At 64.1% G+C, this 113405-nt stretch carries 107 protein-coding genes and 5 tRNA genes (2 of these 112 running past the window's edge); 75 read left to right on the top strand and 37 right to left on the bottom strand.

Features of this window, described 5'->3' with window-relative positions; translation table 11 throughout:
• Nucleotides 1–139, bottom strand: partial view of a Nit6803 family nitrilase gene (locus tag NU688_RS20425; protein WP_257862624.1) — the start only. The gene continues 923 nt to the left of window position 1, outside the view; 139 of the gene's 1062 nt are visible here — the first part of the coding sequence; the start codon lies at nt 137–139; its stop codon lies beyond the left edge, outside the window.
• 15 nt (nt 140–154) lie between these two features.
• Entirely contained in the window at nt 155–637 is a 483-nt protein-coding gene (locus NU688_RS20420; protein ID WP_257862623.1) for an MSMEG_0572/Sll0783 family nitrogen starvation response protein, read from the bottom strand.
• Between the two features lie 356 nt (nt 638–993).
• On the opposite strand from NU688_RS20420, the gene NU688_RS20415 reads away from it, so the two are divergent.
• Complete coding sequence (locus NU688_RS20415; protein ID WP_257862622.1) at nt 994–2397, top strand: PLP-dependent aminotransferase family protein; 1404 nt, start codon at nt 994–996, stop codon at nt 2395–2397.
• Here the strand turns inward: NU688_RS20415 and NU688_RS20410 are convergent.
• From NU688_RS20410 to NU688_RS20370, 9 genes are all read right to left on the bottom strand, one after another.
• Nucleotides 2333–3619, bottom strand: coding sequence for an NUDIX domain-containing protein (locus NU688_RS20410; protein ID WP_257862621.1), 1287 nt, complete (start codon nt 3617–3619; stop codon nt 2333–2335). The genes NU688_RS20415 and NU688_RS20410 overlap by 65 nt on opposite strands.
• A gap of 41 nt (nt 3620–3660) precedes the next feature.
• Nucleotides 3661–6060, bottom strand: coding sequence for a TonB-dependent siderophore receptor (locus tag NU688_RS20405; RefSeq protein ID WP_257862620.1), 2400 nt, complete (start codon nt 6058–6060; stop codon nt 3661–3663).
• Nucleotides 6057–7079, bottom strand: coding sequence for a FecR domain-containing protein (locus NU688_RS20400; protein WP_257862619.1), 1023 nt, complete (start codon nt 7077–7079; stop codon nt 6057–6059). The genes NU688_RS20405 and NU688_RS20400 overlap by 4 nt, the downstream gene beginning before the upstream one ends.
• Entirely contained in the window at nt 7076–7576 is a 501-nt protein-coding gene (locus NU688_RS20395; protein ID WP_257862618.1) for a sigma-70 family RNA polymerase sigma factor, read from the bottom strand. The genes NU688_RS20400 and NU688_RS20395 overlap by 4 nt, the downstream gene beginning before the upstream one ends.
• A 77-nt stretch (nt 7577–7653) precedes the next feature.
• Complete coding sequence (locus tag NU688_RS20390) at nt 7654–7977, bottom strand: hypothetical protein (protein WP_257862617.1); 324 nt, start codon at nt 7975–7977, stop codon at nt 7654–7656.
• Entirely contained in the window at nt 7977–8570 is a 594-nt protein-coding gene (locus NU688_RS20385; protein WP_257862616.1) for a hypothetical protein, read from the bottom strand. Before NU688_RS20385 ends, NU688_RS20390 begins: the two co-directional genes overlap by 1 nt.
• A gap of 108 nt (nt 8571–8678) precedes the next feature.
• Complete coding sequence (locus NU688_RS20380) at nt 8679–9176, bottom strand: hypothetical protein (protein WP_374684672.1); 498 nt, start codon at nt 9174–9176, stop codon at nt 8679–8681.
• A gap of 255 nt (nt 9177–9431) precedes the next feature.
• On the bottom strand, nt 9432–9938 hold the full coding sequence (locus tag NU688_RS20375) for a hypothetical protein (protein ID WP_257862614.1): 507 nt from the start codon (nt 9936–9938) through the stop codon (nt 9432–9434).
• Nucleotides 9939–9998: 60 nt separating this feature from the next.
• Nucleotides 9999–10976, bottom strand: coding sequence for a tripartite tricarboxylate transporter substrate binding protein (locus NU688_RS20370; RefSeq protein ID WP_257862613.1), 978 nt, complete (start codon nt 10974–10976; stop codon nt 9999–10001).
• Between the two features lie 314 nt (nt 10977–11290).
• On the opposite strand from NU688_RS20370, the gene NU688_RS20365 reads away from it, so the two are divergent.
• Nucleotides 11291–12496 (top strand): major royal jelly family protein, encoded by a 1206-nt coding sequence (locus tag NU688_RS20365; protein ID WP_257862833.1) that lies wholly within the window; start codon nt 11291–11293, stop codon nt 12494–12496.
• Nucleotides 12497–12575: 79 nt separating this feature from the next.
• Here NU688_RS20365 and NU688_RS20360 read toward each other — a convergent pair whose 3' ends face one another.
• Entirely contained in the window at nt 12576–13493 is a 918-nt protein-coding gene (locus tag NU688_RS20360) for a LysR family transcriptional regulator (protein ID WP_257862612.1), read from the bottom strand.
• Nucleotides 13494–13761: 268 nt separating this feature from the next.
• Between NU688_RS20360 and NU688_RS20355 the strand changes: the two genes are divergently transcribed.
• From NU688_RS20355 to NU688_RS20345, 3 genes are all read left to right on the top strand, one after another.
• Complete coding sequence (locus tag NU688_RS20355; RefSeq protein ID WP_257862611.1) at nt 13762–14730, top strand: oxidoreductase; 969 nt, start codon at nt 13762–13764, stop codon at nt 14728–14730.
• A complete protein-coding gene (locus NU688_RS20350) occupies nt 14727–15863 on the top strand; it encodes an MBL fold metallo-hydrolase (protein ID WP_257862610.1) in 1137 nt (378 codons plus the stop codon). The genes NU688_RS20355 and NU688_RS20350 overlap by 4 nt, the downstream gene beginning before the upstream one ends.
• A 144-nt stretch (nt 15864–16007) precedes the next feature.
• Entirely contained in the window at nt 16008–16700 is a 693-nt protein-coding gene (locus NU688_RS20345) for a phosphoglycolate phosphatase (RefSeq protein ID WP_257862609.1), read from the top strand.
• Between the two features lie 3 nt (nt 16701–16703).
• Here NU688_RS20345 and NU688_RS20340 read toward each other — a convergent pair whose 3' ends face one another.
• Entirely contained in the window at nt 16704–17303 is a 600-nt protein-coding gene (locus tag NU688_RS20340) for a chalcone isomerase family protein (protein WP_257862608.1), read from the bottom strand.
• Between the two features lie 333 nt (nt 17304–17636).
• On the opposite strand from NU688_RS20340, the gene trpE reads away from it, so the two are divergent.
• The 27 genes from trpE to NU688_RS20205 all read left to right on the top strand — a co-directional run bounded on the left by trpE (nt 17637) and on the right by NU688_RS20205 (nt 44538).
• Nucleotides 17637–19139 carry an anthranilate synthase component I gene (trpE, locus tag NU688_RS20335; protein WP_257862607.1) on the top strand — a complete coding sequence of 501 codons (1503 nt, stop codon included), beginning with the start codon at nt 17637–17639 and terminating at the stop codon, nt 19137–19139.
• Nucleotides 19136–19528 carry a GxxExxY protein gene (locus NU688_RS20330; protein ID WP_124465528.1) on the top strand — a complete coding sequence of 131 codons (393 nt, stop codon included), beginning with the start codon at nt 19136–19138 and terminating at the stop codon, nt 19526–19528. Before trpE ends, NU688_RS20330 begins: the two co-directional genes overlap by 4 nt.
• Complete coding sequence (locus tag NU688_RS20325; RefSeq protein ID WP_257862606.1) at nt 19525–20109, top strand: aminodeoxychorismate/anthranilate synthase component II; 585 nt, start codon at nt 19525–19527, stop codon at nt 20107–20109. The genes NU688_RS20330 and NU688_RS20325 overlap by 4 nt, the downstream gene beginning before the upstream one ends.
• Before the next feature lie 122 nt (nt 20110–20231).
• A complete protein-coding gene (gene ltaE / locus NU688_RS20320; RefSeq protein ID WP_257862605.1) occupies nt 20232–21290 on the top strand; it encodes a low-specificity L-threonine aldolase in 1059 nt (352 codons plus the stop codon).
• 16 nt (nt 21291–21306) lie between these two features.
• Complete coding sequence (locus NU688_RS20315; protein ID WP_257862604.1) at nt 21307–21966, top strand: LysE family translocator; 660 nt, start codon at nt 21307–21309, stop codon at nt 21964–21966.
• A 21-nt stretch (nt 21967–21987) separates the two neighbouring features.
• Nucleotides 21988–23010 carry an anthranilate phosphoribosyltransferase gene (gene trpD / locus NU688_RS20310; RefSeq protein ID WP_257862603.1) on the top strand — a complete coding sequence of 341 codons (1023 nt, stop codon included), beginning with the start codon at nt 21988–21990 and terminating at the stop codon, nt 23008–23010.
• A 33-nt stretch (nt 23011–23043) separates the two neighbouring features.
• Nucleotides 23044–23844: an indole-3-glycerol phosphate synthase TrpC gene (gene trpC / locus NU688_RS20305; protein WP_257862602.1), complete on the top strand. Its 801-nt coding sequence runs from the start codon at nt 23044–23046 to the stop codon at nt 23842–23844.
• On the top strand, nt 23841–24548 hold the full coding sequence (locus NU688_RS20300) for a uracil-DNA glycosylase (RefSeq protein ID WP_257862601.1): 708 nt from the start codon (nt 23841–23843) through the stop codon (nt 24546–24548). Before trpC ends, NU688_RS20300 begins: the two co-directional genes overlap by 4 nt.
• A 107-nt stretch (nt 24549–24655) precedes the next feature.
• A tRNA-Tyr gene (locus tag NU688_RS20295) sits at nt 24656–24741 on the top strand.
• 65 nt (nt 24742–24806) lie between these two features.
• A tRNA-Gly gene (locus NU688_RS20290) sits at nt 24807–24880 on the top strand.
• 41 nt (nt 24881–24921) lie between these two features.
• A tRNA-Thr gene (locus tag NU688_RS20285) sits at nt 24922–24996 on the top strand.
• Nucleotides 24997–25069: 73 nt separating this feature from the next.
• On the top strand, nt 25070–26263 hold the full coding sequence (gene tuf, locus NU688_RS20280) for an elongation factor Tu (protein ID WP_257862600.1): 1194 nt from the start codon (nt 25070–25072) through the stop codon (nt 26261–26263).
• Nucleotides 26264–26284: 21 nt separating this feature from the next.
• Nucleotides 26285–26360: transfer RNA gene (locus tag NU688_RS20275), tRNA-Trp, on the top strand.
• Nucleotides 26361–26465: 105 nt separating this feature from the next.
• The gene (secE, locus tag NU688_RS20270; protein WP_007831049.1) at nt 26466–26849 is read left to right on the top strand and encodes a preprotein translocase subunit SecE; all 384 of its coding nucleotides are present in this window, start codon (nt 26466–26468) and stop codon (nt 26847–26849) included.
• Nucleotides 26850–26852: 3 nt separating this feature from the next.
• Nucleotides 26853–27455 (top strand): transcription termination/antitermination protein NusG, encoded by a 603-nt coding sequence (gene nusG / locus NU688_RS20265; protein WP_257862599.1) that lies wholly within the window; start codon nt 26853–26855, stop codon nt 27453–27455.
• Between the two features lie 135 nt (nt 27456–27590).
• Nucleotides 27591–28022, top strand: a complete 432-nt coding sequence (gene rplK, locus NU688_RS20260) for a 50S ribosomal protein L11 (protein WP_013539105.1) — start codon at nt 27591–27593, stop codon at nt 28020–28022.
• Nucleotides 28023–28721 carry a 50S ribosomal protein L1 gene (gene rplA / locus NU688_RS20255; RefSeq protein ID WP_257862598.1) on the top strand — a complete coding sequence of 233 codons (699 nt, stop codon included), beginning with the start codon at nt 28023–28025 and terminating at the stop codon, nt 28719–28721. It begins immediately after the preceding gene.
• Nucleotides 28722–28968: 247 nt separating this feature from the next.
• Complete coding sequence (gene rplJ, locus NU688_RS20250) at nt 28969–29511, top strand: 50S ribosomal protein L10 (protein WP_257862597.1); 543 nt, start codon at nt 28969–28971, stop codon at nt 29509–29511.
• A gap of 46 nt (nt 29512–29557) precedes the next feature.
• Nucleotides 29558–29929, top strand: coding sequence for a 50S ribosomal protein L7/L12 (gene rplL, locus NU688_RS20245; RefSeq protein ID WP_198789614.1), 372 nt, complete (start codon nt 29558–29560; stop codon nt 29927–29929).
• A gap of 256 nt (nt 29930–30185) precedes the next feature.
• A complete protein-coding gene (rpoB, locus tag NU688_RS20240) occupies nt 30186–34310 on the top strand; it encodes a DNA-directed RNA polymerase subunit beta (RefSeq protein ID WP_257862596.1) in 4125 nt (1374 codons plus the stop codon).
• A 21-nt stretch (nt 34311–34331) separates the two neighbouring features.
• Entirely contained in the window at nt 34332–38561 is a 4230-nt protein-coding gene (rpoC, locus tag NU688_RS20235) for a DNA-directed RNA polymerase subunit beta' (protein ID WP_257862595.1), read from the top strand.
• A 101-nt stretch (nt 38562–38662) separates the two neighbouring features.
• Nucleotides 38663–39271: a lema family protein gene (locus NU688_RS20230; RefSeq protein WP_257862594.1), complete on the top strand. Its 609-nt coding sequence runs from the start codon at nt 38663–38665 to the stop codon at nt 39269–39271.
• Nucleotides 39272–39382: 111 nt separating this feature from the next.
• The gene (rsmB, locus tag NU688_RS20225; RefSeq protein ID WP_257862832.1) at nt 39383–40708 is read left to right on the top strand and encodes a 16S rRNA (cytosine(967)-C(5))-methyltransferase RsmB; all 1326 of its coding nucleotides are present in this window, start codon (nt 39383–39385) and stop codon (nt 40706–40708) included.
• Complete coding sequence (locus NU688_RS20220) at nt 40695–41336, top strand: DUF4390 domain-containing protein (RefSeq protein WP_374684665.1); 642 nt, start codon at nt 40695–40697, stop codon at nt 41334–41336. The genes rsmB and NU688_RS20220 overlap by 14 nt, the downstream gene beginning before the upstream one ends.
• Entirely contained in the window at nt 41333–43663 is a 2331-nt protein-coding gene (locus NU688_RS20215; RefSeq protein ID WP_257862593.1) for an ATP-binding protein, read from the top strand. Before NU688_RS20220 ends, NU688_RS20215 begins: the two co-directional genes overlap by 4 nt.
• Before the next feature lie 79 nt (nt 43664–43742).
• Nucleotides 43743–44444, top strand: a complete 702-nt coding sequence (locus NU688_RS20210; protein ID WP_093441973.1) for a response regulator — start codon at nt 43743–43745, stop codon at nt 44442–44444.
• A gap of 18 nt (nt 44445–44462) precedes the next feature.
• A tRNA-Phe gene (locus NU688_RS20205) sits at nt 44463–44538 on the top strand.
• A 172-nt stretch (nt 44539–44710) separates the two neighbouring features.
• Here NU688_RS20205 and NU688_RS20200 read toward each other — a convergent pair.
• Genes NU688_RS20200 through NU688_RS20190 form a run of 3 tightly spaced genes read right to left on the bottom strand, consistent with a single transcriptional unit; the run spans nt 44711 to nt 49872 of the window.
• The gene (locus NU688_RS20200) at nt 44711–46051 is read right to left on the bottom strand and encodes a TniQ family protein (protein WP_257862591.1); all 1341 of its coding nucleotides are present in this window, start codon (nt 46049–46051) and stop codon (nt 44711–44713) included.
• Nucleotides 46048–47184: an AAA family ATPase gene (locus NU688_RS20195; RefSeq protein ID WP_257862590.1), complete on the bottom strand. Its 1137-nt coding sequence runs from the start codon at nt 47182–47184 to the stop codon at nt 46048–46050. Before NU688_RS20195 ends, NU688_RS20200 begins: the two co-directional genes overlap by 4 nt.
• Nucleotides 47185–47202: 18 nt before the next feature.
• On the bottom strand, nt 47203–49872 hold the full coding sequence (locus NU688_RS20190) for a hypothetical protein (RefSeq protein WP_257862589.1): 2670 nt from the start codon (nt 49870–49872) through the stop codon (nt 47203–47205).
• Between the two features lie 553 nt (nt 49873–50425).
• Here NU688_RS20190 and NU688_RS20185 point away from each other — a divergent pair.
• From NU688_RS20185 to NU688_RS20110, 16 genes are all read left to right on the top strand, one after another.
• Complete coding sequence (locus tag NU688_RS20185) at nt 50426–51049, top strand: helix-turn-helix domain-containing protein (RefSeq protein WP_257862588.1); 624 nt, start codon at nt 50426–50428, stop codon at nt 51047–51049.
• A gap of 364 nt (nt 51050–51413) precedes the next feature.
• Nucleotides 51414–51539 (top strand): YHYH domain-containing protein, encoded by a 126-nt coding sequence (locus tag NU688_RS20180; protein WP_257862587.1) that lies wholly within the window; start codon nt 51414–51416, stop codon nt 51537–51539.
• 138 nt (nt 51540–51677) lie between these two features.
• Complete coding sequence (locus NU688_RS20175) at nt 51678–51953, top strand: metal-sensing transcriptional repressor (protein ID WP_125948373.1); 276 nt, start codon at nt 51678–51680, stop codon at nt 51951–51953.
• Nucleotides 51950–52438 carry a hypothetical protein gene (locus NU688_RS20170; RefSeq protein ID WP_257862586.1) on the top strand — a complete coding sequence of 163 codons (489 nt, stop codon included), beginning with the start codon at nt 51950–51952 and terminating at the stop codon, nt 52436–52438. The genes NU688_RS20175 and NU688_RS20170 overlap by 4 nt, the downstream gene beginning before the upstream one ends.
• Before the next feature lie 80 nt (nt 52439–52518).
• On the top strand, nt 52519–53646 hold the full coding sequence (locus NU688_RS20165) for an efflux RND transporter periplasmic adaptor subunit (protein ID WP_257862585.1): 1128 nt from the start codon (nt 52519–52521) through the stop codon (nt 53644–53646).
• A gap of 1 nt (nt 53647) precedes the next feature.
• Entirely contained in the window at nt 53648–56752 is a 3105-nt protein-coding gene (locus NU688_RS20160) for an efflux RND transporter permease subunit (RefSeq protein ID WP_257862584.1), read from the top strand.
• The gene (locus NU688_RS20155; protein ID WP_257862583.1) at nt 56745–57047 is read left to right on the top strand and encodes a DUF3240 family protein; all 303 of its coding nucleotides are present in this window, start codon (nt 56745–56747) and stop codon (nt 57045–57047) included. Before NU688_RS20160 ends, NU688_RS20155 begins: the two co-directional genes overlap by 8 nt.
• Nucleotides 57044–58282, top strand: coding sequence for a TolC family protein (locus NU688_RS20150; RefSeq protein WP_257862582.1), 1239 nt, complete (start codon nt 57044–57046; stop codon nt 58280–58282). Before NU688_RS20155 ends, NU688_RS20150 begins: the two co-directional genes overlap by 4 nt.
• A gap of 52 nt (nt 58283–58334) precedes the next feature.
• Complete coding sequence (locus NU688_RS20145) at nt 58335–59138, top strand: HupE/UreJ family protein (protein ID WP_257862581.1); 804 nt, start codon at nt 58335–58337, stop codon at nt 59136–59138.
• Nucleotides 59139–59162: 24 nt separating this feature from the next.
• Nucleotides 59163–59513, top strand: coding sequence for a DUF6488 family protein (locus NU688_RS20140; RefSeq protein ID WP_257862580.1), 351 nt, complete (start codon nt 59163–59165; stop codon nt 59511–59513).
• A 29-nt stretch (nt 59514–59542) separates the two neighbouring features.
• Nucleotides 59543–59908, top strand: coding sequence for a hypothetical protein (locus tag NU688_RS20135; RefSeq protein ID WP_257862579.1), 366 nt, complete (start codon nt 59543–59545; stop codon nt 59906–59908).
• A gap of 22 nt (nt 59909–59930) precedes the next feature.
• The gene (locus NU688_RS20130; RefSeq protein WP_257862578.1) at nt 59931–61256 is read left to right on the top strand and encodes an MFS transporter; all 1326 of its coding nucleotides are present in this window, start codon (nt 59931–59933) and stop codon (nt 61254–61256) included.
• Nucleotides 61257–61274: 18 nt separating this feature from the next.
• Entirely contained in the window at nt 61275–62336 is a 1062-nt protein-coding gene (locus NU688_RS20125; protein ID WP_257862577.1) for an alpha/beta fold hydrolase, read from the top strand.
• A 163-nt stretch (nt 62337–62499) separates the two neighbouring features.
• Nucleotides 62500–63636 (top strand): nickel/cobalt efflux protein RcnA, encoded by a 1137-nt coding sequence (locus tag NU688_RS20120; protein WP_257862576.1) that lies wholly within the window; start codon nt 62500–62502, stop codon nt 63634–63636.
• Between the two features lie 191 nt (nt 63637–63827).
• Nucleotides 63828–64214, top strand: coding sequence for a hypothetical protein (locus NU688_RS20115; RefSeq protein WP_257862575.1), 387 nt, complete (start codon nt 63828–63830; stop codon nt 64212–64214).
• Nucleotides 64215–64397: 183 nt separating this feature from the next.
• Complete coding sequence (locus NU688_RS20110) at nt 64398–64964, top strand: phosphatase PAP2 family protein (RefSeq protein WP_257862574.1); 567 nt, start codon at nt 64398–64400, stop codon at nt 64962–64964.
• Between the two features lie 152 nt (nt 64965–65116).
• Here the strand turns inward: NU688_RS20110 and NU688_RS20105 are convergent, their stop codons facing one another.
• Both NU688_RS20105 and NU688_RS20100 read right to left on the bottom strand, forming a co-directional pair.
• A complete protein-coding gene (locus NU688_RS20105) occupies nt 65117–66127 on the bottom strand; it encodes a COG4280 domain-containing protein (RefSeq protein WP_257862573.1) in 1011 nt (336 codons plus the stop codon).
• A 62-nt stretch (nt 66128–66189) separates the two neighbouring features.
• On the bottom strand, nt 66190–66846 hold the full coding sequence (locus NU688_RS20100) for a Chromate resistance protein ChrB (RefSeq protein ID WP_257862572.1): 657 nt from the start codon (nt 66844–66846) through the stop codon (nt 66190–66192).
• Nucleotides 66847–66936: 90 nt separating this feature from the next.
• Between NU688_RS20100 and NU688_RS20095 the strand changes: the two genes are divergently transcribed.
• The 10 genes from NU688_RS20095 to NU688_RS20050 all read left to right on the top strand — a co-directional run bounded on the left by NU688_RS20095 (nt 66937) and on the right by NU688_RS20050 (nt 73275).
• On the top strand, nt 66937–67320 hold the full coding sequence (locus NU688_RS20095) for a YkvA family protein (protein ID WP_257862571.1): 384 nt from the start codon (nt 66937–66939) through the stop codon (nt 67318–67320).
• A gap of 13 nt (nt 67321–67333) precedes the next feature.
• Entirely contained in the window at nt 67334–67720 is a 387-nt protein-coding gene (locus NU688_RS20090) for a hypothetical protein (protein ID WP_257862570.1), read from the top strand.
• 261 nt (nt 67721–67981) lie between these two features.
• Nucleotides 67982–68305: a helix-turn-helix transcriptional regulator gene (locus NU688_RS20085; RefSeq protein WP_257862569.1), complete on the top strand. Its 324-nt coding sequence runs from the start codon at nt 67982–67984 to the stop codon at nt 68303–68305.
• 11 nt (nt 68306–68316) lie between these two features.
• Entirely contained in the window at nt 68317–68796 is a 480-nt protein-coding gene (locus NU688_RS20080; protein WP_257862568.1) for an ArsI/CadI family heavy metal resistance metalloenzyme, read from the top strand.
• Nucleotides 68797–68806: 10 nt separating this feature from the next.
• The gene (gene arsN2, locus NU688_RS20075) at nt 68807–69310 is read left to right on the top strand and encodes an arsenic resistance N-acetyltransferase ArsN2 (RefSeq protein ID WP_257862567.1); all 504 of its coding nucleotides are present in this window, start codon (nt 68807–68809) and stop codon (nt 69308–69310) included.
• On the top strand, nt 69303–69812 hold the full coding sequence (locus tag NU688_RS20070; RefSeq protein WP_257862566.1) for an arsenate reductase ArsC: 510 nt from the start codon (nt 69303–69305) through the stop codon (nt 69810–69812). The genes arsN2 and NU688_RS20070 overlap by 8 nt, the downstream gene beginning before the upstream one ends.
• Nucleotides 69809–70297 (top strand): arsenate reductase ArsC, encoded by a 489-nt coding sequence (locus NU688_RS20065; protein ID WP_257862565.1) that lies wholly within the window; start codon nt 69809–69811, stop codon nt 70295–70297. Before NU688_RS20070 ends, NU688_RS20065 begins: the two co-directional genes overlap by 4 nt.
• Before the next feature lie 3 nt (nt 70298–70300).
• Entirely contained in the window at nt 70301–71359 is a 1059-nt protein-coding gene (gene arsB / locus NU688_RS20060; RefSeq protein WP_257862564.1) for an ACR3 family arsenite efflux transporter, read from the top strand.
• Entirely contained in the window at nt 71349–72062 is a 714-nt protein-coding gene (arsH, locus tag NU688_RS20055) for an arsenical resistance protein ArsH (RefSeq protein ID WP_257862563.1), read from the top strand. The genes arsB and arsH overlap by 11 nt, the downstream gene beginning before the upstream one ends.
• Before the next feature lie 16 nt (nt 72063–72078).
• Nucleotides 72079–73275 (top strand): MFS transporter, encoded by a 1197-nt coding sequence (locus tag NU688_RS20050; protein WP_257862562.1) that lies wholly within the window; start codon nt 72079–72081, stop codon nt 73273–73275.
• 72 nt (nt 73276–73347) lie between these two features.
• Here NU688_RS20050 and NU688_RS20045 read toward each other — a convergent pair whose 3' ends face one another.
• From NU688_RS20045 to NU688_RS20000, 10 genes are all read right to left on the bottom strand, one after another.
• Nucleotides 73348–74532, bottom strand: coding sequence for an MFS transporter (locus tag NU688_RS20045; RefSeq protein WP_257862561.1), 1185 nt, complete (start codon nt 74530–74532; stop codon nt 73348–73350).
• A gap of 212 nt (nt 74533–74744) precedes the next feature.
• Nucleotides 74745–76694: a cytochrome c/FTR1 family iron permease gene (locus tag NU688_RS20040; protein WP_257862560.1), complete on the bottom strand. Its 1950-nt coding sequence runs from the start codon at nt 76692–76694 to the stop codon at nt 74745–74747.
• A gap of 269 nt (nt 76695–76963) precedes the next feature.
• The gene (locus NU688_RS20035) at nt 76964–77257 is read right to left on the bottom strand and encodes a hypothetical protein (RefSeq protein ID WP_257862559.1); all 294 of its coding nucleotides are present in this window, start codon (nt 77255–77257) and stop codon (nt 76964–76966) included.
• 61 nt (nt 77258–77318) lie between these two features.
• The gene (locus tag NU688_RS20030) at nt 77319–77723 is read right to left on the bottom strand and encodes a hypothetical protein (RefSeq protein ID WP_257862558.1); all 405 of its coding nucleotides are present in this window, start codon (nt 77721–77723) and stop codon (nt 77319–77321) included.
• Complete coding sequence (locus NU688_RS20025; protein WP_257862557.1) at nt 77710–80889, bottom strand: efflux RND transporter permease subunit; 3180 nt, start codon at nt 80887–80889, stop codon at nt 77710–77712. Before NU688_RS20025 ends, NU688_RS20030 begins: the two co-directional genes overlap by 14 nt.
• A complete protein-coding gene (locus NU688_RS20020; RefSeq protein ID WP_257862556.1) occupies nt 80886–82610 on the bottom strand; it encodes an efflux RND transporter periplasmic adaptor subunit in 1725 nt (574 codons plus the stop codon). The genes NU688_RS20025 and NU688_RS20020 overlap by 4 nt, the downstream gene beginning before the upstream one ends.
• Complete coding sequence (locus NU688_RS20015) at nt 82607–83971, bottom strand: TolC family protein (protein WP_257862555.1); 1365 nt, start codon at nt 83969–83971, stop codon at nt 82607–82609. The genes NU688_RS20020 and NU688_RS20015 overlap by 4 nt, the downstream gene beginning before the upstream one ends.
• Nucleotides 83972–84106: 135 nt before the next feature.
• The gene (locus NU688_RS20010) at nt 84107–84559 is read right to left on the bottom strand and encodes a hypothetical protein (RefSeq protein ID WP_257862554.1); all 453 of its coding nucleotides are present in this window, start codon (nt 84557–84559) and stop codon (nt 84107–84109) included.
• Nucleotides 84560–84840: 281 nt separating this feature from the next.
• A complete protein-coding gene (locus tag NU688_RS20005) occupies nt 84841–85290 on the bottom strand; it encodes a hypothetical protein (protein WP_257862553.1) in 450 nt (149 codons plus the stop codon).
• Between the two features lie 255 nt (nt 85291–85545).
• On the bottom strand, nt 85546–86808 hold the full coding sequence (locus NU688_RS20000) for a type II restriction endonuclease (protein WP_257862552.1): 1263 nt from the start codon (nt 86806–86808) through the stop codon (nt 85546–85548).
• A 208-nt stretch (nt 86809–87016) separates the two neighbouring features.
• Here NU688_RS20000 and NU688_RS19995 point away from each other — a divergent pair, with 208 nt between their 5' ends.
• On the top strand, nt 87017–88660 hold the full coding sequence (locus tag NU688_RS19995) for a Fic family protein (protein WP_257862551.1): 1644 nt from the start codon (nt 87017–87019) through the stop codon (nt 88658–88660).
• 44 nt (nt 88661–88704) lie between these two features.
• On the opposite strand, the gene NU688_RS19990 is transcribed toward NU688_RS19995, so the two are convergent.
• Together NU688_RS19990 and NU688_RS19985 are read right to left on the bottom strand one after the other, a co-directional pair.
• Nucleotides 88705–90123, bottom strand: coding sequence for a heavy metal sensor histidine kinase (locus NU688_RS19990; protein ID WP_257862550.1), 1419 nt, complete (start codon nt 90121–90123; stop codon nt 88705–88707).
• Complete coding sequence (locus NU688_RS19985) at nt 90120–90803, bottom strand: heavy metal response regulator transcription factor (protein WP_257862549.1); 684 nt, start codon at nt 90801–90803, stop codon at nt 90120–90122. The genes NU688_RS19990 and NU688_RS19985 overlap by 4 nt, the downstream gene beginning before the upstream one ends.
• A 191-nt stretch (nt 90804–90994) precedes the next feature.
• Between NU688_RS19985 and NU688_RS19980 the strand changes: the two genes are divergently transcribed.
• From NU688_RS19980 to NU688_RS19905, 16 genes are all read left to right on the top strand, one after another.
• Nucleotides 90995–91390 (top strand): hypothetical protein, encoded by a 396-nt coding sequence (locus tag NU688_RS19980; RefSeq protein ID WP_257862548.1) that lies wholly within the window; start codon nt 90995–90997, stop codon nt 91388–91390.
• A 67-nt stretch (nt 91391–91457) separates the two neighbouring features.
• Nucleotides 91458–91883 (top strand): hypothetical protein, encoded by a 426-nt coding sequence (locus NU688_RS19975; protein ID WP_257862547.1) that lies wholly within the window; start codon nt 91458–91460, stop codon nt 91881–91883.
• 116 nt (nt 91884–91999) lie between these two features.
• Nucleotides 92000–92371 carry a hypothetical protein gene (locus tag NU688_RS19970; protein WP_257862546.1) on the top strand — a complete coding sequence of 124 codons (372 nt, stop codon included), beginning with the start codon at nt 92000–92002 and terminating at the stop codon, nt 92369–92371.
• Nucleotides 92368–93792: a TolC family protein gene (locus tag NU688_RS19965; RefSeq protein WP_257862545.1), complete on the top strand. Its 1425-nt coding sequence runs from the start codon at nt 92368–92370 to the stop codon at nt 93790–93792. Before NU688_RS19970 ends, NU688_RS19965 begins: the two co-directional genes overlap by 4 nt.
• 35 nt (nt 93793–93827) lie before the next feature.
• The gene (locus tag NU688_RS19960) at nt 93828–95243 is read left to right on the top strand and encodes a multicopper oxidase family protein (RefSeq protein WP_257862544.1); all 1416 of its coding nucleotides are present in this window, start codon (nt 93828–93830) and stop codon (nt 95241–95243) included.
• A 44-nt stretch (nt 95244–95287) separates the two neighbouring features.
• A complete protein-coding gene (locus NU688_RS19955; protein ID WP_257862543.1) occupies nt 95288–95779 on the top strand; it encodes a cupredoxin family protein in 492 nt (163 codons plus the stop codon).
• Nucleotides 95780–95854: 75 nt separating this feature from the next.
• Nucleotides 95855–96229, top strand: a complete 375-nt coding sequence (locus NU688_RS19950) for a copper-binding protein (RefSeq protein WP_257862542.1) — start codon at nt 95855–95857, stop codon at nt 96227–96229.
• A 49-nt stretch (nt 96230–96278) separates the two neighbouring features.
• Nucleotides 96279–97091, top strand: a complete 813-nt coding sequence (locus NU688_RS19945) for a methyltransferase, TIGR04325 family (protein ID WP_257862541.1) — start codon at nt 96279–96281, stop codon at nt 97089–97091.
• A gap of 58 nt (nt 97092–97149) precedes the next feature.
• Complete coding sequence (locus NU688_RS19940) at nt 97150–97566, top strand: hypothetical protein (protein ID WP_257862540.1); 417 nt, start codon at nt 97150–97152, stop codon at nt 97564–97566.
• A gap of 62 nt (nt 97567–97628) precedes the next feature.
• Nucleotides 97629–98288, top strand: a complete 660-nt coding sequence (locus NU688_RS19935; protein ID WP_257862539.1) for a cytochrome c — start codon at nt 97629–97631, stop codon at nt 98286–98288.
• 563 nt (nt 98289–98851) lie between these two features.
• Entirely contained in the window at nt 98852–99181 is a 330-nt protein-coding gene (locus NU688_RS19930; protein ID WP_257862538.1) for a four-helix bundle copper-binding protein, read from the top strand.
• Nucleotides 99182–99203: 22 nt separating this feature from the next.
• Nucleotides 99204–99590: a DUF305 domain-containing protein gene (locus tag NU688_RS19925; protein ID WP_257862537.1), complete on the top strand. Its 387-nt coding sequence runs from the start codon at nt 99204–99206 to the stop codon at nt 99588–99590.
• 122 nt (nt 99591–99712) lie between these two features.
• Nucleotides 99713–101722, top strand: coding sequence for a DUF4396 domain-containing protein (locus tag NU688_RS19920; protein ID WP_257862536.1), 2010 nt, complete (start codon nt 99713–99715; stop codon nt 101720–101722).
• Nucleotides 101723–101822: 100 nt separating this feature from the next.
• Nucleotides 101823–102014 (top strand): heavy-metal-associated domain-containing protein, encoded by a 192-nt coding sequence (locus NU688_RS19915; protein WP_257862535.1) that lies wholly within the window; start codon nt 101823–101825, stop codon nt 102012–102014.
• A gap of 117 nt (nt 102015–102131) precedes the next feature.
• Nucleotides 102132–104540, top strand: a complete 2409-nt coding sequence (locus NU688_RS19910; RefSeq protein WP_257862534.1) for a heavy metal translocating P-type ATPase — start codon at nt 102132–102134, stop codon at nt 104538–104540.
• 360 nt (nt 104541–104900) lie between these two features.
• Entirely contained in the window at nt 104901–107543 is a 2643-nt protein-coding gene (locus NU688_RS19905; protein ID WP_257862533.1) for a heavy metal translocating P-type ATPase, read from the top strand.
• A gap of 173 nt (nt 107544–107716) precedes the next feature.
• Here the strand turns inward: NU688_RS19905 and NU688_RS34070 are convergent, their stop codons facing one another.
• From NU688_RS34070 to NU688_RS19875, 7 genes are all read right to left on the bottom strand, one after another.
• A complete protein-coding gene (locus NU688_RS34070; RefSeq protein WP_374684671.1) occupies nt 107717–107938 on the bottom strand; it encodes a copper chaperone PCu(A)C in 222 nt (73 codons plus the stop codon).
• A gap of 140 nt (nt 107939–108078) precedes the next feature.
• On the bottom strand, nt 108079–108279 hold the full coding sequence (locus NU688_RS19900) for a hypothetical protein (protein WP_257862532.1): 201 nt from the start codon (nt 108277–108279) through the stop codon (nt 108079–108081).
• Nucleotides 108280–108363: 84 nt separating this feature from the next.
• Nucleotides 108364–109275 carry a cation diffusion facilitator family transporter gene (locus NU688_RS19895; RefSeq protein ID WP_257862531.1) on the bottom strand — a complete coding sequence of 304 codons (912 nt, stop codon included), beginning with the start codon at nt 109273–109275 and terminating at the stop codon, nt 108364–108366.
• An 8-nt stretch (nt 109276–109283) separates the two neighbouring features.
• Nucleotides 109284–109769, bottom strand: a complete 486-nt coding sequence (locus tag NU688_RS19890; protein ID WP_257862530.1) for a hypothetical protein — start codon at nt 109767–109769, stop codon at nt 109284–109286.
• A gap of 10 nt (nt 109770–109779) precedes the next feature.
• A complete protein-coding gene (locus tag NU688_RS19885) occupies nt 109780–110118 on the bottom strand; it encodes a P-II family nitrogen regulator (RefSeq protein WP_257862529.1) in 339 nt (112 codons plus the stop codon).
• Nucleotides 110115–113240, bottom strand: a complete 3126-nt coding sequence (locus NU688_RS19880; RefSeq protein WP_257862527.1) for an efflux RND transporter permease subunit — start codon at nt 113238–113240, stop codon at nt 110115–110117. The genes NU688_RS19885 and NU688_RS19880 overlap by 4 nt, the downstream gene beginning before the upstream one ends.
• Nucleotides 113241–113257: 17 nt before the next feature.
• Nucleotides 113258–113405, bottom strand: the final stretch of a protein-coding gene (locus NU688_RS19875; protein ID WP_257862526.1) for an efflux RND transporter periplasmic adaptor subunit. Its footprint extends 1070 nt past the window's final position; only the last 148 of its 1218 coding nucleotides appear in the window; its start codon lies off the right edge, out of view; it ends in the stop codon at nt 113258–113260.

Raw genomic sequence — 113405 nt, 5'->3', positions numbered from 1 at the left:
GGAACACCGCGAGTTGTGCGCCCTTGGCAGCAGCCTCGTCGATGGCGCTGCACACCCGGTCGAGCGTGCCGTCGGGGCGCTCGAAGTCGGGCGCGATCTGGATCGCCGCGGCACGCACGATGCGGGGTGTGGAAGCCATCGCCGGGGTCCTGCCTTACAGCGTCCAGGTATCGAGGATCACTGCGCCGGCCTTCTTGTGCAGCAGCACCAAGTCCAGCACGTCGAGCGGGTTGATCGGCTTGATGCCCTCGATCAGCGCGCCTTCGCCGTGGCCGTACAGCGCCTGCAATGCGAAGCGGCAGGCATACACCTTGCCGCCTTCTTCCATGAACTTGCTGATCTGCTTGTTGAAGTTCTGGTGGCCCGGAAAGGCCTCGTCGCCCAGCGTCGGAAAGCCGCGCTGCACGCCCAGCGTCACGCCGGGGCCGTAGAGCAGCACCGAGGTCTCGTAGCCCTTGCGGCGGAGGCGCGTCGCTTGCAGCAGGTTCACGAAGCCGATGGAGCCTTCGAAGGCCACGGTGTGGAAGGTGACGAGCGCCTTCTCGCCGGGCTCGGCCTTGACGTCTTCGAACACCTTCTCTTCGTAGTCGACGAGGAACTCGCCTTTCTCGTTGCGCGGGCGGGTGACTTTGGGCATGGGGGACTCCGGTTGGGTGGTTGGACACGCAGGTCTTGCGTGTCTTTTCCTTCGCAGGCGATGTGCCAGCGTCCGGGCCGGTCCGTGCGATCAACGCGCGATCAATGCGCAGCGGTGCGGCCCGCGTGCGGATAAAAAAATTTCAGGCGACCGCAAAGGCGGATGCGCAGGCCGCTCAACGACCGGTTTTTGCACCGGGACGACGCATCCGCCATGCGATCAATGCACCCGATCAATGGGGTTGATCGCACCTGATTGAAGCATCCGGCCCCTGCGCCCACGCTCTGGGCCGGGCGCGATTCATGCATGTTGATCGGTGGCCAGATGCAATCAATGGATGCAATCAACTCCGCACGATGACGACCATCACCGCCCATTGGAAGAAGCAGCTGCGCAACAGCGACAGGCCCGCCTACCTGCTGCTGGCCGAGCTGATCGCCGACGACATCAAGACCGGGCGCCTCGGTGTGCGCGACCGCTTGCCCACGCTGCGCGAGCTGGCGGCCGACCTGGAGCTCAACTACACGACGGTGGCGCGCGGCTATGCCGAGGCGCGCAAGCGCGGGCTCATCGATTCGCGCGCGGGCACCGGCACCTTCATCCGCTCGGGCAGCCCGAGCCTGCGCCTGCGCGGCGGCAGCGGTGCCGAGATGACGATGAACATGCCGCCCGAGCCCGACGACGAACACCTGATGGCGCGGCTGCACGAGAGCGCGAGCCGCGCCTTCGCCGAGATCGATTTCCACGACCTGCTGCGCTACCAGGATTTCGGCGGCACCGCGCACGACCGCGAGGTCGCGATGCAGTGGTTGCGGCCGTTCGTGCCGCATGCGGGCGTGGACCGCATCCTCGTGTGCCCCGGCATCCACGGCGTGCTCACGGCGCTGTTCTCGCAGCTCGCGCGGCCGGGCGAGCTGATCTGCGTGGAGTCGCTCACCTACCCGGGCGTGAAGGCCATCGCGGCGCAGCTGGGCGTGCAGCTGCACGCACTGCAGCTGGACGACGACGGCCCGATCGCCGATGCCTTCGAGCACGCCTGCAAGACGCTCAAGCCCAAGGCGCTGTACTGCAACCCGACGCTCTTGAACCCGACCGCCGGCACGGTGTCGCGCGCACGGCGCGAGGCGCTGGCGGACGTGGCGCTGCGCTATGCCATTCCGATCATCGAGGACGACGCCTACGGCATGCTGCCGCGCCAGACGCCGAGCGCCATCGCCACGCTCGCGCCCGCGCTCACCTACTACGTGAGCGGGTTCTCCAAATGCTTCGGCGCGGGGCTGCGCAGCGCGTATGTGTGCTCACCGACGGTGGTGCAATCGCAGCGCCTCGCGGGCGCGATGCGCGCCACCACCGTGATGGCCTCGCCGATCACCAATGCGCTCACGACGCTGTGGGTGGAAGACGGCACCACCGAGGCGATGCTGCAGGCCGTGCGCGCCGAATCGGTGGCGCGACAACTGCTCGCGATGCGCCACCTGGGCGACAGCGGGCTGCAGGCGCATCCCGAAGGTTTCCATGCCTGGTTGCCGCTCACGCCGGGGTGGAGCCCGGTGGAGTTCGCCTCGTACCTGCGCACGCAGAACGTGGGCGTGGTGGCGAGCGCGGCGTTCTCCACCGATGGCGATCCGCCGGATGCGGTGCGCATCTGCCTCGGTGGGCCGATGTCGCGGGAGCAGTGCGATCAGGCGCTGCGGCTCATCGCCGATACGCTGGCGCACCCGCTGCATCCGCATGCGACGCTGCGCGCGGGCGGTGGATGAAGCCTTGTGACGGGGCGATCCAATCGATGGCGTCGTTTTTGCCAGTGACAGCTACGTTGGTGCCCGTGAAAAGCATGCGCTCTTCGACCAGCAGGAAGCTCGGCCCGCCGTTGCCGCTCATCAACATCTGAAGCGTGGCGCCGCCGAGGTCGAGCGTGCCACCGGGCCAGTCGGATTGCGCCGTGACGGTCCAACGCACGGGGCCGGGCGCGGCGGCGCGAAGGGCGTCCTCGAGCGGCGCGGGGCCGATCAATGCCCAGCCTTCCGATCCGCCGACGAGATAGCTGTTGTCACCGGCGCCGCCCACCACGCGAATCACCCTGTCGGACAGCCGCGTGACGAGGCCCGCCTCGAGCGCATAGCGCGCATCGCCGCGGCCCTCGGGATCGAGGCGGCCGATCTCGTCATACGCGGGCTCCTCGATGTTCACCGCACGGCGGCCCTCGGGGCCGTCCGCGAGCCTCGGCATGTTCAGCGGAATCTCGCGCAGCTGCCGCGCATGCGCCATGAATTCGTCGGCGCGCTGGAAGACATCGAGCTGCTGCAGCACGCGCCGCGTCACGTTCATCAGCTTCAAGCTGCGCGCGGGGTCCAGTGCGTCGGCCGGGCGCAGCCACATGTGTTCGACGGTCTCGCGGCCGTCGGGGTGCACCTCTTGCCCGGCGGGCATCAGCGCGACGAAGAAGCGCGTGTCGAAGCGGCGCGGCATGCCGGGCGGCGTGAGCCAGTGGCCGAAGTAGACGACGCGGTCGCCGGCCAGGCGCCAGCCGTGCTGGTCGCACATGGCGAGCAGCGCGCCGGTGCCCTGCTCGGCGGCATCGCGCATCGCGGCGAGTTCGCCTGAGGGCAGGTCGATCAGCCGGACCGGAAGGTTCGCCCCATCGCTCGCGAACAGAAGGCCGGCTTCCTCGAAGCACTCGCGGATCGCGGCCGCGTAGAAGTCGAGCCCGCCTTCGGGCACCGCGAGGCGTGCACTCGCCGCGGCATCGTCGAGGCCCGCGCACAGCGGATGCAGATGGCGGTCGTGCGCATCGACCACGCCGCCCGGGAAGACGCTGGCGCCGCTGTTCTGGTCATTCGCTTTCTCGGCCCGGCGCAACATCAGGGCTTCGAGGCCTTCGCTGCCGTCGCGCAGGACGACCAGCGTGGCGGCGGTGCGGATGGGGCGGGGCGCGGAGGCAGGGGCGGAGGCAGGGGCGGAGGCGGGCGTCGTGGCGTTCATGGCCGCGCTATTGTGAATGTGTGAATGCGCGAAGGCGCCCGCTACCAGCGGTAGGTGGCCTTCGCCTGCAGCGTGCGCCCTTGCCCGAAGAACTGGCCGAGGCCCGACACGTAGCGTTTGTCGAACAGGTTGGTGGCGTTCAGCGCGAAGCTGTAGGGGCCGCGGTCGTAGCGCAGGGCCGCATCGACCAGCGTGTAGGCCGGATTGAAGACGGTGTTGGCCACGTCGGCGGGTACCTTGTCGACGTAGCGCACGCCGCCGCCGATGCTCCAGCCCTGCAGCTCGGGGTTGGCGAAGCGGTAGTCGAGCCAGAGGGCGGCGGTCTTGCGCGCGGTCTGCGTCGGCTGCTTGCCCAATTCTTCATACCTCAGGCTGCGCGTGACCTTGGCGTTGAGGAGGGTGACGCTGGCCACCATCTTGATCTGCTCCGTCAACGAGGCCCTGGCTTCGAACTCCGGGCCGCTGGTGCGAACTTCGCCGATCTGCAGGGTGAAGCCGGGCGATAGCGGACTGCTGGTCGTGACGTTGTTCTTGCGCAGGTCGAAGGCCGACAGCGTGAAGAGCGCATCCATGCCCGGGGGGCGGTATTTCAGTCCCACTTCGAACTGCCGCCCGAGCTCAGGCTTGTTGCGCAGGCCATCGGTGCCGACGCCCGGCACGGGTGTGAACGAGGTCGCATAGCTGGCGTACGGGTTGAGGCCGCTTTCGCTGACGTACAACAGGCCTGCGTTGTAGGTGGTCTTGCTGTCCGAGGCGCTGAGGCCGAAGTTCGGGCTCGCTTGGGACTCGGCCCGGTCGTGGCGCACGGCAAGGCTTGCGGACCAGGGGCCCGAGCGAATCTGGTCCTGCACGTACACGCCGAACTGCTTGACCTTGTCGGTCGACTGGGGAAGTCGGAGGCTGGCCAGGTACCCGTTGAGGCTGGCGTTCCGACGCAAGTCATAGACCGGCGCAAAAGCATCGATGGGAGGCGCGAGGTCCTGGCCGCCTTCCCTCTCGCTCGAATAGCGCTGGAGGTCCATCCCCACCAGGAGCGTGTGGTCGAGGGAGCCGGTGCGCAGACGCCCTTCGATCTGGTTGTCGATCGAGGCCACGCGGATTCTGTCGCGCCAGAGGAGGATGCTGCGGTCGAGCGTGCGCTGATCGTCGCGGAAGGCGGTGCCGGAGATCTGCAGGTAGTCGAGATTGAGCGCGGAATAGCGTGCGTTCTGGCGGAAGGTCCAGTTGTCGTCGATGCGGTGCGACAGCAGGTAGGTGAGCGAGGACGTCTCGCGGTCGTAGTGGTCTACGCCGGGCTCCCCGATGAAGCGGTTCACCGGAATCTGCCCGTTGGGGTTGGGCACGACGAGCGCGTACTGGGGCCACGCACTCTTGGGCGTCATGCGGTCGCGCGTGGCGTCGGCCAGCAGCGTGACGGTGGTGCGCGACGAGGGCTTCCATGTCAGCGCAGGTGCGATATAGCTGCGGTCGTCGCGCCCGAAGTCGGTCTGGCTGCCGCTGTTGCGCAGGACGGCGTTGAGCCGGAACAGCAGGCTGCCGTCTGCGTTCAGCGTGCCGCCGAGATCGAGGCTGCCCTGGTAGCGGTCGTGGTTGCCCACCGAGAGGCTCACCTCGCGCAGCGTTTGCGCGGTGGGACGCTTGGACACCATGTTGATGGCCCCGCCGGGCACCGTCTGGTCATAGAGGGCGGCGCTCGGACCCCTCAGCAGCTCCACGCGCTCCAGCCCCTGCGGTTCGGCAAGCCATCCCGTGTACGGGCTCGAGGTGGTGAGCTTGAAGCCGTCGAGAAATTCGGCGGGCGCAAAGCCGCGCACCGTGAGCGACGAGAAGCGCAGGTCGTAGCCAGTGACCTCGGTCAGCACGCCGGCCGAATAGCGCAGCGACTGTTCGGCGGTCTGCACCGCCTGGTCGTCCATCTGGTTGCGAGTGACCACGGTGATGGAACGGGGCGTCTCGACGATCGGCGTGTCGGTCTTGGTCGCGGTGGCGCTGCGCCGGGCGACGTAGCCGTCGACCGGGCCGTCCGCGCGCTCGGCCTCGGCGGTGACGACGACCGCGGGCAGCTGTTCGTGGCTGGTGCTGGGGGGCGGCGCCGTCGTCGAGGGCCGTATCAGGTAGGCGCCGCCGCTGCTGCGCACCGCTTCCAGCCCATGCGGGGCCAGCAGCGCGGCCAGTCCCTCGTCCACCGTGCGGTCGCCGGCGAGCGCAGGCGCGGCGCGCCCGCGCACCCGCGCCGGGTCGAAGGACAGTGTGATGCCGGCCTGCCGCGCGAAGCTGTTGAGCGCGTCTTCCAGCGCGCCGGCCGGCACCTCGAAACTCTGGCGCGCGGGCTCGACCGCGTCCGCCCACGCGCGGCCGGCAGGCGCGGCCAGGCCCAGCGCGATGCCCAAGGGCAGCAGCGCGTGGACCAGGGCTCGGCGGGCCGCGCGAATCCGGCTCAACGTTTCGAGACAGTCAATGTGCCGTCCGCTCCACGTTCGAGTTTCACCGGCAGCGTGCGCACCAGCGCGTCGAGCGCGCGGCCGACCGGGTCGGGCCCGCCGAGCTGGAACACGCCGGACACGCGCAGTGACGCGATCTCCGGATCGCAACGCAGCGGTGCGTCGCGGTAGCGCGCCAGTTCGGCCACGAAGGCATCCAGGCGCATCTGCCGGGCCACGATCGCGCCGTCGGTCCAGGCGTCGGCCTCGAAGCTGCGGTCCACGATGCGCTGCGGCGCGGTCGCGTCGCCGCGGATGACGTAGCCGTCGCCGGCCTGCGCCACGACCCGCGGCGCGTCGCCGGCATGGATGGCGACGCGGCCTTCGGTCAGCGAGAGCCGGGTCTCGCCGTCCTGCTGCCGCACGCCGAAGCGCGTGCCGAGCGCCTCGAAGCGCGCCTGCGGTGCATGGACCCAGAAGGTGCGCTTGCCGAACATCGCCCCGGCATCGCTGCCGGTGCGCACGAAGAGTTCGCCGCGGCGCAGCACGATCAGGCGCTGGCGCGGCGAGAAGACCACCTGCACCTCGGAGCCGGTGTTCAGGTTCAGCTCGGTGCCGTCCGCCAGCGTCACGCGCCGGCGCTCACCGACGGCGGTGGCGTAGTCGGTGCGCTGCAGCCAGGGCGCCTCGCGCCAGACCAGGAGGCCGAGCACGCCGCCGGTGAGGGCCAGGCCCATCACGCCGAGGGCGCTGCGCCGGCTTTGCGTGCGGGCCCGGGTCGCGGCCTGGAGCGCGCCATGTGCCAACGCGCCGCTCGTGCCCCCCACGGCCGGCACCTGGCGGAAGGCGTCTTCCACCGCCTGCACCTGCTGCCAGGCTTCTTCGTGCGAAGGATGCGCGGCGCGCCATGCGCCGCAGGCGTCGTGCACGCCGGCGTCGGCGCTGCCCGAGCCGAGGCGCACGGCCCAGGCGATGGCCTGGTCGAGCAGGGCCTGCGGGCTCTGGCCGCTGGCGGTGGGGTCGAGGAATGCCGGTTTCATTTCAGGGCCAGGCAGTGGCGGATCGCGCTTGCCATGTACTTTTCGACCGAGCTCAGGCTCACATGCAGCCGCTCGGCGATCTCGTTGTAGTTCAGGCCGTCCAGCCGCGAGAGCAGGAAGGCGCTGCGCGCTTTCGCCGGCAGGCCGTCGAGCATGGCGTCGATGCGCACCAGCGCCTCGATCAGCATCAGCTGCGTTTCGGGCGAGGGCGCCTGCTGCTCGGGCAGGCTCGCGATGGCGTCGAGGCAGGCGCGCTCGAGCGTGCGACGGCGCACGTGGTCGACCACCAGGCCGTGGGCGATGGTGGTGAGCCATGCCCGCGGCTCGCGCACCTCGTCCAGCTCGCGCGGCCGGCCCAGCATGCGCATGAAGGTGTCCTGCGCAAGGTCGGCCGCATCGAAAGCGTTGCCCAGCTTGCGGCGCAGCCAACCCAGCAGCCATCCATGGTGCTCGCCATAGAGGGTTTCGACACGGGAAGGAGGGACGCGGTCCGGCATGGAGGGGTGGGTGTGCAAGTCGTTCGAAAACGGAGCGAGGCTTGCGAGCATGAATTTATCTCACTCGAGTAACGGATTTAAACAATGATCGCGCGCCGTTTGCCGGCGCGGGTCGGGCGTGCGCCGGCGGCCGGTGCGGCAGCAGGGCTGGGGACGACGCAGCGCGCGCCGCGAGGGCCCGGGTCGGCGCTGCCGCGCAGGATGGGTGCGAGCGTGGAACGGTCGGCGCCGCCGGCCGGCTGTTTGCAGACGCTGAGGCTCAAGGAGAGCGCGAACCCGGCCGCCGCCAGCGCGGCCGCCGCGCAGCCGATGCAGAGCCCATCGGCCCGGCGCGACAGGGTGAACCGCGAGGGCGAAGGGGCGTTGTGGTGCCGCATGGGCAGGGACAGCGTGCCGTGCATCACAGGAAACCGGATGAACGCGTGCCGTAGCGGCCCTGCAGCGGAAACCGCAGGGTGAGGCAGCCGTCGCCCAGCGGCGAGGGCGCGGTGTAGATGCGCGCGCCGTGCCGGCTCACGACCGCCTGGCAGGCCCGGATGCGGTCGTCCGCTGCGCTGGCCGGCCGGCTGAACGCCGCGGCGAGGCGCTGCGTCCCGGCGCCGGTGTCGCACCAGTTGACCACCGCATGCCCGCCGTCGATGCGGGCCATCACGTGCAGCGTCGTGTCTGGCTGCAGCACCTCGGTGGCTACGCCGACGATGTCCCCGATGAGCGCGTGGAGTTCGTCGGGGATCGCGAACACCAGCAGCGGATCGTCCGGAAGGAACAGATTGAAGTCGATGCCCAGGCGCGCCAGCATCGGTCCCTGGGCCTGCGACATCGCGCGCAGCGGCTGCCGCAGGTCGACGCTTTCGCGGGCGGCGGTGGGAACGGGCTTCTTCCGCCCGCCGGCCGGCGGGGGCGCTGCGGCAGGGCGCGATCCGCCCATCCTGCGCGCCAGCCAGGCGGCGCCAAGGGCGAAACGGGAGGGGGTGGCGAGGCCGAAGGTGCTCATTGGGGCTCCAGGCTGGTTGAGGGGAGGCGGGGCTTTGGTGTGAACTTCGATGACTTGCCGAACGGGGTCGTCAAAACCCGTAATCGACGGGTGCGCGTCTGAAAAAAGTCAGTGCACGCACTCGGGTGCCGCCTTGTCGAGCAGGGAGACAAGGCGCGCCACGAGGCGCTCGCTGTAGATCGGGCCCGGGTGCAGCACGTCCGCCATTTCGTCCGGTGAAAAGCCCACGGAGCCCCAGTCGGCGAACAGCGCGCCGGTCTCGTCGGCGATCTGCCGGGCCATGCCGTCGTAGAAGTCGCGTCCGCGCACGGGCTGCGGCTGCCGCGTGAGCCCGGTGATGACCGGCGTGCGGCCCGCCGCCTGGACATGCGCGACCATGCTGCGCAGCGGCGCCTCGTAGGGATAGCCGAGCTGCCCGTCGTTGATGCCGTGCTCCAGCACCACGAAACGGGTGGTGACCGGCGTGGCCACGAAACTGGGCTCGCGCTGGATCGCCGCGGTGCCCGCCACCGCGTTGTCGATCACCGTGTAGGCGGGGCGCATGCGCTTGAGCACGGCGGCGGGCGGTTCGGGCAGGCGCTGGTTGTAGCCGTAGGCGCCGTGCAGGATCGAGTCGCCTCGAGCGTGACCGAGCAGTCGCGCGGACCGGGCGGTGTCGCCTCGGCGGGGTTCTTGGCGAGCAGGGGCGCGGGCGATGCGGCCGTGCCGCCGCCGCTGCCGCCGCAGGCAACGATCAGGACGCTGGCCGCAAGGACCGACAGGGTGATCCGGAACAGGCGGCGACAGGCCGCCCGCAGGCGTGCGGGAAGAAAAATCAAGTCGGTCTCCGTTCTGGAAAAGGGTGCGGGCCAGGCGGCTGCGTCAGGGCGGCGGCTCTTGCGGCGGACGCTCGACGGGTCTTGCCTCGGCGATCAGCATCGCCAGGATCACCAAATGCAGCAGGACGACGAAGGCGGCCGACCCCAGCATCAGCCAGCGGCTCCATGCATCGCTCGACCAGGCGCCGAAGCGGTCCAGCCCGAAGAAGTACCAGCCCGCGAGGGCCGCGATCGGCGTGGCGAGGGTCAGGCCGATCCAGAACGCCTGGGGCAGCGCGAACCGGGCGCGGCGCCGGTCGGTGTCGTGCGAAGGGTGCGGGCCGGGCGCGAGGCCGCCGGCGTGGGAGGTGGGGTCTGGCGGCATGGCGGCAGGTGTTTCGTTCGGATGAATTGCCTGTCTGCCGAACGAGACTGCCGGAACCCGCAATGCCGGGCCGAAAAAAATCATGGTGCACGAGATGGCCGCGCTCGCCGCGTGCATCGCATCGATCGTGCGCCCGACCGCGCCCTGCGGGGAATGCCTGTTCTTCTTTTTCTTCTTCTTCTTCAACCGCGTCGGCGGTGCGGCCGGCGCGACGCCGATGACGGCAAGCCCAAAGGCCGGCAGGGGCTATTCAAGCGAGATGCTGTTGTCCTTGACCACCTTGGCCCAGCGCCTGGACTCGGCTTCGATGACCTGGGCGAAATCTGCCGGCGAGCCGCCCACCGGCACCAATCCGAACTCGCTCAGGTACTGCCGGTACTCGCCCGACTCCGCGATGCGGCGCGACACCGCGCCCAGCTGGTCGATGACCGATTGCGGCGTGCCCTTGAGCGCGAAGACGCCGTGCCATGAATCGCCTTCGAAGCCGGGAAAACTCTCCGCCACGGTCGGCACCTGGGCCAGCGAGTCGAGCCTGCGGACACTGGACACGGCCAGGGGCCGGACCTTGCCGGCCTTGATGTAGGGCAGCACGTCCGCGATGGGCGAGAACGCCACGTCCACCCGGCCCCCGATCAGGTCGGTCAGGCCGCCGTCGCGATAGGGGATGTGGTTGAGCGCCAGCCCCGCGCTGTTGGCGAAATAGGCCATCGACATGTGGGGCACGGTGCCCATGCCGTAGGACGCGTAGCTCACCTGGCCGGGCCTCGTCTTGGCCGCCTTGATGAGGTCGGCCAGCGTCTTGTAGGGCGACTCCGTCGGCACCGAGACCACGAGCGGAATGGACAGCATGCGCGTGACCGGCACCAGGTCCTGCGGCTGGTAAGGGAGCTTCTTGTAGGCGAAGGGGTTGATCGTGACCGTGCCGCTGGCGGTGTAGAGCAGCGTGTAGCCGTCCGCGGGCGAAGTGACGACGGCCTGCGTCCCGACGATGGTCGACGCACCGGCCCGGTTTTCCACGATCACCGGCTGCTGCAGTTGCTTGCTCACCCGGTCGCCCCAGTAGCGCGCCATCACATCGGGCGCGGTGCCGGCGGGAAACGGCACCACCAGCCGGATGGCCTTGGTGGGGTATCGGTCCTGCGCGTGTACAGAAGCGATGGCGACCAGGCCGAGCAAGGCGGCCGTCGTGGCGGATCGCAGGCGAGTGGCTGGGATGCGGTGCATGCTGGTTGTCTCCGTTGTAATTTGATGCGGGCGATTGCATCGCCTATCCCGTGCGGCGCCAAGCTTCGAGGCGGGAAACACTTTTTCAGTGCGCGGGGGGGTGCATGCAAATCACCGCTGTCGGCGCGATCGCAGAACACGTTCTGGCCGCCGACGGATCGCCAGTCTCTGCCGGATTTCCCGGGATTCGTTGAAAGTGTTTCGTCGTTTCGCAGCTTTTCATGCGTCTGCGCCGCCATGACACTGACTCGCCGAGCGTCCGCGACACGATCGACGCCGGACAGCCCCCAACGACAGGAGACTGACAAGTGAACATGATTTCCCGCAGCCGCATGCGCGCCGTCCTGGCAGGCTTCGCCTGCATCTTCGCGGCCGCCGCTGCGCCGTTTTCCGCGTACGCCGAAGCCAACGCGAGCGATGCCCCCGCGGCGAAGCCGGAGCTCTATGCAGAACTCGATGCGGCCGGTGTCGGCGGCATCACCCAGTTGGGGAACGGCAGGATCGTGATCGGCTACCACCCCTTCTACTCACCGGCCGTGCAGGTCGCGCTCCTGAACGAGGACCGCAAGTCCACGACGCCCTATCCAGGTGTCGATTGGCAAAGTTGCAAGAACCCCGACGGCAGCTGGAAACAGGCGTTCGATCACTGCCTCGACTGGGTGCTCGGCCTGCACACGGACAGCAAGGGCATCCTCTGGATGCTGGACTCGGCCAAGTCGGTGGACAAGGCGGCCGGGCGGCCCGCAGGCCTGGTGCCCAAGCTGGTGGGGTGGAACACCCGTCGCAACAAGCTGGAGCGTGTCATACGAATCAGCGGTGAGGCCACGGTGACCGAGTCACAGCACAACGACTTCGTGGTGGACGCAAAGCACAACGTGATCGTTGTGGCAGACGAGGCCATCGGCGAAGACTCCAAAGGTACGGGCGACAAGGCCGCGCTGGTGGTCGTCGATCTTGCGACCGGCAAGAGTCGCCGCCTTCTGCAGGGGCACCCGAGCGTCCAACCCGTCAAGGAACCTATCCGGTGGGACCAGGGCACATCGACCGCCGGGACCTTCGCGCTTCATGTGGGCGTGGACGGCATCGCACTGGATCACCGGAGCGAATGGCTCTATTTCGCACCGCTGTCCGGCTACAGGATGTACCGCATTCGCATGAGCGACCTGCTCGATCGCAAGCTGGATGCGGCCGGGCTTGGCGCCAAGGTCCAGACCTATGCAGACAAGCCCTTCAACGGCGGCCTGTCGATCGACCGCGCCGACAACCTCTACCTCACCGAGGTCGGCGAACGCGCCATTGGCATCATCCCGCCCGACACCCGCAAGTACCGACGCTTCGTCGCCGATCCCGACATGGTGTGGCCCGATGGCGTGACCTACAACAGCGACGGCCACATGTACACCGGCGCCGCACAGCTGACATTGACGAGCGCCTTGCAAGCCGACGGCATTGCGAAGAACAAGGCGCCCTATCGGGTCTACCGCTTCAAGCCGCTCGCCGCTGGCCAGCCGGGTTTCTGATGTTGAGGCGATATCTGCTCGCCTGCATGGCTGTCTGCGGGTGCGTCGAAGCGCATGCGGCCTGCCTTGGCACGCCGACTTACGCGGAGGCTTTCAGCATCGGAACCTCCGCCAGACGAGCGGCAAGGAAATCGACCAGGCTCCTCACACGCAGCGGCATGAAGCGATTGCTGGCAAACACTGCGTTCAACGGGTAGTGTTCGCCGCGCCACTGCGGCAGCAGGCGCACCAGTTGGCCCGACGCCAGATCGTGAATCAAATCCAGTTCCGACTTGTAGAGGAGGCCCTCGCCCGCCAGCGCCCACTGGTGAGCGATGGCGGCGTCGTCCACCTCGCGATCGCCTGCCACCTTCACGCTCGCCCATTCACCATCCCGCTCGAAACGCCAGTCGACATACCGTGTGCTGCGCAGTTCGAAGATCAGGCAGTTGTGGCGATGCAAATCTTCGGGCGATCGAGGCGCGCCAAAACGCTCGAGATAGCGCGGTGACGCGCACAGCACGCGTCGCGTCGTGGCGAGGCCTCGCACGACGGCGCTCGGGTCCGTGGCCGCTCCGTAGCGCAGGGCGACATCGACGGGGGCGCGCAGCACATCGTGCACGCTGTCGCTGACCGACAGTCCCAGACGCAAGGCCGGGTTGGCCGCGAGAAACTCGTTGAACCATGGCAGCAATACGCTGCGAGCCAGGTCCGACGGCGCCGCGACGCGCACCATCCCTGACAACGTGAAGCTTTCCGACAGTGCCTGCGCCTCACCTTCGTCGATCAACGCCAATGCGCGGCTGGCATAGCCCAACAGGTTCTGGCCCTGGCTCGTCAGTCGGATGGAACGCGTGGATCGCTCGAAGAGTCTCGTCCCCAGTTGGCCCTCGAGTCGCTTGAGCATGCTGCTGGCAGTGGCCGGCGTCACCTTCAGCACCTGGGCGGCGGCGGTGAGAGAGCCAGTGCGCGCGGCCTCGACCAGGAGACGCAGATCTTCGACGTTCTGAATTTTCATCGATCTATTCGACATGGAGACACTGCAGCCGTAGCGGCCCGGACTGATCTGCAACGGCAGCGAATGGTATGCGGTTGCGCTCCCGTCGTCTCCCATTCTGTCGTTCTGAACGCATGCCCATCGCTGGGCGTGAGATCGGCCAGCAGCTCCATTCGTCCGCCGAGATTCGAAAACCATGCTCCGCCAGGAGCTCGTCATGGTCAATCTTGACAGTGTTCAAATTTGAGCTCAAACTCAATCTGAACGTTGTAAAGATAGGAGTGACCAAATGGAATTCGCAGCAATACGACAAAGCAGCCCTCGGGCCGACACGAGCCGGCGTTCGTGGGTCGCCGCAGACATTCCGGACCAGCAGGGCCGTCGCATCGTCGTCACCGGCGCCAACAGCGGGCTGGGTTTCCTGACCACGCTCGAGCTGGCCAGGCGCGGCGCGCATGTGCTCATGGCCGTGCGCGACATGGAAAAGGGGCGCAGCGCCGAAGCCGGGATTCGCGCGCAGTGCCCGGAGGCAAACATCGAACTGCGCCAGTTGGACCTGGCCGACCTCGATCAGGTCAAGGCCTTCGGCGAGCGCCTGTTGGCGGAAGGAACTCCCGTGGACGTCCTCGTCAACAACGCCGGCATCATGATGCCGCCGCGCACATTGACCCGGCAGGGCCATGAGCTTCAGTTCGGCGTGAACCATCTGGCCCATTTCGTCCTGACCAACCTGCTGTTGCCGCGCCTGCGGCAGAGCCGCGATGGCCGCGTTGTCACCCTCAGCTCGGACCTGCACAAGAGCGGGCATATCCATTTCGACGACCTCACCGGGAAGCAGGGGTACGGGCGCATCGCCTTCTACGCGCAGTCCAAGTTTGCCAATGCGCTGTTCGCACTGGAGCTGGACCGCCGGCTCAAGGCAGCCGGTGTGCCGATCAAGAGCGTGCTTGCGCACCCCGGCTATGCCGCGACCCATCTGCAATTGAGCGGACCCAGCGGCGTGCTGAAGCTGTTCATGCGCTTTGGCAATCGCTTCCTCGCCCAGCCAGCCGAGATGGGCGTCCTGCCCCAGCTGTATGCCGCGACCGCGCTCGAAGTCCAGGGCGGACAGTTCATCGGCCCCGACGGCAAGAACGAGAAAAAGGGCTATCCGACGCTCGTCCAGCCCGTTGACCGGGCGCGCGACCCCGATCTGGCGCGCCGGCTCTGGGAGGAGTCCGAGCGCCTGACCGGTGTGCACATGGGCCTGGCCCCATGAACGGGGCGCGCCGGCTGCGAAGCCGTGTGGCCTGCCTGACATTCCTCACGGTCACTGCCGCATGGGGACTGTCGGCATGTTCCGCGTCGCTCCCTGTCGCGCCAACGCCCCCGACGCAGGGCGAGCTGCTTTCTTCGGTCCAGACCTCCGAAGGGCGCTATCTCAACCCCAAGGGCAGTCCCACCGTCAGCAACACCTGGCGCGACCACGTGTCGCTGTGGTGGTGGGCTTCCTTCGGCGCCAAAGACGAAGAGCTCCGCCCACCTGTGCCGGCCGGACATGTGTTACCAACCGACCAGGCGCTGGCGATGCTGGCAGCCCAGGGCGCGCAGGATTCGCTGACCTGGCTAGGCCATGCCGCTTTCCTGATCCGGCTCGGTGGCCGGACACTCCTGGTCGATCCCTTTCTCAACGACTACGCCTCGCCCATCGACGGCATCGGCCCGCGCCGTTACGCCGGGCCGGCCATCACCGTGGACAAGCTTCCCCCGATCGATGTGCTGGTCATCTCGCACAACCACTACGACCATCTCGATCTGCGGGCACTGCGGCAGCTGCCGGGCAAGGAGAAGATGCATGTCATCGTCCCCGCAGGGCTGGGCGGCTTGCTGCGAGAGACCGGTTTTTCCAACATCACCGAAATGAAATGGGGCGACTCGCTGAAGCTGGATGGGCTCAACATCGTCAGCGTTCCCGCCGTGCATTTTTCGTCCCGCGGGCTGTTTGACCAGGACAAGTCACTCTGGTCGGGCTATGTCTTCGAGTCGCCCCAGAAGCGGGTGTACTTCGCGGGGGACACCGCCTATCACGACACGCTTTTCAAGCAGCTGCGCGCAACCATGGGCCCGATCGATGTGGCACTGGTTCCGATCGGCGCCTACGAGCCGCACAACATGATGGCGCATGTCCATGTCACGCCGGAGGAGGCCGTGGCACTGGGACGCGACATGGGCGCCGCGACACTGGTCGGCATGCACTGGGGGACGCTCGTCGTGTCGACCGAACCGCCGTTCGAGCCGCCGCGCCGGTTCCGGGCCGAAGGCCTTGCACAAGGTTATGCCGACAAGGCGCTCTGGGCCATGGCGATCGGGGAGACGCGCGCGCTGACCAGCGTGACCGCAGATCGTCGATGACAGCAGGGAGGACCGCAAAGCGTGAGCCTGCACTTTTTCAATTGAAGGCTTCCGCCATGGTCTGGCGTCCTTGGTATGTCTTGGACTCGGTTCTTTGATGCTCTGTAGAGTGAAGGGCGGTTTTCACAACTCCCTTTGTCTGTCTTGAACTCCATCAGCTTCGATCTCTCTCGCTTCGACGCCGCCATCGTCGACCTCGACGGCACCATGGTCGACACGCTCGGCGATTTCGCCGAGGCCCTGAATCGCATGTTGCGCGATCTCGAGCTGCCGCCGGTGCCGCCTGCCGCCATCGAACTGATGGTGGGCAAGGGCTCGGAGCACCTGATCCATTCGGCGCTGGTGCATGTCATGACGGCCGCCGGTGCGGCGGATGTCCAGGGCAGGGCACAGGCACTCTTCGACCGCGCCTGGGACCGCTACCAGCACCACTACCTCGCGATCAACGGCCAGTATTCGGCGGTGTATCCGGGCGTGATCGAAGGGCTGAAGGCGCTGCGCGCACGCGGTCTACGGCTGGCCTGCCTCACCAACAAGCCGACCTCGTTCGCCAAGCCGCTGATGGCCGCGAAAGGGCTGGACGGCTTTTTCGAGCTGGTGTTCGGCGGCGATGCCTTCGAGCGCAAGAAGCCCGATCCGCTGCCGCTATTGAAGACCTGCGAGGCGCTGGGCACCGTGCCGGCGCGCACGCTGATGGTCGGCGACTCGAGCAACGACGCCCGCGCAGCCCGGGCGGCCGGCTGCCCGGTCGTGCTCGTGACCTACGGCTACAACCACGGCGAGCCGGTGCGCGGCGTGGATGCGGACGGCTTCGTGGATTCGCTGGCCGATCTGTAGGCGTTAGGACTTGCCGAGCAGCGCGTCCTTGAGCTTCCAGTCGGCCGGGCTCGGGCCGAGCCAGATGCGCAGCAGCGCATTGAAGAAGGCCGGCTCCTTCACCGGATCGGGCTGCGGCACCCCGCGCACCGTGATCACCGTGCCGGTGCCCGGCAGCCAGTCGATGGTGAAGGTGTCGCCGGTCTTGAGCTGCTTCTGGTCCGCGAACATCTGGCCCATGCGCAGCAGGCCGGGGATCAGGTTGACCATTTCGCTCTTGGGCGAGTTCTCTTCCACGCCCTTGGTGAAGAGCTTGCCGAGTTCGTTGGCGTCGATGTCGCGCAGCATCGTGATGGCCACGCGCTTGGGGCCGGGGGCGGCGAGGGCCTCTTCGGTGGTGGAGACCTTCTTGCCGACGTAGAGGCCGGCCGTGTAGACCTTGAAGATCGCCTTGAAGCGCACGCCCGCGCCGTTGAGCTGCAGGGGCGTGCCGCGCAGGTCGAGGTGGTCTTCCAGCTTGACGCCGGCAACGTCCACCTGCGCGGCCGAGGCGCCGAGCGCCGTGGTCAGGCAGGCCAGAAGGGCGAGACGCGAGAGCGCGGTCGGGATGGAAAGTGCGGGCAAGGGGGTCTCCTTGAATTTGCGAACGGTCGTGCGAATGTATCTTTTTGTTTTACGTTTCGACCTTCGGGGGAACCCTGAAACCTGCCTTGTTGTGCGGTAGTGCGTTTTTCGTGGGCTAAACTCGCGCTTCCATGTTCGTTCATCACATCATTCAAACAGGTGAAGGCAGCCGGGGAGCCTGGCCCTGGCGTAGCCATACTTCGCTGACTGTTTGATTGCACGGCGCACGCCGTGCGCCCGCGGCGCCGGATCGATCCCTTCGACTCCGGGCCACCAGTGAATGACCTTGCCACCGACCAAAGGAGCGTCGGCTGGCAACTGGAGAACGAATCCGTGATCACCGAACTTGAATTCAAGAGCCTCAGCGCCCAGGGCTACAACCGCATCCCGCTGATGGCCGAGGCCTTTGCCGACCTCGAGACGCCTCTTTCCCTCTATCTCAAACTCGCGCACTCGCAGGGCGGCGGCAAGCACAGCTTCCTGCTCGAATCGGTCGTCGGCGGCGAGCGCTTCGGGCGCTACAGCTTCATCGGCTTGCCGGCGCGCACGCTGTTGCGCGCCAGCGGTTTCGGAGCCGAGGCGGTGACCGAGGTGGTGACCGACGGGCAGGTCGTCGAGACCGCCGCCGGCAACCCGCTCGACTTCGTCGCCGAGTACCAGAAGCGCTTCAAGGTGGCGCTGCGGCCGGGCCTTCCGCGCTTCTGCGGCGGTCTTGCCGGCTACTTCGGCTACGACACCGTGCGCCACATCGAGCGCAAGCTCGAAAAAAGCTGCCCGCCCGATACGCTCGGCTGCCCCGACATCCTGCTGCTGCAGTGCGAAGAACTCGCGGTCATCGACAACCTCTCGGGCAAGCTCTACCTGATCGTCTACGCCGACCCGAAGCAGCCCGAGGCCTACGCCAACGCCAAGCGGCGCCTGCGCGAGCTGAAGGAAAAGCTCAAGTACTCGGTGAGCGCGCCCATCGTGAAGCCCACGCAGGCGCATCCGCCCGAGCGCAGCTTTGCCAAGGCCGACTACATCGCGGCCGTGGAGCGCGCCAAGGAAATGATCGCCGCCGGCGACTTCATGCAGGTGCAAGTGGGCCAGCGCATCAGCAAGCGCTACACCGAGTCGCCGCTGTCGCTGTACCGCGCGCTGCGTTCGCTGAACCCGTCGCCCTACATGTACTACTACCACCTGGGCGATTTCCACGTGGTCGGTGCGTCGCCCGAGATCCTGGTGCGCCAGGAGAACACGGGCGAGGGCGAGCAGAAGATCACCATCCGCCCGCTGGCCGGCACGCGACCGCGCGGCGCCTCGCTCGAGCTCGACAAGGCCGCGGAGGAAGAACTCATCAACGATCCGAAGGAACGCGCCGAGCATGTGATGCTGATCGACCTCGCGCGCAACGACATCGGCCGCATCGCCAAGACCGGCACCGTGAAGGTGACCGAGGCCTTCGCGGTGGAGCGCTACAGCCACGTGATGCACATCGTGAGCAACGTCGAAGGCACGCTGAAGGACGGCATGACCGCCATCGATGTGCTCAAGGCCACCTTCCCGGCCGGTACGCTGACCGGTGCGCCCAAGGTGCATGCGATGGAACTCATCGACCAGCTCGAGCCCACCAAGCGCGGCCTCTACGGCGGCGCCTGCGGCTACATCAGCTATGCGGGCGACATGGACGTGGCGATCGCGATCCGCACCGGCATCGTGAAGGACCAGATGCTGCATGTGCAGGCCGCGGCCGGCGTGGTCGCCGACTCGGTGCCCGAGCTGGAATGGAAAGAAACAGAGGCCAAGGCGCGCGCACTCCTGCGTGCGGCCGAACTGGTCGAGGAAGGCCTGGAATGAGCACCGCACCGGATATTCAGAACGATTTTTCGCACGAGATCATCGGCGCCGCAGTCGAAGTGCAGCGCGTGCTCGGCACGGGGCTCGACGAGGGCGCCTACGCCGCGGCGCTGGCCATCGAACTGGCCGAGCGCGAGATCGGCTTCACCCGCGATGTGGCGCTGTCGGCCACCTACAAGGGCCGCTCGCTCGGCGAGGTGTACCGCGCGGGCTTCGTGATCGAGCAGTCGGTCATCGTCGAGCTCAAGGCGGTCGATGTGCTGACCGATCTGCACCGCGCGCAGGTGCTCGCGGCGCTGCGTCTCTCGGGCCTCAAGCTGGGCCTTCTGATCAACTTCAACGTGTTCCCCGTCGTGAAGGGCGTGCACCGGATTGTGAGCAAGCCATGAAACTGCTGATGATCGACAACTACGACAGCTTCACCTACAACATCGTCCAGTACTTCGGCGAGCTGGGTGCGGACGTGCAGGTGCATCGCAACGACGAGATCACCGTCGAGCAGATCGGAGAGCTGATCGCCTCCGGCGTGACCCGGCTCGTCGTTTCGCCCGGGCCCTGCTCGCCGGCGGAAGCGGGTGTGTCGGTAGCCGCCATCGAGGCCTTTGCGGGCAAGCTGCCCATCCTGGGCGTGTGCCTCGGCCACCAGGCCATCGGTGCGGCCTTCGGCGGCAAGATCATTCGCGCGCAGCAACTGATGCACGGCAAGACCAGCGAGATCACAACCACGCAAGAGGGCGTGTTCGCGGGCCTGCCCGAGAAGTTCATCGTCAACCGGTACCACTCGCTCTCGATCGAGCGCGAGAGTTGCCCGAAAGCATTGGCTGTCACCGCGTGGACCGACGACGGCGAGATCATGGGGGTGCGGCACACCGGATACGCGCACGACGTGCGCATCGAAGGCGTGCAGTTCCACCCCGAATCGATCCTCACCGAGCACGGCCACGCCATGCTCAAGAACTTCCTGGACTGACGAGCATGGCTCTCCCCCAGCCTTCGCGCACTTCGTGTCGCTTCGCCAACCCCCTCGCCGGGGGCAATACCAGCGGCCCGGCAGAGCCGGTTCCGCGGTATTCCCACTAAGGATCCAAAGACATGTCGACCTCTCATTCCATCGTTGATCTGCGCAGCGACACCGTCACCCAACCCACGCCTGCGATGCGCGAGGCCATGATGGCGGCGCCGCTCGGCGACGACGTCTTCGGCACCGACCCGAGCGTCAACGCGCTGCAGGAAAAGATCGCCGCGCTGTTGGGCTTCGAGGCGGCGCTGTTCGTGCCGACCGGCACGCAGAGCAACCTGTGCGCGATCCTCTCGCACTGCGGCCGCGGCGACGAATACATCGTCGGCCAGCAGGCGCACTGCTACCGCTGGGAAGGCGGCGGCGCCGCGGTGTTCGGCAGCGTGCAGCCGCAGCCGCTGGACCACGCGCCCGACGGCACGCTGCCGCTCGCGCAGATCGAGGCGGCGATCAAGCCCGACGATGCGCACTTCGCGCGCACGAAGCTGCTGGCGCTGGAGAACACGCTGGGCGGCAAGCTGCTGCCGTTCGAATACGTGCAGGCTGCAACGGATCTTGCCAAGAGCAAGGGCCTGCAGCGGCATCTGGATGGCGCGCGCCTCTTCAACGCCGCGACCGCGCAGGCTGCGCTGAACAAGCGCAGCGACATCCGCGCCGAGGCTCGCCGCATCGCGCAGTGCTTTGACAGCGTGTCGGTCTGCTTCAGCAAGGGCGTGGGTGCGCCTGTCGGCTCGGCGCTGGTCGGTTCGCGCGAGTTCATCGCGCGGGCGCACCGCATCCGCAAGATGGCGGGCGGCGGCATGCGCCAGGCGGGTCTGCTGGCTGCGGCTGCGTCGCATGCGCTCGATCACCACGTCGATCGCCTCGCCGACGACCATGCGCTGGCGCAGCGCCTGGCGCAGGGGCTCGAAGGCATCGAGGGCCTCGCGGTCGAGGCGCCACACACGAACATCGTGTTCGTCGACCTCACGGGCGCGGCGCAGGCGCGTTCGTCGGAACTGCTCGCGAGCCTCAACAGCCAAGGCATCCTCGCGACAGGCCTCTACCGCCTGCGCTTCGTGACGCATCTGGATGTTGACGCAGCCGGCGTGGACCGGGCGGTTGCCGCGATCCGCGCGTTCTTCAAGTCCTGAGACCCGCGAGGACGCGATGCCTGATCTTCCCCATCTGCTCGCCTTCATCGCCGCCGGCTGGCTGCTGAACCTCACGCCGGGGCCCGACGTGCTCTACGTCGTGACGAACTCGCTGCGCTCCGGGGTGCGCGCAGGCATCGTCGCGGGGCTCGGCATCACCGCCGGCTGCTTCGTCCACATCTTTGCCGCGGCGGTTGGCGTCGGCACGCTGATGGCGACATCGGCGGCGGCTTTCACGGTGCTCAAGTACATCGGCGCGGCCTACCTGCTGTACCTCGGCGTGCGCATGGTGCTGTCGCGCCCGGCGCCGCCCGCCGATCTCGGCAAGGCGGCCGCAGCGGGCGAACAACGCAGCCTCAAGGCGATCTTCCTCGGCGGTTTCTGGACGAACGTGCTCAACCCCAAGGTGGCGTTGTTCTTCCTGGCCTTCGTGCCGCAGTTCATCGCGCCCGGTGCCGACGACAAGGCGCTGTACTTCGTGCTGCTGGGCGTGCTGTTCAATCTCAACGCCATCCCCCTCAACGTGGGATGGGCCGTGGCGGCCGGCTGGATGGCGCGCCGCGGCGCCGTGCAGAAGGGCATGCACTGGCTCGACCGCGCGGCAGGCGTCCTCTTCATCGGCTTCGGCCTCAAGCTCGCGTTCACCGACGCACCGGCCGTTCGCGTCGGCCACTGACATCTACCGAGGAGACTCACCATGATCACCCCCCAGGAAGCGCTGCAGCGCACCATCGAGCACCGCGAGGTCTTCCACGACGAGATGCTGCACATCGTGCGGCTCATCATGAGCGGCGAATGCTCGCCCGTGATGATGGCCGCGCTGATCACCGGCCTGCGCGTGAAAAAGGAAACCATCGGCGAGATCACCGCCGCCGCGCAGGTGATGCGCGAAGTGTCGACCAAGGTGCCCGTTGCCGACACCACGAACCTCGTGGACATCGTGGGCACCGGCGGTGACGGCTCGCACACCTTCAACATATCGACCTGTTCGATGTTCGTCGCGGCCGCGGGCGGCGCGAAGGTCAGCAAGCACGGCGGGCGCAGCGTGTCGAGCAAGTCGGGCAGTGCCGACGTGCTGGAATCGCTGGGCATCAACATCAACCTGAAGCCCGAGCAGATCGCGCGCTCCATCGAGCAGTGCGGCATCGGCTTCATGTTCGCGCCCAACCACCATCCGGCGATGAAGAACGTCGCCCCGGTGCGCAAGGAACTCGGTATCAAGACGATCTTCAACATCCTCGGGCCGCTGACCAACCCCGCGGGTGCGCCGAACATCCTGATGGGCGTGTTCCACGCCGACCTCGTGGGCATCCAGGTGCGCGCGCTGCAACGCCTGGGCACCGAGCACGCATTGGTGGTCTATGGGCGCGACGGCATGGACGAAATTTCGCTGGGGGCCGCCACGCTGGTGGGCGAGCTCAAGAACGGCGAGATCCGCGAGTACGAATTGCACCCCGAGGACTTCGGCTTCGCGATGTCGAGCAACCGCGCGCTGCGTGTGGAAACGCCCGAACAGTCGAAGGCGATGCTGCTGGGGGTGCTCGACAATCAGGCCGGCCCGGCGCTCGACATCGTGCTGCTGAATGCCGGCGCGGCGCTGTATGCGGCCAACGTCGTCGACTCGGTGGCCGCCGGCGTCGTACGCTCGCGCGAAGCTATCGCCTCGGGCGCGGCGAAGGCCAAGCTCGCCGAGCTGATCAAGGCCTCCGCGACCGTCTGAGCCCTGCAGAGAAAACCGAAAGCATCACAAGCCATGTCCGACATCCTCGACAAGATCGTTGCCGTCAAGCGCCAGGAAGTGGCGGCGGCGCTGAAGCGCACGCCGCTCGAAACCATCCGATTCGATGCCGAGAGCCGCGTGCTCACGCGCGATTTCGAAGCCGCCCTGCGCGCCAAGATCGCCGCTGGCCAAGCCGCGGTGATCGCCGAAGTCAAGAAGGCGAGCCCGAGCAAGGGCGTGCTGCGCGAAGACTTCATTCCGGCGGACATCGCCCAGAGCTACGCCGAAGGTGACGGCGTGATCAGCGCGGCGTGTCTTTCGGTGCTGACGGACAAGCAGTTCTTCCAGGGCAGCGTGGACTATCTCAAGCAGGCCCGCGCCTCGTGCGACCTGCCGGTGTTGCGCAAGGACTTCATCGTCGATGCGTACCAGGTGTACGAGTCGCGCGCGATGGGCGCGGATGCGATCCTGCTGATCGCGGCCTGCCTAGACGATGCGCAGATGAAGGACTACGAAGCCATCGCGCGCGGGCTCGGCATGGCGGTGCTGGTGGAAGTGCACGATGCGGCCGAACTCGATCGCGCGCTGAAGCTCAAGACGCCGCTGATCGGGGTCAACAACCGCAATCTGCGCAACTTCGAGGTGTCGATCCAGGCCACGATCGACCTGTTGCCGAAGCTGCCGGCCGATCGTCTGCCGGTGACCGAATCGGGCATCGCCACGCGCGAAGACGTCGCCACGCTGCGCGCGGCGGGCGTCAACGCCTTCCTGGTTGGTGAAGCGTTCATGCGCGCCAAGGAACCCGGCGAGGCCCTCGCTGCGTTGTTCCAATGAGCGCGCAGGATCAGCTGTCGAGCAGCGATCCTGCCGACTGGGCGGTGGCGTCGGGTTGGCAGCCGTTGGTCGATGAATTCTTCGCTGGTGTCGTGGGGGCGAAGCTGCAGGCTTTCCTGGGGGAGCGTCTCGATGCAGGTGCCGTGATCTTTCCGCCCCAGCCGTTGCGTGCGCTGGAGCTGACGCCGGCCGAGGACGTGCGCGTCGTGATTCTGGGCCAGGACCCGTACCACGGGCGTAGCCAGGCCGAAGGGCTCGCGTTCTCGGTGGCGCCCGGCGTGGCGCTGCCGCCGTCGCTGCGCAACATCTTCAAGGAGCTTCAGCGCGACCTGGGCACGCCGCCGCCGCAGTTCCCGAATCCGGGTGGCAGCCTGGTGAAGTGGGCGACCCATGGCGTGCTGCTGCTCAACACCTGTCTCACTGTCGAGGAAGCCCAGCCAGCGAGTCATTCGGGCCGGGGTTGGGAGGTGTTGACCGATGCGGTCATTCGACATGTATCGGACGGCGCGAAACCTGTTGTTTTTATGCTCTGGGGCTCGCACGCGCAGAGCAAGCGCGCGTTGATCGACGTTAAGCGCCACAAGGTGCTGATGTCGAATCATCCGTCGCCGCTTTCGGCTCTGCGCCCGCCCGTGCCGTTCATCGGATGCGGACATTTCAGTGAAGCGCGCGCCTGGCGGGAGGCGCACCAGGGAGGCGGCTGAATTCGCGGATAATCCCGGCGGTTCCCGCCTCGTGCAGTTCTTCCGCTTCTTCTTGGTGCTGGGGGTTCTGTGTAGTCACAAAACCGTGCTATATTTCGAGGTTCGCCGGAGAGGTGGCCGAGTGGTTAATGGCAGCAGACTGTAAATCTGCCCTCTTACGAGTACGCTGGTTCGAATCCAGCCCTCTCCACCAGCGATGAATTTGGTTTCTAAGAGCGATTGGATCTAGCGCTTTGGGTGCCTTGAAGTGCTCCCGATGCGGGAGTAGTTCAATGGTAGAACCCCAGCCTTCCAAGCTGATGACGCGGGTTCGATTCCCGTCTCCCGCTCCAGAGACCCGGTTCGACGCCGGAAGCGATTGGTTAGACAAAAAGCCCTTTTGGCTCAGTGGTAGAGCACCCCCTTGGTAAGGGGGAGGTCGCGGGTCCGATTCCCGCAAAGGGCACCAGTTTCTGGGGGTTGCAACGGCAGGTTTGCAACCCATCTGCATACGTTGAAATCGTTTTTTTCGGAGTCGAAAAATGGCAAAAGGTAAATTCACCCGCACCAAGCCGCACGTGAACGTGGGCACGATCGGTCACGTTGACCACGGCAAGACGACGCTGACGGCTGCGATCGCAACCGTTCTGTCGTCCAAGTTCGGCGGCGAAGCCAAGGCTTACGACCAGATCGACGCGGCGCCCGAAGAAAAGGCCCGCGGCATCACGATCAACACCGCGCACGTCGAGTACGAAACGGCCAACCGCCACTACGCACACGTGGACTGCCCCGGCCACGCCGACTATGTGAAGAACATGATCACTGGCGCTGCCCAGATGGACGGCGCCATTCTGGTTTGCTCGGCTGCTGACGGCCCGATGCCCCAGACCCGTGAACACATCCTGCTGGCTCGCCAGGTGGGTGTGGGTTACATCATCGTTTTCCTGAACAAGTGCGACATGGTCGACGACGCCGAGCTGCTCGAGCTGGTCGAAATGGAAGTGCGCGAGCTCCTGGACAAGTACGAATTCCCTGGCGACGACACCCCGATCATTCACGGCTCGGCCAAGCTCGCCCTGGAAGGCGACAAGGGCAAGTTGGGCGAAGAAGCCATCATGAAGCTGGCTGACGCGCTGGACACGTACATCCCGACGCCTGAGCGCGCCGTGGACGGCACGTTCCTGATGCCCGTTGAAGACGTGTTCTCGATCTCGGGTCGCGGCACCGTGGTGACCGGCGCTGTCGAGCGTGGCGTGATCAAGGTTGGCGAGGAAATCGAGATCGTCGGCATCCGCCCGACCGTCAAGACCACCTGCACCGGCGTGGAAATGTTCCGCAAGCTGCTCGACCAAGGCCAGGCTGGCGACAACGTCGGCGTGCTGCTGCGCGGTACCAAGCGCGAAGAAGTCGAGCGCGGCCAAGTGCTGTGCAAGCCCGGCTCGATCAAGCCACACACGCACTTCACCGCCGAGGTGTATGTGCTGTCCAAGGACGAAGGTGGCCGTCACACGCCGTTCTTCAACAACTACCGTCCGCAGTTCTACTTCCGCACGACGGACGTGACCGGCGCGATCGAGCTGCCCAAGGACAAGGAAATGGTCATGCCTGGCGACAACGTCAGCATCACCGTCAAGCTGATCAACCCGATCGCGATGGAAGAAGGCCTGCGCTTCGCCATCCGTGAAGGCGGCCGCACCGTGGGTTCGGGTGTCGTGGCAAAGATCCTCGACATCTAAGTCGAGCGAAAAGAGTACCGGAGGGGTATAGCTCAATTGGCAGAGCGTCGGTCTCCAAAACCGAAGGTTGTAGGTTCGATTCCTACTGCCCCTGCCACCTAGGTGGCACCTCCGAAAAAAGCCCATCGTGACCCGATGGGCTTCGGCGTCTCAAGAGGCGCATTGAATTGAAGGTCGAAAGACCACAGGAAATCAGCCGAACATGGCCACTTCTCAAATCGAAACCGTGAGCACGGGCGCCGACAAGGCCAAATTGGCCGCGGCCGTGGTGCTGGCAGTGGGCGCCATCGTGGCGTTCTACCTGCTGTCGCGCCAAGGCTCGCTGGTGCAATGGGCTGCGCTGCTGGTCGGCCTGGCCGCGGCCGTGGGTGCCTTCGGCAGTTCGGAGAATGGTCGTCAGTTGTGGGCCTTTGGCCGCGACTCGTGGCGCGAGGTCAAGAAGGTCGTCTGGCCGACCCGCAAGGAAGCGATGCAGATGACGGCTTATGTGTTCGCCTTCGTGGCGATCATGTCCGTCTTCCTCTGGCTCACCGACAAGACGCTCGAATGGGTGTTTTTCGACCTCATTCTGGGCTGGAGAAAGTAAGCAATGACCGACGACGTAGTTGAAACCACGCCCGAAGAAGAGAACCCTTCGATTCTGCCCCCCGCCGCCAACCCCGATCTGCGTTGGTACGTGGTGCATGCCTATTCGGGCATGGAGAAGGCCGTCGAGCGCAATATCCTCGAGCGCATCAACCGCGCCGGCATGCAGAGCAAGTTCGGCCGCATCCTGGTTCCGACCGAAGAAGTGGTCGAGATCAAGAACGGCCAGAAGCGCACCACCGAGCGCCGCTTCTTCCCGGGCTACGTGCTGGTCGAGATGATCATGGACGACGAGAGCTGGCACCTGGTGAAGCACACCAACAAGGTGACCGGTTTCGTGGGCGGCGCCAAGAACCGTCCGGCCCCGATCTCGCAGAAAGAGGTCGAGGACATCGTCAGCCAGATGCAGCAGGGCACCGAGAAGCCGCGTCACAAGGTCGAGTTCACCGTGGGCGAATTCGTGCGTGTCAAGGAAGGCCCGTTCACCGACTTCAATGGCACGGTGGAAGACGTCAACTACGAGAAGAGCAAGGTCAGCGTGTCGGTCATGATTTTCGGCCGCTCGACGCCCGTCGAACTCGAATTCAGCCAGGTCGAGAAGACCTGAGCCCCGGGCCGCAAGGCCTGAACCATTTCCGGCTGCGCGCTATCCGACTCGGCGCGCGGCCTTGAGCAGAAGAGTCGTTTAACCCCGGGGAGCTGCGGCGAAAGCCAAGGCGATATCACCCGCAAGGAGCAAAACATGGCGAAAAAAATCGTCGGCTTTGTCAAGCTGCAAGTGCCAGCTGGTAAGGCCAACCCGTCACCACCCATCGGTCCCGCACTGGGCCAGCGTGGTCTGAACATCATGGAGTTCTGCAAGGCGTTCAATGCGCAGACGCAGAGCTACGAGCCGGGTCTGGCGCTGCCGGTGGTCATCACCGCGTTCGCCGACAAGAGCTTCACCTTCATCATCAAGTCGCCGCCCGCCGGCGTGCTGATCAAGAAGGCGATCAAGCTCGACAAGGGTTCGGCACGTCCGCACCTCGACAAGGTTGGCAAGATCACGCGCGCTCAGCTCGAAGAAATCGCCAAGACCAAGATGAAGGACCTGACGGCCGCCGACATGGACGCCGCGGTTCGCACCATCGCCGGTACTGCCCGCTCGATGGGCGTGAATGTGGAGGGCGTGTAAATGTCCAAGATCACCAAGAAGCAAAAAGCGCTCGAAGGCAAGGTCGACAGCAACAAGCTGTACCCGCTGGCTGACGCGATCGGCATCGTCAAGGAAGCCGCGACCGCCAAGTTCGACGAATCGATCGACGTGGCCGTGCAGTTGGGCATCGACGCGAAGAAGTCGGACCAGGTCGTGCGTGGCGCCGTCGTGCTGCCCAACGGCACCGGCAAGACCAAGCGCGTGGCCGTGTTCGCCCAGGGCGCCAAGGCTGAAGAAGCCAAGGCCGCCGGCGCCGACATCGTCGGCATGGACGATCTCGCCGCGATGGTCAAGGCTGGCGACATGCCTTTCGACGTCGTGATCGCTGCCCCCGATGCCATGCGCGTCGTCGGTACGCTCGGCCAGATCCTCGGCCCGCGCGGTCTGATGCCCAACCCCAAGGTTGGCACCGTGACCCCGGACGTTGCTACCGCTGTCAAGAACGCGAAGGCTGGCCAGGTCCAGTTCCGCGTCGACAAGGCCGGCATCATCCACGGCACGATCGGCCGTCGTTCGTTCGACACCGACAAGCTGCAAGGCAACCTCGTTGCGCTGATTGACGCGCTGGTCAAGGCCAAGCCGGCCACCAGCAAGGGCGTGTTCCTGCGCAAGGTGGCTGTGTCGTCGACCATGGGTCTGGGTGTCCGCGTGGACACGCAAACCATCTCGGCGAGCTAAAGAGATTGGCCCGGCTCTGAAAAGAGCTGGGCGAATGTGGTGGGTCGCGGCAGCTTCGGTTGCCGTGAGCCATCCAAGACCGCTGGTGTGCAGGGTTGTCTGCACTTAATCACCGGACCTTTTGTCCGGCAATCAGCGCAGATGGCGACCCCACTGCAAGGAATTTGTTTTTGTTCCGAAACAGTTGGTCGCTGCATGAAGCGCGATCCGAGGCCCCGGCCGAAGGTCGCATTAAAAGGAGTAGACCTTGAGTCTGAATCGCAGTGAGAAAGAAGCGGTCATCACCGATGTGACCAGCCTCGCCGCAAAAGCTCAAACGCTCGTGCTGGCGGAATACCGTGGCATCACGGTTGCCGATATGACCAAACTGCGCAGCGAAGCTCGCAGCAAGGGTGTGACTCTCAGCGTGTTGAAGAACACGCTGGCACGCCGTGCTGTCGCTGGTAGCGCATTCGAAGTCATTGGCGACCAGATGACCGGTCCGCTGATCTACGGCTTTTCCGAAGACGCAGTGGCCGCCGCCAAGGTGGTGGCCGACTTCGCGAAGACCAACGACAAGTTGGTGATTCGCGGTGGTGCGTTCGGCGGCAAGGCCCTGGATGTGAACGGCGTGAAGCAGCTCGCAAGCATCCCTTCGAAGGAAGTGCTGTTGGCGCAGTTGCTGGGCTTGATGCAATCCCCGATTTCCCGTACGGCACGCGTTCTCGCGGCGCTGGCCGCGAAGCGTGGGGAAGGCGCAGCAGCACCCGCATCCGACGCACCGGCAGAAGCCGAGGCGCAGCCCGCATAAGCCGGCTTGCGTTTGAAATATTCAACCCAATTGTTAGGAAACAAAAATGGCATTCGATAAAGACGCATTTCTGACCGCGCTCGACAGCATGACGGTCCTGGAACTCAACGAACTGGTGAAAGCCATCGAAGAGAAGTTTGGCGTGAGCGCTGCCGCCATGGCAGGTCCCGCAGCTGCAGGCCCCGCCGCCGCAGTGGCCGAAGAACAAACCGAATTCAATGTCGTGCTGGCAGACGTCGGCGCGAACAAGGTGTCGGTCATCAAGGCCGTGCGCGAAATCACCGGCCTGGGCCTCAAGGAAGCCAAGGACCTGGTGGAAGCCGCTCCCAAGGCTGTCAAGGAAGCCCTGTCCAAGGCTGACGCTGAAGCCGCCAAGAAGAAGCTGGAAGAAGCCGGCGCCAAGGTGGAACTGAAGTAATTCAGTCCCCCTAGAGGGCTGGAGGCGCCTGAAAAGGCCCTCCAGCCTTTGCCGCTTTCAGAGCGCACCCAAAAATGGCCATACGGTGGCGATTTTTGAGTGTCTTCTGACCCCGACTGCAGAAGACCCCTTGGTTCGGGCGATGTGCAACGCATCGCTGTCCGCCAACGGCTGGTAGTGGCCAGCCGCCAAGCAGTGGTGCCGTTCGCCCGGCATTGCTGACAAGTCGCTGAAGATCTCAAGCTCCGGAGCTCTCATGGCCCAATCGTCCGCGTACAGTTACACCGAACGCAAGCGCATCCGAAAAAGTTTCGGTAACCGCGACAGCGTCGTCGAAATCCCCTACCTGCTGCAGATGCAGAAAGACGCGTACACCGCGTTCCTGCAAGCCGGCATCGCCCCCAAACAACGCACCGTCGAAGGCCTGCAGGCCGCGTTCGACGCCGCGTTCCCGATCGTCTCGCACAACGGTTTCGTCGAGATGAAGTTCCTCGAGTACAACCTCGCGAAACCGGCTTTCGACGTGCGTGAATGCCAGACCCGTGGTCTGACCTTCGCCTCGGCCGTGCGTGCCAAGGTCCAGCTCATCATCTATGACCGCGAGTCGTCGACGTCGCAGTCCAAGGTGGTCAAGGAAGTGAAGGAACAAGAGGTCTACATGGGCGAAGTGCCGCTCATGACCGAGAAGGGTTCGTTCATCATCAATGGCACCGAACGCGTGATCGTGTCCCAGCTGCACCGTTCGCCCGGCGTGTTCTTCGAACACGACAAGGGCAAGACGCACAGCTCGGGCAAGCTGCTGTTCTCGGCCCGCGTGATTCCTTACCGCGGTTCGTGGCTCGACTTCGAGTTCGACCCGAAGGACATGCTGTACTTCCGCGTGGACCGTCGCCGCAAGATGCCGGTCACGATCCTGCTGAAGGCCATCGGCCTGAACCCGGAATCGATCCTCGCGAACTTCTTCGTGAATGACAACTTCCGCCTGATGGACAGCGGCGCGCAGATGGAGTTCGTCTCCGAGCGCCTGCGCGGCGAAGTCGCGCGCTTCGACATCACCGACAAGTCGGGCAAGGTCGTGGTCGCCAAGGACAAGCGCGTCACCGCGCGCCACACGCGTGAACTGGAGCAGTCGAACACCACGCACATCAGCGTGCCGGAAGACTTCCTGGTCGGCCGCGTGATCGCCCGCAACATCGTGGACGCCGACTCCGGCGAAATTCTGGCCAAGGCCAACGACGAACTGACCGAAGCGCTGCTCAAGAAGCTGCGCACGGCCGGCGTGCAGGACATCCAGGTCATCTACACGAACGAACTGGATCAGGGCGCGTACATCTCGCAGACCCTGCGCATCGACGAAACCGTCGACGAATTCGCAGCCCGCGTGGCCATCTACCGCATGATGCGCCCCGGCGAGCCGCCGACGGAAGACGCGGTGCAGGCCCTGTTCCAGCGCCTGTTCTACAACCCGGACACGTACGACCTGTCGCGCGTGGGCCGCATGAAGTTCAACGCCAAGGTTGGCCGCGACGAATCCACCGGCCCGATGGTGCTGACCAACGAAGACATCCTGGCTGTGGTCAAGATCCTCGTTGACCTGCGCAACGGCAACGGCGAAGTCGACGACATCGACCACCTGGGCAATCGCCGCGTGCGCTGCGTCGGCGAACTGGCCGAAAACCAGTACCGCACCGGCCTGGCACGTATCGAGAAGGCCGTGAAGGAACGTCTGGGTCAGGCCGAGCAAGAGCCGCTGATGCCGCACGACCTGATCAACAGCAAGCCGATCTCGGCCGCGCTGAAGGAATTCTTCGGTGCGTCGCAGCTGTCGCAGTTCATGGACCAGACGAACCCGTTGTCCGAAATCACCCACAAGCGCCGCGTGTCGGCCCTTGGCCCGGGTGGTCTGACGCGTGAACGTGCAGGCTTCGAAGTGCGCGACGTGCACGTGACCCATTACGGCCGCGTGTGCCCGATCGAAACGCCCGAAGGCCCGAACATCGGCCTGATCAACTCGCTGGCCCTGTACGCCCGCCTGAACGAATACGGCTTCATCGAGACGCCGTACCGCCGGGTGATCGACAGCAAGGTCACGATGGACATCGACTACCTGTCGGCCATCGAAGAAGGCAAGTACGTTATCGCCCAGGCCAATGCGGTCCTGGACAAGGACGGCAAGCTGACCGGCGACCTGGTCTCGGCGCGTGAAGCCGGCGAATCGATCCTGGTCGGTGCCGAACGCATCCAGTACATGGACGTGTCGCCTGCGCAGATCGTGTCGGTGGCTGCCTCGCTCGTGCCGTTCCTGGAGCACGACGACGCGAACCGCGCGCTGATGGGCGCCAACATGCAGCGTCAGGCCGTGCCCGTGCTGCGCCCCGAAAAGCCGATGGTCGGTACCGGTATCGAGCGCGTCTCCGCGGTCGACTCGGGCACCGTGGTCACGGCCTCGCGCGGCGGTATCGTCGACTACGTCGATGCGACCCGTGTCGTGGTGCGCGTGAACGATGCCGAAGCGGCAGCCGGTGAAGTCGGTGTGGACATCTACAACCTGATCAAGTATCAGCGTTCGAACCAGAACACCAACATCCACCAGCGTCCGATCGTCAAGCGCGGCGACAAGATCGCCAAGGGCGACGTGATCGCCGACGGCGCATCGACCGACCTCGGCGAACTGGCCCTCGGCCAGAACATGTTGATCGCGTTCATGCCCTGGAACGGCTACAACTTCGAAGACTCGATCCTGATCTCCGAACGCGTCGTCGCCGAAGACCGCTACACCTCGATCCACATCGAGGAACTGGTGGTGATGGCTCGCGACACGAAGCTGGGTGCAGAAGAAATCACGCGCGACATCCCGAACCTGGCCGAGCAGCAACTCAACCGCCTCGATGAATCCGGCATCATTTATGTCGGCGCCGAAGTGCAGCCGGGCGACACGCTGGTGGGCAAGGTCACACCGAAGGGCGAGACCACGCTGACGCCTGAAGAGAAGCTGCTTCGCGCCATCTTCGGCGAGAAGGCTTCCGACGTGAAGGACACCTCGCTGCGTGTGGATCAGGGCTCGCAAGGCACCGTGATCGACGTGCAGGTTTTCACCCGCGAAGGCATCACGCGCGACAAGCGCGCGCAACAGATCATCGATGATGAACTCAAGCGCTTCCGCCTCGACCTGAACGACCAGCTGCGCATCGTCGAAGCCGACGCGTTCGACCGTATCGAGAAGCTGCTGACCGGCAAGGTCGCCAACGGCGGCCCGAACAAGCTGGCCAAGGGCACCAAGCTCGACAAGGCCTACCTGGCGTCGGTCGAGAAGTTCCACTGGTTCGACATCCGCCCGGCGGACGACGAAGTGGCCACGCAGCTCGAGTCGATCAAGAACTCGCTGGAGCAGACGCGCCACAGCTTCGACCTCGCGTTCGAAGAAAAGCGCAAGAAGCTCACGCAGGGCGACGAGCTGCCCGCGGGCGTGCTCAAGATGGTCAAGGTCTACCTGGCCGTCAAGCGCCGCCTGCAACCCGGCGACAAGATGGCCGGCCGCCACGGCAACAAGGGTGTGGTGTCCAAGATCGTTCCGGTCGAAGACATGCCCCACATGGCCGACGGCACGCCGTGCGACATCTGCCTGAACCCGCTGGGCGTGCCTTCGCGGATGAACGTGGGCCAGGTGCTCGAAGTGCATCTGGGCTGGGCCGGCAAGGGCATCGGCCAGCGCATCGGCGACCTGCTGCAGCAAGAGGCCAAGGTGGCCGAAGTGCGCAAGTTCATGGAGCAGCTGTACAACGGCTCGGGCCGTCCGGAAGACCTCGCCCAGCTGAGCGACACCGACGTGCTCGCCATGGCGGCCAACCTGCAAAGCGGTGCGACCTTCGCCACGCCGGTGTTCGACGGCGCCTCGGAAGAAGAAATCCGCGGCATGCTGAAGCTCGCCTACCCGGACGACATCGCCAAGCTCAAGGGCCTGACCGATACGCGCACGCAGGCGTACCTGTACGACGGCCGCACCGGCGACCAGTTCGAGCGTCCCGTCACCGTCGGCTACATGCACTTCTTGAAGCTGCATCACCTGGTCGACGACAAGATGCACGCCCGTTCGACCGGCCCGTACTCGCTCGTCACGCAGCAACCGCTGGGCGGCAAGGCGCAGTTCGGCGGCCAGCGTTTCGGGGAAATGGAAGTGTGGGCGCTGGAAGCTTATGGCGCCGCCTACGTCCTGCAGGAAATGCTGACCGTGAAGTCCGACGACGTGCAAGGCCGTACCAAGGTGTACGAGAGCATCGTCAAGGGCGAGCACTCGATCGAAGCCGGCATGCCGGAATCGTTCAACGTGCTGGTCAAGGAAATTCGTTCGCTGGGGCTCGACATCGAGCTCGAGCGTTCTTAATTTGAAAAGGGAAAGAGTCTTATGAAATCGCTACTCGACCTGTTCAAGCAATTCACGCCCGATGAGCATTTCGATGCCATCAAGATCGGCATGGCTTCGCCCGAGAAGATCCGCTCGTGGTCTTTCGGTGAAGTGAAGAAGCCCGAGACGATCAACTACCGCACGTTCAAGCCCGAGCGCGACGGTCTCTTCTGCGCCAAGATCTTCGGCCCCATCAAGGACTACGAGTGCCTGTGCGGCAAGTACAAGCGCCTGAAGCACCGCGGCGTGATCTGCGAGAAGTGCGGCGTTGAAGTCACGCAGACCAAGGTGCGTCGCGAGCGCATGGGTCACATCGACCTGGCCGCGCCCTGCGCCCACATCTGGTTCCTGAAGTCGCTGCCGTCGCGCCTGGGCCTCGTGCTCGACATGACGCTGCGCGACATCGAACGCGTGCTGTACTTCGAAGCCTACGTGATCACCGACCCCGGCATGACCCCGCTGAAGAAGTTCGGCATCATGTCCGAGGACGACTACGACGCCAAGCGCAAGGAATACGGCGACGAATTCGTCGCCAAGATGGGCGCCGAAGGCATCAAGGACCTGCTCGAAGGCATCGAGCTCGACAGCGAGATCGAACGCCTGCGTGGCGACCTGACCGGCTCCGAAGTCAAGGTCAAGAAGAACTCCAAGCGCCTGAAGGTGCTGGAAGCCTTCCGCAAGTCGGGCATCAAGCCCCAGTGGATGGTGCTCGACGTGCTGCCCGTGCTGCCGCCGGACCTGCGTCCGCTGGTCCCGCTGGACGGCGGCCGCTTCGCGACCTCCGACCTGAACGACCTGTACCGCCGCGTCATCAACCGCAATTCGCGTCTGCGCCGCCTGCTGGAGCTCAAGGCTCCGGAAATCATCGCGCGCAACGAAAAGCGGATGCTGCAGGAAGCGGTCGACTCGCTGCTGGACAACGGCCGTCGCGGCAAGGCCATGACGGGCGCCAACAAGCGCGCGCTCAAGTCGCTGGCCGACATGATCAAGGGCAAGAGCGGTCGTTTCCGCCAGAACTTGCTGGGCAAGCGCGTCGACTACTCGGGCCGTTCGGTCATCGTGGTGGGCCCGACGCTCAAGCTGCACCAGTGCGGCCTGCCGAAGCTGATGGCGCTCGAACTCTTCAAGCCTTTCATCTTCTCGCGCCTGGAAGCCATGGGCATCGCGACCACGATCAAGGCGGCCAAGAAGGAAGTCGAATCGGGCACGCCGGTGGTCTGGGACATCCTGGAAGAAGTGATCAAGGAACACCCGGTCATGCTGAACCGTGCGCCCACGCTGCACCGTTTGGGCATCCAGGCATTCGAGCCGATCCTGATCGAAGGCAAGGCCATCCAGCTGCACCCGCTCGTTTGCGCGGCCTTCAACGCCGACTTCGACGGCGACCAGATGGCTGTCCACGTGCCGCTGTCGGTGGAAGCACAGATGGAAGCCCGCACGCTGATGCTGGCCTCCAACAACGTGCTGTTCCCGGCTTCGGGCGAGCCGTCGATCGTTCCTTCGCAGGACGTGGTGCTGGGTCTGTACTACACGACCCGCGACCGCATCAACGCCAAGGGCGAGGGCCTGATCTTCTCCGACATCGGTGAAGTCCAGCGCGCGCTCGACGCCAACGTGGTGGAGCTCACCGCCAAGGTCGCCGTGCGCATCACGGAGTACACCAAGGACAAGGAAACCGGTGCATTCACCGCTTCCACGTCGCTGGTGGACACCACCGTGGGCCGCGCGCTGCTGTCCGAGATCCTGCCCAAGGGCCTGCCGTTCTCGAACATCAACAAGGCGCTGAAGAAGAAGGAAATCTCCAAGCTCATCAACGTCTCGTTCCGCAAGTGCGGCCTGAAAGAGACAGTCGTGTTCGCCGACAAGCTGCTGCAAAACGGCTTCCGCCTGGCGACCAAGGCCGGTATCTCGATCGCCATCGACGACATGCTGGTGCCCGCTGAGAAGCACGGCATCATCGAGCGCTCCGCCAAGGAAGTGAAGGAGATCGAACAGCAGTACGTCTCCGGTCTCGTGACCTCCGGCGAGCGTTACAACAAGGTGGTGGACATCTGGGGCAAGGCCGGCGACGAAGTGTCGAAGGTCATGATGGCCAAGCTGTCCAAGGAGCGCGTCATCGATCGCCACGGCAAGGACGTGGAGCAGGAGTCGTTCAACTCCATCTACATGATGGCCGACTCCGGCGCCCGCGGTTCCGCAGCGCAGATTCGCCAGGTGGCTGGTATGCGGGGCCTGATGGCCAAGCCGGACGGCTCGATCATCGAGACGCCCATTACCGCGAACTTCCGCGAAGGCCTGAACGTGCTGGAGTACTTCATCTCCACCCACGGTGCCCGCAAGGGTCTGGCCGACACGGCGCTGAAGACGGCGAACTCGGGTTACCTGACCCGTCGTCTGGTCGACGTGACGCAAGACTTGGTCGTGACCGAGCAGGACTGCGGCACGCACGGCGGCTACCTGATGCGCGCCATCGTCGAAGGCGGTGAAGTGATCGAGTCGCTGCGCGACCGTATCCTCGGCCGCTCGGCTGCGGACGACGTGCTGCACCCGGAAAACCGTTCGGTGCTGCTGAAGGCCGGCGAGATGTTCGACGAAGACAACATCGAAGTCCTGGAAGCCCAGGGCGTCGACGAAGTCAAGGTCCGCACCGCGCTGACCTGCGAAACCCGCTTCGGCATCTGCGCGACCTGCTATGGCCGCGACCTGGGCCGCGGCGGCCTGATCAACATCGGCGAAGCCGTCGGTGTGATCGCGGCGCAGTCGATCGGCGAACCCGGCACGCAGCTGACGATGCGTACCTTCCACATCGGTGGTGCGGCATCGCGTGCGGCCATCGCTTCGAGCGTGGAAGCCAAGTCGAACGGTTCGATCGGCTTCAACGCCACGATGCGCTACGTGACCAACAGCAAGGGCGAGCTGGTCGTGATTTCGCGTTCGGGCGAGATCGTCATTCATGACGAGCACGGCCGTGAGCGCGAGCGCCACAAGGTGCCGTACGGCGCGATCCTGGCCGTCAAGGCCGACCAGCAGATCAAGGCCGGCCACGTGCTCGCCAACTGGGATCCGCTGACGCGCCCGATCATCACCGAGTTCGCCGGCAAGACGCAGTTCGAGAACGTCGAGGAAGGCCTCACGGTTGCCAAGCAGGTGGACGAAGTGACCGGTCTGTCGACCCTGGTCGTGATCGACCCGAAGCGCCGCGGCGCTGCCAAGGTCGTGCGCCCGCAGGTGAAGCTCATCGACGCCTCCGGCGCCGAAGTGAAGATCCCGGGCACCGACCACTCGGTGACGATCGGCTTCCCGATCGGCTCGCTGGTGCAGATCCGCGACGGCCAGGACGTGGGCCCCGGCGAAGTGCTGGCGCGTATTCCGGTCGAAGGCCAGAAGACCCGCGACATCACCGGCGGTCTGCCGCGCGTTGCCGAGCTGTTCGAAGCCCGTTCGCCGAAGGACAAGGGCATGCTGGCCGAAATGACCGGTACCGTGTCGTTCGGTAAGGAGACCAAGGGCAAGATCCGCCTGCAGATCACCGATCCGGAAGGCGGCGTCTACGAAGACCTCGTGCCGAAGGAAAAGAACATCCTGGTGCACGAAGGCCAGGTGGTGAACAAGGGCGAGTCCGTGGTCGACGGTCCGGCGGACCCGCAGGACATCCTGCGCCTCCTGGGTTCGGAAGAACTGGCGCGCTACATCGTGGACGAAGTGCAGGACGTGTACCGCTTGCAGGGTGTGAAGATCAACGACAAGCACATCGAGGTGATCGTTCGCCAGATGCTGCGCCGCGTCGTGGTCGACAACATCGGCGAGACCAACTACATCTCCGGCGAACAAGTCGAACGCAGCGAAATGCTCAACACCAACGACGCCCTGCGCGCCGAAGGCAAGATCCCCGCGACGTTCACGAACCTGCTGCTGGGTATCACGAAGGCATCGCTGTCGACCGACTCGTTCATCTCGGCCGCTTCCTTCCAGGAAACGACGCGCGTGTTGACCGAAGCCGCGATCATGGGCAAGCGCGACGAGCTGCGCGGCCTGAAGGAAAACGTCATCGTCGGCCGCCTGATTCCCGCGGGCACCGGCATGGCTTACCACCAGGCACGCCGGGCCAAGGACGCAATGGACGACGCCGAGCGCCGCGCCATCGCCGAATCGGAAGCTGCCGAACTGGCGGGTTCATCGAGCGATGCGACGAGCACGGCCGACGCCAGCGAAGGCGCCGCGACCGAATAAGCGGCTAGCATCACCGGCCATGACCGGTACCCCACGCCCCCCGACCGCCCCCGGTTGGGGGGCGTTTTTCTTTGTGCTTCCATGACGAGGTGTCGTTTCCGATGAGCGTGTTGCCCGAATCGCTGGCCAGCTGGATCGTCATTGCGGTGCTGCTGTTCTGGTTTGTCGGCGCCTACAACCGGCTGGTGCGCTTGCGCGCGGCCGTGCTGCAGGCCTATGCGACGCTCGACGCGGCGCTGGGCAGGCAGCTCGATTTCGTCCAGGCCAGCATCAGCGCCGCGCCGCAAGCGAATCCACCGTCGCAGGAGCTTCTGTCGTCGATCGCGCCGCTGCAGGCGGCTACCACCCAGCTGGCCACCTTGCTGGGTGCGACGCGGCTGCATCCGCTCGACGCGGGCGGCATGGCCGCGCTGGGCACGGCGCTGCAGGTGCTGATCTCCGCCTGGCAGCGCCAGCATCCGGATGCGGTGACGGTCTTCGATGCCGACGGGACGCTTTCGAGGCCGGTGCCGGCGCAGCCCGGCACTGTCGCCGTTGCCGCGCCGAACGCGGCCGAGCCGATCGCCTGGCCCGAACCCTCGGCCGCCGCGGAAATCGCGCGCAGCCAGTTCAACCTGGCGGTGCGGAACTACAACGACGGGATTGTCCAGTTCCCGGCGCTGCTGGTGGCATGGGCCGTGCGTTTGCGTCCGGCCGCGCCCCTGCGCTGACGGGACGTCTTTTTTTACATTGCACGGCGTAGTGCCTTTGGCCCGCCCCTTACCATCCGCCCCAACTTGTCAGACCTACCTTCCGATTCCCCCGGCAACGCCGCCCCCTCACTGCAGCCACCGCTCTGGCGCCAACTGCAACTGACGGCGGGGGCGCTCGCGTCGATCCGCGCCGGCACCTCGGGCTCCGTCGCGTTCGAGGCCGTCGAGCCCGCGCTGCGGCCCGGCGTGCAGGCGCTCGGCTTCCAGGTGCTGCGCTGGCTCGGCCGCGCCGAGGCGCTGCGCCGCCACCTGGCCAAGCGCACGCCGCCGCCGCTGCCCGACGCCTTGCTCTGCACCGCGCTGGGCCTCGCCTGGGACGCCGAACGCGCGCCCTACGAACCCTTCACGCTGGTCGACCAGGCCGTCGAAGCGGCTAAGCGCAACCCGGCGACCCGGGCGCAGGCCAGCTTCATCAACGCCTGCCTGCGCCGGTTTCTCCGGGAGCGCGACGAGCTCGTCGCCATCACCGATCAGGAGCCGGTCGCGCAATGGAACCATCCGCGCTGGTGGATCGAGAAGCTCAAGCGCGACCATCCCCGCGACTGGCAGCGGATCCTGAATGCGGACAATGCGCAGGCGCCGATGACTTTGCGAGTCAACACCCAGAAGTCCACGGCCGCTGCTTATCTATTAGAGCTGGAGGCCGCGGGGCTCCCCGCCACGCGCGTCGGTGCCAGCGGCCTTCAGTTGGGACGCGCGCGGCCGGTGCAGCAATTGCCCGGTTTCGCCGACGGCGCTTGCTCGGTTCAGGACTCAGCCGCGCAGATGGCGGCGCCCCTGCTGCTCGAAGGCCTGCTGCCGGTGAAGCCCGGCGCCGCGCCGCTGCGCGTGCTCGACGCCTGCGCCGCCCCCGGCGGTAAGACCGCGCACCTGCTCGAACTGGCCGGCCCGGGTGCCGCCGAAGTGATCGCCCTCGAGGTCGATGCCCTCCGCAGCCGCCGGATCGACGAGACCCTGGCCCGCCTCGGCCTGCAGGCCAAGGTGGTGGTGGCCGATGCCGCGCGCCCCGCCGACTGGTGGGACGGCACGCCTTTCGACGCCATCCTGCTCGATGCGCCATGCACCGCCTCGGGGATCGTGCGCCGCCATCCCGACGTCCGCTGGCTGCGCCGCGAGAGCGACACCGCCCAGCTGGCCGCCCAGCAGGCCGCGCTCCTGGCCGCGCTCTGGCCGCTCGTGCGGCCCGGCGGCCGGCTCCTCTACTGCACCTGTTCCGTCTTCCGGGAAGAGGGCTCGCAACAAATTGATGCGTTCCTTGCACACAACACTGACGCACGATTGCAGCCGTCCCCAGGCCATTTGCTGCCCCAAAGCGGGGGGAATGTCCGTGGCGTCCCGGACAATCTCTCAGGTGATCACGACGGCTTCTTCTACGCCCTGCTTGAAAAACGCTGAGTCCGCGCGGCCGCGCCGACCGGTCCTGCTGGCCGTATTCCTGCTGGTCTGGGCGCTGATGCTGGCCTTGCTGCCGGCCCCGGCGGTGGCGCAAAGCCGGTCGGGCGCGTCGATCACCCAGATGCGCCTCGAACAGTCCGATGACGGCGTCTACCTGAGCGCCGGCGTGCAGTTCGAGTTGCCCTCGCTGGTCGAAGAGGTGCTCGACAAGGGCATCGCCATCTATTTCGTGGCCGAGGCCGAGGTGTATCAGGAGCGCTGGTACTGGACCGACCGCAAGGTCGCCCAGGTCACGCGCCACATGCGGCTGGCCTATCAGCCGCTCACCCGCCGCTGGCGGCTCAATGTGTCGTCGGTGCCGATCACCGGGGCCGTCGGCATCGGCATCTCGCTGAACCAGAATTTCGACAGCCTCGGCGACGCGCTCGACGCCATCAAGCGCATCGGCCGCCTTCGGTTGGGCGACGTGGCCGAGATCGGCGACGACCCCCTGCACCAGGTGATGTTCCGCTTCCGGCTCGACACCTCGCAGTTGCCGCGGCCGTTCCAGATCGGCGTGGTCGGGCAGGCCGACTGGAACATCTCGGCCGAACGCACCGCGAAGCTCGCGCTGGAGAAGCAGCGGTGAGCAGCAAACCGCGCAGCGGCGCAGCGGCCACACCCGCCGCACGCCGCTCGCGCGCGATGCGCTGGGCCGTGGGCGTCGGCGCGGCCATGGTCACGGCCATCGGCCTGGTGCTGATGTTCCTGCTGGCCCAGGCCACCAACAACCGGGAACTGTACGAGCGCTACTACGTGCGCCTGTTCGGCATCAACGTCGTGGTGGCGGTGCTGCTGGTGCTGGTGATCGGTTGGGTCGGCTTCCGGTTGCTGCGGCGGTTGCGTCAGGGCAAGTTCGGCAGCCGTCTGCTGATCAAGCTGGCGGCCATCTTCGCGCTGGTGGGCGTGGTGCCGGGGGCACTGGTCTACGTTGTGTCCTATCAGTTCGTCGAGCGCTCGATCGAGAGCTGGTTCGACGTCAAGGTCGAAGGCGCGCTGGACGCCGGCCTGAACCTCGGGCGTGCCACGCTCGATTCGCTGTCCGACGACCTCGCGGCCAAGACCCGCGTCGCCAGTGCGCAGCTGTCGTCAGTGTCCGATGCGAGCGCCGGTCTCGCGCTGGAGCGCATCCGCGATCAGCTCGAGGCGAGCGACGTGGTGCTGTGGACAGGCACCGGCCAGCTCATCGCCGGCGCGGGCACCTCGCGCTTCCAGCTCAACCCGGAGCGGCCGACCGCGCAGCAGTTTCGCCAGGTGCGCCCCGACCGCCCGCTTGCGCACATCGAGGGCCTGGACGAAACCGCCGTCCCCGGCGCGACGCCGCCCGTGGCGAGCGTGCGCGCGCTCGCCATGGTGCAGCGGCCCGGCTTCGACTTCGACACCGCGCCGCGCTACCTGCAGGTCACGCGGGCGCTGCCGGCTGCCGTGGTCAAGAACGCGCTGGACGTGCAGGAAGCCAATCGCGAGTACCAGGAGCGGGCGCTCGCGCGCGGAGGCTTGCGCCGCATGTACATCGGCACGCTCACGCTGAGCCTGTTCCTCGCCGTGTTCGGCGCGGTGCTGCTGGCCGTGCTGTTCGGCAACCAGCTCGCGCGCCCGCTGCTCGTGCTGGCCGACGGCGTGCGCCAGGTGGCGGCCGGCGACCTGCGGCCCACCGCCGTGCTGCAGGGCAAGGACGAGCTGGGTGGCCTCACGCGCTCGTTCGCCGTCATGACGCAGCAGCTGGCCGACGCCCGCGGCGCTGTCGAAAAGACCATGGGCCAGCTCGACGCGGCCCGCGCCAACCTGCAGACCATCCTGGACAACCTGACCTCGGGTGTGATCGTGCTCGACGCCAAGGGCACGGTGCTCTCGACCAACCCGGGCGCCACCCGCGTGCTGCGCGCGCCGCTGGCCGCCTACGAAGGCCAGGCGCTCATCGACGTGCCGGGCCTGGCCGACTTCGGCGCCAAGGTGCAGCAGCAGTTCGACGAGTTCCTGGTCGAGCGCATGCAGCACGGCCTGGACCATTGGCAGCACGCCTTCGAACTGCATGCCACCGGCATGGACCTGCCGCAGCAGGACGGCGCGATCAACATCGTCGCGCGCGGCGCGGAGCTGCCCGGCGCCGCGCGGCTGCTGGTGTTCGACGACATCTCCGAGATCGTCTCGGCCCAGCGCGCGCAGGCCTGGGGCGAGGTGGCGCGGCGCCTGGCGCACGAGATCAAGAATCCGCTCACGCCGATCCAGCTGTCCGCCGAGCGGCTCGAGATGAAGCTCTCGGGCAAGGTCGCGGCGCCCGAGCAGGCGATTTTGGTGAAGTCGGTGAAGACCATCGTCGACCAGGTCGATGCGATGAAGCGGCTGGTGAACGAATTCCGCGACTACGCACGGCTGCCCGCGGCCGACCTGAAGCCGGTCGATCTCAATGCGCTGCTGGCCGATGTGCTGCAGCTCTATCACGCCGAGAACCTGCCGATCGTGCTGCGCTCGGAGCTCGACGTGCGCTGCCCGCCGATCCGCGGCGACGAGCAGCAGATCCGCCAGGTCATTCACAACCTGCTGCAGAACGCGCAGGACGCCGCAGAGGCTGCAGCCAGCAGCACGGGGAGGGCGGGCGAGGTCGTCATTCGGACCCGCCTGGGCGATTCGGGCCAGCGCGTGCGCCTCACGGTGCAGGACAGCGGCCCGGGCTTTGCAGAAAATATCCTGAAGCGCGCCTTCGAACCCTACGTCACGACGAAAACAAAAGGTACCGGTTTGGGGCTCGCGGTGGTCAAGAAGATCGCGGACGAGCACGGTGCGCGCATCGAGCTTTCCAACCGTGTTGTCGACGGGGCTGTGGCAGGGGCGCAAGTCTCGCTATCATTCGCGCTGGCAGGCGAGCCGCGGGCAGCGGCCGCTCACACCGAAGACTCGAAGTCTTCCACCGCCTGAGCGCCAACAAAATCCAGCGCGAGGGCGCTGGGCGGGCCGGCGGACAAACACATACCAGCGCACACAACAAGCAGCACTCATGGCAAACATTCTCGTGGTCGATGACGAGCTGGGCATCCGGGACCTGCTCTTCGAAATTCTCAATGACGAAGGCCACAACGTGGAACTCGCGGAGAACGCCGCCGAGGCACGCGCCGCGCGCCAACGCGCGCGGCCCGATCTCGTATTGCTCGACATCTGGATGCCCGACACCGATGGCGTCACGCTGCTCAAGGAGTGGTCCACCGCCGGCCTTCTGAGCATGCCCGTCATCATGATGAGCGGCCACGCCACCATCGACACCGCGGTCGATGCGACACGCATCGGCGCCTTCGCCTTCCTCGAAAAACCCATCACGCTGCAGAAGTTGCTCAAGGCCGTGGAGCAGGGGCTCGCGCGCGAAAGCGCACGACGCGCCGCGGCGGGCGTGGTGCCCGCGCCGGCCGGCGGACATCAGGCAGCGGCGATCACCACGACGGGCGACAGCCTGCTGATGGCATCGCTGGCCTCGGTGCCGGTGCCCGATGCCGGTCCGCAATCGACCCAGAGCTTCGATCTCGACCGACCGCTTCGCGATGCGCGCGACGGCTTCGAGAAGGCGTACTTCGAATTCCACCTGGCGATGGAGAACGGCTCGATGACCCGCGTCGCCGAGAAAACCGGTCTGGAACGGACCCATCTTTATCGCAAGCTCAAACAACTTGGCGTCGATCTTTCAAGAGGGCGCAGAAGCGCTGTATAATCTAGGGCTGCACACAATGGCCCGGTAGCTCAGTTGGTAGAGCAGCGGATTGAAAATCCGCGTGTCGGTGGTTCGATTCCGCCCCAGGCCACCACTCATCGCTGCGCAGGTTCTTCAAATGCCGGCGACCCCATAAGATGGCAGTGAATGCCACCTTATGGGTTATAGGATGATCATGTCATCTTATGGGTTAATCCCCGCCGCATCGTTCGAGTCAGGGGCTTTTCATTTCCTCAGTGCCCATCCGCATGGGTCTGAGCGCACGTCTAGCTTCCCGCGCCCAACTGTTCGCTCCCCGGAGCTTTCCGCTTTGCGCGCGGTGGAACAACGTCCGAAACCTTGACCATCCCAGACTCTTTCAGGTTTCGAACTGAAGGTGTCAAGTTCCTAGCTGCGAGCTCGATCCGCGCGCTGCGAACACGCTCGATGCGTGCAGCCTTTGACAATCCCTTTCGGCACTCGGCAGCTTCTTTCCGTTTCTTTGAGAACTCTTCAAAAAGGTCGCTAAAGTTTCGTTGGAAGGTCTGATAACAAATGTCAAACCGCTTAAGAATATCAAATATGGTTTCGCGCCGAAACGTCCAGACGTCGATGGGAGAGTTCAGTAGCTGGGCAAAGGCATTCCTTGCTTCTTCGAGTTTTTTCTTGGGAAGGTGCCTATGGTGCTTGTCTAGCTGCAAAATGGGATTGCATTTGAATTTCGTTGGATCGAAAAATACAGCACTCTGACCTGAGATTTGCGCAGGCGGCACATTCAAGCGGTGTGAAACATCCATAAAATTTGACCAAGTTGGAGCTGATGAGGCTAATTGCCAATTTCGAAGGCAGCACGGCTTGATGCCGGTCATTTTTGCGAAGCGGCTAATTTTCCCTGCGCCATGTATGTTTATCGCATTTCTAAGGTGCGAAGAAAAATTCTCTCGGCTCAACGTAATTTCGGTTTGGCTTTTAATCAGTTCAAGTGCACCACGAGCAAACCACATTCTTTCATCCAACTGCTGCGGCTCGCACAACAACTCGCCGGTGCTTGTAAGATCTGCGCCGCAGTATTCGCAGAAGTCTAGAAACGGAAACTTCGGTAAATGCCTTTGGACCTTAGTGCATGCTGGACAGGTATTTTGAAGAATGGTTTTATGTATGACACATACCGTTGTTGTAGAGGGGCCCCAATAGAGTGGATCCCAGGCGGGGATATTGGCGTGTCGTGCGTCCAAGTAGCATTGTGAGCACCAGTGCCGAATCTTATGCAAAAAATGCTTTGCCTTCTTGTCACAAAGATTGGCTAAACATAGAAATGTCATCTCTGCAGGATTGGAAATGTCTGACTCATTTTTCAAAGCCTCCGATGCTCTTTTTGCGGTATCTCCGAGACTATTGATAAGCTGAGATTCCGCGCTTCGAATCTTAGTAAGGGTTGCTTTCTCCTTGTCCCAGTTGTCTGCTGCGAGCGCGCCATACAGTCGATGGGGTGCGCAGCAGTGTTCGAGCGCAAGCCGACACAGCAAGCTTGTCAAGGACTCAATTCCAGCCTCATCGCTCCTCCTGGGTTCATGGCCCGCGAACCGCCGCAGGGTTGGATCCGGTGGATAAATGCGGACGATGGTCATGGACCGACTGTCTCGCGGCGCAGTGCAGCTTGAAAAGGCTTATTTACAGCTGCGGGCGCAACCGCCTTTTCGGTTTCGGCCTCACTGCTAAAAAATATCTTGCGTTTCTCCTTGAGACTTTCGTCCAGTTCTTTCATTACTTTCATGAACTGAATCGTGTCATTCAAGATGCCCTCAAGTTGCGATGTGTGCAATCGCGCTCGAACCATGTCGTTCCAAGTCAAATAGTCCAACCCTCGATCAAGCGCGGTGATAAGCGCCCGGTCGAATTGCTCGTGGGAAAGACCCATGTAGCCGAGCGCGTCATTAAATAATTCAGTCTTTTTTGCCTCGATAGAAAATTTGAGTTTGATCGGGAGCTTCTTTTCAATCGCCAGTAACGATCGCGTAAATTGATCTATCTCTTTTAAAGTGTATGGGGCAAGCCAGATGGGGTAGACCCGCTTGGAAATCTGGCCACTTTGCTTAAAAATATCTGTAAGCAAAACCGTTCCGAAAAGTACAAAATGCGACGGACTTGCATTGCTGCGGCTTTTTAGAGAGTCGTAGCTTTGAAATATCCCGGAGTCCGATGTAGGCCGACGCAAGTGATCGGCCTCGTCCATAAGCACACCAATCACTTTGGCACGAGCAAGGCCTGCAAAGAATAGGTTTCGAAGTTGTGGAATATTGAGTTTCTGGGTGACGAATGCCGGATGGCAATCGCCACTTCGAAACCTTTCAATTATTTTTTCGACATCGATCTTCGTGTTGATGCACGGTTCGTTCAATGCCGAGAGACCTGGGAGGTACAGGTCGTCTTTCCATTTGAAGACCCCGGCTTCAGGTGCGGCCAATTCCATGGCCAGCAATCGGGTGCGCTCCTCCTCCGGAACAGCCGCTGCGGCCTCGACGAATTCGTGGCAGATTTCATCCACCAGCGCAGTCTTCCCCGCAGACGTGGGCCCTATGACTGCAGTCATGGACTGCTGATCGCCATATTGGATTCGTTCCGCCACCTCGTCCATGGCGTTATTGAAATTGAGGTGAAGGATTTTCTCCTTCCTGAACGTTTCGACAGCGGGATGGACTTCACGGCCGCGTACCGCGAGTCGCTGAAGGGGCGTTTGCTTGGCGCTGCTGCTAGACGACATAGGAACTCCTTGAAAAAGTCAGTGACTTCGCCGAGAGATGGGGAACGGCTCCAGCGGCGCCGTGGGCGCGGCGCTGGATGTGGCCGCGGCTGGTTCTGCGTTGGAGGTGGAGTCGGCGGCGCGTGTGCCGGGGTCGGTGGGTTCGTCCGCGGGGTCTTCAGGCTCTTCGCCTTGCGCGTGCTGTTCACGCTCTCTTTCCGCGTCTATATAGCTTTGACCCAGTTCCTTCAGAAAGGCGTACGTGTCGTCGCGCGAGGTGCTGGGGCGGCTCAGATAGATTTGTTCGCTCAAGTAGTACTTGCGATGAGCTTCTGGAGGCAGGCGGCGCAACTGGGAATCGATCAGGGCGCACCGTTCCCATTTGCGGTTGATTCGTGCCGAGATGTAGGTCGGATCTTCCGGGTCGTAGAACGGCACGTCCTCCATCTTTTTGTGGGTCCATGAAGCGATCTCCGATGAGTAGTAGTTGTGCCCGTTGAGCCGAATCCCGTCTCGTTGGCGCATCAGCCCGCCGTGCTTGTGAGCCCTTGCCAAGGTGTTCCGAATGAACACGTCATCAAAGGGCGTGGGCCTGCCCCAGGATGTTCCCTGCGTGATCGATGCGGAACGAAGAATCTTGTTCGGGGTGCTGCCCAGGGCTCCATGGGGCATATCCGGGTACAAGCGGAACATGAGGTCTTCCGCTTTTTCTGCCAGTCCCGGGACAGTGAGATAGGCCAGGTCTCGCGGGTCATGAGTGCTTGAACTCATCCTCGGCTTTTTCAAGACCTCGTTGCTTCCCAGTAGCACGGTCGTCAGGTGATGATCGATCGTCAGATTCATACGCTCGACCGGATTGCCGTACCGCGGCTCTGAATTGGGACGCAGCGCATGCTCGCAGCGGTTGAGCGCGAGCATCTGCTGGATGAGCTTGGCCTGGAATTCCCGCCCGCCATCCGTGATGACCATCATGGGGAGTTTTCCGTGGCGTCGAACGATGTCGCGCAAGACCATCATCACCGAGGCGTGCGAGGGTTCCAGCATCGATGTCCACAGCCCGAGCACGAGACGGGTGAGTGCATCGATAGCGATCGAGAACCAGGGCTTGCCGATCAGGTCGACGCCGTTGAGCCGTCGGCAGAACATGTCGCTTTGCCGATGATCGATGTGCACGCGTGAGAACGGACTATCTCCCTCGACCGGACCTTGGTTGACGTGGGCACCGCCACTCATGCGCGGCGGCATCTCGACTTGCGCAGCCCGCTTGCCCTCGCGGTCTTCTGTGACTTGGTGAATGTCCTGGCGCTTCCATTTCCGATAAAACTTGTCTTGCGATCGAGGTTCGATGTGTTCCTCTTTACACAATGCGATGTAGTACGCATAGCCGGCACTGACGTCTCGTGGCAAGGGAGCCTTGAGGAACGCGAAGGCCTTTGCCATCAGTTCCAGTTCTTTTGCTTCCGTGCGCGGCGTACGGTTGCCCTTCAAATGGTCCTGGGTGATCAATCCGAGAAACCCATTCCCATAGCGCGCTTCGGCCTCGCGATACTTTGCTTTCCATCGCATGACTGTGCGCCTTGATGTGCCGAGGTCGGACGCGGCGTCTTCGCTGCTGAATTTCTCCAGGGTTTTGAGTTTCTCGATTGCTTTGATGACTGATTCCGGCGACGCATGCCTCAGAAGCTCGAAGCCCTCATCTGTCGAAATCGGCACAGGCGCATTGACCAGGATTTCTTGCGTTTGAACAAGACGCCGGAACTCTTCGCAGCGCATCTGAGCCAGTGGTGCATCCGGCGTCTGCAGAAAAACGAACGCCGCGGTGCGATTCAGCATGACAAACGCTTTGTGTCCCCAGGTCACGGTGCTGCCCGGCAGGATGGCGTCTGGATCGATGGTGAAACGCCGCGGATCGCGGCAGCGCTCAGCCGCCTTGTAGAAGGTGAAGGTCTGGCCGTCGGCATAGACCCACGCGCAGTCGATGTTTGCCAGTGGCTCGCTGAGGAGTTCCAAATGCCAGTAACGCCGGAAATGTCCCTCGTAGATCACGTCGGCGTCGCCAACCAATGAGATGGCGTCGCTCAGCAGCACGCGTTGCGCCGCTTGGAGCTTGGCGCTCAGCAAGCTCCTGCTTTCCAATGGAACGTCAGTGCTGCGAAGCATGCGGGGTCGCAGAAAGTCGATGTTCCGCGCGAGGGTGTGCGGTACGTCGCGGTCTGTGAGAAGGTAGTAGCCCAGCCCGAGCTTTGCGCATGCGTCGCGTGCAGGTGGTTGGTCCCATGAATCGGGTCCGGTCTGGACCCATCGGTACGGCTTGTCGACGCAGAGCTTCATGAGCTCCGAGGATGTTTTGAAGTCGACGCCTACGGCGCCCGTTCCATCAAGTTTGAGGAAGTCGATCCATGTGCGGTCGCCTGCCCGTTTGCCATTGGGCAACGTGTAGTGGAGCTTGACCTGCAAGCACTGGTCCCAGACCTCGAGGGTGTCAGCGTCGTATTCCCAGAGCAGCACGCATGCTCGCTCGCCGGTCATGCTTTCCCATTGAATGACTTTGCCGAGCTTCTCGCTTGGGAACCCACCGCAGTAGTTGCCCGAAGTGTTCTTGACGCGGCGGCCGGGCTCGCTGTTTCTCAGACGGTCGACCAGGGCGATTGTTTTAGGCGCTAGGCCCTTGGCGGTTGCCCAGGCGAGGAACTCGTCCGGGCTCAGCATGCCGCTTGAACCTGATGCGCCTTTGCCTCTCTCCTGCCTGAGCCGGGCTGCGCGCGGTACAGTTTCCGCCTTCCGGCGCTAAGGTGTCGCCAAGCGGCTCGGACGCCTTTTCGTAGCCGGCGAGGAAAAGAACGACGTCGCATGGCAGGACCCCCACGGTTCGAAGTAAGCCGGGCTGTGCTCGAAGCTGTTTCGAAGTGGCGCTGCCCAGAACGACGGGGCAGCACTTCCCCATTGCGGCCCGGCTTGACGCACGGGAACGCGGAGCAGATACTGAACTCCTACTAAGCGCAGGTATCCACTGACACGGCCCGGGGTGCCCGCCCCGGGCCGTTTTCTTTGGCGAAAAGGATCTGTTGATCGACGAAATGAACAGGGGCGTGCGTGCCTGCGTGAAGTTTGGCAATATCAACGTTCACAGAAGAGCAGCAACGGGTTAACCTCCTGCCTCAAGGATTAGTTCGCGCCAGTACCCTGTTACGGAGTAAATCGATGGAAGTTTCGCGCTGGCGAAAAATGTTCTCCCCTGAGTACTGCGCAGCAGTGTAAACCTATGTCTCTTTCAGCGCCAGAAGAAAGTGCGGGCGTGGAAATGGCTCGCCGCGTGCGCATCTTGCTTGCCGAGATGGACATGAATCAGGGCGAGCTTGCGCGCCGGCTCGGACTCAGTCCTGGCTATGTCAGCGAGATCGCCCGAGGCGTCAAGCGACCTGGCGCAGACTTTTTCATGGGTGTGCACCGCGAACTCAACGTATCGGTGGATTGGTTGATCAGCGGGATCGGCGCCATGTTCTTCGACGAGGGAAACCGCGCCGACCTGTTGCACGCCATTTGGGTGGTCGTCGCGACCGCCCGTTCAGCGATCATCGAGCGCGACACCCTGGCTGCTGAGATCCTGCAGGTCATGGGTGACGGTCGATTCGAGCAAGTGGCTCAGGAGCCAAGATTCGCCGCTTTTATCGAATCGTTGCAACTCGAACACCGCGACCTGGGGCTTACCGCCGCCCTCTACAACGGACATCTCACAGGGGCAGATACTCAGCGAAGACGGCGTCAACTCGTCTCTGCTGCGGCCACCCATTTCCGGATGCAGTCGTCCATCGGCCTGAGCGCCTTGACGACACCGCCGATGCCAACGCCTGAGAGTGCTTCGGTGATGGAGAAAACAGTCAGCTGATACGGAGCGATGCCTGTGTGAGGGCCGGTGTTGCGTTGGCGGCCAGGCTGCTTTCAGCCCTTCGAACGCAGGTCTTCGATTCGCTTTCGAACGGCCGGCTAGCGTGTCTCCCACGCCGGCCACACCTTGTCGCCCGACGAGAGGTGCAGCAGCGACAGGCTGTACGCGCATTGCCAATACCGTGTTCGGGGTGCACGCATGTGCCCGCGATACGGCGCGTCTCCGAGACAAAGCTTCGAAAGCTCAGCTCGCCCAGATGCGCGTCGTGGCGGTGCTCAGCAGCCAGCTTGCTGGCAAACCCTCACTAACATTTTTTGACATCCGTCGAAACTGACCTTGCCCGCTTTGGGGTGAGGAGAACGAAATGAAGAAGATCGCATTCGCATTGGTCGCTCTGGTGCTGAGCGTTGGCGCCTGGGCTCATTCCGGCGGTACGGACAAGAACGGCTGCCATCAGGAAAAGGCAACTGGCACCAGGCACTGCCACTGAGTCGTCGATTCCGGGCGGGCAAGAGACAAGAAGGACTCTGGCTCGCCATGTCGGTGAGAGGCCCCGCGCCACGACAAATTCCCCTTCGCAACGCGTGCCTCCTTTGCCCCTTCCGCATCCCCCCTGATAGGATGCGATGTGCACGGCGAACACCTCCACCAAAGTCACCCGGATCTCGTCAAGCGCCTGAAGCGCGCAGACGGGCACCTGCAAAACGTCATCGAGATGATGGTGAGCGGGCGCGACTGCGCGGACATTGCGCAGCAGTTGCACGCGGTTGAGAAGGCGATCAGCGCGGCCAAGAAACTGTTGATCCATGATCACCTGGATCACTGCCTCGAAGAGATCGCCAAGTCGCCTCGCGATTTCGGCACGGCCATCGCCGAATTCAAAGACATCACGAAATACCTGTGACCGCGCGCGCCTTCCAGCTGTCGGAGTCGGTCGCCCCTCTCAAGGTCGGGGTGATGCTGCTCGTGCGCTGGTTGCTGGTGCTGGTCATCGCCGTGGATCTGATCAGTTCGCCGTTCCACGCGCATCACCACGAAAGCGGCCCCGAGGGCTACTCGAGCCACGCCGGCCAGTTGGATGTGGGTCACTCGTCCTTCGAGCAATCGGCTCAAGCCGATGAGCTTTCGCTGCATGTCGATTCAGACAACGCGGATCACGGTGGTGGGCATTCGATGTCGGCGCTGCAAGGCACCCCGATCCAACTCGCCAGCCCAGACTCCGCGCCGAAGCTTCTGGCGCTTGTGCCGCTGTTCGTTTTGTTCGGGCTCATCACGCAGCCCGTGGCCGAAGCGCTCGTGCGCTGGCGCCCTGGTCGAGAGCGGGTGCCCATCCCGCTGTTCCGAACCGTTCCTCCTGACGGCCGCGCGCCGCCCTCGCTCCACGTTTGAAGCCCTGGCGGCGCCATTGCGGCGCTGCCTTCTCCTCGTCGCCTGACTGCGCGGCGGGATCGCTTTCTCGTGGAGTTTCTATGTTCTATTTGCTCGCCCGCCGCGCCGCGCTCGGCTGCGCGTCCAGTTTTCTCATGGTGGCCAGCGCCGTTGCGGCGACGCCATCGACCGCCGAATTCCCGGTGTCCGCCGCACAGATGCAAGCCCTCGGCATCACGCTTGCGCCGCTGGAAAAGCCATCGGCGATCAGCGGCATGGCCTATCCCGCCCGCGTGGTGGTGCCCCCCAGCGGCAACCAGGTCATCAGCGCCCCGTTCGGTGGACGGGTCGAAGAACTCCTCGTCGACGAGCAACAGCCCGTCAAGGCCGGCCAACCGCTGCTGCGCCTGAGCAGCCCGGAGTACGGCGACCTGCAGCTCAAGCTGCTGGAAGCTGCCAGCAAGGCCAGGCTGACCGGCCAGACGGCGGCGCGCGAGCGACAGCTCTTCTCCGAGGGGATCATTCCCGAGCGGCGTGTCCAGGAAGCCAATGCAGCGAATCAGGAGGCCGCGGCCCGCCTGCGGTTTGCAGAAGCCTCCTTGCGCCTCGCCGGGGTCGATCCCGCAGCCATCCGCAAGATGGGAGACGCTGGCAACCTGCAGGATGGCCTCATCGTGCGGGCCAGAAGCGCCGGAACAGTCGTCGGCCTGGACGTGAAGGCTGGACAACGCGTGCAAGGGTCGGACTCCCTGCTGCGCCTGGTCAACACGGCGCAGCTCTGGCTCGACATCCAGATCCCATCCGATCGCCAACAGCAGGCGCTCTCGAGCAAGACCGCCGGCTCGATCACGGTGGTCGGGCGCGAAGCCAGCGCAACGCCGATGTCGGTCGGTGCCATGGTGAGCGACAACCAGACGGTCACGCTGCGCGCTCGGGTGGTGGGTGGTGGTGAGTTGCTGCGCCCGGGCGAAGTCGTGCAGGTCAAGGTCCCGTTCGCGGAGAACACCGCCGGCTGGGCGCTGCCCTTGTCGGCCATTGCCCGTCAGGACGACAAGGCCTACGTGTTCGTCCGAACCGAAAAGGGCTTCGTCGCGCAGCCGGTCAATGTCATCTCCAGCGCGGGTCAGTCGGTCCAGGTCACAGGCAATCTGCGTGCTGGCCAGCAGGTGGCGACCGGCTCCGTGATCGCACTGAAGGCGGCATGGCTCGGCAAGAGCGGAAGCAACTGACATGCTCAACCGCCTTGTTCAGTTCGCGCTGTCGCAGCGCCTGTTCGTGCTGCTCGCGACCGCTCTGCTTGCGGGTTTTGGCTGGTATGCCTTCCGCAACCTGCCGATCGATGCCTTCCCCGACGTGTCCAGCACGCAGGTGAAGGTCATCATGAAGGCACCCGGCATGACGCCGGAAGAAATCGAGAGCCGCATCGCCGGCCCGATCGAGGTCGAGATGCTCGGCATCCCGCAGCAGCGCATGCTGCGCTCGGTGTCCAAGTACGGCCTGGTGGACGTGACGGTGGATTTCCAGGACGGCACCGACATCTACTGGGCCCGCCAGCAGGTGTCCGAGCGCCTGGCCAACATCTCGGCCGATCTGCCCGCCGGGATCAGCGGCGGCATGGCGCCCGTCACCACGCCGCTCGGCGAAATGTTCATGTTCACCGTCGAGGCTGACGGGATGTCGCTGGAGGATCGGCGCAGCCTGCTCGACTGGGTGATTCGCCCGGCCTTGCGTGCCGTGCCGGGTGTCGCCGACGTGAATGCGCTGGGCGGCAAGGTGCGCAGCTTCGAGGTGGTGCCGGACCCCGTCAAGCTCTCGGCGCTCGGTGTGTCGACGGCGCAGCTCAAGAGCGCCATCGAAGCCAACAACCGCAACGACGGCGCAGGCCGGCTCGGCGAAGGCGGCGAAGTGCTGCTGGTACGCAGTGAAGGGAACATCAAGACCGCGGACGACCTGCGCGCCATCGTGGTCAGCCGCAAGGACGGCAACCTGGCGCGGCTGGGCGACGTGGCGCAAGTGCGCGACGGCAGCGTCACGCGCTACGGTGTCGTGACCAAGGACGGCAAGGCCGAAGCGGTCGAGGGCCTGGTGCTCGGGCTCGCAGGCGCCAATGCCCAGAAAGTGGTCGACGGCGTGACGACGAAGCTCGCGGAGCTCAAGCCCACGCTGCCCAAGGGCGTGGAGATCAAGGTCTTCTACAACCGCGCCGAGCTCGTGAAGAAGGCCGTCGGCACGGTGTCGACCGCGCTGATCGAGGCAACGCTCATCGTGCTGGTCCTGCTGGGCGCCTTCCTCGGCAATGTGCGCGCAGCCGTCGCGGTCGCCGTGATCCTGCCGCTGTCCGCGTTGAGCACCTTCATCCTGATGCGTGCAGTCGGCATGTCGGCCAACCTGATGAGCCTGGGCGGCCTGGCCATCGCGCTGGGCATGCTGGTGGACGCCGCGGTCGTGGTGGTCGAGAACATCGTGCAGCACATCAGTCGCGAGAAGGAGGACAGCAAGCTGCCGCGGCTGCATGTGGTGCTGCGTTCGGTGCGCGAGGTGTCGGTGCCGGTCTCCGCCGGCATCCTGATCATCGTGACCGTGTTCCTGCCGCTGCTGACGCTGCAGGACCTGGAAGGCAAGTACTTCGTGCCCGTGGCGATGACCATCGTGTTCGCGCTGTTCAGCTCGCTCGTGCTGTCGCTCACGATCATCCCGGTGCTGTCGTCGTTCCTGCTGAAGAAGGTCGCGCACGAAGACCCGTGGTTGCCGCGAAAGCTGCTCAAGCTCTACGAACCGGTGCTCGGGTGGGCGCTGGGGCACCAGAAGGTCGTGTTCATCGTGGCCGGCGTCATGCTCGCCGCGGCCGCGGGCGTCTATACCCAGGTCGGCAAGACCTTCCTGCCGGCGATGGACGAAGGCGACATCATCGTGGGCATCGAGAAGCTGCCTTCGGTGAGCCTGGAAGAAACGGCCGCACTGGATCTCAAGATCCATCAGGCGCTCATGAGCCAGATCCCGGAGATCACCGGCGTGGTGGCACGGGCCGGCTCCGACGAGATCGGGCTGGACCCGATGGGCCTGAACCAGACCGACACCTTCCTCGTGCTCAAGCCGCGCGCCGAATGGAAGATGGCCAACAAGGACGCCCTGATCGCGAGGATCCGCGAGGTGCTCGACCAGATGCCGGGCATCAGCTACAGCTTCACCCAGCCGATCGACATGCGCGTGTCCGAAATGATCATCGGCGTGCGCGGCGACCTCGCCATCAAGATCTTCGGCCCCGAGCTCGACAAGCTCAATGAGCTGGCGGGCCAGGTCGAGACGCTGATGAAGACGGTGCAAGGCAACCAGGACGTGTACACCGTCGAGAACGATGGCGTGCAGTACCTGCGCGTGGTCGTCGACCGCCTGAGCGCAGGGCGCTACGGCCTGTCGGTGGAAGACGTGCAAGACGCCTTGCGGGTCCAGATCGAGGGCCAGCGCGCCGGCACCGTGATCGACGGCAACCGGCGCATTCCCATCGTGATTCGCGGGCCCGACAGCGTGAAGATCTCCCCGGCCGAGTTTGCAGCCCTGCGCATCACGACGTCCGATGGCCAGAGCGTTCCGCTCGAAACCTTGGCCACCCTGACGCGCGAGAGCGGCCCGGTGAAGATCGACCGCGAGATGGGCAGCCGCTACAGCGTGGTGATCGCCAATGTGACCGGACGCGACCTGGTCGGTTTCGTCGACGAGGCCAAGGCCAAAGTGGCGGCCGAGGTGAAGCTGCCCACCGGCTACCGCATCAGTTGGGGTGGCCAGTTCGAGAACCAGCAGCGTGCCGCGGCACGGCTCACCCTCGTGGTGCCACTGGCGATCGGCTTCATCTTCCTCATCCTGTTCACGACCTTCGGGTCGGTCCGCCAGGCCCTGCTGGTGCTCAGCAACATCCCGTTCGCGCTCGTGGGCGGCATCGTCGGGCTCTGGGTCACTGGGGAGTACCTGTCGGTGCCGGCCTCGGTCGGCTTCATCGCGCTGCTGGGCATCGCGGTGCTCAACGGCGTGGTGCTCGTGAGCTACTTCAACCAGCTGCGCGCCGAAGGGCATGACTTGGTCACTTGCGTCACGCAGGGTGCCCGACGGCGGCTGCGGCCGGTGCTGATGACGGCGGCGATCACCGCCTTCAGCCTGGTGCCGCTGCTCTTCACCAGCGGCCCGGGCTCCGAGATCCAGCGCCCGCTGGCGATCGTGGTGATCGGTGGCTTGATCACGGCCACCGCCCTGACGCTGATTCTTCTGCCGCTGCTGTACCTGCGATTCGCCTACGCGCGCGATCAGCGCGACGACCCAACGCTGGAGGTGCGTCATGCATGAGTACTGCCTGAACCTGATCTGCCCACCCGCCGTCGAGGAAAAGTTGCTCGACGCTCTGCTGGAGAGCGAAGACAGCGAGGTTTTCACCAGCGTCCAGATTCACAGCCACGGCGCGCCCCATGGACGGTTGAGTGCGCAGGAACAGGTCATGGGCCGCAGCCGAGCCATGCAGATCCAGGTCCTGCTGAGCGGAGAAGCCCTGACCCAGCTGCTCGAGCGTTTTCAACGCGACTTTGCCGGCACCGGCATCCGCTACTGGGCCACGCCCGTGGCCTTCGAGGGAGAAATCAAATGAAGTTGTGGACCGGGATCGCAATGATCGCCTGGGCCTTGCCCGTGCTCGCCGAAAACCAGGCGACGCCACCCGATCTGCCTTCCACCGTCGCGGCGCGGCAGTGGATCGAGCAGGATCCGGCCGTCCGCGAGGCCCGCAGCGCCCAGGCGGCCGCGGGCCACTCGGCGGCCATGATTGCAGCGTCGCCGAACGAATGGACCACCCGGCTCGCTGTGCAGCGGCGCAGCTTTGACGAGGGCGGCCCCGCCTCCAAGGAGTGGCATGCGCAGATCGAGCGCCCCATTCGCATCAATGGCAAGGCGGATCTCGACCGGCAGCTTGGCGAAACGGAGCAGGTCATCGCGCAGGCCAAGGTCGGCGAGGCCGTGCACGAGGCCGCGCGCTCCCTGTTGGACCTGTGGATCGACGGGCTCTCTTCGGCACAGGCCCAGAAGCTGTTCCAGGAGCAACAGTCCTTTGCGCAGGCCAACCTGAAAGCCGTGGAGAGCCGCAAGAAAGCGGGCGACGCCTCGGCGCTGGATGTCAGCGTGGCCACGGCCGACTTCGCGGACGTGGAGCGCCAGGCCAGCCTGGCCGCCTCCAACCTCGCCAAGGCACGGGCCAAGCTGCGGGTTCGGTTCCCGGGTGCCCAACTGCCCGCGCAGCCGATGGCTGATCCGCGCCCGCCGGCGGAGGCCGAGGCCCGGTGGCTGGAGCGCGTACTGGAAGCCGCCGATCCATTGCGCATCGCCGAAGGACAGCTGCGCAAGGCCGAACTGGCCGCCTCACGCGCCTCGGCCGACCGCGTGCCCGATCCGACCGTCGGTGTCTTCGCGGCATCGGAGGCGTTTCGCAGGGAACGCATCGTGGGGGTCAGCGTCAGCATTCCATTGAGCGGAACCTATCGCGAGGAGCGCATGAAGCAGGCGCTGCAGGAGGTCGAGGTGGCGCGCGCAGCCGTCGATCGGCAGAAGCGCGAGCTGGAGACGACAGTGGCCGAGACCTACGCGGACGCCACCGGCCATCTTGCACGCTGGCAACTCTCCGAACGAGGCGCAACGGCCACCGGCGAGAGCGCGCGACTCACCCAGCGCGCGTACTCGCTGGGAGAAGCGGACCTGCAATCGCTGCTGCTGGCCCGGCGTCAGTTCCTCGAGGCTTCCCGCGCAGCGCTCGAGGCCCGTGCCGATGCGCTGCGTGCGACCTATCGGCTCCTCATCGATGCGCACCTGATCTGGGACCTGGCGCTCGAGTGAGCGCGCCTTGTCTCACCCATCTTCCAAACCTTCGTCCATTGAAAGAGATTTGATGTTGATCCCTCACCGGAAACTTGCTCTGCTGGCGCTCGCCGCGATGGCGCTGCTGATCGGTCTGCCCTTTGACGTGCTCGCCCACGGCATCTCCGAAGCCGACCGCCAACGCATGCTCAGCGGCGGCTACCTGCAGTACGTCGGCCTTGGCGCCACGCACATGCTCACCGGCTACGACCACCTGCTGTTCCTGTTTGGCGTGGTGTTCTTCCTCACGAGCTTCAAGGACGTGGCCAAGTTCGTCACCGTCTTCACGCTGGGCCACTGCATCACCCTGGTGTTCGCGACGTACTTCAAGATCACCTGGAACTACTACCTGATCGACGCCATCATCGCGATCAGCGTCATCTACAAGGGCTTCGACAACAACGGCGGCTTCCAGAAGTACTTCGACATGAAGTCGCCCAACCTGCTCGTCGCAGTGTTCGGCTTCGGACTGCTACACGGTTTCGGGTTGTCCACGCGGCTGCAGCAGCTCCCGCTCGGCGACGACAGCACCTCGATGCTGATCCGCATCCTTAGCTTCAACCTCGGCGTCGAGATCGGCCAGATCGCAGCGTTGGCGGTGATGGTCGCGCTGCTGGCGCTCTGGCGTCATCGCCCCTCATTCCGGCGCTTCAGCTTCGCCGCCAACCTTGCGCTGGTCTACGCCGGCGTGTTGCTGCTGCTCATGCAACTGCATGGCTACCAGCACGACTCAGATCCCAACGGTTTCCGTTTCCCTGACCAAGAGCACAAGCACGCGCACGAGGACATGGAGATTGGAAAGACTGCCGATCCTGGCAGGGATTCCCTCGACTAACCATCATCAAGAAAGGATGACTCAATGAAGAAAATCGCGATGGCACTGGCCTCGTTTGCAGCCCTCGCCGGCGCTGGTTCCGCCATGGCTTCGGAGGGCGGCGGCTGCCACTTCCACGGCAACACGCCCGCATCGGAAAAGGTCGCGGTCGATTGCGCCTCCCAGCGCAAGGCCTCGCTGGTCAGCGGCGGCAAGCTCGACAAGAGCTGGGAAGCCGTGAAGGTGGAGAAGGTCGAACAGATCGACGGCAAGAAGGGCAAGGAGTGGAAGGTGAGCTTCAAGAACGCGGCCGTCACGGAAGCCGACAAGAGCACGCTTTACGTCTTCCTCAGTCTGCCGGGCAACTACATCGCTTCGAACTTCTCGGGCAAGTAAGCGCGCAACGCCGGCCCGAGTACATCGACATGAATCCCAGGCGCCTGCTGTCGTGGACTTCCATCGTTCTCTCGCTCGGGGCGGTTTCCGGCTGTGCCACCGTCTACGAAGGCCAATTCGCCTTCACCGACGGCTGGCGCAAGGCCAAGGTCGAGAAGGTCGGCTCAGCGTCGACGCTCGATGCGGTGTCTGCAAGCGATTGCCGCGACGTCGCCCCGGCCGAGCGGCGGTACGCCGATGGCTTTGCACTCGTGTCTTACGCCGACTTCGGTCACTTGCGGCGACGCGTCGTGGCGCTTCCTTCTCACACCCGCTTTGAAGCGGGTGACGCTGTGTACATCAAGTTGCGCAGCTGCTCCGGCGACGTGGCGCATCAGCGCGCGTCGTCACGATAGACGGTTCAACAAAGGAGTCCCCATGCTTGACGTGCTCCGTAATACAACATACCGGCACTTATTCTTCGCTCAGGTGATCGCATTGCTCGGCACGGGCCTTGCCACGGTCGCACTGGGCTTGCTGGCCTTCGACCTTGCCGGCGCGAACGCCGGCGTGGTTCTCGGCACGGCGCTGGCCATCAAGATGGCGGCGTACATCGGCGTGGCGCCGATCGCATCGGCCTTTGCCGAACGCCTTCCACGCAGGGCCGTCCTCGTCGCACTCGACCTGATCCGCGCAGGCGTTGCATTGACACTGCCTTTCGTCACCCAGATCTGGCAGATCTACATCCTGATCTTCGTGCTGCAGTCCGCGTCGGCCGCCTTCACGCCCACCTTCCAGGCAACAATCCCGGACGTGCTGCCGGACGAGGACCAGTACACGCGCGCGCTGTCCCTGTCGCGTCTGGCTTATGACATGGAAAGTCTCGTGAGTCCGGCGCTCGCTGCGCTGTTGCTGACCGTCGTGAGCTATCACGCGTTGTTCGGGGGCACCGTCGTGGGCTTCGTTGCTTCCGCGGCGCTGGTCGTCTCAGCAGTGTTGCCCAAAGCCAAGGTTCCGCCCAAGCGCGGTATCTACGAGCGCACGACGCGGGGGCTGCGCATCTATCTCGCAACGCCGCGACTTCAAGGGTTGCTCGCGCTCAACCTGGCGGTGGCATCGGCCAGCGCAATGGTCATCGTGAACACGGTCGTCCTCGTGCAAGCGACCTTTGGGCTCACGCAGACTGCCACCGCTGCGGCACTGTCGCTGTTCGGCGCGGGCTCCATGCTGGTCGCGCTGGCGCTGCCCAAGGTGCTCGAGCGGCTTCCGGAGCGGCCAGTGATGTTGAGTGGCGCGGCGTTGCTGGCAGTGGGGTTGTTCCTGGGTTTCCTGGCGGCGAAGTGGTACGCGGCACTTCTTCCTCTCTGGTTCGTTCTCGGTCTCGGCTATTCGCTGGCACAGACACCGTCCGGTCGTCTGCTTCGCAGATCCGCGCATCCGGAGGACAGACCCGCGCTCTTCGCGGCGCAGTTTGCGCTCTCGCACGCCTGCTGGCTCATTACCTACCCATTGGCCGGCTGGCTGGGCGCGAAGGCCGGCTTGACCGTGAGCTTCCTGGCCCTGGGTGGGCTGGCGACTGCGTCCGTCGTGCTGGCTGCCTATCTGTGGCGCGGCTCGGACGAGTCGACGCTGAAGCACACCCACGACGATCTGCCGTCCAACCATCCTCACGTGGCGACTGCCAGCCGCGCAGGCACGTTCCGCGAGACGACCCACGCGCACGACTACGTCATCGACGATGACCACCCGCGCTGGCCGTCATAGCCGAGCCCACAATATGACGTGCATCTCCTGCTGATCAAGGACAAAAATGCCATGAGCATTTCAAAATCCTGGGCCTTTCGGACCACTGCGGTCACCGCGGGCGCGTTGCTGATAGCAGCGGTACTGGGTGCGGCATATGAGCGCATAGCTCAGCAACGTGCGGCCGAAAATTTTCCTCCGCCCGGAAAACTGGTCGACATCGGCGGGCGCCGTGTCCAGCTGCACTGCATCGGCGCTGGTTCCCCCACCGTGGTGTTCGAAGCAGGCCTCACCTTGGAGGGGGCCACGACATGGTCGCTGGTTCACCGTCCGATTTCCGCATTCGCCCGCGCCTGCACCTACAGCCGAGCAGGATTGATGTGGAGCGATGAAACCCACCGCCGGCAAAGCGGAAGGCAAGTCGCGCAAGACCTGCATGCGACGCTCAAGAACGCGGGCGAGAGTGGGCCTTTCATCCTGGTCGGCCATTCGTTGGGTGGGCCGTACAGCATGACCTACACGAAATACTTCGGTGAAGAAGTTGCAGGTCTGGTGCTGGTCGATGCTTCGCACCCGGATCAGGTCCGAAAGACTAAACCCATCATGACCAAACCTAAGCCGCTGCTGCTTCGGATAGGGGCGCCCCTTGCCTGGACAGGCTTGGTCAGAGCTGTCAGTCCGATGCTCGTTCCGCATGATCCAGATCGCGGCCCTCGCGATGTCGACGCCGTGAGAGCGTATGCGCCTCGCTCCTTGGCTGCGCTCATGACGGAGAGCGAAGAGCTTGATGCGGTGCTTGCCGAGGCAGGAACATTCCGCGACCTCGGCTGCAGGCCACTTTACGTGTTGACCGCGATGAAGCCCTATCCGGCCGAACAGCTGAGGGCGATGAAGATCGATGTGCAGCAGGGGAAGCAAGTTCAAGCCATCTGGAGAAACCTGCAGGAGGACATGGCCGGGTGGTCCACCTGGAGCGAACACCAAGTGCTCGATCAAACCGGCCATGGCATTCAGTTCGAGGATCCCCAGGCGGTGGTTGCGGCAGTGCGCTCTGTCGTCGAGTCAAGCCGCAGCAATCACTGTGACCCAAGCTTTTGGTGAGGCTGTCTTGTTTGGGATGGCCGCGTGTCCTCTCCCGCGACAAGGGATTCGTTTGCCGCATCCATAGGGGGAGGATAGGATAAGGGGACGTTGAAGGCCTCCGCTCGGGGCTGACGAACATGCGAACCCCTCAGGGTCTTGGCCCATCGCACCTTCAAAAATTATGGATAACTTCGCTCAACTTCTTCAATCCGGAAACGCCTGGGTTTTCATCCCGTCCGCCATCCTTCTGGGTGCTCTGCACGGCCTGGAGCCGGGACATTCGAAAACGATGATGGCTGCCTTCATCGTTGCGGTCAGGGGCACGGTCGGACAGGCCGTCTTGCTCGGACTGGCGGCAACGCTCTCGCACACGGCGGTTGTCTGGGCCGTCGCGATGGGTGGCCTCTACCTCGGGCGCAACTGGAGTGCCGAGGAGACCGAGCCCTACTTTCAGGTGGCTTCGGCTGTGCTGATCATCGCGATTGCGCTCTGGATGCTCTGGCGCACCTACCGCGAACAGCAGCGAGAGCGGATCGAGACAGACCACGATCACGGCCATGATCACCTCGACCATGGCGAGGAGAAGCGCCGCATCGATACCGGCCACGGGGTCGTTGACCTCGAGGTCTTCGAAGATGGAGTTCCGCCTCGATTCCGCGTCCGATTCGAGGGGCATGACACCGTGCCGCAAGATCGGACCGTCACCATCGAAACGCAACGTCCTGGTGGGGAGCGCCAAGCGTTCGTTCTGGCCAGCAAGGGCAGCTATCTCGAATCGGTCGACGAGATTCCCGAGCCGCACGAATTCACGGCCAGGCTTTCGATTGCGCACGGTGGTCACGCACACAGCTTTGATGTGGAGTTTGTGGAGCATGGCCACGGCCATGGTCACGGGGACCATGGCTTGGATGTCTCGGATCCAGGCTTTCAGGACGCGCATGAACGGGCGCACGCCAACGACATCAAGCGTCGTTTTGCGAGCCGCAATGTCACCACGGGGCAGATCATCGGTTTCGGCCTCACGGGAGGCCTGATTCCCTGTCCTGCTGCCATCACGGTGCTGCTGCTGTGCCTGCAACTCAAGCGCTTTACCCTCGGAGCGTCCCTCGTGCTTTGCTTCAGCATCGGCTTGGCGATCACGATGGTTGCGGCTGGCGTCGTCGCTGCCCTGGGCGTGAAGCACGCGTCAAAACGCTTCTCCGGCTTCGGAACGTTCGCGCGCAGGGCTCCGTATGCGTCGAGCGCCCTGATCATCCTGGTCGGGCTCTACGTCGGCTATCACGGTGTTCAGTCGCTGCATGCCGCCGGCGTGGTCTAGAGCCAGAGCGACAGTCAGCCCGCAGTGACCACTTTCTGATGGCGCAGAGCCCCGTTCCCGGTCAAGCATCGAAAGCAAGCGTTCAGCCCGGGTTCATCTTCCGCTGTCGGACGCTCATAGAATTTCCGATGCGAAGAGCACGTGTCCATCACCTTGTTGCAACGCACCCTGCGTTCTGGTGCTTGGCCTGGGTGTTGTTCGCCGCCTTGCAGCCCTTTCTGGCCGTTCACTTTTGCCAAGATGGCTGGGAAGATGAGCCGGGCTTGCGCATCCGCAATGTGAGCGCCTCGGCCCAGTTCGAGCCTGATGACCGCGCGGATCATCCGGACGAACTCGAAACCACCGTGTTCGTGCCGGCCGCTGCGGCCATCGATCACCCGGACACATTCCAACATGGTCTTGATGGCCTGATGGCGCTTGTGCTCGCGCTGCTGCCGTTGACGGTAGCGCTTTGCCTGTTCGCAGTGCCCCGCGGCAAGGATGTCCGGGTCAAGCGCCCATCCCCGTCGGGAGCATCTCCGCCGACGACCATTTGGCTTGGGCAGCCGCCGAAGACAGCGCCTCCTCTGACGACCTGAAGCACGACGCCCAAGCGGCGTCGACAGTCCTGCTGCACTTGGTGCGGCGGGTTTCTTCTTCGTGGTCGAAGGATTTCCCATGTCTCACTATGTCGAGCCGGCGCGCTGTCCGGCCATCGAATTTGGCGGGCCGCCGCGTTGGCTGCCTTGCCGCCAATCTGCTTGCGGCGCACGGGAGCGCAGATGATGGCGCTCCATTCTTTTCTCTATGAATGGATCGGCGCAGGCTACGCGCCCACCCGTTGGATTCTCTTTCTCGCGCGCGTGATTGCCCCGGGTGGCGGAGCCTGGATCTGCATCTTCCTGATGGCCTGGGCTTGGTGGCGTCAGCCTTCGGAGCGAAGTTACGTCGTAGCTGTGTTCCTTGCGTGTGGGGCAGCGGCCATCCTTGCACACGCCCTTGCAGCCTGGATAAACCTACCGCGGCCCTTCATGCTCGGCCTGAGTCCTTCCTACATTGAACACGGCAGCCGAGGCGCGCTACCCAGCACGCATGCCGTGGTCATGTTCACTGCTGCGTTGCTGTTTCTGGTGCGTCGACGGCTGCGGAGTGTGGGCATCGTCCTGACCGTGATTGCAGCTGTGACAGGTTGGGCTCGCGTCTATGTCGGTGTTCATTTCCCGCTGGACATTGTGGCGGGCCTGTTGCTTGCGGCCGTGTTGGCCGTCACATTCCTGACGCTCCAGAAACTATGGCATCACTTTGTTGCAACGGCCAGGACGGCACACCGCCGCGCGGCCGATATGTAGCGGCTTCCCGCGTCTCTCGTGCCGCCGGGCCAGAGGATCTCGACACTTGTCTTGGAGGAACAGGCAGCACTTGCTTGCCTGCGTCGCACAGCACATGAGCCGCGCTTTGCATTTGCGTCGCGCCTTTCGGATCAACCGCGACGAAATGCGCGTCACCTTGCCCTTGCACGGCGGGCAGCGCTGGCCGCCAGCACGACCGTGAGGCCTACGGCGAACAGCACCCCGTCGACAGGACCCGAGACGGCGTGGCGGGTTTCGCTGAACCAGGCGGCGAGCACCCAGACCATGATGCCGGCGGCAAGCCATCCATCATCGAAGAAGAGCCCGAACAATTCGCCGCCAATCACGGCGAGCACACCCGGCTTGGCACCGGCGGTTGAAGCGGCTTTGCCTGGAGCCTTGGACACGGCAACAGACGCCTTGCGCAGTTGAATGCACGCCTGCACCAGTCCAAGTGCCGCAACCAGATAGACGCCGATCAAGGCGAGGATCGCCAAGTCGGCACCGGGCCACTCGAGCCCGATACCTTCGCCGACCCAGAAGGTGCCGAACGCGGCCAGCATGACCCCGACGCCGAACTTCAGCGCATTCTCCGGCACGCGTGCCAGCGGCCGGTGCAGCCACAGCCCAAGCAGCACCACGGCCAGCAGCGCTAGCAAAGCACCGATCGAGGCCGGGACCATCATCTGCCCGCTGGCGCCGATGGCGACAACGATGAACACCACCTCGATGCCTTCGAGCATGACGATCTTGAATGCGGTGGCGAAGGCCAGCTTGTCAATGACCTGGCGAGCTACACCACCTTGTCCACCCTGAGCGCGCAGCGCCGCAGTCTCTTCGGCAAAGGCCTTGGCCTCGTCATGCAGCGCCAGCACGCCGGCCGAGCGAAGGATCGCCTTGCGCAGCCAGCGCAGGCCGAACAGGAGCAGCAAAGTGCCCACTACCAACTGCACCATTGGCAGCGAAATGCGCGTCAATGAGGGGCCGAGCACGGCGACCAGGCCCACGAGCACCGCCAATGCGGCGGCGGTGCCCAGCAAGGCGGAACGCCAGCCGCGCACTACGCCCACCGCGAGCACGATGGTCAGCGCTTCGACGAACTCCACCGTCGAGGCCATGAAGGAAGCAAGCATCGACGGGGCGGCGGAAGTCCAGACAATCATCGAGTTTTCCTTTTTCTAGCCTTGGGTCACGCGTGGCAAACGCTCCTGCAGGAGCTCGGGCATCATTCGTCGCCTCTGCGCTTGGCGCTTTTCTTCGCTGCCGGCTTCTTGGGCGTTGGAGTCTTGGTGGATGCACGTTTCGCCGCTGCGGGCTTCTCCAGTGGCTCGCCCTTGGCGTTCTGCTCGCGCTCGAACACCTCGTTGGCGTAGGTCTCAAGCAATTCTTCGCATTCGACAAGGCGCTGCTCTGCCGTCGTGCGCGCCGGCGCGCCATAGAAGTCCAGCGCCTTGATGCGCTCCAGCCAGTTCTTGAGCTTCTTCAGGTCTTCGTCGTTCTCCTTCACCTCCGCAAAGGTGTAGTGATCGGCCTTGACCTCCTTCTCGATTTCCTTTTTGTAGTCGACGCACTTGTCCAGGAACTCCTCGTAGTCCTGGTCGCGGTCGTGCTTGAAGTACGCCACGACGCGCTCCTCCTGCTTCCCGTCGAGGGCCAGGGTCTCGAAGATCACGGCCTCGCCGCCGGCGCGATCGATGTCGGCCTGCACCATGCGGAACTGTCGCTGGTGCTCGGTCGTGGTGGGGAGCACGCAGATGCTGTTCTGCAGGTACACGGCACCCAGGCTGCGGATGCGGCGCCAGATCGCCACGCGAAACTTGGAGGGTTCTGCGGGCACCTTGTAGGTCAACAGGAGCCAGCTGGGTCTTTTTTCTTGATTCATAGATAATGTAGCGGTCGTTACAACATCAATGTATCGGCAAAGATTGAGCGGCGCAAGCCGGCCCCATCCGTATCCACAAGGAAGTCCCAGTTGTCGATCCTTCAAAACATCCGCCAGTGGGCGCGTCGCGTCAAACGCGACGCCGTGACCCTGTGGTTCGCATGCCGCCATCCGGGCACCTCGTGGCTGCCCAAGGCGCTGGCGGCCTTTGTCGTGGCCTACGCGCTCAGTCCGATCGACCTGATTCCGGACTTCATCCCGGTGCTGGGGTACGTGGACGATGCGCTCTTGCTGCCTGGCCTGATCTGGCTGGCGATCCGGCTGCTGCCCAAGGACGTGCTCGCCGAATGCCGTGTGCAGGCGGACGACTGGATGCGACGTGGCGAGGGCAAGCCGCGCAGCCCATGGGGCATCGCATTCGTTGTTGCGGTCTGGATCGGAGTTGGGGTAGGTTTGTGGCTGTGGCTTCGATAAGGAGAGAGCGTCCATGAATCCCACTGCATGGCCGCGCCGTTGCGCAGGCGCCTTGCTGGCGCTATGGCTCAGTTGCTGGAATCGCGAGACGCCGCTTTTGACCAAGGCCATCGGGCTGTTCGTTGTTGCCTACGCGGCGAGTCCCGTGGACTGGACCCTGGACGTGTTGCCCATGCCGGCCTACTTGGACGATCTGGTGTTGCTGGCGGCCCTGTCGTGGCTGGCGTTGCGCATGCTGCCGCGAGGTGTATGGAAAGAGTGCCGCACCAGGAGCGACGATTGGATCGGCGTCTGTATTGGCTGGCTCGACCGTGCGTCGGCGGCACTCATGTTGGTGTTTGCGTTGTCAGCGGTGGCTGGGTGGCTCTGGCTGTGGTTCGCCGCGTGGTCGGAGCGATAGGACAAGGTTCGGCCCTTCGACGCGGAAACGCTGCACCGCTACGACCTATCAGGTAGCAAGCCGTCGCACCAGCGACGGCTGCGCGAGTTTGTCGAGAACCTATCTGCACACTGAGGGCGATGTCCGTCACGATGCCACTGCGGCTGGTCACCGGAGTGGCTGGCGGACGCCGTAAAGCTCCGGCCTCGTCGAGTTCTGGTGTGCAATCTCGATCATTCAACACTTGTTGAAATATTTCCATGATCCAACTATTATTGAATCATGGAAGAAAAAACCGTCATTCAAGCTCTGGCTGCACTGGCCCAGCCCGTACGCCTGCAAGTTTTCCGTGCACTGGTCGTCGCCGGCCATGCCGGGCTCACGCCCGGCGTGCTCGCCGAGCAGCTCGGTGTGCCCTCGACCAGCCTCTCGTTCCACCTCAAGGAGCTGACGCACGCCAACCTGGTCAGCCAGGAGCGTGACGGTCGAAATCTGATCTATCGCGCGGTGTTCGAGCAGATGAATGCGTTGCTCGGCTACCTCACGGAGAACTGCTGTCAGGGCGAGGCGTGCCTCACCGACAGTTCCACTGCCTGCGAATGCTGAAGGAGTGACCCATGAAGCGTTTCCACGTCCACCTGCATGTCGACGATCTCGCCAAGAGCATCGCCTTCTATTCCAAATTGTTCGCATCGCCGCCGGCGCGCGTCGAAACCGACTATGCGAAATGGATGCTCGACGATCCGCGCATCAACTTCGCGATCTCTACGGTGGGGCACAGCAAAGGCATCGACCACCTCGGCATCCAGGCCGAGGACGAGGCAGAACTCGCCGAGTTGAAGACCCGCGGCCTGGCCGCCGATCGAACCCTGCTCGACGAGGGCGAAACGGTGTGCTGTTACGCGCGCAGCGAGAAGCATTGGGTCACCGACCCGCAGGGGATCGCTTGGGAGCACTTCCAGACCTTGGATGGCACCGTGCCGGTCTACGGTCAACAGAAACCCGTGGCCAAGGCAGATTCCGCTTGTTTCGCACCTGGTGCCCTCCGAGGCATTCCGGTCAACGTGTCCGGCAACGCCAAGGGCGCTTGCTGCTGAGGGTTGAGCCATGCCCCAAGAACCGTCCGAATCGCCGGTCAGATCGCTGTTCGTTCGCGCAGAGGCCGCGTCTCTGCCGCCCGTGCGATCCCTTCTTCGCGATGCCGGCCTGCCCGAATCCGATCTTCAAGAAGAACACATGGAAGCATTCTTTGTGAGCCGTGCCGGCGACGAAGGGATTCTTGCCTGTGTCGGTCTGGAGCGGTTCGGCGAGACCGCATTACTGCGTTCGCTGGCGGTGCGCGCCGACGCTCGCGGCCATGGTGTTGGCGACCAAGCGCTGCAGACCATGGAAGCCTTCGCTGCATCGAAAGGCGTGAATCGCCTCTGCATCTTGACCACCACGGCAGAGCCATTCTTCGAGACGCGAGGTTTCGAGCGCTGCGATCGCACGGCGTTGCCGGCTTCCGTCCAGGCCAGCAGCGAGTTCAAGAGCCTGTGTCCAGCCTCGGCTGTCTGCATGTTCAAAGAGATCAACCCCACTTCCTCTACCGAGAAACATCGTCATGGCTGAAAAAACTTACAACGTCTTGTTCATCTGCACGGGCAATTCCGCGCGCTCTATCCTGGCCGAGGGCCTGCTCAACGAACTGGGCAAAGGGCGATTCAAGGCCTACTCCGCCGGCAGCCATCCTGCCGGCAAGGTCAACGCCTATGCATTGCTCACTCTGGACAAGATGCACCTTTCCGCTACCGGCTATCGCAGCAAGAACTGGGACGAATTCGCCAAGCCGGATGCGCCGGTGATGGACTTCGTCCTCACAGTCTGCGACAAGGCCGCGGGCGAGATGTGCCCGGTGTGGCCCGGCCAACCGATGACGGCACACTGGGGTGTGGCCGACCCTGCAGCCTTCGCGGGACCGGAAGAAGCCACCGAGCGCCAGTTCATGGACACGGCGCTCACGTTGAAGCGCCGGATCGAGTTGATGCTGGCATTGCCTCTGGCCCGGCTCGACTCGATGGCCATCCAGCGCGAGATCCGCGACATCGGCAAGGCTCAAAAGGCTGCGCAATGACGCTCAACGTTCTGATCCTCTGCACCCACAACTCCGCCCGCAGCGTGCTGGCCGAGGGCATGCTCAACCACTGGGCCCAGAAGCTCGGCAAGGACGTGAAGGCGTTCAGCGCCGGCAGCGCGCCCAGCGGAAGAATCAACCCGTTTGCCATTGACGTGCTGCAGGCCGCCGGCGTGAGCACCGAAGGCTTTCGCAGCAAGAGCTGGGACGAGTTCTCCACGCCGCCGATGCAGGTGGTCATCACGGTCTGCGACAGTGCGGCGCAGGAGACCTGCCCCTACTGGCCGGGCACGCGCGTCAAGATTCATTGGGGCTATCCGGACCCGTCCAACACCGAGGGCGGCGACAACGCCAAACGGCAGGCCTTCGAGCTGACGCGCCAGGCGATTTCCTACCGCATGCTGCAGCTGCTCGCGCTGGACAACCCAGAAGCCATGAGCGACGCCGAGCTGCAAGAGCGGCTGCGCCGCATCTCTGCAAGCTGACCCATGAGCGCAGTCATCGAGAGTCCGCGGGCCAGCGCGGCCCCCATGAGCGTGTTCGAGCGCTATCTGACGGTGTGGGTGTTCCTCTGCATCGTCGTCGGCATTGCGCTGGGGCAGCTGTTCCCGGCGGCATTCCAGGCGGTGGGCCGCCTCGAGGTGGCCAAGGTCAACATCCCCGTGGGCGTGCTGATCTGGGTGATGATCATCCCGATGCTGCTGCGGGTCGATTTCGCAGCCCTTGCGCAGGTGAAAAACCACTGGCGCGGCATCGGCGTGACGCTGTTCATCAACTGGGCCGTGAAGCCGTTCTCGATGGCCTTCCTGGCGTGGCTCTTCGTGCGCCAGGTGTTCGCCGGCTATCTTCCGGCCGACCAGCTCGACAGCTACGTGGCCGGCCTGATCCTGCTGGCCGCCGCCCCCTGCACGGCGATGGTCTTCGTCTGGAGCCGATTGACCGGTGGCGACCCAGTCTTCACGCTGTCGCAGGTCGCGTTGAACGACGCCATCATGGTGTTCGCCTTCGCGCCCATCGTCGGCCTGCTGCTGAGCCTCTCGGCCATCACCGTGCCGTGGGACACGCTGATCACCTCCGTGGCGCTCTACATCGTGCTGCCGGTGATCTTCGCGCAACTGCTGCGCAAGCAGCTGCTGAAGGCCGGGCCGGCCGCTTTCGAACGCGCCATGCATCGCATCGGTCCGTGGTCGATCGCGGCGCTCCTACTGACGCTCGTGCTCCTGTTCGCATTCCAGGGCGAAGCCATCATCAAGCAGCCTCTGGTGATCGCGATGCTTGCGGTGCCGATCCTGATCCAGGTGGTGCTGAACTCCGGATTGGCTTACTGGCTCAACCGCAAGCTCGGCGAGAAGCACAGCATCGCTTGCCCGTCTGCGTTGATCGGTGCGTCCAATTTCTTCGAGTTGGCCGTGGCCGCGGCCATCAGCCTGTTCGGCTTTCACTCGGGCGCTGCGCTGGCCACCGTGGTGGGCGTGCTGATCGAGGTGCCGATCATGCTGGCAGTGGTGAAGGTCGTGAACTCGTCGCGAGGTTGGTATGAGTCGTGAGCTTCCGAACGTAGATCCTGAGCTGTTCGAGAAGACCGATCTGAATCTGCTGCTGCCGACGCAGCGCTCAACCCATGCGCCGCGCATTCTGTTGCTGTACGGCTCGGTTCGCGAGCGGTCCTACAGCCGGTTGCTGACCGAGGAAGCAGCGCGGCTGCTTCGCGCGCTCGGTGCCGAGACGCGGATCTTCGATCCCCGAGGCCTGCCGCTGCCGGATTCGGAGCCCGACGACCACCCCAAGGTGGCGGAGCTGCGCGAGCTCGGCCAGTGGGCAGAAGGGATGGTGTGGACATCGCCCGAGCGCCACGGCGCCATGACCGGGATCATGAAAGCCCAGATCGACTGGATTCCGCTGGCGATGGGCTCCGTTCGGCCCACGCAGGGCAAGGCGCTCGCGGTCATGGAGGTGTCGGGCGGCTCGCAGTCCTTCAACGCGGTGAACCAGCTGCGCGTGCTCGGCCGCTGGATGCGCATGATCACGATCCCCAACCAGTCGTCGGTGGCCAAGGCCTTTCTCGAGTTCGACGAGGCCGGACGCATGAAGCCTTCGCCGTATTACGAGCGCGTGGTCGACGTGATGGAAGAGCTGGTGAAGTTCACGCTGCTCACGCGCGACTGCGCCGACTACCTGGTCGATCGCTACAGCGAGCGGCGCGAGAGCGCAGAAGCTCTGTCGAAGCGGGTCAACCTGCGCAGCATCTGAGCGAGGCGAACCCAGGGTGCAAAGCAAGACCACGACGACAGTGATGCTGGGTGTGGCTCAGACCCTGGCCTGGGCTTCGTCGTACTACCTTCCCGCGGTGCTGGCCAGTGCCATCGGCAAGGACATCGGCATTTCCACGTCCACGGTCTTTGGTGCTTTCTCGGTGGCGCTGCTCGTCGCGGCTGGCGTCGGCCCCTTCGCCGGCCGGCTCATCGACCGCCTGGGTGGGCGACCGGTTCTCGTCGCCAGCAACCTCGTGTTCACAGCAGGGCTGGTTGCACTGAGCCAGGCCACGCAGGCCAGCCATGTGTTCGCCGCTTGGGCGTTGATGGGCCTGGCCATGGGCAGCGGACTCTACGAGGCCGCGTTCGCCACCGTGGTGCGTCTGCACGGCCAGGATGCGCGACGCGCCATCACCGGCATCACGTTGTTCGCGGGTTTTGCGAGCACCGTGGGCTGGCCACTGTCGGCGTATCTGGAAAGCACGGTGGGCTGGCGCGGGGCGTGCCTTGCCTGGGCGACCATGCACTTGGTGATCGGCCTGCCGCTCAACATGCTCCTGCCACGTGCTTCCCACGCTGTTCCTGTGTCGAAGGCCACCACCTCCACGCAGAATGTCGGAACCGGGCTCTCTTCAGCACAGCAGCGTCGCGCCGCCATCCTGATGGCCTACGTTTTTGCCGTCACCTGGTTCATCAGCACGGCGATGGCCGCGCACCTTCCGGAACTGCTGCTGGCCAGCGGTGCCACGCTGACCGCGGCAGTTGGCATCGCTGCCTTGGTCGGGCCGGCCCAGGTGGTGGGGCGAGTGATTGAGTTCACATTTCTCAAGCGCGCACATCCCTTGCTATCGGCCCGACTGGCCACCCTCGCTCATCCGCTGGGCGCGCTGTGCCTCGGCCTGTTCGGCACGTCGGCCGCCGCCGTCTTCGCGGTCCTGCACGGCTTGGGCAACGGCATTCTGACCATCGCCATTGGGACGCTACCGCTCCTGATTTTCGGCGCCAAGGGCTACGGGCAGCGCCAGGGATTCCTCATGGTGCCGGCGCGCATCGTGCAGGCCGGTGCCCCGTTTCTGTTTGGCATCGCGGTGGAGCGGTGGGGTGACAGTGCGCTGTGGTTCTCCGCCATGCTTGGCCTGTCCGCCTGCCTCGCGCTGGTGATCATGACTGCTGATATGAAAAAGACCGCTCTCGCGCCCCAACTTAGCTGAAATCAGCTTTCCGAAACCGGCGTGTCCCGTTCAAGGCGCAGCCATTCGAGCCTGCTCGCAGTCGCCACTTGCCTATCGGCGCTGCCATGCCAGCCCTGCGAGCGCCATCGCGCAAAAGACCGCGCCAGCATAGAACGTGACGGATGCGCCAAGCCTGTCCCACAAGAGGCCGGCAATGACGCTGGCGGCCAGCATGGCAAGGCCGCTAACCAGATTGAAGAACCCGAAGGCTGTGCCTCGCAGGTCCGCAGGCGCAGTGTCCGCCACCATGGCAGCCAGCAGGCCTTGCGTCATGCCCATGTGAACACCCCAGAGTGCGACGCCGGCCAGCACCACGCCCCAGTGATTGCTGGCGGCCAGGACCAGATCGGCCGCGATCAGCACGACCAGGCCGAAGGCCAGCAACAGGGTGTGGCTCATGCGGTCGGAGAGCTTGCCGAACGGATAGGCCGACAGCGCATAGACCAGGTTCATCGCAACCATCACGAGTGGCACCAAGGCCATCGGAATACCACTTTGCTGGGCTCGCAGCACCAGGAAAGCTTCACTGAACCGAGCCAGCGTGAATACCGCGCCGATGGCCACCACCCACCAGTAAGCAGCGCTGAGGCGCTTCAGATTTTCTCGGCGGATCGGGTTGATCCGCTTCTCACCCTGACTAGGCGACGGCTCCCGAAGTCCGAACGCGAGCAGTGCGACGGCCATCAATCCAGGGATCACTGCGACCCAAAAAACGGCTCTGAAGTCGTTGGCCCAGAGCAGCATCAGGCCCGCGGCCAGCAGCGGGCCGAGGAAGGCCCCCACCGTGTCGATCGATTGGCGCAGGCCGAAGGCCGCGCCGCGCAGGTGCGCAGGTGTGATGTCGGCGACCAGGGCATCCCGGGGCGCGCCCCGTATGCCCTTGCCGACCCGGTCGAGCAGGCGCGCCGTCAGCACGATACCGACCGTGGGAGCCAGCGCGAACAGCGGCTTGGTCAGCGCGCCCAGGGCGTAGCCGAACACAGCCAGGCCCTTGCGCTTGCCGAGATAGTCGCTCAGCGTTCCCGAGAAGACCTTGACGATCAGCGCCGTGGCCTCGGCGAGACCTTCGATCAATCCGACCGCGAAAGCGCTGGCCCCCAGGGTGGAAACCATGAACAGCGGCAGCAGGCTGTGGATCATTTCCGAGGAGATGTCCATCAGCATGCTCACGAAGCCGAGGACCCAGACACCGCTCGGAATCTGACGCAGGATCGGGAGATCGTTGCGAGTTGCCATATGGACCTTGTTGAGTATGCGCAGAGATACAGCGCATTCTGGCTGCGCAGCAGGTCAACACCACTTCCGTCCCGTTGCAATCAGTTGGCTGGGGTGCTCAATGGAGTTTTCTGATGCACTGAAAACACGTGCGCAGATCAACTATGTCACTGTGCTGCCAAGCTGCAGCGACACGCCAAACCCTTCGCTTCAATGGCTTGCAGCCATTTGCTTCATGCTGGCCGAGGCCGTCGTGCCCTCACCGAGTTCAGCGCAAAGCCCGCCAGCGCAACGACCAGGACCACGGCTTGCGCAATTGTGGTCTCAGCGGACGGATACATCCCGAGTACCTCGATGCGCGGCCAATGAATCGGACTTGCGCTCAACCAGCCCGCCTCCTGAAGGCCCGCGACACCCTTGCCAGCGAGCACGACTGCGAGCACCGCCACCAGGATCGAACTGAGGCTGAAGAATTTACCGATGGGCATGCGCGCGCTGGTGCGCAGCATGAGCCATGCGAGGACGGCGAGGACGGCCATCCCACCCAGCAGCCCGCCGAGCAAGGCGCCGTTGTTGCCGTCACCTGCCAGTGCAGAGTAGAACAACACCGTCTCGAAGACCTCTCGATAGACGGCAATGAACGACAGCGCGAACAATGCCCATGCCGATCGGCGTGTCATGGCTGCGGAGAGCTTTTCCTTCAGATAGGCCTGCCATTTGCCAGCGGTGCTCTTCTGGTGCATCCAGAGACCAACGCTCAGCAGAACGACGGCCGCGAAGAGCGAGGACACCCCTTCGGTCACTTCGCGGCTGGCGCCGCTGATGCTCACGAAGTAGGTTGCCGCGGCCCAGGTCAGGCCCCCGCAGGCGAGTGCCACGATCCAGCCGCCATGGACATAGGCCAGTACATCGCGCCGCTCCGCTTTCTTCAGGAAAGCCACCATGCCGACGACGATCAGCAGCGCCTCTACTCCTTCACGAAGCAGGATGGTGATCGACGCAATGAAGGTGGTCAGCGGGTCGGCCTTGTCCGCTCCCAGCTCGCTATCGACTTGGGCAAAGAGGTAATCGAGCTTCTGCGCTGCAGCGTCCGCTTGTTCCAGCTTGCCGCTGGCAAGCGCGCCGCGGTAGGCCAGCATGGAGTTCTCCACTTCGGTGAGAAGTACTTGGTTGCGCGCTCGCAATGCCGGTTCAAGCGGCTCGAAGCCATCCAGATAGGCCGACAAGCCCAACCGTGTCGCGTTGGCCTGATCCCCCGCGCGCGCCGCGGCAAGGCTCTCCTGAAGGCGTGTGCGGGCCAGACCCAGCCCACCCGTACCGCCGGTTGCAACAGTCGCTTCCGGGTGGCTTCGAACGTAGGCGGTGAGGTCGCGCGCTGCGTCTGGAGGCATCCGCTCGGACAAGGCAGCCTCGGTCAATGTCGCGGCGGCCGCCAAGTCGGGAAAGACGGCCTTGGCCGAGGCGTCCCGGCCCCAGGCTTGTTCACCGCGCGTGCGCATGGCGTCGTCGTGCGACAGCGTCCCTGCAAAAAATGCCAATGCCCACCGATCCTCGTCTGACAGCGTGGCGAAACTGGGCATCGGCGTACCTGCGACGCCTTGAGAGACGACCTGATAGAGCGCGAGCACACTGCGCGAGCGTGCCCGGTCGCGATCGGTGAACGCGATCGGTGGCGGGGTCAGCTTTGCACCGAGCGGGCCATCGCCCCGGCCGGTCGCCCCGTGGCACGCCGCGCAGTTGGCTTCAAACAGCACCTTGGCGCGCACGAGATCCGGTGGTTTGGATGGCGAGAGCGGGAACGGGTAGGCCTTGACCAGTGCCGCAGCCAGCGAATGGGCGTTGTCGGCCACAGCCTTCGCGTCGGCCTTGTTCGCGATGAGTTCGCTCAGCGCCGTGGCTTGGCGTTGCAGATCCGGAAGTGCCGGCGTGCTCGGCAGTGCGGCGAGCTGGTGCCCAGCCGTCGCAGCAAACTCCTTCATTTCTTCGTATTCGCTGGCACTCTGGATCTTGCCGCCACTCACCGCGCCGCCGTAGTCGACCGCAAGGTAATCCAGTAGTTGCCAAGTCTGCTTGGCTTGATCGCTCGCCGCGGAGTCCGCAGCCCAAGCAAGAGAAGACGTCCAGAGCGCGAGAAGCGCCGTCACAGCCAGGAATCGCCTGGCGCAGAGTGAGAGCATTTTCATGTTGTTGTAGTGCTATTGATTCTCATTTTATTGAAAACTCGCTTCGCTGCTCGGGTAAGTGATGGAAATGACTCCTGGCCAGGCGCGCAAGAACAAGGCGGGGTCACACGGCCCTGGAAAATCCCCCTCAGCTGTCGTCGCCCCTGGTCGAAGCAGGCGCAGGCTGTTGAAACCGATCGCAAGACTGGCGCCCATGTCAGCCAGGATCGCGAGCCACAAAAATCCTCAGCACCCGAAAGACGCAGGTGGCTGACGGGCGCTGGCAGGCATTACGACGGCATGTTCTTGCAAGCCTTCAACTCGGCTTCGTACCGTGCCTTGCGCCAACGGTTTTCGCCCGGCGTAGTCAGTGCACGCGGGCCATGGTCCAACGGCAGGACGAGTGGCGGCGGCGGGCAGTTCGGCGCGCCTTTGCCGGCCAGCGTATCGGCTCGGCGTTCAGCGGCTGCAACTTGTGCGGCCTTGCGTCCTTGCTCGATGACCTGGAAGTCAGGTCCTGCCAGAGCGGTTGCGGCGACACCCAAGGTCAGGGCGCCGATGAGAATGAGGAATGACTTTTTCATGATGAACTCCTGGAATTGGTGAACGGAAACAAACGCGAGCTGTGACACTCGCTGTCGCCGATCAATCCAGCCAACGGCAGTACAGGATGCGCACCGGCAACCGTACGTGCCGACCTCCAGGGTCGAAATAAGTCGCCTCAGGTACCGGCGAAACATGCACCGGCCACGCCATTGCCACATGTTCACGACATTCATCACTGATCCCGTGCAGCGACGGCGCCGGGGCGCTGTAGCACAGCGCGCAGGGCATGGCATCCATGGCCACCGGCATTGGGGTCGCGTCCATGCCTGCAAACGCGACCGGCGCCGTCGCGACCGAAACGATCGAGCGCTCCGCCCATCCCTCCTCCTGCGACGCAGGCGTCGAGGCGAGCGCCGTCGTGCCGAACAAGGCCAGGCACAGATACAGCAGGAGCGCGACGCCGAGAGGTGTGCGTTGTTGCTGCAGGCGTTCAGGTCGGGCCATGGCCTCTTCTCCAGAACGCGCGTCGAGGTGCATGCGCGTCACGCGGTTCGCGCGGCCGCCGCATCAGCAGGTACGCCGCGGGGATCACGAACATCGACAGCAGCGGCGCCGTGATCATCCCGCCCACCATCGGCGCGGCAATTCGCTGCATCACCTCCGAGCCGGTGCCAGTCCCCCACATGATCGGGAACAGGCCCGCCAGGATGACGGCCACCGTCATGGCTTTGGGTCGCACGCGCAGCACCGCGCCTTCGCGGATCGCGTCCAGCAGGTCAGCGGTGCTTGTCTTGCCCTCGGTAACGCGATCGTCCCAGGCGTGCTTCAGGTACAGCAGCATGATCACACCGAACTCCGCCGACACCCCTGCGAGAGCGATGAACCCGACCGCGCCGGCGACAGAAAGGTTGTAGCTGAGCAGGTAGAGCAGCCAGATGCCGCCGACCAGTGCGAACGGCAGTGCCGCCATGATCAGCAAGGCCTCGTCGAAGCGCTTGAAGGTCAGATACAGCAGCACGAAGATGATGAGCAGCGTGAACGGCACCACGACCTTCAATTTCGCTGTGGCACGCTCCAGGAACTCGAACTGACCGGACCATGACACCGCGTAGCCCGGCGGCAGCTTCACCTCCTTGGCAACCATGCGCTGCATGTCCTGCACCGCCGAGCGCAGGTCCCGACCCCGAATGTCCACGTAGACCCAGCCGGACAGCCGCGCGTTCTCGCTGCGCAGCATCGGTGGCCCGTCGGTGACACGGATGTCCGCTACGTCGGAGAGCACCAACCGCGCGCCGCGCTCGGTGACGACCGGAAGGGAGCGCAGTTGCTCCAGCGAGCCGCGGATCTCGCGCGGGTAGCGCACGTTGATCGGGAAACGCTGCAGGCCTTCGACCGTCTCGCCGATGTTCTCGCCGCCCACCGCCGAGGCGATGACCGATTGCACATCGGCGATGTTCATGCCGAACCGCGCCGCCTCGTCACGCTTGATGTTCACGTCCACGTACCGGCCGCCGGTGAGCCGTTCGGCCAAGGCGCTTGATACGCCCGGTACGTTCTTGAGCACGCGCTCGATCTCGCCGGTGATGCGGTCGATGGTGGCCAGGTCGGTGCCTGCCACCTTGACGCCCACCGGGCTCTTGATGCCCGTCGCCAGCATGTCGATCCGATTGCGGATCGGCGGCACCCAGATGTTGGTCAGGCCAGGCACCTTGACGATGCGGTCGAGTTCTTCGACCAGCTTGTCCTGCGTCATGCCGGCGCGCCACTGGTCCTGCGGCTTGAACTGGATGGTGGTCTCGAACATCTCCATCGGCGCCGGATCGGTCGCCGACTCCGCGCGCCCGGCCTTGCCGTAGACGCTCGCCACCTCGGGAACCATCTTGATCAGCCGGTCGGTCTGTTGCAACAACTCAGCGGCCTTGCCCGCCGACAGTCCCGGCAATGCCGATGGCATGTAGAGCAGGTCGCCCTCGTCCAGGCGCGGCATGAACTCGCCGCCGATGTGCTGCAACGGCCAAAGACTCAGCACCAGCACGACCACAGCACCCGACAGCGTCAGTTTGGGCCAGCGCAATACCGCGTTCAACAGCGGCTGATAGACAGCGATGAGCAGCCGGTTCAACGGGTTGGTCTTCTCATCGGGAATCCTGCCGCGGATCAGGTAGCCCATCAGCACCGGGATCAACGTCACCGAGAGTCCGGCTGCGGCGGCCATCGCGTAGGTCTTGGTGAAGGCCAGCGGCGAGAACATCCGCCCTTCCTGAGCTTCCAGCGTGAAGACGGGAATGAAGGACAGCGTGATGATGAGCAGCGAGAAGAACAGCGCAGGGCCCACCTCGGCGGCCGAGTCTGCGATCACGCGCCAGTGGGTTTCCCCGCGCAGCGTCTGGTCCGGGTGATCGTGCTTCCACTTCTCGATGTGCTTGTGGGCGTTTTCGATCATCACCACCGCGGCATCCACCATCGCACCGATGGCGATGGCGATGCCACCGAGCGACATGATGTTGGCATTGACGCCCTGGTAGCGCATCACGATGAAGGCCGCCAAGATGCCGATCGGCAACGAGACGATCGCGACGAACGCGGAGCGCAGGTGGAACAGGAAAACGAAACACACCACCGCGACGACGATGAATTCCTCGAGCAGCTTGAAGCCCAGGTTGCGCACCGCTCGCTCGATCAGGTTGGACCGGTCGTAGGTCGGCACGATTTCCACGCCTTTGGGCAGGCTGGCCTGCAGGGTCTGGAGCTTTTCCTTGACGGCGGTGATGGTCTCCAGCGCGTTCTTGCCCGAGCGCATCACGATCACGCCACCGACAGCTTCGCCTTCGCCATCGAGTTCGCCGATACCTCGGCGCATCTCCGGTCCGACCTGGATGCGCGCGACGTCGCCCAGGCGCACCGACACACCGGCGTCGGTGGTCATCAGCGGGATTTTGCGGAAATCCTCCAGGCCCTGGAGGTAGCCCGAGGCGCGCACCATGTATTCCGCCTCGCCGAGCTCGAGCACCGAGCCGCCGGTTTCCTGGTTGGCTTTCTGGATCGCCTCCACCGCCTTGGTGTGCGGAATCCGGTAGGCGGCGAGCTTCTCGGGATCGAGCACGACCTGGTACTGGCGCACCATGCCACCGATCGAGGCGACCTCGGCCACATTGGGCACGGTCTTCAGTTCGTACTTGAGGAACCAGTCCTGCAAGGCGCGCAACTGCGAGGCGTCCTGTGTGCCCCCGTGGTCGACCAGCGCGTACTGGTAGATCCACCCCACGCCGGTGGCGTCGGGGCCGAGCGAAGCCTTGGCAGCCGCCGGCAGGCGCGACTGCACCTGGTTCAGGTATTCCAGCACCCGTGAGCGTGCCCAGTACAGATCGGTGCCGTCCTCGAACAGCACATAGACGAACGAATCCCCGAAGAAGGAATAGCCGCGAACCGTCTTGGCCCCCGGCACCGACAGCATGGTGGTGGTCAGTGGGTAGGTGATCTGGTTCTCGACGATGCGCGGCGCCTGGCCGGGATAGGTGGTACGGATGATCACCTGCACGTCGGAGAGGTCCGGCAGCGCGTCTAGCGGGGTGCGCAGGACGGAATACACGCCCCAGGCGCTGACCATCAGCGTCGCCAGCAGTACCAGGAAGCGGTTGGCGATGGACCATCGAATGAGCTTAGCGATCATGGCTTGCTTCCCGACGGTGCGGGCGACACTGGCATAGCTGCTGAGGAGGTCTTGGGGTCCGCAGAGATGCCAGCCGCGGAAGCCCCTGCCATGGGTGTCACCCGGGTGAGTTGCGGCAGGTCGTCCGTGTCGATGAAGAACTCGAAGCTCGCGCGGTCGCCGGGCTTCAGGTTGCCTGGCGCGCCGCCGGGCGGCAGCTTGAACTCCATGGTCATTGCGCCCCACTTCATCGTCGGAATCGGGCCGTGCGAGAAGGTCATCGCGTCCTTGGTGATGCTTTCCACCTTGCCTTCGCCCACGTGCCTTGGAACCCCTGCAGCCGGCGTGGCGGAAGCGGGCGTCGCAGGCGCCGCGGTGCCGGGCGCGGCATTCAGGCGCGCCTCGACCCCCTTGAGGCTGGCCTCCGAGTCGATCAGGAACTGAGAGGAAACCACGACACGCTGGCCGGCCTGCAGCCCGCGCTTGATCTCGGTCTGGCCGCCGGTTTCGAGGCCGATTTCAACGTCGACCGGCCGGAACCGGCCGTTGTCCTCCGCCAGCATGACAACCGCGCGCTTGCCCGTCTGGACGACGGCTTCGGTCGGGATCAACAGCGCCTTGTCGGCACGCATGTCCGTGAACTGCATCGACACGAACATGCCGGGCACCAGCCTGCCTGTCGGATTGGCCAGCTCCAGGCGAGCCTTCAGGGTGCGCGTCGCCGGATTCACATCGGGAAGAATGGCCTGCACCTTGCCGTCAAAGGTCTCGCCGGGCGCGGCAGGCGTTCTGGCCTGCACCCGGGCGCCCAGACGCACCAGGGCCGACTGGCTCTCGGGAACTTCGGCATTGGCCCAGACGGTGGCCAGGCCGTTGATGCGAAACAGCGTGGTGCCAGCACTCACCGTCATGCCTTCGCGCGCGGCCAGTTCCGTGACGACACCACTGATGGGCGCGACCAGCGTGATGCGAGGCTGGGTGCGGCCGCTGCGCGTGACGAGTTCGATCTGCCCGTCGTTCATGCCGACCTGGCGCATGCGTTGGCGCGCGCCGTCGACCAGCGAGGCCAGGTCAGTGCCGCGCATGCGCTGCACCGACAGAAACTCCTCCTGTGCCGCGATCCATTCCGGGACATAGAGCTCAGCGAGTGGCTGGCCTTTTTTTACTTGGTCGAGCGTGGCACGCACGTTCAGGCGTTCGACGTACCCGGTCGCCCGGGCCTGCACGATGACTTGGTCGCGCTCGTTGAAGGCGATGCTGCCGACCGTGGTCACTTGCGGCGACACGATGCCCTCGGACACCACAGCGGTTCGCACGCCCAGGTTCTGCTGCACGCGCGCACTCACCGTCACACTGTTCTGGTCGCCGTCGCCACCCGCGTAGACGGGCGACATCATCATGTCCATGAAGGGCGATTTGGCCGGCTTGTCGAACCTGTTTCCGGGCACCATGGGGTCGTGGTAATAGAGGATCTTCTTGCCGTTGTTCGGGTCGGTGTCACCGGCCTTGAGGCCCGCTGCGATGTGGCGCCGTGTTGCGTCTTCGCCGGTTTCGTTGGGAGAGGCTGCAGGAGCAGCCGTTGTGCTCGCTGACGGTGTGGCCATCGATGACGTGCCCCCGGAGGAGGCGGACGATGGTCCCAGGTTCCTGCCGCGCTGTACCCCGAAGGTGTAAGCACCGAAGGCTGCCGCAGCGAGGACTGCTGCCGCGATCAGTCCAAGGACGAGAGGTCTTGCTTTCATTTCTGCGGCTCCTTGGTCTCGCCCGCGGCCGCAGACGGGCCGGTATCGAGCGCTAGATGGGTGGCGGGGATCAGGAACTCGAGTTGGGCCCAGAGCGCAGCGGTCTCCATCTCGAGGCGAAGGCGTTCCAGGCGCGTGTCGATCTCCATGCGTCGTGTCTCGAGTGCGGCGCTCAAAGTGCCCGCACCGCCGCGGTAGGCAGCCAGCACTGCTTGCCTGCGGTCGGCGGCGAGCGGAATGAGCGAGCTGTCGTACAGGGCGAGCCGTTTGCGGTTGCTCTGCCACTGCTGCAACCATGAGAGCGCCTCGGCGGCACTCTCTCGCGTCGCTTCCTCACGCTGGGCCTGCAGTTGCTCGACCGCCGCCAGCTTGGCCGCGAGTTCCCGATCCTGGCGATTCTTCTGGTCCAACTGCAGCGGGATCGACAGGTTCAGCGACACCATGTTCGAGTAGGCTGCCCCCCGCTGGCTGTACATCAGCTCGACACTCCAGTCGGAGCGCTTGTTGCTTTGCGCGACGTCGGCTTCCGCGCGCGCCGCCGCTTCCTGCCGCTCCATCAGCGCGATCTGCGGGTGCTCACCGATCTGGGCCTCCAGATTGCGGGCGTCCAGGCGCACGGAGCCCAGATCCGGGAGCACCATCGAGGGCTGGAGGGTGCCCGGCCCGACCCAGCGCGCCAGACGCGTCTGGGCCGTGGCGATCTGGCGCTCCTGCGCAAGGATGCGGTCGTCCAGTTGCGCCAATGCGGAGCGCGCCGTGAACACATCGGCCTGTGTGCCGCGGCCACCGCGGTAGGCGGCGTCGGCGCTCTCGATCTGCAGGTTCAGCTCGGCGCGTTGGGTTTGCAGCAGTTCTCGCATCCGCCCCTGGTAATAGCGATCAAGCCAGGCGATCGCGGTGTCGCGCCGCAGGTTGGCCAAGGCTACGGCGCGGCCCGCTTCGGCGACCTCGGCTTCCCGGTCAAAGCGCGCCGCGTGGGCCTGGCGCTTGTCGGAGCGGGTGAACTCCTGCATCACCCCGATCGAACGCATGGTCATGAAATCGCGCGTGAGACTGAACCGGTCGCTGCCGTTGACCGGCAGGTTGCTGATGCCGGCCTTGAGCACCGGGTCGGGGAGTTGCCCGGCGGCCACGGCCATCGAGCGCGCGGCGCCGGCGGCCGCGTCCTGCGCGACGAGTTGGCGCGAGCGCTCCTCGGCGAGCCGCAGCGCTGCGTCGAGAGAGAGCGTCTGCTGCGCATGAGCGCTCTGGCCGATGGCGCTCGCGCAGAGCGTCAGCGCGACGACCCAAAGACTGGCGGAGCGAAAGGGTTGGCGCGTGGATCGCATGATCGGCGCTGCCGGAAAAGAAGTAGGGAACATGGAATCTCCTGACGAACCTGCGAGTAGGTTGTCGGGCCGCGCCGGCGCGCCGAGCAAACTCGACGAACACAGCAAGGCACGACCGACGCGCCGTACCGGCCCTCAACGGGCCGCCAGCGCATGTCGGTCAGGCGATCAAGTTCTGTAGACGCAGTGCAGGATGGCGTGCGGTGGTGATGCCGCAACCAGTGCACTCAAGGACGCCGCCGCAGGACGCGGCGGGGATGCCGTCGCGGGCACCCAGGGGGTCATGGGGTAGAGGACCGACAGCAACACTGCGGGGACCGCCAGCGTGGAAGCATGGTCGCTTTGCTGTCCGTACTTGCAGTGCTCGGCACACAGATTGCCGGAAGCCGTGTCTGTTGCGCCGACCATGTCCGCACACGGCGATCCTTGCATGGCTGGGCCACGAGTGTCGTCCGTTGCTGCAACAACACCCTGCGCCATCGACATGGACATCGCGGAGGACGAGTCACCCGCCAGACTCGCGGAGAGCGCCGGGCAGGCGTAGGCGGCGATCGCCAACTGAGAGAACAGTAGCAAGCCGATCAGGCCACGGGCCACCATCCTCACAATTGCGCGCGTCATCGTTGCGCCCCTGGCAGCGCCGGCGCCAGCACCAGCACCAGCACGACGCACGATGCGTTGGCGGGCCGTGTGGAGAGGGTTGCATTGAGGGCCATGGAAAGAACGCGTGAAACGGTGCTGATGTAGTCAGTGCTTGCGAAATGGTTCCACGAATTCTAGGCCTGTCACGCAAGATAAGGGGCAAGCCGAGGCGATATGCCCGGCTTGCGAGGGGCGCGAGGGTCGTAGGCAACGCTCAAATCTCTGGCAGCCCGTCGCCCGCGGTATCGGGCGGCCCCAGATCAGCGGCGAACCGTCGCGGGTGCGTCCGGCAGTTGGCCCTGCTGGGAGAGGCGCTCCACTGGGGTGCCGAACTCCGGCTGCTCACCGCGAATGCGCGCGTACTCCGCAGCGGCTTGACGGTAGGCGGGGCGAGCCGTGTCTGCACCCGCTTCGCCGTTCGTGGCCGCAGCCAGACCCGAACGCATCCAGGCCAGCGTGTCCGCTTGGACTACCGCCCGGGTGTTGGAGGACACACTCACGACGGCACGCGGGTTGCCTTCAGGGTAGCCCTGATCCAGCGAGCCCTGCAGCCAGTGCTGCGTTTCCGTGGCCACCGCCGCACGGCTGGTGCTCGACGTCAGAGGCACCGGGCGAGGATCGCCTTCGGCATAGTTGCCGGCCAGTGCAGGACCGGCGATTGCGCCAAGCAGTGCCGCCAGCGTGAGGGAGGTCTTGAGGGAAGTCTTCATGTTCGATCCTTTGGCAATCAGAGGGTTGGCAATCCGGAAATGAACAACTACGTGATTGTTCTTTTTCCGATGCATCAACTCTAGGCCGAGGGTCCGCGCGTTACCGCACACGCAGATTACAGTTATGTCATCTGCCGGACGCGTTGAATCCACATGGTTTTCAGGTGCCGGCGGCAGGCGCAGCAGGCACGGGTTGGGGCGCCAAGATTCTTGGGAACGAGAGACGATCGAGACCTGCGCAAGCAGGACTATGGATCACAGCAAGTGAGAAATCTCGCTTAATGGCTTCAGGCCCGAGCCGAACCGGCCGATCGCTTCGCGATGCGTCCCGAGTTCGCTGTAGGGCAAGTACCGGATGCCTAGCTCGGCAACGCGCGAGAACGCCGGTCGGCGCAGCTGCTGCCGCACGTCATCGCGCCGGGCATCGGGTGCCACCAGAAACATCGAAACCCCCGCACCCAACTCGGTGCCAAGCGCGAGGTCCAGCATCCTCACGATGCCTGAGTAGATAGAGGTCGAGTGCTCCACCTCGAAAGCCGCCGCGATCTTCGAGCCGTCGGCCTCCACCCAGATCACATCGATCAGGCGCACCGAGTCCAGGCCGGGCTGCGCTCCCGCAGGCAGCTGCGTCAGGCAACCGTCACCGAGCCGCCCGCCCGCATAGCTGCGTCCCTGGTCGTTCGAGGCGATCCAGACCCCGTAGCCGAGCGACTTGCCCAGGTCGCGCAGCCATCCCTGGATTTCCGTGTGGGTTGCGTCGCTCTCACGCTCCGCGGCCCAGCGCTTGTGGGCGGCCGCCGACTCTTCGCGAACCTTCTCGAGATCGGCCTCCCAGCCTCGAATGGACTCGGCATCGTCGCCGCGCGGGGGCGGCGCGTAGCGGCCGGAGCCAATGTCGAAAAGGAGCCCGGCAAGCGCCCCCATGTCGTTGGACAGCTGTTGACGGTGCTGTGTGTTCAGCCGGATGCAGCCCTCGCGCATGGAAAGGTAGTGGTCCCACTTGCCAAGCTTGACGTTGCTGCCCGTGACCGCGTTGTAGCCCTTCACGATCGCTGTGTTGAACGGCATCACGATCGTTGGGTGAACGAAGTACAGCAGGTTCGCCACGGCCGGGCCAAGACCTTTGATCTGATGCGCGTCGATCCGCCGGATGGCTTCGACCACGTCCTCCGCGTTGTCGCAACAATCGCACGCGTGCAGCAACCGGGCGAAGGCACGCTGATTCCCGGCATTCTCGTAGATGTCGGGGATGCGCAGCTTGGGCTTCCAGAGAAACGCGTGGTCGGCGCCCTTGAAGATCTGGCGCTGCTCCGCCACAGAGCCCACGACGGTTTCGAGCGAGGAGCCGCGAAACGCGCTGCCGAAAGTGCCGGCGTCGATGTCCTTGACCACCTGGGCCAAGCCGCGGCGGATGGATCGGAAGTTTTTCAGCCTCTCTTCCCACAGAAACCACGAGTTGTAGGTGCTCAATGGATCGGTCTTCCAGTGACCGATGAGAACTTCAAGACCGATGGACATGGACAGGATGAGATGGGGGCGCATGGCGCGACGCTGCGATTGAAGCACGGGGCGCCGAAATCAGGTGCGACGCCTTCTCATAAATCTCTGGCACTCGAGAAGCAACTTAATCTAGCAATCAATATACAATCAAATCTAGCACTCAAGAGCATAAGAATCTAGCAATCGAGCGTCATCGGCCCTCCCACCGACTGTGCGAGCATGAAACATGGCAACCCATCCGACCTCGGTTTCGCGTAAAGCCACCCCTGCGCAGCGGCGGTTGGCCACGGCCCTGGAAGCGCTGCATGTGCTTCAGGCGCAGGGCCATGGCGTGTTCAACACGAGCCAGTTTTCCCGCACCGACCGCGAGGCGCTGCTCGCCGCGAGGTATCTCCAGCCGGTGATCCAGGGCTGGTACATGTCCGCCAGCCCTTCGGCCAAGGCCGGCGACACGACGCCCTGGATTGCTGGAATGAAGGACTTCATTGCCGCCTATTGCAACGCCAGGTTCGGCGCCGACTGGTGCGTATCGGCGGAGTACTCGCTGAAACTGCACGCCGGCACGACCTTGCTACCCCAACAGGTTGTCATTCACTCGCCACTGGGCAAGAACGGCGTGTTGGACTTGCCGAACGGGTTCTCGCTGATGGACTATCAGGCGAGAGACTTTCCTGGGCTCGACCGACGCGACAGCGTCGGAAACATCCGCACGATGACGCTGGCCCAAGCTCTCTTGAAGGCGCCGGAGAACTTCTTCAGGGCTTCCGCCCAGGACGCGCAGGTCGCGCTGCTGTCCATCAGCGATGCATCGGAACTCAGCCGGCTGCTCGCCGAGGGCAACCACAGCACGATCGCCGGGCGGCTTGCCGGCGCGTTCCGGGCGGTGGGCCGAGGTGCGATCGCGGACGACATCCTGGGATTCATGCGCGCTTTGGGCAACCAGGTCACTGAATTCAATCCGTTCGAGATCCCGCCGAGGATTGTCCCGGGCGACCGCATCGAGTCTCCCTATGTCTCCAGACTGCGACTCATGTGGGCTTCGATGCGCGACGACGTGATGGGTGACTTCCCGCAGCAGGAGCCCGGGTCGCCGGGCGACGTCGACGCATTCATGCAGGCGGTCGAAGATGTCTATGTCACCGATGCCTACCATTCGCTGTCCATCGAAGGCTACAGAGTCACGCCGGAACTGATCCGTCGCGTGGCGGGCGGGGATTGGAACGAGGACATCCACGAGCAGGACCGGCAGTCCAGAGATGCGATGGCGGCGCACGGCTACTGGCTGGCGCACAACGAGGTCAAGGTGTCCATCCGGAAGATCTTCAGCGGCGCAAACGCCGGTGATGTCCTCAAGGGCGATCATGGCGTCTGGTTTCGCGCGATGTTCGCGCCCAGCGTTACCGCTGGGCTTCTGGCGGCGACGGACCTGGCGGGCTACCGCGGGCATCAGGTCTACATTCGCAACGCGCAACATGTGCCACCGCCGCGCGAAGCCGTGCGCGAGATGATGCCCGTGCTCTTCGAACTGCTGCGCGACGAACGCTCGGCCGCGGTGCGCGCGGTGCTGGGTCACTTCATGTTCGTCTTCATTCACCCGTACATGGACGGCAATGGCCGGCTCGGGCGCTTCATCATGAACACGATGCTGGCCTCGGGCGGCTTTCCCTGGACAGTACTGCGCCTCGAGGATCGCGATCGGTACATGGCGGCGCTGAATGCGGCAAGCGGCCAGGGTGACATCAAGCCGTTTGCGTCGTTCGTCGCCCAGAGTCTGGATGCGGCAAGGGACGCGCAGGCCGACCCGCTGCACGACGATGGCGCATTGGACGCTGACATCGAAGAAGACGATCCGCAACGCCCGCGCGGTTGAGGGCTGCGGATGGCGCGTCAAAGCGGCGCGCGGCCCAGGTCGAATCAGCTTTCGGGCAACCTCAGAGAGAAGCTGATTTCGGTGACGCCCGATCGGGAGGTGGCGCGGGTCTGCCCGCCGTGCATGCGCGCGATCGCGGCGACGATCGCCAGGCCCAGCCCATGGTGGTCTGACGAGTCGGTGCGGGAGCGCTCCGCCCGGAAGAAGCGTTTGAAAAGATTGGGCAGCACGTCGGCGGGGACAGGCTCGCCCCGGTTGGCGACCTTGACCCAAACACCGTCGGGCTGCGTGTCGATCACGACCGCGATGGTCGAGCCTGGCGCCGCATACCGGCTCGCGTTGCTCAGCAGGTTCGACAGCGCCCGTCGCACCAGCCCTGCATCGATGCCGATATGCGCATCGCCGCTCACATGGACCTTCAGGCCTGAATCTTCCAGCATGGCTTCGTGAAAATCCAGCACTGTGCGCACCTGGTCGGCCAGACTGACGGGTGCCGATCGACGCGCCACGGTGCCGCGGTCCGCCTTCGACAGGAAGAGCATGTCGATCACGATCGCGGAGACCCGTCTCGCCTCTTCCAGCGCCGACAGCAAGGCGTCTCGCAGTTCCTCGATCGATCGGGGCCGGGCCAACTCGACTTCGACCATCCCGATCAGGTTGGCCAATGGCGTACGCAGTTCATGCGCCACATCCGCGTTGAAGGATTCCAGCTGCTGATAGGCCTGTTCGGCGCGATCGAGCACCGCATTGAACTGCGCCACCCACGGCGTGATCTCGGAGGCATACGGGGCGGGATCGATGCGTCGCCCCGGATGCTCTGGCCCGGTCGCGGCAGTCTGCCGAACAAGATTCTTCAATGGTTGCATCCCCCGATGCACCAGCAAGGCGCCGGTCAGCGAGATGACCGCCGAGCCGAGGACGACAGCGCCCACGAGCGTCCAGGCCAGTCGGGCTAGGATCTTGGCGTCCTCCTGGACGTCGATGCCAAGCTGCAGATGCATCGCGGCATCGCCCGACGGCGTCGGCTGCTCCTGCGTCGGCATCCACACCCAGCGCCCCGAGGTCCGAGCCGGCGCGGACGAATAGATGATCTCGTTGCCGCGGCGCAGCACGAGACTGATCTCCGCATGGGTCGAGAAGAAGTCGTCCAGCTTGTGGCGCAGCCCTTCGCGCCCCGGGTCATCGCGTGATTCCTGAATCAGGTGCCTGATCAACTCGGACTGGCGCTCGAATTCGCTGGTCTGCTTGACCTGAAAGCTCCAAGCGGTAACGGCGTAGATCGCCACGCACACCAAACTGAGACCGACCAAGGCCTGGGCTGCAAACCAGCGCGACAGCGCGGCCTGGATGGACCCTGTGCCCTGCGCATGCGCGGTGACGGCCTGCGCACGTCCCTCTGGCGTGACTGCCATGACGTCGGTGGTCGGACCCAGTCCTTCAGCGGCGGTCTTGGCGGCACTCACGGCGCGCCGCCTTGCCTGCTCTCCAGCACGTATCCCATGCCGCGCACCGTGTGCAGCAGCTTCTCTTCAAAAGGATCATCGATCTTGCTGCGCAGTCGCCGGATGGCCACCTCCACCAAGTTGGTGTCGCTGTCGAAATTGATGTCCCAGACCTGTTCGGCCAACTGGGTGCGCGACAGCACGTTGCCTTGCCGGCGCATGAGCAGGGTCAGCAGCGCGAACTCTTTGGCGGTGAGTTCGAGCCGCTGCCCGTTGCGCAAAGCCTTGCGCGCGACCACATCGAGACTCAGATCCTTGAGCACGTAGTTCGATACCTCGTGCAGCTTGCCGCGGCGCAGGAGTGCCTGGATTCGGGCGAGCAACTCGGAGAAGGCGAACGGCTTGGAAAGATAGTCGTCCGCGCCGCTTTGAAGTCCGCGCACCCGATCGGTCACTTCGTCGCGAGCCGTCAACATCAACACCGGCATCGACTTGGACTTGCGCACGGCGTCCAACACCGCAAAGCCATCGATGCCCGGCAGCATCACGTCGAGGACCAGCAGGTCGTAGTCTCCGTCGAGCGCGAGACTGCGCCCCTCGATGCCCGTGCGCGCGAGATCAACCACGAAGCCACTCTCGGAGAGTCCCTTCACGAGATAGTCGCCCAGCTTGTGTTCGTCTTCGATAACCAGGATTCGCATCGTCGAATGCTACGGCGCGAGGTCGCACGCGGGGATTACTTCTTTGTAATCCAGGTGGTGGGTGATTGGCGGACTGGCTTCCTAGAGTGAGTGCATGCCAGTTAGATGACTGGCATCGCCGGCTCGATGGTCGATGCCGACGCGTTCAGTGCAGCTCGCGGCATCGCGCAATCCGTTAAAGGAGACCTATCATGAAGAACCGTCAAATCCTCTCGCTCGCACTTGCCGTGGGTGCAGGCGCTGCATTCGTTGCGCCGTTTGCAGCCTACGCGGAAGGGCCGTCCCACTTTGCGCCCAACGAAGCCGGCGTGGTCTACCACCCAGGTGAGGCGGGACAGGCCAAATCCCAGGCTCAGGTATCAGCTGAACTCGCGGACGCGCAGAAAACCCCTGCCGGGGCCAGCATGCTGCGCTGGGGGTCGATGAGTACGCCCAAGGTCGGAGCCGCCAAGTCGCGCGCTGAAGTGGTGGCCGAACTGGAAGCCGCGCAGAAGCAGCCCAACTGGGATGCAGCAGCAAGGCTCGGTGCGCCCCTGCCAGCGCCCAGAGGTGATGCGAGCAAGGCTCGCGCACAAGCGCAGCCCTGAGGGTTGCGCACAAAACTGGATGTCCATACAGGCCTCCTGACATACTGCTCGACTTAGAATTCGCCGCATGCACCGGGTTCGCCTGTTCGTCCTTTGGATCATGATGTTCGCCGTGCCCTTCCAGGGGTACGCGGCGGCAGCCATGGTCTTTTGCGGACCTGGTCACGCCGGTGCGGCGGCCGAAGTGTCGCTTGCACAGCCCGGCGCGCACGACCATGCCCGGCACCCTCATGCGGACGGGCACGGCGATCACGAGCACAAGGCGGCACAGGCTGCCAAGCCTCCCGCAAAGGACAGCACCGCCAAGACAGCGAATGCCGAGCCTGATGCGATGCACAAGTGCGGTACCTGCGGCGCATGCCATGCCACGGCGCTGACCAGCACGATGGACGTGGCCGTCTTCCACGACCTTCCAAAAGCCGATCTGGCGGAGCCAGCCATCACGGTGGCCACGCTCGCTCCGCGCGTTCTCGACAAACCTCCTCGCGCTTAACGCGTTCGTGCGCCTGTGACTCTCGTCACGGGCCGCCGCGAACGCTCATGCATCGCCTGCGTCATGCCTTTTCGGGCAGCTCTGACGTACTCCGTTCATGAACTTGCGAGGACTCCATGTTCCATTCATCGCCGACCCGTTGGTTGGCAGCTTTTCCCGCCTTGGCTGCGTTCGCCGCTTTGGCGACCCTGAGTGCCGCTGTTGCGGTGGCTCAACCCGCGCCCGCGAAATCCGCTGAGGCTGCGGCGCCCACCGTCCTGACCTACAAGTCCGCGCTCGAGGGCTATCAGCCCTTTGCCGACGAAAAGCCCATCCCCTGGAAAGAAGCCAACGAGACGGTCTACCGCCGCGGTGGCTGGCAGGCCTACGCCAAAGAGGCGTCAGGCTCCAGTGCAGCCGAGGCCGAATCGCCCAAGGGCGCAGCCGCTGCGCCTGCCGCGCAGCCAGGCCATTCGATGCCCATGCCTGCGAAGAAGGAGAAGCCATGAAGCGCGCCCTTCGTTTGACGGCCGTTGCCGTCGCGACGGCTGTCCTCGCCGGATGCGCATCCGTCAGCATCGACGACGCCCTGAGCGACACAAATACCAATGCCCAGCAGTTCACCGGCGGGAAGCTCGAACTCAGCCGGACCCAGGAGCAGCGTGACCGCCGCGCCGCACTGTCGCAGGAACTGCTCGCCAAACCGCTGTCGCAGAGTGACGCGGTGCAGCTCGCGCTGGCCAACAGCCCATCCGTCCAGGCCCTGATCGCCCAGAGCTGGGGCGACATCGCCGCGACCAACCAGAGCAGCAGGCTGCCGAACCCGATCCTCTCGTTCGCACGCACGCGCCTGAACAGCGAGCTCGAGCTCGAGCGCCTGCTGTCTTTCGGACTGGTGGACCTGATTCTGCTGCCGCAACGTCTGTCGATCTCCAGGAGCCAGGCCGCCCAGGCCAAAGTCCAACTGACCGGCGCCGTGGTCGACCAGGTCACGCAGGTCAAGCAGGCCTGGGTCCGTGCGGTCGCCGCACAACAGACGCTGAAGTACGCCGAGCAGGTCAATAAGTCGGCCCAGGCCAGCGCCGAGCTCGCGCGCCGGATGCAGCTCATTGGGAATTTCTCCAAGCTGCAACGTGCACGCCAGCAGGTTTTCTATGCCGACGCGACGACCCAACTCGCCTCGGCACAGCACGCCACCACCGCTGCGCGCGAAGAGTTGATTCGTGTCCTGGGGTTGAACGATGAGCAAGCCACCAAGTTGACTTTGCCCGAACGTTTGCCTGACCTGCCCAAGGCCCCTCGAGAGGCGAAGGAAGTCGCGGCGACCGCGACTGAGCAGCGCCTGGATGTCCAACTCGCACGTGCCCAGCTGGATGTGGCGGGCAAATCGCAAGGCATCAACCTGCTGTCGACCTTCATCGACGTCGAGGTGGGCGGTCGGCGTGACACGGTGTTCGACAACGCGGAAAACACCAAGAGCACCCGTCGAGGCTTCGAGCTCGACATCCGCTTGCCGCTGTTCGACTGGGGGTCGGCGCAGCGCGACATGTTGAACGCGCAGTCGCTGGCCGCGGCCAACCGCTACGACGCCACCGTGCGCGGCGCCTCTTCGCAGCTGCGAGAGGGCTACTCGGCTTACCGCACGGCCTACGACATCGCGAGGCACTACCGCGACGAAATCGTCCCGTTGCGCCAGGCGATGGCCGACGAGAACGTCCTTCGCTACAACGGCATGCTGATTGGCGTTTTCGAGCTGTTGGCCGAGGCGCGCGACCAGATCTCCAGCGTGACCAACGCGATCAATGCCCAGCAGCAGTTCTGGCTGGCCGACGCCGCCCTCGCGGCTTCGGTGATGGGCAAGCCGACCGCCATGGGGGCTGCCATGGGTGGCTCCGGCGGCGAAAGCGCCTCTGCTGGCGCGGCCCACTGAGCGCACTTCTGCGCTCTCCAACCGAATTGAACGACATGACAAACAGACGCAATTTCCTGAGCGGCGCCGGTGCCATCACTGGCGCCATCGCCGCGGCCAGCGTGAGCAAGGTAGCAATGGCCGCCTTGCCCGAGCCTGTGCTCCAGACCACGCCCAACACCATGCCGCCGCTGATGCCTTCGAGCGGGCGCCCCTACAACCCCGTGGTCACACTCAATGGCTGGACCTTGCCCTGGCGCATGAACAACGGCGTCAAGGAGTTCCACCTGGTGGCCGAGCCCGTGGTGCGCGAGATGGCACCGGGCTTCAAGGCCAACCTGTGGGGATACAACGGGCAGTCGCCCGGCCCGACCATCGAAGTGGTGGAAGGCGACCGTGTGCGGATCTTCGTGACCAACAAGCTGCCAGAGCACACGAGCGTGCATTGGCACGGCCAGCGCCTGCCCAACGGCATGGACGGCGTTGCGGGCTTGAACCAGCCGCCGATTCGCCCGGGCAAGACCTTCGTCTACGAATTCGTGGCGCGCCGCCCCGGCACCTTCATGTACCACCCACATGCGGACGAGATGACGCAGATGGCGATGGGAATGATGGGCTTCTGGGTGACGCACCCCAAGGCAGAGCATCCATTGATCGAGAAGGTCGACCGCGACTTCGTGTTCCTGCTCAACGCCTACGACGTCGAGCCCGGCAGCGCGACGCCCAAGATCATGACGATGCTGGACTTCAACCTCTGGTCCTGGAACAGCCGGATCTTCCCCGGCATCGACTCGCTCAACGTCCGGCTCAACGACAAGGTGCGCATCCGCATTGGCAACCTGACGATGACGAACCACCCGATGCACTTGCACGGGCACGAGTTCCTGGTCACGGGCACCGATGGCGGCCCGACGCCCAAGTCTTCGCGCCAGTACGAGGTGACCACCGACGTGGCGGTTGGCCAGATGCGCCAGATCGAATTCCTGGCCGACGAGGAAGGCGACTGGGCCTTCCATTGCCACAAGAGCCACCACACCATGAACGCGATGGGCCACGAGGTGCCAACCATGATCGGTCTGGACCACAAGGACGTGGCCAAGCAGATCTCAAACCTGGTGCCGGACTACATGGTCATGGGCGAGCGCGGCATGGCCGACATGGCCGAGATGGAGATGCCGATCCCCGACAACACCGCGCGAATGATGACCGGCGAAGGCCCGTTCGGCTCGGTCGAAATGGGCGGCATGTTCAGCATGGTCAAGGTACGCAAAAACCAGAAGGCCGGCGACTACTCCAACCCTGGCTGGTTCAAGCATCCCAAGGGCACCGTGGCCTACGAGCTGGACGGCCCGGTGCCGGAGACCTCGCGCCAGCGTGGCGCCGGCGCGGCGGCGATGCCCGCACAAAACATGCCGGCCAAGAACATCGAAGTACAGATTCGCAAGCCCGTTAGCGGCCATTCCGGCCACTGAATCTTTCCCCCTCCGTTCCAACCTCCAACTCTCAAAGGAAACCCATGAAACACACCTTCCGCAAGACCGCTCTCGCAGCACTCCTGGCCTTGGCCGCCGCGGGCGCTTCGGCATCTGGCACCCACGCCGGTGGTCACGGCCACGATGCCGACGAGGCGATCGGCAAGCCCGGCGTGGCCACTAAGACCACCCGCACGATCAATGTCGACATGGCCGACAGCATGCGCTTCACGCCGGCCGACATCAGTGTCAAGCAAGGCGAGACCGTGCGCTTCGTCATCAAGAACTCCGGCCAACTCAAGCACGAGCTCGTGATCGGGACCGAGAAGGAGCTCAAGGAGCACTACGAAGTCATGAAGAAGAACCCGGAGATGGAGCACTCCGATCCGAACATGGTGACGCTGGCTGCGGGCAAGAGCGGCGAGATCGTCTGGCAATTCACCAAGGCCGGCAAGGTCGACTTCGCGTGCCTGCAGCCCGGCCACTACGACGCCGGCATGAAGGGCGCCGTGAACGTGACCAAGACCGGGAAGTAAGCAAGACACTCCCGCCGCGGGCTTCTATCGGAACGCGGCGGGATTCCAAATTCATTCATATCTCAGGAGATTCTCATGACCAACACCCGCATCGCACTCTTGGCATTCGTTGCCGCACTCTCGTTCGCTGGCGCGGCCAACGCGCAAACCTCCAAACCCACGGCGGACATGCCGGGTATGTCCGAGAAGGCACCAGCGGCCGGCGGCTCGGATGCGGCCGCAGCCTCGGATCTCAGCGAAGGCGAGATCCGCAAGGTGGACAAGGACAACAAGAAGCTCACGATCAAGCACGGCCCGCTCAAGAACCTCGACATGCCCGGCATGACGATGGTGTTCGGGGTCAAGGACGACGCCATGCTCGACAAGCTCGAGACTGGCGCCAAGATCCGTTTCCAGGCGGAAAAGATCGACGGCAAGATCGTCGTCACGAAGATCGAATCAGCCCGCTGAGCGCGTAAAAAATAAACGGGCGGCGACTATCGAAAGGATGGAGGAAGGAATGGCTTACTCAAGTGCTTCGCAAGTCGTTCGGCAGATCCTGGAGGGACCGGTCACCCGGCCAGCGTTGCAGCGCTGGCGACGCCAGCAGTTCTTTTCCGAGGCCGGGTTCGGCAGCTACTTCGGTCTGTTCAAGAACTTTTCCGAAGCCCGGGATTGGCTGCCTGACAGTCCGGAATTCGACCACACAGCCCTGGCGGAAGAGTACGTGAATGTCCGCACGAAGAAGGTGTTTGCGTACGACTCCCCCGTGATGTGGTGGCTCGAACGCGCGTTCAGAGACGGTGCCACCAAGTTGCTCGACATCGGTGGCTCGGTGGGAGTTCACTTCTACGCCTATCGCCGCTATTTCGAGATGCCGCAGGGCCTGTCCTGGCGCGTCGTCGAAGTGCCTGCGATCACGGCCATCGGGCGAAAAATAGCCAGCCAGGCCGAGGCCACTGGACTGAGCTTCGCCGAGGATCTATCGCAGGCGCTGCACGGCAACGACATCTGGCTGTCTGCCGGCGCCCTGCACTATGTCGAGAATTCGCGTCCCGGTGATCTGCTTCAACAGTGCGACACGCGGCCACGGCATGTCCTGCTGAACAAGCTTCCGCTGTACGACGGCGAGGACTACGTCACGGCACAGAACATCGGCGCTGGCTGCTTTGCGCCGATGCACGTCTACAACCGCCAGCGCTTCATCAAGGAGATCGAAGCGCTGGGCTACACCCTGCGCGACCAATGGCAGGTTCCTGAGCGCTCGATATACCTGCCGGGGTTTTCAGAGCGCTGCATTCCCGCGTTCAGTGGCCTTTACTTTGCCATCTGAGCGACGCAAGCCAAAGCGTCGATGCGCCCTGGTCAGTCCTGGCGGATCGGGATCTACGTTGCCTGCCGTCGACACGAAGAAGACGAGGCATCGCACCGTCGTGATGGCGCATGCTGTTGCGAGCGGGATTCTCGTTGTGGCGATCTCCGCCGGTCTGACGGGCTGCGCCGATTTCTACCGGCAGCACCGCGATTTTCAGGACGGCTGGCGTACAGGCGAGATTGTCGAAATCGGCCGCGCGAACGAGATTCAGCGCGGTGGGCGCACGGATTGCAGGAAGACGGCCAGCGCCGACGAACTTGCAGTACAGCGTTTTGCCATCCTGCTCGATCGTTCCACGGGCCAGCGCCACGCGCACATCGTGATGCTGGATCCCGCGACATCCGTCGAGTTGGGCGACACCGTCTCGACCAACGTCGTCAGGTGCGGCACACCCGTTCACGTGTTGTCGCATGCACGAGCACCGCGCGACTGACGCGGCCTCCACACGATCCCCGCCATCTTTGCAGCCAGCCCACCCACAAACCTAAGAATTCCATGAAATTGTTCGTGCCTCTTTTGCTAGCCGCTCTCGGTGGATTTTCCTCCGGCTTCTCTTTCGCTGCCGATCCTGCCGCACCGGTGCCAACCGAAAGAGCCCCCGCCAAATCGGCGAAACCCGACATTGCGAACGGCGAAGCTATCTTCAATGGCAAGTCGTGCGCCGCGTGTCACATGGCGGACGGCAACTCCGCCATCCCCGCCAACCCCAAGCTGGCTCAGCAGCATCCCGAGTACCTGCTCAAGCAGTTGCAGGAGTTCAAATCCGGCAAGAGAAAAAGCGCAGTCATGAGCGGCATGGCCGCGATGCTGTCCGAGCAGGAAATGCGCGATGTTGCCTGGTTCCTGGGCTCCAAACCTATCAAACCCGGGTTTGCAAAGGAGAAGGATCTCGTGGCGCTAGGCGAGAAGATCTACCGTGGCGGCATTGGAGACCGCAGTGTGCCGGCCTGCGCGGGCTGCCACAGCCCCAACGGCGCGGGCATCCCGATTCAGTACCCCCGACTGGGCGGACAACACGCCGAATACATCGCGGCGCAGCTGACTGCATTTCGCGATGGGGGGCGACTCAACAGCGTGCCGATGAGTGGCGTTGCAGCGAAGCTCAATGATCGCGAAATCAAGGCCGTTTCCGACTACATCGCGGGCCTGCACTGAGCCTCCGGCAACCTGCCTGAAATCACCATGCGGTCGATTCAGTACGCCCTATCCCACTTCTGCTGCCGTCGCGCGCGTACCTCGCGTACCTGCCAGTGGCCGGCAAGCCAAACGAGGTGACGCATGTACGTGACAGGCCGGTGGGTTTCCGAGAATGTGGTGAGCACCATGTTCATCGCGTGGATCCTGGGAGTGATCGTTTTCGCGGCGATCGTGTGCTGGCAGCGCCGCAAACACCGGAAAAGCCGATCGGACGGGCACAGAGGTCGGGGAACCCTTCGCTCGACTGCATCCAGGAAGTCCAGGCGGAGCAAACGATGAAGCATCGGCAATTCGCAACTGCGACCGGGCTTGCGTCCGACAGACGGCCGCTCGCGTCTTCGGCACTCTGCATACAAGTTCAGGCTCTCGCACGGTCGACATCCGCATCGCCGTCACGTCGAGTCACACGCCGATCGTTTGATTGGAGCTCTTTTCACCCGCGACCCGTCGGGTCGCGTATGCCGGGGTGGTTGCAACGTGCCTCTTCGCCGATCGTCGGCCGCTATGCAAAGGAGACAGCCGTGTCACGTGAAACCGACTCTGCCTGTATTGAGGCGTGCAACGAGTGCGCCGTCGCGTGCAATCGCTGCGCTGCCGCCTGCTTGAAAGAGGACAACGTCAAGATGATGTCCCGGTGCATCGCGCTGGACATGGATTGCGCGGCAATCTGTCAGTTCGCCGCCGCCGCGATCGCCCGCGACAGCGAGTGCGCAACAGAAGTTTGCGGACTGTGCGCCGACATCTGTGAAGCCTGTGCACAGGAATGCGACAAGCACCAGGCGCCGCACTGCCAAGCCTGTGCCAAGGGTTGTCGAGCCTGCGCGGTCGCGTGCCTGGAAATGGCCCATTGATTTCACACCACCAAGGAAAACCATGACCTCCCTGTCTTTCAAGACCTTGGCGAGCGCCTCTGCGCTCGCGGCCTTTGCGCTGACTGCGACGGCGCAAACTCAACCCTCCACTTCACCGGCGCCAATGGCCATGTCTTCCGCACAAATGCAAAAGGGTGGCGGATCGGATGAGATGAAAAAGTCCATGATGAGTGGCATGGACGGCATGCAAAAGATGCAGATGTCGGGCGACACCGACAAGGACTTCGCAATGCTGATGAAGATGCATCACCAGCAGGCGCTCGAGATGGCCAAGCCAGAGATCGCGCACGGTAAATCGCCGGAGCTCAGAGCGATGGCGCGCAAGATCATCAAGGACCAAACCAAGGAAATCGCGCAGCTGGATGCGTGGATGAAAAAGAATCCCTGAGCGGTAAAGCGGTGCCTCGCGCAGGGCACGCTCACATTAACGTCCAGGGCTCGCTCGGTCCGAACGGCGCAAGGTGGCTGGCGACATCGTGCGGGCCTGAACCCAAACACCGGTGATCACCTATGTTCGTTCAACCCATCGACTACTTCCTGGCCGTCTGGTTCGCTTTGGCCGCGCTGTCGACGGCCTACGTGGCCTGGGACCAACTGAGGAACAACCCCGAGCCTGTGGTGATGAAGTGGGGGTTCATCCTTGTCACCCTGTATTTGGGGCCTGTGGGCCTGCTGCTGTATGTGATGGCGGACAAGGAGCCAGCCCCAGGAGAGCATGAGGAGTTCGTCAAGCCGCTCTGGAAACAGGGCGTGGGCTCGACGATCCACTGCGTTGCGGGCGATGCGACCGGGATCATCCTGGCAGCCGTCGTGACCGCGGTGCTGGGACTTCCGATGTGGATCGACCTGATCGTGGAGTACATCGCGGGTTTCGCGTTCGGCCTCTTCGTGTTTCAGTCGCTTTTCATGAAGAACATGATGGGCGGCACGTACTTGGAGAACGTCAAGAGATCCTTCATGCCCGAATTCATCAGCATGAACGCGATGATGGCGGGCATGGCGCCGGTGATGGCGCTGCTGATGATGGGCCGCGACATGCGCGCCATGGATCCGACCGAGCTCATCTTCTGGGGCGTGATGTCCCTGGGCGTGGCCGTCGGATTTGCAGTGGCCTACCCGGTGAACGTCTGGATGGTGTCGCGCAAGATGAAGCACGGATTGATGACAGAACGTCAGCCCGAGAAGGCTGCAGGCGACCAATCAGACATGCCCACGCAGGGCAATCATGGGCAAAGTGCAATGCCTGCGGTATCGCATGACACGGCAAACAATACACAGGGTCATGGTGCTCACGCGGGCCATGAAGAAGGCGCACTTCCAGACAAAGCGCCAACTGACGCTTCAACCGGCAACGCGCACGGCACGAAGCCCGGCCAAGGTGGACATGGTGGCCGCAATGGTCACAGCATGCGCCCCGACGTGACGCGGCCACAATTGGCCGCGGTGACCATGACGACCACGCTCATGTTGCTCGCCGGCATGACGATGCCCGCGATGTTCGTGAACATGCGCTTGTCGAACCGGGACGTGCGCGGCGCCATCATGCCGCCGTCGATGATCATGGGCTGGGACACCCCGGGCGACGCGATGCGTGACATGTCCGCAATCCACCCGCGTCTGGTCGCACACGCTGCTGCAGCTCAGGCCCGTGGCGACGTGGATCTGGTCCCAACGCTGGACAACGGGGTCAAGGTCTTCAACCTTGAGACCAGCGTCATCCGTTGGAACATCCTCCCGGATGTGGCGGTCGAAGGCTATGCGTTCAATGCGACGATTCCAGGCCCGAGAATTCGTGTCACGGAAGGTGATCGCGTGCGCATCAAGGTGACAAACCGCTTGCCCGAAAGCACCACGGTGCACTGGCATGGCTTGATCTTGCCGAACGAAATGGACGGCCCCGCCAAGATCACGCAGAAGCCGATCCAGCCCGGCGGCTCGTACACCTACGAGTTCACGACCGAGCAGGCCGGGACTTTTTTCTATCACACACACGATCATGTCGATCGCCAGCAGGCCTTCGGCCTGTACGGTGCGCTGATCATCGATCCCAAGAGCCCGCAGGAGGAACCCAAGGCCGACCATGAGTACGTGTTGCAGTTGCAGGAGTGGCTCAAGCGCGAAGGTCTGACCTATCCGGCCATGCTGATGGAAGGTGGCCTTCCCAACTACTTCACCATCAATAGCAAGGCATTCCCCGCGACCGACACGGTGAAGATGAAGGTCGGTGAGACGATCAAACTCAGGTTTGTAGGCAGCAACAACAACTTCGTGCACCCCATGCACGTCCATGGCGGCCCGTTCACCGTCATCGCAAGGGACGGGTACGTCCTGCCGGAGTCGGCGCGCTTCCAGGCCGACACCGTCAATGTCGGACCCGGGCAGCGCTACGACGTGATCTGGAAGGCCTTGCGGCCCGGAAAATGGCTGGTCCACTGCCACATCCCGCACCACACGACCAACAACAACGTCGAGCAGGACGGAGGCGGCGGCCTGATGATGGTCCTGGAGGTGGCAGCCTGAATGCAAGGAACCACACGGTTGGAGGATCTGGTAGCAATCGCTTGACCTTCACACGATGTCAAGCCTGACACTGGGATCACGTTCAATCAAGGAGTCTCTCATGCAAGAGTTCGTCATCCAGTCAATGTCCTGTGGGGGTTGCGCGAGCCGGATCGCTCAGGCCGTCAAGAATCTGGACGCCACGGCGAAGATCGAAGTCGACCTGCCGACCAAAACATTGCGCGTCGACAGCGCCGAGGACCGCGCGTCTGTGACGGCGGCCCTGACGCAAGCGGGCTACCCGCCGAAGTGATACGCCACGCACGTGGCTTCGGCCTATATCGGCTGATGTTGTGTCGTGCGGGCCAATGTGAGGTGAATGCGCGCCATCCGGGCGCGCATTCACCCCATTTTTCGTTGGAGAACTCGAATGAACCCTACGCCGTCCAACCTGCATGAGCACCGCGAGGGGCATCATGGCGCGCACCCGCACCGCGCTGGAGAACCTTCCCATGAGACCGATGCGGTTCTGAAGGATCCCGTTTGCGGAATGACGGTGACTGCGCAGTCACCGCACGTCTTGCAGCACGAAGGCGCGCCGGTCTACTTCTGCAGTGCGGGTTGCAAGGCCAAGTTCTCGGCCGACCCGGCCAAGTACGCAAGGCGCGATTCCCAGCCAGCGGTCCCGCTCGTGCTTGCACCTGCAGATCCTGCGCTGCCCGCTCCCGTGGGCACGATCTACACCTGCCCCATGCACCCGGAGATCCGGCAGGGCCACCCAGGCAACTGCCCCAAGTGCGGCATGACACTGGAACCCGAGATGCCGACCCTCGACGAGGGAGAAGATCCCGAATTGAAGGACTTCAAGCGGCGCTTTTTCTGGACGTTGCCGTTCACCGTCGTCGTCACCGTGCTCGCCATGGCCGGCCACCGCCTGCAGTGGTTCGAGATGGACACGCAGAGCTGGATCGAGCTCGTGCTCACCGTGCCGATCGTGCTGTGGGCCGGGTGGCCGTTCTTCGAGCGCGCGGTGCAATCCGTGGCGAACCGCAGCCCGAACATGTGGACCCTGATCGGTCTGGGCACTGCCGCCGCGTTCATCTACAGCGTCGTCGCCACAGTAGCGCCGCACGTATTTCCTGCCTCGTTCGTCTCGATGGGGCGCGTGGCGGTGTATTTCGAAGCGGCCGCGGTGATCATTTCTTTGACCTTGCTGGGTCAGATCCTTGAGCTCAAGGCGCGGTCGCAGACCTCCGCAGCCATCAAGTCGCTGCTGGGCCTCGCCCCCAAAACAGCGCGCCGCGTCGGCCCTGACGGCGCCGAGGAGGACGTACCGATCGGTCATGTGCATGTGGGCGACAAGCTGCGCGTACGCCCTGGAGAGAAAGTGCCCGTGGACGGTGTGGTGATCGAAGGCAGCAGCGCCGTCGACGAGTCCATGCTGACAGGTGAGCCGTTGCCCGTGACCAAGCGAGTTGGCGACAAGCTCATCGGTGCGACGTTGAACACCAACGGCGCACTGGTGATGCAGTCGGAAAAGGTCGGCTCGCAGACCGTCCTGGCGAGCATCGTCCAGATGGTCGCGCAGGCTCAACGCTCCAGGGCGCCGATGCAACGAATGGCCGATCACGTCGCCGGCTACTTCGTCATGACGGTCATCGGCATCGCGGTGCTGACGTTCTTGGCCTGGGGATTCTTCGGGCCGGAGCCCAGCTGGGTCTACGGCCTCATCAATGCCGTGGCAGTGCTCATCATTGCTTGCCCCTGTGCACTTGGGCTCGCGACGCCGATGTCGATCATGGTCGCCACGGGCAAGGCGGCCACGCAGGGCGTCCTGTTCCGCGATGCCGCGGCGATCGAGAACTTCCGCAAGGTCGATGCGCTCATCGTCGACAAGACCGGCACCCTGACGGAAGGCCGGCCGCAGTTCGAGCGCGCGGTGCCTGCGCCAGGCTTCACCGAAGACGAGGTGCTGCGCCTCGCGGCCAGCCTGGACCAGGGGAGCGAACACCCGCTGGCCGATGCCATCGTGCGCGCGGCGCGCGAGCGCAACCTGGCGCTGGACACGCCCGACGGTTTCGAATCCAGCAGCGGCATCGGCGTGAGTGGCGGCGTGGGCGGCATGAAGCTGGCGCTTGGCAACACGGCGCTGATGGATGAACTGCGCGTCCCAATCGACGACCTGAAGCCGCAGGCCGAGGCGATGCGGGCCGAAGGCGCCAGCGTCATGTTCCTGGCGGTGGACGGCCAGCCTGCCGGCTTGCTTGCAGTCTCGGACCCGATCAAGGCCACCACCATGGAGGCGCTGTCCGCGCTCAAGGCCTCGGGCATGCGGGTCATCATGGCCACCGGCGACGGGCTGACCACGGCCCGGGCTGTCGCGGTCAGGTTGGGCATCGATGAGGTGCATGGAGAAGTCAAGCCCGCCGACAAACTCGCGCTGGTGGACAAGCTGCAGCGGGAGGGCCGCATCGTCGCGATGGCGGGTGACGGCATCAACGACGCCCCCGCGCTCGCCAAGGCCGACGTCGGCGTGGCGATGGGTACAGGCACCGACGTCGCCATGAACAGTGCCCAGGTGACGCTGGTCAAGGGCGATCTGCGCGGCATTGCACAGGCGCGCGTCATCTCCGAGCAGACCATCGCCAACATGAAGCAAAACCTCGGCTTCGCCTTCCTCTACAACGCCCTCGGCGTGCCGCTGGCCGCCGGCGTGCTGTTTCCGTTCACGGGATGGCTGCTGTCGCCGATGATCGCGGCGTTGGCGATGAGCCTGAGTTCGGCCTCGGTCATCACCAACGCCCTGCGCTTGAGAGGAGGTGCGCGACAGCGAACTTAGGGGGTCGCCGCGAGCGGCGGCCCTGCCAGTCGAAAGGCATGTAACAGGCGACGCGTCGCGCGCGTGTTCGTTTTTGCTTAGCCGAGCAGTCAACAGCACTTCAACGGGAACCATCGGAAGGACATAAGACATCTCTTTGCTGGCGGTGACTGGCTGTTGGCCAAAACTCGTGGGTAAATCAAAGTAACGCCGGTTGAGCGTCAACTCGCTACTTCCCGCGTTGCGCATACCAACTTGGGGTCTTGTCGCACATCGAGAGATCAAAAACGAATCGACAGTCCCTGCTGCGCGATGAGATGCGAAAGAATCATGCCAGTGCCACAGCATTCGGTATTTACTTTTCAATAGAAGGCAACGCCCATGACTGACTCGAGCAAGCTCCGTTTGGATCTACCCCTGATCCTTCCCGATGTGGACGACGTCGAGGATCACTGCGTACAACGGCTGACGGAAGCGCTCGAGGGGCGACCCGGCATCTCCGAGGCTCACGTCGTTCGAGACCCCAATGGGCAACCCCAGCTGTGCCTGCACTACGACCAGTCCGCCGTCTCCATAACTTGCCTGCGCGAACTGGTCGGCTCGGTCGGCGCGCAGTTGAGCGAGCGGTTCTCTCACCTGACGATCAGAGCCGATGGCTCGCTTCATGCACGCGCAGCGCGCGGCGTTGCCGCCGATCTGCGAAGTGTTCCGGGCGTTCTGGAAGCAGATGTGTCGGGCTCCGGTTCCGTTCGTATTGAATACGACCGGCTACTGGTGTCGGCGGAGACATTGAGGGCAAAGGTGGCGACGCTTGGGATCCGCACGACGGGCGCCAACGCACTGCCAACGGACGCCGCACCGAAGATCCCTCCCCGGCCTTCCCGCTCCGGCGACGAATCCATCGACCATGCCAACCATGACCACGCGGGCCACAAGCACAGCGGGCCTGACCACAGCGACCACGCGGATCATGCGGGCCACGATCACGGCCAAAAAGGTGCTGGCGGTCATGCGGGTCATGACCACTCCGAGGGCGGCCTCCTGGGGGAGAAGAGCGAACTGATCCTTGCGGCGCTCGCCGGCGTACTGCTGACCGTGGGATGGCTGATCGAGCGCAGCGGCGCCGGCCCCGCCTGGCTCCCCACGGCCACCTACATCGCTGCATATTTCTTCGGCGGCTTCTATACGGTCAAGGAAGCGTTTGAAAACCTGAAAGCACGTCGCTTCGAAATCGATACGCTGATGCTGGTGGCGGCGCTGGGTGCCGCGGCGCTCGGCAAGTGGGCCGAAGGCGCGCTGCTGCTGTTCCTTTTCAGCCTGGGTCACTCGCTCGAGCACTACGCGATGGGACGCGCCCGAAAGGCCATCGAAGCACTTGCCAAGCTCGCACCCGAGACGGCTACCGTGCGACGCGACAGTGGTACCGAAGAGGTCGCTGTCGAACAACTGAAGGTCGGCGACGTGGTCGTCGTGCGGCCCAACGAACGGCTGCCGGCCGACGGTGTCGTTGTGGTTGGGACGTCCAGCGTGAACCAGGCGCCCGTCACTGGCGAGAGCGTGCCGGTCGACAAGCGGCCGGTCGACGACATCAAAGCGGCACTTGCGGCCTTTGATCGAGTCGCGCCGGAGCACAGGGTTTTCGCAGGCACGATCAACGGGTCGGGTGCTATCGAGGTGACGGTGGCTCGCCGTGCCGAACAATCCACGATGGCCCGGGTGGTCAAAATGGTGACCGAGGCAGAGGCGCAGCGCTCGCCGACGCAGCAATTCACCGAACGCTTCGAACGCATCTTCGTCCCCGCGGTCTTGGCCCTGGTTGTCCTGCTGCTGTTCGCAGGCATCGTGATCGACGAACCGTTTTCCGACACCTTTTATCGGGCGATGGCCGTTCTGGTCGCGGCCAGCCCATGCGCATTGGCCATCTCCGTCCCCAGCGCCGTTCTCAGTGGCGTGGCACGCGCCGGCAGAGGCGGCGTCCTGGTCAAGGGCGGCGGCCCGTTGGAGAATCTCGGCACGCTGACTTCCATCGCTTTTGACAAGACTGGAACGCTGACCGAAGGCAAGCCCAAACTGACCGATGCCGTCGCAATGCAGGGCGTCACAGACGATGAACTGTTGGCCGTGGCGCTGGCCGTTGAAGAGCACAGCGATCATCCCCTGGCGACCGCCATCGTGTCCGGCGCGCGCGAACGCCTCGGTGATCGCGCGAAGGCGGTTGTTGCCTCAGACGTCAAAAGCATCACCGGACGCGGCGTCCAAGCACATGTCGACGGCGAGGCCGTTTACATCGGAAAGCCGATCCTGTTTTCCGAGCTGCCAGGCTCTTCACTGCCTCAGGACGTGAAGGAGGCAAACGACAAGCTGGTCGCTTCCGGTAGAACAACCATGGTCGTGCGCAAAGGTGAGCGTTACCTGGGGGTGATTGCCGTCATGGATACCCCACGCCCCGTGGCGGCGCAGGTCATGGCCGAGCTCCGAGCGCTTGGCATCGAGCGGCTCATCATGATCTCCGGGGACAACCAGCAAGTCGCCGATGCGGTGGCCAAGAGTGTCGGCTTGACCGAGGCACGGGGCGATCTCATGCCGGAGCAGAAGGTCGATGCCATCAAGGCACTACGCAAGGAGCATGGCAAGGTCGCCATGGTCGGCGACGGCGTCAACGATGCGCCTGCGATGGCCAACTCGACAGTCGGCATCGCCATGGGTGCAGCGGGCTCCGACGTCGCGCTTGAAACGGCCGACGTCGCCCTGATGGCCGACGACTTGGCCCAGCTACCGTTCGCGGTAGGGTTGTCGCGCAGCACGAGCCGCATCATCAAGCAGAACCTCTACGTGAGCCTGGGTGTTGTCGCTGTGCTGATTCCCGCAACGATCTTCGGCCTGAACATCGGCACCGCGGTTCTGTTCCACGAAGGCTCGACCTTGCTGGTCGTCGTGAACGCGCTGCGTCTGCTGGCGTACAAGAAAGGAACCTTGCCGGCGTCACAGGTCGTGGCAGCCATCCCGGCGGGCGCAACCTCCTAAAGCGACGACGGATCGATTGCAACGCGACGAATCGTCTCGAACGCTCTTGCCTGCATCAATGTGCCGCGGGCGGGACAGCCCTGAAAACCGTCTGCAGCCGCTGGCCATCGGAGAAAAAAACGTCATCGATATGCGGTTTCACACCGACAGAGACTGGAGGCGTTTCATCAGCATCAAGTGATACCCCCAGGGGAGAACTTGACAGACTCCCCGGGTGCGAGCCTCGGTTCTTCAATGTGCTCCATGCTTGCGGTCCCGTCCTTCTGAGTGCTCTTGTGCATCATCACGGTCTCGAAGGCGGGGCTCTCGGCCCCAACCAACACGAGTGGCCTGCTGCCCGTGTTGGTGACTGTGAAGTAGCCCGCGGCCGGAAGCTCGCCTGGCAGCAACCGCATGCGCTGATCCATGAGCTGCAACTCCGCTGCCAGGGCCTGGGGTGATATCGCTGCGAGCAGTAATCCGAGCATGGTTCGGCGATCAAGTTTCACTGGTGGCTCTTTCCCCGCTCGGCTCATCTATCGATGAACGCCGGGCACTATCTCTTGTGGTTCTTTTGGCTCTTGCGAGCCGGCGCGCTTTTCTTCTTGGCGTCACTGCCCGACAGCCGATCGAGCAAGCTTTTTGCGTAGGGGCGGCGATGCGCCGCCGGAAAGTCGCGGCGCTCTTTCCACCATCGAACGAGAAGAAAGATCACGGCCCCGATGGCGAGGATGCTGATGTACAGGCCCAGCATCATGAAAAAGTGCGAGCCGTCGTCGGTTGTGGTGCGGAACACGGCCTTGCCTTTCCATTGAGTTCAGAATGGTTCGCGAGCGCGAGATCACTCAAACCGATGTGTTCCCGACGCTTGCCCGCATGGAACGCGTTCTAGTTGGATCGTCGAGTGATGAATATCAAAGCGCTCCGCCAGGGTGCGGGCCCCCTCAGCCACGAGTTCGTTGAAGTCGCCGCTCGCGCTGACCAGATGAACGCTCAGGCTCGCCTTGCCGCTGGTGATAGCCCATACATGCAGTTCGTGAATGGAATCGACCCCAGGCAGCGTGCGCAACGCCTTGTTGACCTCGTCGACATCGACATCGTCCGGCGCGCCCTCGAGAAGAATATTCATGCTGTCACGCAGCAGAACCCATGTCCTTGGCAAGACCCAGAATCCGATCGCGACGGCGATGACCGAGTCGACCCAAGTCCATCCCGTCAGCCAGATCACCACCGCCCCCACTATCACTCCCACCGACCCGAGCATGTCGCTCCAGACCTCGAGATAGGCGCCCTTGACATTGAGGCTTCGATCTTTGCCCGAAGAAAGCAATCTCATGCTCACGAGGTTCACGACGAGACCCAGTGCTGCAATGATCAGCATCGGAATCGAGTCGACCGTTTGCGGCTCACGCATCCGCCGCCAGGCTTCATAGAGGATGTAGATGGCAACGCCGAAGAGCAGGAGAGCATTGAACGCCGCTGCCAGGATCTCGAATCGGTAGTAGCCGAAGGTCCGCTTGGTATCCACCACGCGCTTACCAATCTGAATCGCCGCGAGCGATATTGCCAGCGCCACCGTATCGGTGAACATGTGCGCTGCGTCGGAAATCAGTGCGAGGCTTCCGGTGACAAGTCCTCCGATCACCTCCGCGACCATGAACGTCGTTGTAAGGGCGAGTGCGATCCACAGGGACCGCTCGTGACCAGGGCCCGAGGCGGCTTGTACGTGCGAGTGTGATTTTCCGGATGCCATGATTGCCTTCAAAGATTGGGAGTGGGAAGCTGGAGGGGTTCGTGCGCGCTCCCCGTCTTGATCGTGTCGGCCACTGGCCTCCAACGAATTTCCAAGGGGGTGCCGCAACGCATCACATTGGTGAAGACGACATCGCCTACGGTGACGGGAAAGCCGTCGCTCACCGCGACAACATGCGAGTGTTTGGACCCGCCTGAGCGGTAGGACAAGCGAGCGAAGCGCGACGTCGCAAGTTGTTGTGAGCTTGCCGTCTGTCGGCAATCGGTCCGACCGCTTCCTCGCAGTTGACGAGCGGAGGCCAGTTCGGTCACCTCTGCGGTGCGCCAGCCTTCCCGGAACGCACTGGCGTCTTCCATGAGGGTCGCGCAGCCGCCCAAGCTTGCGGCGCAACCCGTGCCGAACGCGGCCATCGCGAGCAGTCGTCTGGCCCGCGAGGCGCATGCGCGATCAGCACCCTTCGCGAGACAACGGGCGTGCGGATCGGAGTCGTTCACCACAGCACCATCAAACGATGGCTTGCCCGTACCCGACATCCATGACGTATATCCATCCCGCACCTGATTGGCCAGTATGAGCTGAGGCTGCGATGATCTTCACGAACTCGTCGGCATCTTCATCATTGCAATGGAGCTCGAGCTTGTACTCGTTCACCACTTCGTCGCCCAGTTCAATGGAGTAGCGACGCTCGGCTTCGTGAAGTGGGGTCAACGAGCCCTTCACGACGTACAGGGTCAGGTTGTGTCGGCGGCCGCGTGTGTCATCTCCCCACGCGCTGGACCCCTTCAATGCAGCAATAACGGCCGCGACTCTGTTGTTGTGGACATATGCCTTGATCTCTTTCACGGTGTTTCTCCTTCTAAGGTTTCTTGAGTCTTGGCTTTGCGCCTTTCGGCTCGCTGCTCCGCCCACTCGTACATCAATGGCAGGATCAGCAATGTCAACGCGGTGGAGGTGAAGAGGCCACCCACCACCACCGTGGCAAGGGGGCGTTGCGTCTCCGCACCGACGCCGGTCGACAGCAGCATCGGAATGAGGCCAAGGATCGCGACGGACGCGGTCATCAATACAGGGCGCAGCCGCAGCGCTGCACCCTGTTGAACCGCCTCTCGGATTGGCAAGCCTTGGCGCCTCAGATCGTTCAGGAACGTCACCATCACGATGCCGTTCAGCATGGCAACACCGAAGACGGCGATGAAGCCGATGGCCGAGGGGACCGACAGGTATTGCCCGCTGACAAACAAGCCGACGATGCCGCCGATGATTGCGAACGGCACGTTGGCGATGATGAGCGTCGCATGCCGCACAGAGTTGAAGGCGGTGTACAGAAGGATGAAGATCAGACCGATGGTCAACGGAACGATCACCCCGAGCCTGGCCATCGCTCGCTGCTGATTCTCGAAGGAGCCGCCCCATTCGATCCAGTAGCCGGTTGGCAACTCGACTTGCGCCTTCAGTTGCGTATCCGCCTCCTTCACGAAGCTGTCGACATCGCGGCCCTTGACGTCCATCTGGAGCACTGAATAACGCTGCAGAGATTCACGCCGAATGAAGGAGTACCCCTCGTCGAGCTCGATCGATGCGACCTGCGAGAAAGGCACCAGCGCCCCGCCACCCGTGCGGATTGGAATGCTGGCGATGGCCGCTGGGCTCACCCTGAACTCGTCGGAGAGGCGAACCGCGATTTCAAAACGCTTGGTGCCATCGATCAATGTGGAGACCGCGCTGCCACCGATACCGGATTGCACGACCTCCAGGATCTCATCCGCATTGATGCCGTAGCGCGCCGCGGCGTCCCGGTTGACCTTGATGATGAGTTGCGGCTTTCCCTTGTTGGCTTCGGCCGACAGGTCCGCAACACCCGGAATCTTCCCGAGCACGCCTTGAATCTTGCTGGTGAGTCTGTCGAGTGTTGCCAGATCCTCTCCGTACAACTTGAGCGCAAGCGTGGCCCGCACCCCGGAGATCAGCTCCTCGACGCGGGACTGAATCGGCTGGGTCGCGCCGAACACAACGGTGGGCACCACTTTTTCGAGAGCCTCTTGCATTTCCGAGGCCAGCTTTGCGTAGGAGATCTTCTCTGGCCACTCCCCGGGTGGCTTGGTGTCCAGGTTCAACTCCATGTAGTTCACGTCCGTGGTCTCGCCCCCTTCGGCGCGGCCGATGGTCGCGAGCACAGATCGGATCTGCGGGAATTGCTTGTGCAGTGCCGCGCTCACCTCGTTGGACACGCGGATGGACTCGTCGAGCGACGTGGAAGGAATACCCGTCACACGAAACTGAATCGTTCCTTCCTGCAGCTGAGGCATGAACTCCTTGCCCAGAAATGGGAACAGCGCCAGCGAGGCGAGCAGCAGGACGATTGCCGAGCCGACGACCAGACGCTTGCGCTCAAGCGCCCAATCCAACAGAGGAAGGTAGATCCGCTTGGCGCGCCGAACGAGGAAAGTGTCCTTCTCCTCTTTGGGCTTCAGGATCAACGCGGCGAGCACCGGGACCAACGTCAGCGAAAGCAGGAGCGAGCCCGCCATGGCAAACGTGATGGTGTACGCCATCGGCTTGAAGAGCTTTCCCTCGAGCCCGGTGAGCGAGAACAACGGCAAGAAAACGACGATGATGATCAAGATGGCGAATGCGATCGGATTGACCACCTCTCGGGCTGCTTCCAGGATAAGGTGCGTCTTCTGAATCGGTTTGCCCGATTCCTTCGCATGCGCCAGAAGTCGAAACGCGTTCTCGACCATCACGACCGCGCCATCCACCATCATCCCTGTGCCGATCGCCAAGCCGGCAAGCGACATCAGGTTGGCGGAGACACCGAACTGCTGCATCAGGATGAATGCGATCAGCATCGCCATCGGTAGAGTGATCACCACCACGATCGCCGATCGAAACTCGCCCAGGAACAGGAAGAGGATCACGGCGACAAGGATCGCGCCTTCGACCAGCGAGCTCTCCGCGGTGTTCAGGGCTTTCTTGACCAGTTCGGTGCGATCGTAGACCGGCTGCAGCGTCACGCCCTTCGGCAGCGCTGCCTGCGCCACGGCCAACTTGGCTTTGACGGCGTCCACCACGTTCTTGGCGTTTTCGTTGACCCGGGCCAAAGCGATCCCCAAGACGGCTTCCTTGCCGTCTCGTGTCACTGCGCCGAATCGGGGCGCGGGAGCTTCCTTGACTTGTGCAACGTCCCGTACATACACAGGCGCGCCGTTACGCTCAGCGATGACAATCTGCTCGATGTCTTTTGTGGTTCCCACCAGCCCGAGACCACGCACCAGAAACTGTTCCGCGCCGAGGTTGATCGATTGACCGCCAACCTGCTTGTTGTTGGCTGTGAGCCGCTCCATCACCTCCTTGAAGCTCACGCTGTACTTGATGAGCTTTCGCGGATCGATCTGAACCTGGAACTGCTTCTGTTCCCCGCCCCACGAGACGATGTCGTCCACGCCGGGGGCTGTACGCAGGATCAGTCGCACGGTCCAGTCATGGAGCGTACGTAGATCCATGGTGCTCATCTTCTTGTCTTCGGACTCGACCGTGTACCAAAACACCTGGCCGAGACCCGAACTGTTTGGACCCAGCACTGGCTCGCCATAGCCTTGAGGCAAACGCCCCTTCGCTTCCTGCAGTTTCTCGCCCACCAAGCGCCGAGCGAAATAGATGTCGACATCGTCCTTGAAGTAGACGCCTACGTAGGACAGGCCGAAGAGCGAGACCGAGCGCACTTCTTCGACGCCCGGCAAGCCGGCCATGGCGCCTTCGATCGGTGTCGTGAGCAGCTTTTCAACGTCCTCCGCGGCCAAGCCTGGAGACTCCGTATAGATGTTGACTTGAACCGGGGTGACGTCGGGGAAGGCATCGACAGGGACGTTGCGAAACGCCTGGACACCGAGTCCGACCAAGACGGCAAAGATGACCAGGACGAGGACCTTGTATCGAAGCGACGCGTCTACGAGTGCGTTGAGCATGTTTTACTTTCGATTCCTCAATGTGCGTCGCCGATTTGCGACTTCAGCACGCGTGCCTTGAGGGCATAGGTTCCCGCACTCACCACCTGCTCGCCGGCCTTCACGCCTGACTTCACAACCGTCCGGGTACCGAGCCTGTCGCCTGGATCAATGGCGCGCTGTTCG

Origin of the sequence: Variovorax sp. ZS18.2.2 (assembly GCF_024701975.1) — a bacterium.
In the GTDB taxonomy this organism is placed as follows: domain Bacteria; phylum Pseudomonadota; class Gammaproteobacteria; order Burkholderiales; family Burkholderiaceae_C; genus Variovorax.
This window is presented reverse-complemented; position numbering and strand designations above follow the sequence as displayed.

What these genes read in the sequence shown, in the direction of transcription:
- NU688_RS19910 (WP_257862534.1), top strand. Translation starts at nt 102,132, where the DNA reads ATGAACCCTACGCCGTCCAACCTGCATGAGCACCGCGAGGGGCATCAT.
- NU688_RS20105 (WP_257862573.1), bottom strand. Translation starts at nt 66,127, where the DNA reads ATGATTGTCTGGACTTCCGCCGCCCCGTCGATGCTTGCTTCCTTCATG.
- NU688_RS20015 (WP_257862555.1), bottom strand. Translation starts at nt 83,971, where the DNA reads ATGTTCCCTACTTCTTTTCCGGCAGCGCCGATCATGCGATCCACGCGC.
- NU688_RS20025 (WP_257862557.1), bottom strand. Translation starts at nt 80,889, where the DNA reads ATGATCGCTAAGCTCATTCGATGGTCCATCGCCAACCGCTTCCTGGTA.
- NU688_RS34070 (WP_374684671.1), bottom strand. Translation starts at nt 107,938, where the DNA reads ATGCGGTTGCTGCCAGGCGAGCTTCCGGCCGCGGGCTACTTCACAGTC.
- NU688_RS19880 (WP_257862527.1), bottom strand. Translation starts at nt 113,240, where the DNA reads ATGCTCAACGCACTCGTAGACGCGTCGCTTCGATACAAGGTCCTCGTC.
- NU688_RS20230 (WP_257862594.1), top strand. Translation starts at nt 38,663, where the DNA reads ATGAGCGTGTTGCCCGAATCGCTGGCCAGCTGGATCGTCATTGCGGTG.
- NU688_RS20180 (WP_257862587.1), top strand. Translation starts at nt 51,414, where the DNA reads ATGAAGAAGATCGCATTCGCATTGGTCGCTCTGGTGCTGAGCGTTGGC.
- rplK (WP_013539105.1), top strand. Translation starts at nt 27,591, where the DNA reads ATGGCGAAAAAAATCGTCGGCTTTGTCAAGCTGCAAGTGCCAGCTGGT.
- rpoC (WP_257862595.1), top strand. Translation starts at nt 34,332, where the DNA reads ATGAAATCGCTACTCGACCTGTTCAAGCAATTCACGCCCGATGAGCAT.
- NU688_RS20420 (WP_257862623.1), bottom strand. Translation starts at nt 637, where the DNA reads ATGCCCAAAGTCACCCGCCCGCGCAACGAGAAAGGCGAGTTCCTCGTC.
- rplA (WP_257862598.1), top strand. Translation starts at nt 28,023, where the DNA reads ATGTCCAAGATCACCAAGAAGCAAAAAGCGCTCGAAGGCAAGGTCGAC.
- NU688_RS19965 (WP_257862545.1), top strand. Translation starts at nt 92,368, where the DNA reads ATGAAGCGCGCCCTTCGTTTGACGGCCGTTGCCGTCGCGACGGCTGTC.
- NU688_RS20370 (WP_257862613.1), bottom strand. Translation starts at nt 10,976, where the DNA reads ATGCACCGCATCCCAGCCACTCGCCTGCGATCCGCCACGACGGCCGCC.
- NU688_RS20160 (WP_257862584.1), top strand. Translation starts at nt 53,648, where the DNA reads ATGCTCAACCGCCTTGTTCAGTTCGCGCTGTCGCAGCGCCTGTTCGTG.
- NU688_RS20065 (WP_257862565.1), top strand. Translation starts at nt 69,809, where the DNA reads ATGACGCTCAACGTTCTGATCCTCTGCACCCACAACTCCGCCCGCAGC.
- NU688_RS19950 (WP_257862542.1), top strand. Translation starts at nt 95,855, where the DNA reads ATGACCAACACCCGCATCGCACTCTTGGCATTCGTTGCCGCACTCTCG.
- ltaE (WP_257862605.1), top strand. Translation starts at nt 20,232, where the DNA reads ATGTCGACCTCTCATTCCATCGTTGATCTGCGCAGCGACACCGTCACC.
- NU688_RS20080 (WP_257862568.1), top strand. Translation starts at nt 68,317, where the DNA reads ATGAAGCGTTTCCACGTCCACCTGCATGTCGACGATCTCGCCAAGAGC.
- NU688_RS20040 (WP_257862560.1), bottom strand. Translation starts at nt 76,694, where the DNA reads ATGAAAATGCTCTCACTCTGCGCCAGGCGATTCCTGGCTGTGACGGCG.
- NU688_RS20385 (WP_257862616.1), bottom strand. Translation starts at nt 8,570, where the DNA reads ATGAGCACCTTCGGCCTCGCCACCCCCTCCCGTTTCGCCCTTGGCGCC.
- NU688_RS20415 (WP_257862622.1), top strand. Translation starts at nt 994, where the DNA reads ATGACGACCATCACCGCCCATTGGAAGAAGCAGCTGCGCAACAGCGAC.
- NU688_RS19960 (WP_257862544.1), top strand. Translation starts at nt 93,828, where the DNA reads ATGACAAACAGACGCAATTTCCTGAGCGGCGCCGGTGCCATCACTGGC.
- NU688_RS20140 (WP_257862580.1), top strand. Translation starts at nt 59,163, where the DNA reads ATGAAGAAAATCGCGATGGCACTGGCCTCGTTTGCAGCCCTCGCCGGC.
- secE (WP_007831049.1), top strand. Translation starts at nt 26,466, where the DNA reads ATGGCCACTTCTCAAATCGAAACCGTGAGCACGGGCGCCGACAAGGCC.
- NU688_RS20145 (WP_257862581.1), top strand. Translation starts at nt 58,335, where the DNA reads ATGTTGATCCCTCACCGGAAACTTGCTCTGCTGGCGCTCGCCGCGATG.
- NU688_RS20350 (WP_257862610.1), top strand. Translation starts at nt 14,727, where the DNA reads ATGAACGGGGCGCGCCGGCTGCGAAGCCGTGTGGCCTGCCTGACATTC.
- NU688_RS20030 (WP_257862558.1), bottom strand. Translation starts at nt 77,723, where the DNA reads ATGGCCCGACCTGAACGCCTGCAGCAACAACGCACACCTCTCGGCGTC.
- NU688_RS19925 (WP_257862537.1), top strand. Translation starts at nt 99,204, where the DNA reads ATGACCTCCCTGTCTTTCAAGACCTTGGCGAGCGCCTCTGCGCTCGCG.
- NU688_RS20020 (WP_257862556.1), bottom strand. Translation starts at nt 82,610, where the DNA reads ATGAAAGCAAGACCTCTCGTCCTTGGACTGATCGCGGCAGCAGTCCTC.
- NU688_RS20085 (WP_257862569.1), top strand. Translation starts at nt 67,982, where the DNA reads ATGGAAGAAAAAACCGTCATTCAAGCTCTGGCTGCACTGGCCCAGCCC.
- NU688_RS20360 (WP_257862612.1), bottom strand. Translation starts at nt 13,493, where the DNA reads ATGAAAATTCAGAACGTCGAAGATCTGCGTCTCCTGGTCGAGGCCGCG.
- NU688_RS20110 (WP_257862574.1), top strand. Translation starts at nt 64,398, where the DNA reads ATGATGGCGCTCCATTCTTTTCTCTATGAATGGATCGGCGCAGGCTAC.
- NU688_RS20150 (WP_257862582.1), top strand. Translation starts at nt 57,044, where the DNA reads ATGAAGTTGTGGACCGGGATCGCAATGATCGCCTGGGCCTTGCCCGTG.
- NU688_RS20185 (WP_257862588.1), top strand. Translation starts at nt 50,426, where the DNA reads ATGTCTCTTTCAGCGCCAGAAGAAAGTGCGGGCGTGGAAATGGCTCGC.
- NU688_RS19935 (WP_257862539.1), top strand. Translation starts at nt 97,629, where the DNA reads ATGAAATTGTTCGTGCCTCTTTTGCTAGCCGCTCTCGGTGGATTTTCC.
- NU688_RS20300 (WP_257862601.1), top strand. Translation starts at nt 23,841, where the DNA reads ATGAGCGCGCAGGATCAGCTGTCGAGCAGCGATCCTGCCGACTGGGCG.
- NU688_RS19970 (WP_257862546.1), top strand. Translation starts at nt 92,000, where the DNA reads ATGTTCCATTCATCGCCGACCCGTTGGTTGGCAGCTTTTCCCGCCTTG.
- NU688_RS20200 (WP_257862591.1), bottom strand. Translation starts at nt 46,051, where the DNA reads ATGACCATCGTCCGCATTTATCCACCGGATCCAACCCTGCGGCGGTTC.
- NU688_RS19955 (WP_257862543.1), top strand. Translation starts at nt 95,288, where the DNA reads ATGAAACACACCTTCCGCAAGACCGCTCTCGCAGCACTCCTGGCCTTG.
- NU688_RS20325 (WP_257862606.1), top strand. Translation starts at nt 19,525, where the DNA reads ATGAAACTGCTGATGATCGACAACTACGACAGCTTCACCTACAACATC.
- NU688_RS19975 (WP_257862547.1), top strand. Translation starts at nt 91,458, where the DNA reads ATGCACCGGGTTCGCCTGTTCGTCCTTTGGATCATGATGTTCGCCGTG.
- NU688_RS20365 (WP_257862833.1), top strand. Translation starts at nt 11,291, where the DNA reads ATGATTTCCCGCAGCCGCATGCGCGCCGTCCTGGCAGGCTTCGCCTGC.
- NU688_RS19905 (WP_257862533.1), top strand. Translation starts at nt 104,901, where the DNA reads ATGACTGACTCGAGCAAGCTCCGTTTGGATCTACCCCTGATCCTTCCC.
- NU688_RS20100 (WP_257862572.1), bottom strand. Translation starts at nt 66,846, where the DNA reads ATGAATCAAGAAAAAAGACCCAGCTGGCTCCTGTTGACCTACAAGGTG.
- NU688_RS20070 (WP_257862566.1), top strand. Translation starts at nt 69,303, where the DNA reads ATGGCTGAAAAAACTTACAACGTCTTGTTCATCTGCACGGGCAATTCC.
- NU688_RS20155 (WP_257862583.1), top strand. Translation starts at nt 56,745, where the DNA reads ATGCATGAGTACTGCCTGAACCTGATCTGCCCACCCGCCGTCGAGGAA.
- tuf (WP_257862600.1), top strand. Translation starts at nt 25,070, where the DNA reads ATGGCAAAAGGTAAATTCACCCGCACCAAGCCGCACGTGAACGTGGGC.
- NU688_RS20130 (WP_257862578.1), top strand. Translation starts at nt 59,931, where the DNA reads ATGCTTGACGTGCTCCGTAATACAACATACCGGCACTTATTCTTCGCT.
- NU688_RS19945 (WP_257862541.1), top strand. Translation starts at nt 96,279, where the DNA reads ATGGCTTACTCAAGTGCTTCGCAAGTCGTTCGGCAGATCCTGGAGGGA.
- NU688_RS20135 (WP_257862579.1), top strand. Translation starts at nt 59,543, where the DNA reads ATGAATCCCAGGCGCCTGCTGTCGTGGACTTCCATCGTTCTCTCGCTC.
- NU688_RS20390 (WP_257862617.1), bottom strand. Translation starts at nt 7,977, where the DNA reads ATGCACGGCACGCTGTCCCTGCCCATGCGGCACCACAACGCCCCTTCG.
- NU688_RS20330 (WP_124465528.1), top strand. Translation starts at nt 19,136, where the DNA reads ATGAGCACCGCACCGGATATTCAGAACGATTTTTCGCACGAGATCATC.
- NU688_RS20400 (WP_257862619.1), bottom strand. Translation starts at nt 7,079, where the DNA reads ATGAAACCGGCATTCCTCGACCCCACCGCCAGCGGCCAGAGCCCGCAG.
- NU688_RS20090 (WP_257862570.1), top strand. Translation starts at nt 67,334, where the DNA reads ATGAATCCCACTGCATGGCCGCGCCGTTGCGCAGGCGCCTTGCTGGCG.
- rplL (WP_198789614.1), top strand. Translation starts at nt 29,558, where the DNA reads ATGGCATTCGATAAAGACGCATTTCTGACCGCGCTCGACAGCATGACG.
- arsB (WP_257862564.1), top strand. Translation starts at nt 70,301, where the DNA reads ATGAGCGCAGTCATCGAGAGTCCGCGGGCCAGCGCGGCCCCCATGAGC.
- NU688_RS20165 (WP_257862585.1), top strand. Translation starts at nt 52,519, where the DNA reads ATGTTCTATTTGCTCGCCCGCCGCGCCGCGCTCGGCTGCGCGTCCAGT.
- trpD (WP_257862603.1), top strand. Translation starts at nt 21,988, where the DNA reads ATGATCACCCCCCAGGAAGCGCTGCAGCGCACCATCGAGCACCGCGAG.
- NU688_RS19980 (WP_257862548.1), top strand. Translation starts at nt 90,995, where the DNA reads ATGAAGAACCGTCAAATCCTCTCGCTCGCACTTGCCGTGGGTGCAGGC.
- rpoB (WP_257862596.1), top strand. Translation starts at nt 30,186, where the DNA reads ATGGCCCAATCGTCCGCGTACAGTTACACCGAACGCAAGCGCATCCGA.
- NU688_RS20395 (WP_257862618.1), bottom strand. Translation starts at nt 7,576, where the DNA reads ATGCCGGACCGCGTCCCTCCTTCCCGTGTCGAAACCCTCTATGGCGAG.
- NU688_RS20000 (WP_257862552.1), bottom strand. Translation starts at nt 86,808, where the DNA reads ATGTCCATCGGTCTTGAAGTTCTCATCGGTCACTGGAAGACCGATCCA.
- NU688_RS19915 (WP_257862535.1), top strand. Translation starts at nt 101,823, where the DNA reads ATGCAAGAGTTCGTCATCCAGTCAATGTCCTGTGGGGGTTGCGCGAGC.
- NU688_RS19895 (WP_257862531.1), bottom strand. Translation starts at nt 109,275, where the DNA reads ATGGCATCCGGAAAATCACACTCGCACGTACAAGCCGCCTCGGGCCCT.
- NU688_RS20195 (WP_257862590.1), bottom strand. Translation starts at nt 47,184, where the DNA reads ATGTCGTCTAGCAGCAGCGCCAAGCAAACGCCCCTTCAGCGACTCGCG.
- NU688_RS20355 (WP_257862611.1), top strand. Translation starts at nt 13,762, where the DNA reads ATGGAATTCGCAGCAATACGACAAAGCAGCCCTCGGGCCGACACGAGC.
- arsH (WP_257862563.1), top strand. Translation starts at nt 71,349, where the DNA reads ATGAGTCGTGAGCTTCCGAACGTAGATCCTGAGCTGTTCGAGAAGACC.
- NU688_RS20190 (WP_257862589.1), bottom strand. Translation starts at nt 49,872, where the DNA reads ATGCTGAGCCCGGACGAGTTCCTCGCCTGGGCAACCGCCAAGGGCCTA.
- arsN2 (WP_257862567.1), top strand. Translation starts at nt 68,807, where the DNA reads ATGCCCCAAGAACCGTCCGAATCGCCGGTCAGATCGCTGTTCGTTCGC.
- NU688_RS19920 (WP_257862536.1), top strand. Translation starts at nt 99,713, where the DNA reads ATGTTCGTTCAACCCATCGACTACTTCCTGGCCGTCTGGTTCGCTTTG.
- NU688_RS20410 (WP_257862621.1), bottom strand. Translation starts at nt 3,619, where the DNA reads ATGAACGCCACGACGCCCGCCTCCGCCCCTGCCTCCGCCCCTGCCTCC.
- NU688_RS19995 (WP_257862551.1), top strand. Translation starts at nt 87,017, where the DNA reads ATGGCAACCCATCCGACCTCGGTTTCGCGTAAAGCCACCCCTGCGCAG.
- NU688_RS20035 (WP_257862559.1), bottom strand. Translation starts at nt 77,257, where the DNA reads ATGAAAAAGTCATTCCTCATTCTCATCGGCGCCCTGACCTTGGGTGTC.
- NU688_RS20210 (WP_093441973.1), top strand. Translation starts at nt 43,743, where the DNA reads ATGGCAAACATTCTCGTGGTCGATGACGAGCTGGGCATCCGGGACCTG.
- NU688_RS20120 (WP_257862576.1), top strand. Translation starts at nt 62,500, where the DNA reads ATGGATAACTTCGCTCAACTTCTTCAATCCGGAAACGCCTGGGTTTTC.
- NU688_RS20045 (WP_257862561.1), bottom strand. Translation starts at nt 74,532, where the DNA reads ATGGCAACTCGCAACGATCTCCCGATCCTGCGTCAGATTCCGAGCGGT.
- NU688_RS20315 (WP_257862604.1), top strand. Translation starts at nt 21,307, where the DNA reads ATGCCTGATCTTCCCCATCTGCTCGCCTTCATCGCCGCCGGCTGGCTG.
- NU688_RS19900 (WP_257862532.1), bottom strand. Translation starts at nt 108,279, where the DNA reads ATGATGCTGGGCCTGTACATCAGCATCCTCGCCATCGGGGCCGTGATC.
- NU688_RS19985 (WP_257862549.1), bottom strand. Translation starts at nt 90,803, where the DNA reads ATGCGAATCCTGGTTATCGAAGACGAACACAAGCTGGGCGACTATCTC.
- NU688_RS20005 (WP_257862553.1), bottom strand. Translation starts at nt 85,290, where the DNA reads ATGAAGACTTCCCTCAAGACCTCCCTCACGCTGGCGGCACTGCTTGGC.
- NU688_RS20010 (WP_257862554.1), bottom strand. Translation starts at nt 84,559, where the DNA reads ATGACGCGCGCAATTGTGAGGATGGTGGCCCGTGGCCTGATCGGCTTG.
- nusG (WP_257862599.1), top strand. Translation starts at nt 26,853, where the DNA reads ATGACCGACGACGTAGTTGAAACCACGCCCGAAGAAGAGAACCCTTCG.
- trpC (WP_257862602.1), top strand. Translation starts at nt 23,044, where the DNA reads ATGTCCGACATCCTCGACAAGATCGTTGCCGTCAAGCGCCAGGAAGTG.